Origin of the sequence: Mesorhizobium sp. B2-4-2 (assembly GCF_006442845.1) — a bacterium.
Lineage (GTDB): Bacteria > Pseudomonadota > Alphaproteobacteria > Rhizobiales > Rhizobiaceae > Mesorhizobium.
The window spans coordinates 1-109,826 of the sequence record NZ_VFVM01000004.1 but is presented as its reverse complement, the minus strand read 5'-3'; the positions used below and the strand labels follow the sequence as shown (position 1 = coordinate 109,826).

At 64.4% G+C, this 109,826-nt stretch carries 117 protein-coding genes, 1 tRNA gene and 1 pseudogene (1 of these 119 running past the window's edge); 46 read left to right on the top strand and 73 right to left on the bottom strand.

Features of this window, described 5'->3' with window-relative positions; all coding sequences use genetic code 11:
• On the bottom strand, nt 1-386 hold the 5' end (the start) of the coding sequence (locus FJ942_RS10745) for a thioredoxin family protein (protein WP_140492249.1). Its footprint begins 430 nt before the window's first position; only the first 386 of its 816 coding nucleotides appear in the window; it begins with the start codon at nt 384-386; its stop codon lies beyond the left edge, outside the window.
• 180 nt (nt 387-566) lie between these two features.
• Between FJ942_RS10745 and FJ942_RS10740 the strand changes: the two genes are divergently transcribed.
• Nucleotides 567-1,244 (top strand): ceramidase domain-containing protein, encoded by a 678-nt coding sequence (locus tag FJ942_RS10740; RefSeq protein WP_140670662.1) that lies wholly within the window; start codon nt 567-569, stop codon nt 1,242-1,244.
• A gap of 38 nt (nt 1,245-1,282) precedes the next feature.
• On the opposite strand, the gene acnA is transcribed toward FJ942_RS10740, so the two are convergent.
• Entirely contained in the window at nt 1,283-3,973 is a 2,691-nt protein-coding gene (gene acnA / locus FJ942_RS10735; RefSeq protein ID WP_140897688.1) for an aconitate hydratase AcnA, read from the bottom strand.
• Nucleotides 3,974-4,257: 284 nt separating this feature from the next.
• Here acnA and ccmA point away from each other — a divergent pair, with 284 nt between their 5' ends.
• The 5 genes from ccmA to FJ942_RS10715 all read left to right on the top strand — a co-directional run bounded on the left by ccmA (nt 4,258) and on the right by FJ942_RS10715 (nt 6,612).
• Nucleotides 4,258-4,866, top strand: coding sequence for a heme ABC exporter ATP-binding protein CcmA (ccmA, locus tag FJ942_RS10730; protein WP_140897686.1), 609 nt, complete (start codon nt 4,258-4,260; stop codon nt 4,864-4,866).
• A 196-nt stretch (nt 4,867-5,062) separates the two neighbouring features.
• The gene (ccmB, locus tag FJ942_RS10725; RefSeq protein ID WP_140514012.1) at nt 5,063-5,728 is read left to right on the top strand and encodes a heme exporter protein CcmB; all 666 of its coding nucleotides are present in this window, start codon (nt 5,063-5,065) and stop codon (nt 5,726-5,728) included.
• Nucleotides 5,715-5,864 carry a hypothetical protein gene (locus tag FJ942_RS28485; RefSeq protein ID WP_181169879.1) on the top strand — a complete coding sequence of 50 codons (150 nt, stop codon included), beginning with the start codon at nt 5,715-5,717 and terminating at the stop codon, nt 5,862-5,864. Before ccmB ends, FJ942_RS28485 begins: the two co-directional genes overlap by 14 nt.
• Nucleotides 5,861-6,034, top strand: coding sequence for a heme exporter protein CcmD (gene ccmD, locus FJ942_RS10720; RefSeq protein WP_140514011.1), 174 nt, complete (start codon nt 5,861-5,863; stop codon nt 6,032-6,034). Before FJ942_RS28485 ends, ccmD begins: the two co-directional genes overlap by 4 nt.
• A complete protein-coding gene (locus tag FJ942_RS10715; protein WP_140662690.1) occupies nt 6,031-6,612 on the top strand; it encodes a DsbE family thiol:disulfide interchange protein in 582 nt (193 codons plus the stop codon). Before ccmD ends, FJ942_RS10715 begins: the two co-directional genes overlap by 4 nt.
• 14 nt (nt 6,613-6,626) lie before the next feature.
• On the opposite strand, the gene ppa is transcribed toward FJ942_RS10715, so the two are convergent.
• From ppa to FJ942_RS10690, 5 genes are all read right to left on the bottom strand, one after another.
• Nucleotides 6,627-7,160, bottom strand: coding sequence for an inorganic diphosphatase (gene ppa / locus FJ942_RS10710; RefSeq protein ID WP_140492463.1), 534 nt, complete (start codon nt 7,158-7,160; stop codon nt 6,627-6,629).
• A 190-nt stretch (nt 7,161-7,350) separates the two neighbouring features.
• On the bottom strand, nt 7,351-7,857 hold the full coding sequence (locus FJ942_RS10705) for a GNAT family N-acetyltransferase (RefSeq protein ID WP_140492466.1): 507 nt from the start codon (nt 7,855-7,857) through the stop codon (nt 7,351-7,353).
• 116 nt (nt 7,858-7,973) lie between these two features.
• Nucleotides 7,974-8,612, bottom strand: a complete 639-nt coding sequence (locus FJ942_RS10700; protein WP_140524615.1) for a TPM domain-containing protein — start codon at nt 8,610-8,612, stop codon at nt 7,974-7,976.
• Between the two features lie 8 nt (nt 8,613-8,620).
• Nucleotides 8,621-9,430, bottom strand: coding sequence for a YgcG family protein (locus tag FJ942_RS10695; RefSeq protein WP_181165206.1), 810 nt, complete (start codon nt 9,428-9,430; stop codon nt 8,621-8,623).
• A 51-nt stretch (nt 9,431-9,481) separates the two neighbouring features.
• On the bottom strand, nt 9,482-10,117 hold the full coding sequence (locus FJ942_RS10690; protein WP_140514006.1) for a LemA family protein: 636 nt from the start codon (nt 10,115-10,117) through the stop codon (nt 9,482-9,484).
• Between the two features lie 162 nt (nt 10,118-10,279).
• Here FJ942_RS10690 and FJ942_RS10685 point away from each other — a divergent pair, with 162 nt between their 5' ends.
• The 6 genes from FJ942_RS10685 (at nt 10,280) to FJ942_RS10660 (ending at nt 15,544) form a co-directional block, all read left to right on the top strand.
• Nucleotides 10,280-10,531 carry a hypothetical protein gene (locus tag FJ942_RS10685; RefSeq protein ID WP_140492477.1) on the top strand — a complete coding sequence of 84 codons (252 nt, stop codon included), beginning with the start codon at nt 10,280-10,282 and terminating at the stop codon, nt 10,529-10,531.
• Nucleotides 10,532-10,538: 7 nt separating this feature from the next.
• Nucleotides 10,539-11,423: a pyridoxal kinase PdxY gene (pdxY, locus tag FJ942_RS10680; RefSeq protein ID WP_140897684.1), complete on the top strand. Its 885-nt coding sequence runs from the start codon at nt 10,539-10,541 to the stop codon at nt 11,421-11,423.
• On the top strand, nt 11,420-12,190 hold the full coding sequence (locus FJ942_RS10675) for a DUF429 domain-containing protein (protein WP_140524621.1): 771 nt from the start codon (nt 11,420-11,422) through the stop codon (nt 12,188-12,190). The genes pdxY and FJ942_RS10675 overlap by 4 nt, the downstream gene beginning before the upstream one ends.
• Nucleotides 12,191-12,328: 138 nt before the next feature.
• Nucleotides 12,329-12,973, top strand: a complete 645-nt coding sequence (locus FJ942_RS10670; protein ID WP_140492485.1) for a carbonic anhydrase — start codon at nt 12,329-12,331, stop codon at nt 12,971-12,973.
• 20 nt (nt 12,974-12,993) lie between these two features.
• A complete protein-coding gene (locus FJ942_RS10665; RefSeq protein ID WP_181168552.1) occupies nt 12,994-13,404 on the top strand; it encodes a nuclear transport factor 2 family protein in 411 nt (136 codons plus the stop codon).
• 85 nt (nt 13,405-13,489) lie between these two features.
• On the top strand, nt 13,490-15,544 hold the full coding sequence (locus FJ942_RS10660) for a M3 family metallopeptidase (protein ID WP_140897682.1): 2,055 nt from the start codon (nt 13,490-13,492) through the stop codon (nt 15,542-15,544).
• Here the strand turns inward: FJ942_RS10660 and FJ942_RS10655 are convergent, their stop codons facing one another.
• The 4 genes from FJ942_RS10655 to FJ942_RS10635 all read right to left on the bottom strand — a co-directional run bounded on the left by FJ942_RS10655 (nt 15,545) and on the right by FJ942_RS10635 (nt 20,510).
• On the bottom strand, nt 15,545-17,050 hold the full coding sequence (locus FJ942_RS10655; protein ID WP_140897680.1) for a M81 family metallopeptidase: 1,506 nt from the start codon (nt 17,048-17,050) through the stop codon (nt 15,545-15,547).
• Between the two features lie 78 nt (nt 17,051-17,128).
• The gene (locus tag FJ942_RS10650) at nt 17,129-17,953 is read right to left on the bottom strand and encodes a carbohydrate ABC transporter permease (RefSeq protein WP_140514000.1); all 825 of its coding nucleotides are present in this window, start codon (nt 17,951-17,953) and stop codon (nt 17,129-17,131) included.
• Nucleotides 17,950-18,819 (bottom strand): sugar ABC transporter permease, encoded by an 870-nt coding sequence (locus FJ942_RS10645; RefSeq protein WP_140897678.1) that lies wholly within the window; start codon nt 18,817-18,819, stop codon nt 17,950-17,952. The genes FJ942_RS10650 and FJ942_RS10645 overlap by 4 nt, the downstream gene beginning before the upstream one ends.
• Before the next feature lie 458 nt (nt 18,820-19,277).
• Nucleotides 19,278-20,510 (bottom strand): sugar ABC transporter substrate-binding protein, encoded by a 1,233-nt coding sequence (locus FJ942_RS10635; protein ID WP_140554802.1) that lies wholly within the window; start codon nt 20,508-20,510, stop codon nt 19,278-19,280.
• Nucleotides 20,511-20,790: 280 nt separating this feature from the next.
• Between FJ942_RS10635 and FJ942_RS10630 the strand changes: the two genes are divergently transcribed.
• From FJ942_RS10630 to FJ942_RS10620, 3 genes are read left to right on the top strand one after another with little or no spacing between them, the layout of a single operon-like run.
• Nucleotides 20,791-21,561 carry an SDR family oxidoreductase gene (locus FJ942_RS10630; RefSeq protein ID WP_140897676.1) on the top strand — a complete coding sequence of 257 codons (771 nt, stop codon included), beginning with the start codon at nt 20,791-20,793 and terminating at the stop codon, nt 21,559-21,561.
• Nucleotides 21,562-21,563: 2 nt separating this feature from the next.
• A complete protein-coding gene (gene ugpC, locus FJ942_RS10625) occupies nt 21,564-22,631 on the top strand; it encodes a sn-glycerol-3-phosphate ABC transporter ATP-binding protein UgpC (RefSeq protein WP_140524624.1) in 1,068 nt (355 codons plus the stop codon).
• Between the two features lie 24 nt (nt 22,632-22,655).
• Nucleotides 22,656-23,537: a MurR/RpiR family transcriptional regulator gene (locus FJ942_RS10620; protein WP_140492512.1), complete on the top strand. Its 882-nt coding sequence runs from the start codon at nt 22,656-22,658 to the stop codon at nt 23,535-23,537.
• 3 nt (nt 23,538-23,540) lie between these two features.
• Here FJ942_RS10620 and FJ942_RS10615 read toward each other — a convergent pair whose 3' ends face one another.
• Together FJ942_RS10615 and FJ942_RS10610 are read right to left on the bottom strand one after the other, a co-directional pair.
• Nucleotides 23,541-23,858: a DUF167 family protein gene (locus FJ942_RS10615; RefSeq protein ID WP_140897674.1), complete on the bottom strand. Its 318-nt coding sequence runs from the start codon at nt 23,856-23,858 to the stop codon at nt 23,541-23,543.
• A gap of 13 nt (nt 23,859-23,871) precedes the next feature.
• Nucleotides 23,872-24,162 carry a YggT family protein gene (locus FJ942_RS10610; RefSeq protein ID WP_140897672.1) on the bottom strand — a complete coding sequence of 97 codons (291 nt, stop codon included), beginning with the start codon at nt 24,160-24,162 and terminating at the stop codon, nt 23,872-23,874.
• 136 nt (nt 24,163-24,298) lie between these two features.
• Here FJ942_RS10610 and FJ942_RS10605 point away from each other — a divergent pair.
• The 5 genes from FJ942_RS10605 (at nt 24,299) to FJ942_RS10580 (ending at nt 27,839) form a co-directional block, all read left to right on the top strand.
• A tRNA-Ala gene (locus FJ942_RS10605) sits at nt 24,299-24,374 on the top strand.
• Between the two features lie 325 nt (nt 24,375-24,699).
• Nucleotides 24,700-25,446 (top strand): helix-turn-helix transcriptional regulator, encoded by a 747-nt coding sequence (locus FJ942_RS10600; RefSeq protein WP_140897670.1) that lies wholly within the window; start codon nt 24,700-24,702, stop codon nt 25,444-25,446.
• A 401-nt stretch (nt 25,447-25,847) separates the two neighbouring features.
• A complete protein-coding gene (locus tag FJ942_RS10590) occupies nt 25,848-26,942 on the top strand; it encodes a SagB/ThcOx family dehydrogenase (RefSeq protein ID WP_246679765.1) in 1,095 nt (364 codons plus the stop codon).
• A gap of 69 nt (nt 26,943-27,011) precedes the next feature.
• On the top strand, nt 27,012-27,263 hold the full coding sequence (locus FJ942_RS10585) for a hypothetical protein (RefSeq protein ID WP_140492525.1): 252 nt from the start codon (nt 27,012-27,014) through the stop codon (nt 27,261-27,263).
• 252 nt (nt 27,264-27,515) lie between these two features.
• Nucleotides 27,516-27,839 (top strand): hypothetical protein, encoded by a 324-nt coding sequence (locus FJ942_RS10580; protein ID WP_140685393.1) that lies wholly within the window; start codon nt 27,516-27,518, stop codon nt 27,837-27,839.
• A gap of 74 nt (nt 27,840-27,913) precedes the next feature.
• On the opposite strand, the gene FJ942_RS10575 is transcribed toward FJ942_RS10580, so the two are convergent.
• From FJ942_RS10575 to FJ942_RS10560, 4 genes are read right to left on the bottom strand one after another with little or no spacing between them, the layout of a single operon-like run.
• Nucleotides 27,914-28,861: an energy transducer TonB gene (locus tag FJ942_RS10575; RefSeq protein WP_140685394.1), complete on the bottom strand. Its 948-nt coding sequence runs from the start codon at nt 28,859-28,861 to the stop codon at nt 27,914-27,916.
• Nucleotides 28,858-29,325 (bottom strand): TonB system transport protein ExbD, encoded by a 468-nt coding sequence (gene exbD, locus FJ942_RS10570; RefSeq protein ID WP_140662700.1) that lies wholly within the window; start codon nt 29,323-29,325, stop codon nt 28,858-28,860. Before exbD ends, FJ942_RS10575 begins: the two co-directional genes overlap by 4 nt.
• Before the next feature lie 12 nt (nt 29,326-29,337).
• Entirely contained in the window at nt 29,338-30,258 is a 921-nt protein-coding gene (gene exbB, locus FJ942_RS10565; protein ID WP_140897668.1) for a tonB-system energizer ExbB, read from the bottom strand.
• 55 nt (nt 30,259-30,313) lie between these two features.
• A complete protein-coding gene (locus FJ942_RS10560) occupies nt 30,314-31,105 on the bottom strand; it encodes an ATP-binding cassette domain-containing protein (RefSeq protein WP_246679763.1) in 792 nt (263 codons plus the stop codon).
• A gap of 218 nt (nt 31,106-31,323) precedes the next feature.
• Between FJ942_RS10560 and FJ942_RS10555 the strand changes: the two genes are divergently transcribed.
• A complete protein-coding gene (locus FJ942_RS10555; RefSeq protein WP_140513982.1) occupies nt 31,324-31,998 on the top strand; it encodes an isochorismatase family cysteine hydrolase in 675 nt (224 codons plus the stop codon).
• A gap of 99 nt (nt 31,999-32,097) precedes the next feature.
• Here FJ942_RS10555 and FJ942_RS10550 read toward each other — a convergent pair whose 3' ends face one another.
• Both FJ942_RS10550 and FJ942_RS10545 read right to left on the bottom strand, forming a co-directional pair.
• Entirely contained in the window at nt 32,098-33,045 is a 948-nt protein-coding gene (locus tag FJ942_RS10550) for an LLM class flavin-dependent oxidoreductase (RefSeq protein WP_140513981.1), read from the bottom strand.
• Nucleotides 33,046-33,182: 137 nt separating this feature from the next.
• Nucleotides 33,183-33,338 (bottom strand): hypothetical protein, encoded by a 156-nt coding sequence (locus FJ942_RS10545; RefSeq protein WP_140492547.1) that lies wholly within the window; start codon nt 33,336-33,338, stop codon nt 33,183-33,185.
• A gap of 292 nt (nt 33,339-33,630) precedes the next feature.
• On the opposite strand from FJ942_RS10545, the gene FJ942_RS10540 reads away from it, so the two are divergent.
• Nucleotides 33,631-34,398 carry an SDR family oxidoreductase gene (locus FJ942_RS10540; RefSeq protein WP_140492551.1) on the top strand — a complete coding sequence of 256 codons (768 nt, stop codon included), beginning with the start codon at nt 33,631-33,633 and terminating at the stop codon, nt 34,396-34,398.
• Nucleotides 34,399-34,441: 43 nt separating this feature from the next.
• Here FJ942_RS10540 and FJ942_RS10535 read toward each other — a convergent pair whose 3' ends face one another.
• The 8 genes and pseudogenes from FJ942_RS10535 to FJ942_RS10500 form a co-directional block, all read right to left on the bottom strand.
• On the bottom strand, nt 34,442-35,386 hold the full coding sequence (locus FJ942_RS10535; protein ID WP_140524643.1) for an ABC transporter permease: 945 nt from the start codon (nt 35,384-35,386) through the stop codon (nt 34,442-34,444).
• Nucleotides 35,383-36,438 (bottom strand): ABC transporter permease, encoded by a 1,056-nt coding sequence (locus FJ942_RS10530; RefSeq protein WP_140492557.1) that lies wholly within the window; start codon nt 36,436-36,438, stop codon nt 35,383-35,385. Before FJ942_RS10530 ends, FJ942_RS10535 begins: the two co-directional genes overlap by 4 nt.
• Nucleotides 36,438-37,949: an ABC transporter ATP-binding protein gene (locus tag FJ942_RS10525; RefSeq protein ID WP_140897664.1), complete on the bottom strand. Its 1,512-nt coding sequence runs from the start codon at nt 37,947-37,949 to the stop codon at nt 36,438-36,440. The genes FJ942_RS10530 and FJ942_RS10525 overlap by 1 nt, the downstream gene beginning before the upstream one ends.
• Before the next feature lie 164 nt (nt 37,950-38,113).
• Entirely contained in the window at nt 38,114-39,145 is a 1,032-nt protein-coding gene (locus FJ942_RS10520; RefSeq protein ID WP_140625395.1) for a BMP family protein, read from the bottom strand.
• Between the two features lie 150 nt (nt 39,146-39,295).
• A complete protein-coding gene (gene pcaF / locus FJ942_RS10515; protein WP_140554814.1) occupies nt 39,296-40,501 on the bottom strand; it encodes a 3-oxoadipyl-CoA thiolase in 1,206 nt (401 codons plus the stop codon).
• A 198-nt stretch (nt 40,502-40,699) separates the two neighbouring features.
• The gene (locus FJ942_RS10510; RefSeq protein WP_181169877.1) at nt 40,700-41,998 is read right to left on the bottom strand and encodes an FAD-binding oxidoreductase; all 1,299 of its coding nucleotides are present in this window, start codon (nt 41,996-41,998) and stop codon (nt 40,700-40,702) included.
• Between the two features lie 2 nt (nt 41,999-42,000).
• A complete protein-coding gene (locus FJ942_RS10505) occupies nt 42,001-43,374 on the bottom strand; it encodes a glutamine synthetase family protein (RefSeq protein WP_140524685.1) in 1,374 nt (457 codons plus the stop codon).
• A gap of 54 nt (nt 43,375-43,428) precedes the next feature.
• Nucleotides 43,429-43,806, bottom strand: a pseudogene (locus FJ942_RS10500) (nucleotide disphospho-sugar-binding domain-containing protein); the annotation flags it as partial.
• A 222-nt stretch (nt 43,807-44,028) separates the two neighbouring features.
• On the opposite strand from FJ942_RS10500, the gene FJ942_RS28480 reads away from it, so the two are divergent.
• On the top strand, nt 44,029-44,223 hold the full coding sequence (locus tag FJ942_RS28480; RefSeq protein ID WP_181167598.1) for a hypothetical protein: 195 nt from the start codon (nt 44,029-44,031) through the stop codon (nt 44,221-44,223).
• Nucleotides 44,224-44,252: 29 nt separating this feature from the next.
• Here the strand turns inward: FJ942_RS28480 and FJ942_RS10490 are convergent, their stop codons facing one another.
• The 6 genes from FJ942_RS10490 to FJ942_RS10465 all read right to left on the bottom strand — a co-directional run bounded on the left by FJ942_RS10490 (nt 44,253) and on the right by FJ942_RS10465 (nt 50,082).
• Nucleotides 44,253-44,957 carry a hypothetical protein gene (locus tag FJ942_RS10490; protein ID WP_140897662.1) on the bottom strand — a complete coding sequence of 235 codons (705 nt, stop codon included), beginning with the start codon at nt 44,955-44,957 and terminating at the stop codon, nt 44,253-44,255.
• Between the two features lie 323 nt (nt 44,958-45,280).
• Nucleotides 45,281-46,042 (bottom strand): glucose 1-dehydrogenase, encoded by a 762-nt coding sequence (locus FJ942_RS10485; RefSeq protein WP_140492572.1) that lies wholly within the window; start codon nt 46,040-46,042, stop codon nt 45,281-45,283.
• Nucleotides 46,043-46,052: 10 nt separating this feature from the next.
• Nucleotides 46,053-46,865, bottom strand: coding sequence for an ABC transporter permease (locus FJ942_RS10480; protein WP_140673908.1), 813 nt, complete (start codon nt 46,863-46,865; stop codon nt 46,053-46,055).
• Nucleotides 46,865-47,722: an ABC transporter permease gene (locus FJ942_RS10475; RefSeq protein ID WP_140897660.1), complete on the bottom strand. Its 858-nt coding sequence runs from the start codon at nt 47,720-47,722 to the stop codon at nt 46,865-46,867. Before FJ942_RS10475 ends, FJ942_RS10480 begins: the two co-directional genes overlap by 1 nt.
• A 79-nt stretch (nt 47,723-47,801) precedes the next feature.
• Nucleotides 47,802-48,965: a spermidine/putrescine ABC transporter substrate-binding protein gene (locus tag FJ942_RS10470; RefSeq protein WP_140492580.1), complete on the bottom strand. Its 1,164-nt coding sequence runs from the start codon at nt 48,963-48,965 to the stop codon at nt 47,802-47,804.
• Nucleotides 48,946-50,082, bottom strand: coding sequence for an ABC transporter ATP-binding protein (locus FJ942_RS10465; RefSeq protein ID WP_140513973.1), 1,137 nt, complete (start codon nt 50,080-50,082; stop codon nt 48,946-48,948). Before FJ942_RS10465 ends, FJ942_RS10470 begins: the two co-directional genes overlap by 20 nt.
• 119 nt (nt 50,083-50,201) lie before the next feature.
• Between FJ942_RS10465 and FJ942_RS10460 the strand changes: the two genes are divergently transcribed.
• Nucleotides 50,202-51,008 (top strand): LuxR C-terminal-related transcriptional regulator, encoded by an 807-nt coding sequence (locus FJ942_RS10460; RefSeq protein ID WP_140492585.1) that lies wholly within the window; start codon nt 50,202-50,204, stop codon nt 51,006-51,008.
• 27 nt (nt 51,009-51,035) lie between these two features.
• On the opposite strand, the gene FJ942_RS10455 is transcribed toward FJ942_RS10460, so the two are convergent.
• From FJ942_RS10455 to FJ942_RS10435, 5 genes are all read right to left on the bottom strand, one after another.
• Nucleotides 51,036-53,108: a 3-hydroxyacyl-CoA dehydrogenase NAD-binding domain-containing protein gene (locus FJ942_RS10455; RefSeq protein ID WP_140897658.1), complete on the bottom strand. Its 2,073-nt coding sequence runs from the start codon at nt 53,106-53,108 to the stop codon at nt 51,036-51,038.
• Nucleotides 53,109-53,253: 145 nt separating this feature from the next.
• Nucleotides 53,254-54,201, bottom strand: a complete 948-nt coding sequence (locus tag FJ942_RS10450) for an ABC transporter permease (protein ID WP_140897656.1) — start codon at nt 54,199-54,201, stop codon at nt 53,254-53,256.
• 3 nt (nt 54,202-54,204) lie between these two features.
• A complete protein-coding gene (locus FJ942_RS10445; protein WP_140625399.1) occupies nt 54,205-55,179 on the bottom strand; it encodes an ABC transporter permease in 975 nt (324 codons plus the stop codon).
• A gap of 1 nt (nt 55,180) precedes the next feature.
• Nucleotides 55,181-56,644 (bottom strand): sugar ABC transporter ATP-binding protein, encoded by a 1,464-nt coding sequence (locus tag FJ942_RS10440; RefSeq protein WP_140897654.1) that lies wholly within the window; start codon nt 56,642-56,644, stop codon nt 55,181-55,183.
• A 49-nt stretch (nt 56,645-56,693) separates the two neighbouring features.
• Nucleotides 56,694-57,707: an ABC transporter substrate-binding protein gene (locus FJ942_RS10435; RefSeq protein WP_140492600.1), complete on the bottom strand. Its 1,014-nt coding sequence runs from the start codon at nt 57,705-57,707 to the stop codon at nt 56,694-56,696.
• Nucleotides 57,708-57,915: 208 nt separating this feature from the next.
• Here FJ942_RS10435 and FJ942_RS10430 point away from each other — a divergent pair, with 208 nt between their 5' ends.
• The 5 genes from FJ942_RS10430 (at nt 57,916) to FJ942_RS10410 (ending at nt 64,190) form a co-directional block, all read left to right on the top strand.
• Entirely contained in the window at nt 57,916-60,333 is a 2,418-nt protein-coding gene (locus tag FJ942_RS10430) for a glucan 1,4-alpha-glucosidase (RefSeq protein WP_140897652.1), read from the top strand.
• Between the two features lie 42 nt (nt 60,334-60,375).
• On the top strand, nt 60,376-61,392 hold the full coding sequence (gene gnd, locus FJ942_RS10425) for a phosphogluconate dehydrogenase (NAD(+)-dependent, decarboxylating) (RefSeq protein WP_140492606.1): 1,017 nt from the start codon (nt 60,376-60,378) through the stop codon (nt 61,390-61,392).
• A gap of 22 nt (nt 61,393-61,414) precedes the next feature.
• Complete coding sequence (gene zwf / locus FJ942_RS10420) at nt 61,415-62,791, top strand: glucose-6-phosphate dehydrogenase (RefSeq protein ID WP_140492609.1); 1,377 nt, start codon at nt 61,415-61,417, stop codon at nt 62,789-62,791.
• A 16-nt stretch (nt 62,792-62,807) separates the two neighbouring features.
• Nucleotides 62,808-63,512 carry an ROK family protein gene (locus tag FJ942_RS10415; RefSeq protein WP_140492612.1) on the top strand — a complete coding sequence of 235 codons (705 nt, stop codon included), beginning with the start codon at nt 62,808-62,810 and terminating at the stop codon, nt 63,510-63,512.
• Between the two features lie 216 nt (nt 63,513-63,728).
• Nucleotides 63,729-64,190: a MucR family transcriptional regulator gene (locus FJ942_RS10410; RefSeq protein WP_140492615.1), complete on the top strand. Its 462-nt coding sequence runs from the start codon at nt 63,729-63,731 to the stop codon at nt 64,188-64,190.
• A gap of 178 nt (nt 64,191-64,368) precedes the next feature.
• On the opposite strand, the gene FJ942_RS10405 is transcribed toward FJ942_RS10410, so the two are convergent.
• Entirely contained in the window at nt 64,369-64,776 is a 408-nt protein-coding gene (locus tag FJ942_RS10405; RefSeq protein WP_140492618.1) for a lysozyme inhibitor LprI family protein, read from the bottom strand.
• 34 nt (nt 64,777-64,810) lie between these two features.
• On the bottom strand, nt 64,811-65,236 hold the full coding sequence (locus FJ942_RS10400; protein ID WP_140728666.1) for a hypothetical protein: 426 nt from the start codon (nt 65,234-65,236) through the stop codon (nt 64,811-64,813).
• Nucleotides 65,237-66,129: 893 nt separating this feature from the next.
• Here FJ942_RS10400 and FJ942_RS10395 point away from each other — a divergent pair.
• Together FJ942_RS10395 and FJ942_RS10390 are read left to right on the top strand one after the other, a co-directional pair.
• Entirely contained in the window at nt 66,130-67,368 is a 1,239-nt protein-coding gene (locus tag FJ942_RS10395) for an MFS transporter (protein WP_140580174.1), read from the top strand.
• A gap of 85 nt (nt 67,369-67,453) precedes the next feature.
• Complete coding sequence (locus FJ942_RS10390) at nt 67,454-67,684, top strand: hypothetical protein (protein ID WP_140897650.1); 231 nt, start codon at nt 67,454-67,456, stop codon at nt 67,682-67,684.
• A gap of 21 nt (nt 67,685-67,705) precedes the next feature.
• Here FJ942_RS10390 and FJ942_RS10385 read toward each other — a convergent pair whose 3' ends face one another.
• The 6 genes from FJ942_RS10385 to hemC form a co-directional block, all read right to left on the bottom strand.
• Complete coding sequence (locus FJ942_RS10385) at nt 67,706-68,434, bottom strand: glutamine amidotransferase (RefSeq protein ID WP_140897648.1); 729 nt, start codon at nt 68,432-68,434, stop codon at nt 67,706-67,708.
• 21 nt (nt 68,435-68,455) lie between these two features.
• Nucleotides 68,456-68,935 (bottom strand): TerB family tellurite resistance protein, encoded by a 480-nt coding sequence (locus FJ942_RS10380; protein ID WP_140492633.1) that lies wholly within the window; start codon nt 68,933-68,935, stop codon nt 68,456-68,458.
• Between the two features lie 36 nt (nt 68,936-68,971).
• Nucleotides 68,972-70,573, bottom strand: coding sequence for a heme biosynthesis protein HemY (locus tag FJ942_RS10375; protein WP_140513961.1), 1,602 nt, complete (start codon nt 70,571-70,573; stop codon nt 68,972-68,974).
• Nucleotides 70,574-70,583: 10 nt separating this feature from the next.
• Nucleotides 70,584-72,065, bottom strand: coding sequence for a mitofilin family membrane protein (locus FJ942_RS10370; protein WP_140897646.1), 1,482 nt, complete (start codon nt 72,063-72,065; stop codon nt 70,584-70,586).
• 89 nt (nt 72,066-72,154) lie between these two features.
• A complete protein-coding gene (locus FJ942_RS10365; RefSeq protein ID WP_140492642.1) occupies nt 72,155-72,871 on the bottom strand; it encodes a uroporphyrinogen-III synthase in 717 nt (238 codons plus the stop codon).
• 2 nt (nt 72,872-72,873) lie between these two features.
• On the bottom strand, nt 72,874-73,800 hold the full coding sequence (gene hemC, locus FJ942_RS10360) for a hydroxymethylbilane synthase (protein WP_140897644.1): 927 nt from the start codon (nt 73,798-73,800) through the stop codon (nt 72,874-72,876).
• A gap of 104 nt (nt 73,801-73,904) precedes the next feature.
• Here hemC and tsaD point away from each other — a divergent pair, with 104 nt between their 5' ends.
• Genes tsaD through FJ942_RS10330 form a run of 6 tightly spaced genes read left to right on the top strand, consistent with a single transcriptional unit; the run spans nt 73,905 to nt 77,934 of the window.
• A complete protein-coding gene (tsaD, locus tag FJ942_RS10355; RefSeq protein ID WP_181167281.1) occupies nt 73,905-74,990 on the top strand; it encodes a tRNA (adenosine(37)-N6)-threonylcarbamoyltransferase complex transferase subunit TsaD in 1,086 nt (361 codons plus the stop codon).
• Nucleotides 74,987-76,024, top strand: a complete 1,038-nt coding sequence (locus tag FJ942_RS10350) for an NAD(P)H-dependent glycerol-3-phosphate dehydrogenase (protein WP_246679755.1) — start codon at nt 74,987-74,989, stop codon at nt 76,022-76,024. The genes tsaD and FJ942_RS10350 overlap by 4 nt, the downstream gene beginning before the upstream one ends.
• Before the next feature lie 23 nt (nt 76,025-76,047).
• Nucleotides 76,048-76,344: a YciI-like protein gene (locus tag FJ942_RS10345; RefSeq protein WP_140897642.1), complete on the top strand. Its 297-nt coding sequence runs from the start codon at nt 76,048-76,050 to the stop codon at nt 76,342-76,344.
• Between the two features lie 28 nt (nt 76,345-76,372).
• Nucleotides 76,373-76,798 carry an EVE domain-containing protein gene (locus tag FJ942_RS10340; protein ID WP_140492656.1) on the top strand — a complete coding sequence of 142 codons (426 nt, stop codon included), beginning with the start codon at nt 76,373-76,375 and terminating at the stop codon, nt 76,796-76,798.
• The gene (locus FJ942_RS10335; protein WP_140897640.1) at nt 76,795-77,466 is read left to right on the top strand and encodes a methyltransferase; all 672 of its coding nucleotides are present in this window, start codon (nt 76,795-76,797) and stop codon (nt 77,464-77,466) included. Before FJ942_RS10340 ends, FJ942_RS10335 begins: the two co-directional genes overlap by 4 nt.
• Before the next feature lie 51 nt (nt 77,467-77,517).
• Nucleotides 77,518-77,934 carry a DUF1761 domain-containing protein gene (locus FJ942_RS10330; protein WP_140513953.1) on the top strand — a complete coding sequence of 139 codons (417 nt, stop codon included), beginning with the start codon at nt 77,518-77,520 and terminating at the stop codon, nt 77,932-77,934.
• A 9-nt stretch (nt 77,935-77,943) separates the two neighbouring features.
• Here FJ942_RS10330 and gcvA read toward each other — a convergent pair whose 3' ends face one another.
• Entirely contained in the window at nt 77,944-78,876 is a 933-nt protein-coding gene (gene gcvA / locus FJ942_RS10325) for a transcriptional regulator GcvA (protein ID WP_140492662.1), read from the bottom strand.
• 165 nt (nt 78,877-79,041) lie between these two features.
• On the opposite strand from gcvA, the gene FJ942_RS10320 reads away from it, so the two are divergent.
• Nucleotides 79,042-79,287: a hypothetical protein gene (locus FJ942_RS10320; RefSeq protein ID WP_140554835.1), complete on the top strand. Its 246-nt coding sequence runs from the start codon at nt 79,042-79,044 to the stop codon at nt 79,285-79,287.
• Between the two features lie 56 nt (nt 79,288-79,343).
• Here FJ942_RS10320 and FJ942_RS10315 read toward each other — a convergent pair whose 3' ends face one another.
• Nucleotides 79,344-79,880 carry a L,D-transpeptidase gene (locus tag FJ942_RS10315; protein ID WP_181165209.1) on the bottom strand — a complete coding sequence of 179 codons (537 nt, stop codon included), beginning with the start codon at nt 79,878-79,880 and terminating at the stop codon, nt 79,344-79,346.
• Nucleotides 79,881-80,024: 144 nt separating this feature from the next.
• Here FJ942_RS10315 and FJ942_RS10310 point away from each other — a divergent pair, with 144 nt between their 5' ends.
• A complete protein-coding gene (locus FJ942_RS10310; RefSeq protein ID WP_091576052.1) occupies nt 80,025-80,708 on the top strand; it encodes a response regulator transcription factor in 684 nt (227 codons plus the stop codon).
• A 121-nt stretch (nt 80,709-80,829) separates the two neighbouring features.
• On the top strand, nt 80,830-81,285 hold the full coding sequence (locus tag FJ942_RS10305) for a cyclic nucleotide-binding domain-containing protein (protein ID WP_140524662.1): 456 nt from the start codon (nt 80,830-80,832) through the stop codon (nt 81,283-81,285).
• Nucleotides 81,286-81,407: 122 nt separating this feature from the next.
• Here FJ942_RS10305 and FJ942_RS10295 read toward each other — a convergent pair whose 3' ends face one another.
• The 7 genes from FJ942_RS10295 to tesB form a co-directional block, all read right to left on the bottom strand.
• A complete protein-coding gene (locus tag FJ942_RS10295; RefSeq protein ID WP_140492674.1) occupies nt 81,408-82,214 on the bottom strand; it encodes an exodeoxyribonuclease III in 807 nt (268 codons plus the stop codon).
• Between the two features lie 130 nt (nt 82,215-82,344).
• The gene (locus FJ942_RS10290) at nt 82,345-83,025 is read right to left on the bottom strand and encodes an outer membrane lipoprotein carrier protein LolA (RefSeq protein ID WP_140513951.1); all 681 of its coding nucleotides are present in this window, start codon (nt 83,023-83,025) and stop codon (nt 82,345-82,347) included.
• A 135-nt stretch (nt 83,026-83,160) separates the two neighbouring features.
• Nucleotides 83,161-85,827 carry a DNA translocase FtsK gene (locus FJ942_RS10285; protein WP_140580170.1) on the bottom strand — a complete coding sequence of 889 codons (2,667 nt, stop codon included), beginning with the start codon at nt 85,825-85,827 and terminating at the stop codon, nt 83,161-83,163.
• A 213-nt stretch (nt 85,828-86,040) separates the two neighbouring features.
• Nucleotides 86,041-86,316 carry a hypothetical protein gene (locus FJ942_RS10280; protein WP_140492681.1) on the bottom strand — a complete coding sequence of 92 codons (276 nt, stop codon included), beginning with the start codon at nt 86,314-86,316 and terminating at the stop codon, nt 86,041-86,043.
• A 304-nt stretch (nt 86,317-86,620) separates the two neighbouring features.
• Nucleotides 86,621-87,973, bottom strand: coding sequence for an ammonium transporter (locus FJ942_RS10275; RefSeq protein ID WP_140492683.1), 1,353 nt, complete (start codon nt 87,971-87,973; stop codon nt 86,621-86,623).
• 32 nt (nt 87,974-88,005) lie between these two features.
• A complete protein-coding gene (locus tag FJ942_RS10270) occupies nt 88,006-88,344 on the bottom strand; it encodes a P-II family nitrogen regulator (RefSeq protein WP_013528889.1) in 339 nt (112 codons plus the stop codon).
• Between the two features lie 249 nt (nt 88,345-88,593).
• Nucleotides 88,594-89,454 carry an acyl-CoA thioesterase II gene (tesB, locus tag FJ942_RS10265; RefSeq protein WP_140524665.1) on the bottom strand — a complete coding sequence of 287 codons (861 nt, stop codon included), beginning with the start codon at nt 89,452-89,454 and terminating at the stop codon, nt 88,594-88,596.
• A 99-nt stretch (nt 89,455-89,553) separates the two neighbouring features.
• On the opposite strand from tesB, the gene FJ942_RS10260 reads away from it, so the two are divergent.
• Nucleotides 89,554-90,813, top strand: coding sequence for a ubiquinone biosynthesis hydroxylase (locus tag FJ942_RS10260; protein ID WP_140897638.1), 1,260 nt, complete (start codon nt 89,554-89,556; stop codon nt 90,811-90,813).
• A gap of 13 nt (nt 90,814-90,826) precedes the next feature.
• On the opposite strand, the gene FJ942_RS10255 is transcribed toward FJ942_RS10260, so the two are convergent.
• Complete coding sequence (locus FJ942_RS10255; RefSeq protein WP_140550698.1) at nt 90,827-91,183, bottom strand: YciI family protein; 357 nt, start codon at nt 91,181-91,183, stop codon at nt 90,827-90,829.
• The gene (locus FJ942_RS10250; RefSeq protein WP_140492694.1) at nt 91,180-91,407 is read right to left on the bottom strand and encodes a hypothetical protein; all 228 of its coding nucleotides are present in this window, start codon (nt 91,405-91,407) and stop codon (nt 91,180-91,182) included. The genes FJ942_RS10255 and FJ942_RS10250 overlap by 4 nt, the downstream gene beginning before the upstream one ends.
• Nucleotides 91,408-91,620: 213 nt before the next feature.
• Here FJ942_RS10250 and FJ942_RS10245 point away from each other — a divergent pair, with 213 nt between their 5' ends.
• Nucleotides 91,621-92,046 (top strand): OsmC family protein, encoded by a 426-nt coding sequence (locus FJ942_RS10245; protein WP_140492697.1) that lies wholly within the window; start codon nt 91,621-91,623, stop codon nt 92,044-92,046.
• Between the two features lie 48 nt (nt 92,047-92,094).
• Here FJ942_RS10245 and FJ942_RS10240 read toward each other — a convergent pair whose 3' ends face one another.
• The 5 genes from FJ942_RS10240 to sdhC all read right to left on the bottom strand — a co-directional run bounded on the left by FJ942_RS10240 (nt 92,095) and on the right by sdhC (nt 96,303).
• The gene (locus FJ942_RS10240; RefSeq protein ID WP_140897636.1) at nt 92,095-92,721 is read right to left on the bottom strand and encodes a DUF480 domain-containing protein; all 627 of its coding nucleotides are present in this window, start codon (nt 92,719-92,721) and stop codon (nt 92,095-92,097) included.
• A 105-nt stretch (nt 92,722-92,826) separates the two neighbouring features.
• A complete protein-coding gene (locus tag FJ942_RS10235; RefSeq protein WP_140518103.1) occupies nt 92,827-93,606 on the bottom strand; it encodes a succinate dehydrogenase iron-sulfur subunit in 780 nt (259 codons plus the stop codon).
• 39 nt (nt 93,607-93,645) lie between these two features.
• Nucleotides 93,646-95,481, bottom strand: coding sequence for a succinate dehydrogenase flavoprotein subunit (gene sdhA / locus FJ942_RS10230; protein ID WP_140897634.1), 1,836 nt, complete (start codon nt 95,479-95,481; stop codon nt 93,646-93,648).
• A 4-nt stretch (nt 95,482-95,485) separates the two neighbouring features.
• Nucleotides 95,486-95,881, bottom strand: coding sequence for a succinate dehydrogenase, hydrophobic membrane anchor protein (sdhD, locus tag FJ942_RS10225; protein ID WP_140492709.1), 396 nt, complete (start codon nt 95,879-95,881; stop codon nt 95,486-95,488).
• A gap of 2 nt (nt 95,882-95,883) precedes the next feature.
• On the bottom strand, nt 95,884-96,303 hold the full coding sequence (gene sdhC, locus FJ942_RS10220) for a succinate dehydrogenase, cytochrome b556 subunit (RefSeq protein ID WP_140518100.1): 420 nt from the start codon (nt 96,301-96,303) through the stop codon (nt 95,884-95,886).
• Nucleotides 96,304-96,742: 439 nt separating this feature from the next.
• Between sdhC and FJ942_RS10215 the strand changes: the two genes are divergently transcribed.
• A complete protein-coding gene (locus FJ942_RS10215) occupies nt 96,743-97,105 on the top strand; it encodes a hypothetical protein (RefSeq protein WP_140654923.1) in 363 nt (120 codons plus the stop codon).
• On the opposite strand, the gene FJ942_RS10210 is transcribed toward FJ942_RS10215, so the two are convergent.
• Together FJ942_RS10210 and FJ942_RS10205 are read right to left on the bottom strand one after the other, a co-directional pair.
• Nucleotides 97,089-98,291: a GGDEF domain-containing protein gene (locus FJ942_RS10210; RefSeq protein WP_140897632.1), complete on the bottom strand. Its 1,203-nt coding sequence runs from the start codon at nt 98,289-98,291 to the stop codon at nt 97,089-97,091. The two genes, FJ942_RS10215 and FJ942_RS10210, sit on opposite strands and share 17 nt — an antisense overlap.
• A gap of 190 nt (nt 98,292-98,481) precedes the next feature.
• A complete protein-coding gene (locus tag FJ942_RS10205; protein ID WP_140563954.1) occupies nt 98,482-99,678 on the bottom strand; it encodes a GGDEF domain-containing protein in 1,197 nt (398 codons plus the stop codon).
• 160 nt (nt 99,679-99,838) lie between these two features.
• Between FJ942_RS10205 and FJ942_RS10200 the strand changes: the two genes are divergently transcribed.
• Nucleotides 99,839-100,153, top strand: a complete 315-nt coding sequence (locus tag FJ942_RS10200; RefSeq protein WP_140492726.1) for a hypothetical protein — start codon at nt 99,839-99,841, stop codon at nt 100,151-100,153.
• Nucleotides 100,154-100,240: 87 nt separating this feature from the next.
• Here FJ942_RS10200 and leuC read toward each other — a convergent pair whose 3' ends face one another.
• The 7 genes from leuC to rplS form a co-directional block, all read right to left on the bottom strand.
• Nucleotides 100,241-101,650, bottom strand: a complete 1,410-nt coding sequence (gene leuC, locus FJ942_RS10195; RefSeq protein ID WP_140518096.1) for a 3-isopropylmalate dehydratase large subunit — start codon at nt 101,648-101,650, stop codon at nt 100,241-100,243.
• A gap of 314 nt (nt 101,651-101,964) precedes the next feature.
• On the bottom strand, nt 101,965-102,600 hold the full coding sequence (locus FJ942_RS10185; RefSeq protein ID WP_140554845.1) for a class I SAM-dependent methyltransferase: 636 nt from the start codon (nt 102,598-102,600) through the stop codon (nt 101,965-101,967).
• 56 nt (nt 102,601-102,656) lie between these two features.
• A complete protein-coding gene (locus tag FJ942_RS10180) occupies nt 102,657-103,469 on the bottom strand; it encodes an amino acid ABC transporter permease (RefSeq protein WP_140492737.1) in 813 nt (270 codons plus the stop codon).
• A 260-nt stretch (nt 103,470-103,729) separates the two neighbouring features.
• Entirely contained in the window at nt 103,730-104,527 is a 798-nt protein-coding gene (locus FJ942_RS10170; RefSeq protein WP_140524675.1) for a transporter substrate-binding domain-containing protein, read from the bottom strand.
• A gap of 178 nt (nt 104,528-104,705) precedes the next feature.
• The gene (locus tag FJ942_RS10165; protein WP_140518092.1) at nt 104,706-105,215 is read right to left on the bottom strand and encodes a MarR family transcriptional regulator; all 510 of its coding nucleotides are present in this window, start codon (nt 105,213-105,215) and stop codon (nt 104,706-104,708) included.
• Nucleotides 105,212-105,631 carry an organic hydroperoxide resistance protein gene (locus FJ942_RS10160; RefSeq protein ID WP_140492746.1) on the bottom strand — a complete coding sequence of 140 codons (420 nt, stop codon included), beginning with the start codon at nt 105,629-105,631 and terminating at the stop codon, nt 105,212-105,214. The genes FJ942_RS10165 and FJ942_RS10160 overlap by 4 nt, the downstream gene beginning before the upstream one ends.
• 155 nt (nt 105,632-105,786) lie before the next feature.
• Nucleotides 105,787-106,326 carry a 50S ribosomal protein L19 gene (rplS, locus tag FJ942_RS10155; protein WP_140492749.1) on the bottom strand — a complete coding sequence of 180 codons (540 nt, stop codon included), beginning with the start codon at nt 106,324-106,326 and terminating at the stop codon, nt 105,787-105,789.
• Between the two features lie 305 nt (nt 106,327-106,631).
• Between rplS and FJ942_RS10150 the strand changes: the two genes are divergently transcribed.
• Nucleotides 106,632-107,384, top strand: a complete 753-nt coding sequence (locus FJ942_RS10150) for a sulfite exporter TauE/SafE family protein (protein WP_140518089.1) — start codon at nt 106,632-106,634, stop codon at nt 107,382-107,384.
• On the opposite strand, the gene trmD is transcribed toward FJ942_RS10150, so the two are convergent.
• Together trmD and rimM are read right to left on the bottom strand one after the other, a co-directional pair.
• Nucleotides 107,366-108,067, bottom strand: coding sequence for a tRNA (guanosine(37)-N1)-methyltransferase TrmD (trmD, locus tag FJ942_RS10145; RefSeq protein WP_140492755.1), 702 nt, complete (start codon nt 108,065-108,067; stop codon nt 107,366-107,368). The genes FJ942_RS10150 and trmD overlap by 19 nt on opposite strands.
• Nucleotides 108,064-108,663 (bottom strand): ribosome maturation factor RimM, encoded by a 600-nt coding sequence (rimM, locus tag FJ942_RS10140; protein WP_140492758.1) that lies wholly within the window; start codon nt 108,661-108,663, stop codon nt 108,064-108,066. Before rimM ends, trmD begins: the two co-directional genes overlap by 4 nt.
• Before the next feature lie 282 nt (nt 108,664-108,945).
• Between rimM and FJ942_RS10135 the strand changes: the two genes are divergently transcribed.
• The coding region (locus FJ942_RS10135) for a tyrosine recombinase XerC (RefSeq protein WP_140563957.1) at nt 108,946-109,826 on the top strand (881 nt) is incomplete at its 3' end.

The following is a 109,826-nucleotide window of genomic DNA, read 5'->3' as shown; positions in this document are numbered from 1 at the left end:
CCGTTGACATGGACCCGGCCGTTGATGACCGCCTGCGGCGTATAGACTGAGCGGTTGCCGAAGGCCCGCATATACTCATATTGCCGCTCGGTGTTTTCCTTGCTGCTCAGCGTGTCCCGCCAGCCGAGATAATCCCAGTAGCCGACGTGATAGGAGAGCGCGACAAGATCCTGCCTGGCGGCAAGTTCGGAGAAGAAGGCGTCGGCAGGCGGGCAGGAACTGCAGCCTTGGCTGGTGAACAGCTCGACCACGCCCACGGGCCTGTCGCCCTGGGGCTTGTCGGCCGGGAGCCCGCCGGACTCGCCGGCGTGCCCGGCACCGGCAAACGCCGAGAAGGCCAGCGCGAACGCTGCCAGCCACAATGATCTACGCGAGGCCATGACCATTCCAATTCCCGCCGGTGATGCCGGCTTTGTTTTGATTGGCTGAAATATGTGGCAGAACCGGAAGTCAACGGGAAGTCACGTTGCGGTGAAATTTTGCCATTGCAAGCCTGGGTAGGGCGGCAATAGGAGAAGCCCACTGCATTTCAACCGGCGGTTCGATTCGGGGGCGGGATCATCATCATGTGGCAAAGTTTCCTGGCTCCAGTCGATCTCTATTGCGAGCGAACGGGTCCTGAACTTTGGGCCGAGCCGGTGAATGCTTTGACCAACCTGGCTTTCATTGCCGCGGGACTATGGGGCGTCCGCGAAGTGCGGCGATGCAGGACCGGCATTTTCGCCGAGGTCCTGGCCTGGTGGGTGGTGGCGATCGGCGTCGGCTCGACGATCTTTCACATCTTCGCCACCAAGGGAACGGTCTGGGCCGACGTGGTGCCGATCGCCGGCTTCACGCTGGCCTACACGCTGTTCAACCTGCGCCGCTTCCTGCGCCTGGAATGGGGCAAGGCGATCGCGATCTTCGTCGTTTTCTATGCCGTTGTCGGAGCGATAACTCTGGCCGTGCCGGATTGGCTGCGCCAGGCGTCGAACGGCACCACAGGCTACCTGCCGCCGTTCCTGGCGCTCGCCTTCTTCGGTGTCTGGGTGACGGCCAGCGGCAATCGCGCCGGCTGGTATAATCTGGCCGGATCGGCGATCTTCGTGCTGTCGGTCATCTGCCGCATGATCGATCCGCTGGTCTGCACCAGCTTCCCGCTCGGCACGCACTTCCTCTGGCACCTGCACAACGGGCTGATGCTGGCTGTGCTGCTGGCCGCCGCGGCGCGCTACGGCGCGCCACAGCGAGGCAGTAGGCAGTAGGTCCTATTTCCTACTGCCTAAGCCCTACTCCCTTGCCGCTACGCGGCAAGATCGCGCAACACGTACTGCAAAATGCCGCCGTTCTTGAAGTAGTCGAGTTCGTCAAGCGTATCGATGCGGCAAATGATCGGCACCTTCTTCACCGTGCCGTCGCCATAGGTGATCCTGGCTTCCATCTTCTGGCGCGGCTTGAGGGCGTCCAGGCCGTCGATCTCGACCAGCTCATCCCCTTTCAGGTTGAGCGAAGCCCATGAGGTGCCTTCCTCGAAGACGAAGGGGATGACGCCCATGCCGACCAGGTTGGAGCGGTGGATGCGCTCGAAGGACTGGGCGATGACCGCGCGGACACCAAGGAGATTCGTTCCCTTGGCCGCCCAGTCGCGCGACGAGCCGTTGCCGTATTCGACGCCGGCGAAGATGACCAGCGGCACGCCGTCCTTCTTGTATTGCATCGCCGCGTCGTAGATCGATTCCTCTTCCTTCGACGGGTAATGGATGGTGTAGCCGCCTTCCCTGCCGTTCTCGCCCAGCATGTGGTTGCGGATGCGGATGTTGGCGAAGGTGCCGCGCATCATCACCTCATGGTTGCCGCGGCGCGTGCCATACTGGTTGAAGTCGGCAACGCCGACGCCATGCTCGGTGAGGTATTTGCCGGCCGGCGAGGCGGCCTTGATCGAGCCCGCTGGCGAAATGTGGTCGGTGGTGATCTTGTCGCCGAACAAGCCCAGCACGCGGGCGCCCTTGATGTCGCCGATCTTGCCGAAGCCCGTGGTCATGCCGGCGAAATAGGGCGGGTTCTGCACATAGGTGGAATTGTCGTCCCAGGCATAGGTCTGGCCTTCCGGCGCCTTGACGTTCTGCCAGTTCTCATCGCCCTTGAAGACGTCGGCATATTTGCGGGCGAACAGCTCGCGCGTCACGTTCTTCTCGATGAATTCCTGGATTTCCGCCGAGCTCGGCCAGATATCCTTGAGGTAGACCGGCTTGCCGTTCCTGTCCTCGCCGAGCGGTTCGGTGGTCAAGTCTTTCGTCACCGTGCCGGCCAGCGCGTGCGCCACGACCAGCGGCGGCGAGGCGAGATAGTTGGCCTGCACGTCGGGCGAGACACGGCCCTCGAAGTTGCGGTTGCCGGAAAGCACCGCGGCGGCAATCAAACCCTTATCGTTGATGGTCTTGGAGATCGGCGCCGGCAGCGGGCCGGAATTGCCGATGCAGGTGGTGCAGCCGAAGCCGACCAGGTTGAAGCCGATCTGGTCGAGCTCCTTCTGCAGGCCGGATTTCTCGAGATATTCGGCGACCACCTGGCTGCCTGGCGCCAACGAGGTCTTCACCCAGGGCTTCTGCTTGAGGCCGAGGCGATTGGCGTTGCGGGCGAGCAGGCCGGCGCCGATCAGCACGCTCGGGTTCGAGGTGTTGGTGCAGGAGGTGATGGCGGCGATGACGACGTCGCCATGGCCGAGATCATGGCCGGTGCCTTCGACGGCGTAGCGCTTCGAGATTTCAGCCGCCTTCTTGTATTCGGTGTCCATAGCCTTGACGAAGCCGGCCGGGATGCCTTCCAGCGCGACGCGGCCCTCTGGGCGCTTCGGGCCGGCCATCGACGGCACGACGTCGCCGAGATCGAGCTCCAGCAAGTCGGTGAAGACCGGGTCGGCGGAGCCTGCGTCACGCCACATGCCTTGCGCCTTGGAGTAGGCTTCGACCAGCGCGATGCGGCTTTCCTCGCGGCCCGACATTGTGAGATAGCGGATGGTCTCGCTATCGACCGGGAAGAAGCCGCAGGTGGCGCCATATTCAGGCGCCATATTGCCGATGGTGGCGCGGTCGGCCAGCGTCATATTGGAGAGACCGGGACCGAAGAATTCGACGAACTTGCCGACGACGCCCTTCTTGCGCAGCATCTGGGTGACGGTGAGCACGAGGTCGGTGGCGGTGACGCCCTCCTTCAGCTTGCCGGTGAGGCGGAAGCCGATGACCTCGGGCAAAAGCATGGAGACGGGCTGGCCGAGCATGGCCGCCTCGGCTTCGATGCCGCCGACGCCCCAGCCGAGCACGCCGAGGCCGTTGATCATTGTGGTGTGCGAATCGGTACCGACGCAGGTGTCGGGATAAGCGGTCGTTTCGCCGTCCTCGGTGTTGGTCCACACCACCTGGCCGAGATATTCGAGGTTGACCTGATGGCAGATGCCGGTACCGGGTGGCACGACGCGGAAATTGCGGAACGCCTGCTGGCCCCATTTCAGGAACTTGTAGCGTTCCTCGTTGCGCTCATATTCGAGCTCGACATTGCGCGCGAAGGCCATCGGCGAGCCGAACTCGTCGACAATGACGGAATGGTCGATGACGAGGTCGACCGGCACCAGCGGGTTGATCTTTTGCGGGTCGCCGCCGAGCGAGGCCATGGCGTCGCGCATCGCCGCCAGGTCGACCACCGCCGGAACGCCGGTGAAATCCTGCATCAGGACGCGGGCAGGGCGATAGGCAATCTCGACGCCGGCCGTCCCCTTGTCGGTCAGCCAGCCGGCGACGGCCTTGATCGAGTCCTTGGTGACGGAGCGGCCGTCCTCGTTGCGCAGAAGGTTCTCCAGCAGAACCTTCATCGAATAAGGCAATTGGGCGATGCCGGTGAGCCCGTTCTTCTCGGCCTCGACGAGGTCGAAATAGGTATATTCGGCGTCGCCCGCTTTCAGCGTGCGGCGGCAATTGAAACTGTCGAGGGATTTTGACACGTGCGATCCGTCCTTGTCTGTTCAGCCTGAAAGGGAACGGACGCCGATGGCATGCAATCACGCGCAAAGGTGCGGGTACGGCCATTTCCGCTGTCCGCTCCCAAGCAACCCGAGCCGTTCAAGGCGGCGCGTGCGCTGGTTCGGCGCTAGTTCTGTTCCCGCGCCGACCGCTGGCACGGATGCACCGCATATAGAGAATTTTCTGGAATAGTTCTAGACAGTTAAAAAGCAAATTTGTGCGATGCGGCAGGGGCCGAGGCGGATTGTTTCAGGGCGGGCGAGGGATGCGGCTTATCGCCGAAAATCTGGGCGGCGAACGCGGCGGCGAGACGGTGTTTTCGGGCATTGGCTTTGAGCTCGATCAAGGCCAGGCGCTTGTCGTCACCGGGCCGAACGGATCAGGCAAATCGACCTTGCTCAGGATCGTCGCCGGACTGCTGCCGAAGGCTGAAGGCAATTTGCTGATCGAGGGCGGCGGCGATGAATTTCCGTCGATCGCTTCGGCCTGCCACTATCTCGGCCATCAGAACGCAATGAAAACGGCGCTCAGCGTGACGGAAAACCTGCGCTTCTGGCGCGACTTCAACGGCGGTGGATCCTTCGGCGTCGAGGAGGCGCTGGAGACGGTCGGACTGGGCGGCATCGGCCATCTGCCGTTCGGCTATCTCTCGACCGGGCAAAGACGACGCGCGGCGATTGCGAAACTGCTGGTCAGCCACCGACCGATCTGGCTGCTCGACGAGCCGACGGCGGGTCTGGACAGGGATTCGGAGGCGCGATTCGCGGGATTGATGAGGGGGCATTGTGCGGATGGTGGGATGATCGTCGCGGCAACGCATCTGCCGCTCGGGATCGAGGGGGCGCAGGCGTTGAGGATGGGGCAGGCCTTTTGATGACGGCACTCTACGGCGCCCCCCTCTGTCCTGCCGGACATCTCCCCCTCGAGGGGGGAGATCGGCTGCCAGCTTGGCTTTCGCCAATTACAACGGTTGAAAGATTGGCGCGCCACCGAAGCTGCCAATCTCCCCCCTGGAGGGGGAGATGTCCGGCAGGACAGAGGGGGGCGCTCAAGCGCGAGCATCTCATATCATGCTAGCCCTCCTCCTCCGCGATATCCGCCTTTCGATTCGGGCCGGCGGCGGGGCGCTGACGGGCGTGATCTTCTTCCTCGCCGTGATCGCCACCATTCCCTTCGGCGTCGGGCCGGACCTGAGACTGCTAGCCCGCATCGGCCCGGCGATCCTGTGGATCGGAGCACTGCTCTCTTGCTTGCTCGGCCTCGACCGGTTGTTCCAGGCCGACCGCGAGGACGGCTCGCTCGATCTCCTGGTGCTTGGCAACGACCGCCACATGCTGGCGCTGACGGTGCTCACCAAATGCCTGGCGCATTGGGCGGGCAGCGTGCTGCCGCTGGTGGTCGCCGCGCCGCTGCTCGGCCTGTTCATGAACATGGAGCCGATCGCCATCGGCGCCACGGCGCTTACGCTGCTGGTCGGCACGCCGGCGATCACCTTCATCGGCGCCGTCGGCGCGGCGGTGGCGGTGGCGCTGCCGCGCGGCGGGCTCCTGATTTCGGTGCTGGTGCTGCCGCTGACCATCCCGGTGCTGATCTTCGGGGTTTCGGCGAGTTATGGCGCGACGGCCAATCCCGATCCGTTCCTGCAGCCTTTCCTCATTCTTGCCGCGCTGACGTTGTTTCTTGCCGTGCTCGGACCGCTGGCGGCGGCGCTGGCGCTGCGCCATGGCACGGATTGAGGCGGCCACGACCGGCAAGGGCTGCGGCGCGGCGGCCAATTGCGCGGTCACCGGCGTGGGGCTAAGGGAAGGCATGATCGAGCGCGGCGGAAGGATCGAATTGGCGGGCGGCATGCCGACGAGGCAGCCGGCATGAGCCCGCATGCGCTCTACGTCACCGCCGCCTATGCCGTCACGGCGATTGCGCTGGCCGGGCTGATCGGCTGGATCCTGCTCGATCAACGGGCCCGCAAGCGCGAACTGGCCGAACTCGAGGCGGCGGGCGTGCGCCGACGCTCCGACAAGGGCGGGGAGCGCGCGTCATGAGCACGGATATGCCAACGCCGGCGCCGGCCCGGCGCCGCCTGTTCGTGCTGTTGCCGCTGCTGGTCTTCCTCGGGCTGGCGGGGCTGTTCCTGGCGCAGCTCCTGTCGGGGCGCGACACTTCGGAGGTGCCGTCGGCGCTGATCGGCCTGCCGGCGCCGCCGACCAACCTGCCGCCGCTGGACGGCACGAACCTGCCGGGGCTGGATTCGAAATCGTTCGCCGGCAAGGTGACGCTGGTCAACGTCTTCGCCTCATGGTGCGCGCCTTGCCGCGAAGAGCACCCGGTGCTTTTGGGGCTGGCGCAGGACAGGCGCTTCACCATGGCGGCTCTGAACTACAAGGACCGGCCGGAAAACGCCCGCCGGTTCCTCGGCGATCTCGGCAATCCGTTCCAGGCGATCGGCGTCGACGAGGCCGGCCGCACGGCGATCGACTGGGGCGTCTATGGCGTGCCGGAAACCTTCGTCATCGGCAAGGACGGCAAAATAGCCTACAAGCATGTCGGGCCGCTGACGGCCGAGACGGCTCAGACGCTGCTGTTGCCGCAGATCGGGAAGGCGCTGGCCGCGCCGAACTGAGGTGACCGGCCGGCCTACTTGCTTGCCTTGGCCCGCTCGATCGCGTCGACGATCATTTTCTTGGCATATTTGGAATCGTGCCAGCCCTCGATCTTGACCCATTTGCCGGGTTCGAGATCCTTGTAGTGCTCGAAGAAGTGCTGCACCTGATCGCGGGTGATCTCGGGCAGCTGCGTGTATTCGGTGACGTTCTCGTAACGCAGCGTCAGCTTCGGCGACGGCACGGCGATGACCTTCTCGTCCTGGCCGGCATTGTCTTCCATGATCAGCACGCCGATCGGCCGCACATTGATGACGCAGCCGGGCACCAGCGCGCGCGTGTTGCAGACCAGCACGTCGATCGGATCGCCGTCGCCAGACAGCGTGTGCGGAACGAAGCCGTAATTGCCGGGATAGCGCATCGAGGTGTGCAGGAAACGGTCGACGAACAGCGTGCCGGCCTCCTTGTCCATCTCGTATTTGATCGGCTCGCCGCCGATCGGCACCTCGATGATGACGTTGACGTCCTCGGGCGGATTCTTTCCGGTGGCGATGGCTTCAATACGCATGACTTATCCCTCTCTCGATTGGCAGACCGATAGCGGGCGGCGCAAAATGGTGCAATGTGGCGAATGGTGCTCAAGAACGCCCAGCAAGACGCAATGGCATTCAATGCGTTCAATCATTAGCAGAAGATGTTTCAGTGTCGTGATTGCGTAGGTTGCGCTTCGCGCCGCTTACGCGATCGTTCCTCGCCGGTCATTCCCAGACGAAAGCAACCTTCTTCAGCGCCTTCTGCTCGAATATCTCGACGCCTTCGGCGATATCGCGGCCGCCGGCGCCGGAATAGAAGGCGAGCGCGTTCTGATTGTCTTCCAGCGCCCACACCACCGTGCCCTTCAATCCGTGGTCGGCAAGCCGCGCCCGTGCCGCCTTGAAAAGCCGGCTGCCGAGCCCGATGCCCTGATATTCCGGCCGAAGGTACAATTCATAGATCTCGCCCTGCTGCTTGAGTTCGCGGGCCCGGTTCTTGCCGATCGTGGCGTAGCCGGCAACCGTGCCGCCAATCTCGATCACCAGGACGGTGGCGGCGCGACGGATGGCATTGGCCCACCAGTCGGCGCCGCGACGGTTGATCATCGATGTCAGGGTGCGGTGCGGGATGATGCCGCTATAGGCGCCGCGCCAAGCCTGCAAATGCACGTCGGCGATCGCCGCGGCGTCGCGCGATTCGGCTTTGCGGATATCGATGCTCAGCGTATTCATGATTTGTTAACCATAAACCCGCATCGCTCGAATGCAAGAGTCCGGGCAGTCCGGAGGACGCTTTCTCACAGGCCGTCATCGCCTGCGCAATGCGCGTTCGAGGCTGTCGGTGGAGCTCAAATCTCGACCAGATGATCGTCGAGCTCGTTGGTGTCGCCCGACGTCACCGGGAAGTGCTCGGCGAGCACCGCTCCAACCGATTGGATCGCCTTGACGAAGCCGTCGGCAAGCCGGTCGTCGCCGGCATGTGCGGTAAGCTCGCGCACCACATCATCCCAGACATGCTGGCCGACCTTGGCGTCAATGCCTGAATCGGCGACCACCTCGGCGTAGCGCTCGGTGACCGAGACGAACACCAGCACGCCGGTGCGCGCGGTCGTGCGGTGGACGTTGCGGGCCAGGAACTGCTTCAGTGCGTTGTCATGCGCGGTCTGATAGCGCAGCCGTCTCGGCACCATATGGATGCGCAGCCCCGGAAAGGCCCATAACAGCAAAAGAAAGCAGGCCAGCGCCAGAAGCTGGGCAATGACGAAGTGCGGCAGACGGATGGTGAGCCACCAGGCCTCGAGCCCATAGGCGACGGCGAGGCTGACCAGCAGCGTGGCGAGAGCCGCCACGAAGGCAGCCGGAAAGAAGTAGTTGCCGCTGGCATGCGCCACCACGCAGTAGATTTCGCCGTCGGTCCTTGATTCGGCGGCGCGGATCGCCCCGGCGATGCGCTCATGGTCCTGCGGGCTGATCGGTCGTATCGCCATGATCCCTCTCACCAGCTTCCAGAAGAGCCGCCGCCGCCGGAAGAGCCCCCACCGCCGGAGAAACCACCGCCGCTACCGCCCGAGGACCAGCCGCCGCCGCCCGACCAGCCGCCGCCACCTGACGACCAGCCGCCACCCGACGATCGCCGGCTCGGCTCGAACGTCATGCCGAGCCAGCGGTAACGGCCGGGACCGATCTTCTGGCCGAAGATCGGCGGCAACACCGAGGCCGCTATGCTGCCGAAGAAGATGAGCGCCCAGATGCCGATGAAGATGGCGAAGAACAAATCGTCGGAATTGAACGGCGCCTGCTGGTTGCGCTTGCCGCGTGCTTCCAGCTCCTCGGGATTGCCGTTGAGCACCATGATCATGTCGTCGACGGCCTTGGTGATGCCGCCGGAGAAATCGCCGGCACGGAAGGCCGGCACCATGTCGTTTTCGATGATCAGCTTGGTGTGCAGGTCGGTCAGCGTGCCTTCCAGCCCGTAGCCGACCTCGATGCGCATCTTGCGGTCGTTCGGCGCGACCAGAAGCAGCACGCCGTTGTTCTCCTTCGCCTGGCCGAGTTTCCAGAACCGGTACAGCCGGTTGGCATAGGGCTCGATCTCCTCGCCGCCGAGACTGGGGATGGTGGCGACGACGATTTGATCGGAGCCTTTCGTCTCGAAATCGGCAAGCTTCTGCGTCAGTGCCGCCCTGGTCGCCGCATCGATGATGCCTGCATTGTCGACGACACGGCCGGTCAGCGCCGGGAGCTCGGCGGCGAGGGCCGCAAATGGCACCACGAGAACGAGGAGCAGGACAGCGACGCGATACATGGCGCGTCGTCCCTCATTGGCGAGCAGGATCACCACGTCGGAATCCGGCAATCATCCGCCCTGTTTCGTGCCGAAATCGACCTTCGGCGTCTGCAATTTGTCCTCCTCGACCGTGAAATTGGCGAAGGGCTCGTTGCCGCGGAACCAGAACGTCGCCCACAGCACCGAGGGGAAGGTCCGTAGCGTCAGATTGTAGTCCCTGACCGCCTGGATGTAGTCACGCCGCGCCACCGCGATGCGGTTCTCGGTACCTTCGAGCTGCGCCTGCAGCGCCAGGAAGTTCTGGTTGGCCTTCAGGTCCGGGTATGCCTCCGACACAGCGAGCAGCCGCGACAGCGCGCTGGTCAGCCCTGCCTGGGCATCCTGGAACCTCTTGAGGGCTTCGGGATCCTTCAACGTCTCTGGCGTTACCGTGACCTGCGTCGCCTTGGCGCGCGCCTCGACCACGGCGTCGAGCGTGTCCTTTTCGTGCGAGGCGTAGCCCTTGACCGTCTCGACCAGGTTGGGGATGAGGTCGGCGCGGCGTTGATACTGGTTCAGCACCTCGCTCCATGCCGCCTTGGCGTTCTCCTCCGCCGTCGGGATGGTGTTGTAGCCGCAGCCGGCAAGCAGCGGCAGCATGACGGCCATCACCAGCAAGGCGGGCAGCGTGCGGAATGTCGGGAAAGCAAGGCGCTGGGCAAACATGATCGGTCCCCTCGGTAGAAGTTGCATGCGAAGCATTACCACAATCGGCGCGCAAGAAAACGACCTCGGCGCAGACGGTTACCGATGGGGTTACGGTCGGTCGCAAGGCGCTGTAATTGACGGAGCGAACGCGGTAAGGTCGCCACGAAACAGGACAGCATCATGGTGCAGCGCCAGGACAGCGACACCGAATCGCGCCGCATCCTCGAGCGCGTCGCGCGCGAAACCGATCCGGCCGCCACTTCGCTCGCGGCGCGGACCGCGAAGGCCGTTCGCGACCACGTCGCGGCGGCCGATGCCGACCGCGCGGATCCGATCGAAGTCTGGGGCACGCGCATTGGCCGGATAATTGGGCTGCTGCTGGCGCTGGGCCTGATGGTCTGGCTCGTGCTTTTCCTCACCCGGGGCAGTTAGGATTCCAATGAGCACCGAGCAAGCCGACGCGCCGCGCGCGGTCATCGTCATTTCCAGCCATGTCGCACGCGGCTCGGTCGGCAATCGCGCCGCCGTCTTTGCGCTGGAATCGCTGGGTTTCCCGGTGTGGGCGGTGCCGACAATCATCCTGCCCTGGCATCCCGGCCATGGGCGCGCGACCCGCATCGTGCCGCCGCTCGATCAGTTCAAGGCATTGATGGCCGATCTGGAGCGCGCGCCGTGGCTGGGCGAGGTCGGGGCGGTGCTGTCGGGCTATCTCGGCGAGGCCGGCCAGGCCGAAGCCGTCGCCTCGCTGGTCGCTGCGGTCAAGGCGAGGACGCCCGACGCCGTCTATATCTGCGATCCGGTAATGGGCGATTCGGGCGGGCTCTATGTGCCGGAGCCGACGGCGATCGCCATGCGCGACCGGCTGATGCCGATCGCCGACATTGCTACCCCTAACCGCTATGAGCTGGAATGGATGGCCGGCGTGCCGTTGCCCGACCTGAAGTCGGTGATGGCCGCGGCGCTCCATGCGGGGCCTTCAACCATGCTGGTCACCTCGGCGCCGTCGATGATTTCAGGCGGCACCGGGAATCTTCTGCTCGACGGCAGCCAGGCGCTGCTCGCCGAGCACCGCGTCATCGACAAGCCGCCGAACGGTTTGGGCGACCTGACAACGGCGGTCTACCTGGCGCGCATCCTCTCCGGCCAGCCGGCGATCAAGGCGCTGCAATCGACGACGGCGGCGGTCTACGAGATCCTGGCGCGCACGGCCAAACGCGGCGGCGACGAATTGCAGCTCGAAACCGATGCGCAGAGCCTGTCGCACCCGATGGCGATGGTGCAGCTTCGCCATCTCACGCATCCGGGGCGGGACCGCCGCGCGTGACATCGGCCGAAGTCGTTGTTGCCGGCGTCGACGGCTGCAAGGCCGGCTGGATCGTCGTTCGACGTGCACCCGGCTCATTGCCCTCCGTCGAAATTTTCGCCAGCTTCGCCATGCTGCTCGCTGCGGTTCCCGACGACGCGATCGTCGCCGTCGACATGCCGATCGGCCTGCCTGAATTTTCGAGCAAGGGCGGGCGCGGACCGGAGGCGCAGGTCAGGTCGCTGCTCGGGCCACGCCAATCCAGCGTCTTCTCGATCCCCTCTCGTGCGGCACTCTACGCCGATACCGCCGAGTTCACTTCGATCGAAGCCTGGTACGCCGCGCACCGCCGGGCGAGCGACGTGGCCAGGACGACATCCGATCCGCCGCGCGGCGTTTCGATCCAGGCATTCGGCATCTTTGGCAAAATACGCGAGATCGATACGTTGCTGATCTCGCGGCCCGAACTGCGTGGCCGCGTCTTCGAATCGCATCCGGAAGTGGCTTTCTGTCGGCTCAACGGCGGGCAGGCCATGCTGCTGCCGAAGAAGGTCAAGGGCAGCATCAATCCGGCCGGCATGGCGGAACGCAAGGCGCTGCTTAGCCGGCACGGCTATGCCATAGACTTCCTCGATCAGGCGCCGCCGCGCGGTGCGGCCGCCGACGATTTCCTCGATGCGGCGGCGATGATGCTGATCGCCGGCCGCATCGCCGCCTGCACGGCACGGCCGTTTCCCGACCCGCCACTTACCGACGGCTTTGGCATACCGGTCGCCATCTGGGCGTGACAACATTGCCCAGCTTTGCGCCTGACGCAGGGCATTTCTCACCAACCCCACAATTCTGCATTGCTCGCGACGGGCTTTTACCGCTAGAGCGTTTTCTCGACCGCAACGAGCTGCCGCCTCCAACCCGGAAAGCCGCCCATGCCTCACCTTCCCGACCACCTTCTTGCCGGCTACCGCAATTTCATGAACGGTCGCTATCTCACCGAGAGCGGCCGCTATCGCGAGCTCGCCCGGGAGGGGCAAGCGCCGGAAACCATGATCGTCGCGTGCTGCGATTCCCGCTCGGCTCCCGAGGCGATCTTCGACGCAGGGCCCGGCGAACTCTTCGTGCTGCGCAATGTCGGCAATCTGGTGCCGCCTTACGAGCCGGACGGCGAGTTCCACTCGACCTCGGCCGCGCTCGAATTCGCGGTGCAGAGCCTCAAGGTCAAGAACATCGTTGTCATGGGCCATGGCCGCTGCGGCGGTATCCGTGCCGCGCTCGACGCCAATTCCGCGCCACTGTCGCCGGGCGATTTCATCGGCAAATGGATGAGCCTGATCGCGCCGGCCGCCGAGACCGTGTCGGCCAGCACCTTCATGACTGCGACGGAGCGCCAGACGGCGCTGGAGCGCATCTCGATCCGCTATTCCCTCGCCAATCTCAGGACCTTTCCCTGCGTCTCGATCCTTGAGGGCAAGGGGCGGCTGTCGCTGCACGGTGCCTGGTTCGACATTTCGACCGGCGAGCTCTGGGTGATGAACAAGGAAACCGGCGATTTCGAGCGCCCGGTGCTGGAGTGACCGAAACGGCACGCCAGGCAATGAACATCCGGCCGGTCATGTTCACCGCCGCCGCACTGCTGATGGCGATCATGGCCGCCCGCGCCGATGACGGCGCCATCATCAGCCGCTGGTATTCGGCCCTGCTGGTCGCCGACCGCACCGAACTTTCCGACCTGCTCGCCGACAATGTGCGCATCGAACTCGACGACCTCGGCATCGTGCAGGGAAAGCAGGAGTTCATCGCCTCGCTCGACGAATGGAAAGGTGCGGTTGCGGGTGCCGCGATCCGACACCGGATCGAGAAGAACGAAGGCGGCGTCACCACGGTGATCGCCTGCTACGACTTCCCCGACAACGACATGCTGATGCATGAGACCTTCGCCATAGCGGGCGACCGCATCACGGCCAGCACGCAGAAAGCGCTTGCGGAAAGCTGCGAAGCCTACTGACCGGCAGCACTGTTGCGCGCGCCGGACGAGCGCCCTACATCGGTGATTTCAGCCCTTCCCGACCTGCCAGCCCGAAAGACAATCCATGCCCGCCACGAAAGCCGTCGACCTCGCCGCCCATCCGCTGACCACGTGGCAAGGGCCACTCGGCCTGCCCGATTTCGCCCGATTTGGCGACGATGAGTTCGCACCCGTCTTCGACGCGGCGCTGAAGGCGCATGAGGCCGAGATCGAGGCCATCGCCGCGAACGAGGATACGCCGACCATCGAGAACACGCTTCAAGCCCTGGAGCTCGCCGGCGAAGCGCTCGACCATGTCTCGTCGATCTTCTGGTGCCGTGCCGGGGCCCACACCAACGAGGACATCCAGGCGCTGGAGCGCGACATCTCGCCAAGGATGTCGAGGCATTTCTCGGCGATCTCGATGAATGAAAGGCTCTTTGCCCGCATCGACGACCTTTACCAGCGCCGCGAGACGCTCAAGCTCGATGCCGAGACGCTGCATGTGCTGGAAAAGACCTGGAAGGGTTTTGTCCGCTCGGGCGCGAAACTCGACGCCGAGGGCAAGAAGCGGCTGGCAGGGATCAACGAGGAGCTCTCGTCGCTCGGCACCAGCTTCGGCCAGAACGTGCTTGCCGACGAACGCGACTGGGCGCTGTTCCTCGACGAGGCCGATCTGGCCGGCCTGCCGGATTTCGTGAAGAGCTCGATGGCCGAAGCCGCCGACATGCGCGGCCAGAAAGGCCGCTACGCCGTCACCTTGTCGCGCTCGATCTACGAGCCGTTCTCGACCTTCTCGGAGCGTCGCGACTTGCGAGAGATCGCCTTCTGCGCCTTCACCATGCGCGGCCAGAATGGCGGCGCGACCGACAATACGGCCGTGGTGCGCGACATGCTGAAGCTGCGCGCCGAGAAGGCGAAGCTCCTCGGCTACGGCTCCTTCGCGGCGCTGAAGCTCGACGACACCATGGCCAAGACGCCCAAGGCGGTGCACGACCTGCTCGATCCCGTCTGGGAAAAGGCGCTGGAAAAGGCCGCCGCCGACCAGAAGGAGCTGGAACGGCTGGCGGCGGAAGCCGGCAGCAACGAAAAATTCGCCGCCTGGGATTGGCGTTTCTACCAGGAGAAGCTGCGCGCGGAGAAATTCGCCTTCGACGAGGCGGAATTGAAGCCCTATCTCCAGCTCGACCGGATCATCGATGCCTGTTTCGACGTCGCGACAAGACTGTTCGGCATCACCTTCGAAGAGAGGAAAGGCATTGCCGCCTGGCATCCGGACGCGCGTGTGTTCGTGGTGAAGAATGCCGATGGCAGCGAGCGCGGCCTGTTCCTGGCCGACTATTTCGCGCGGCCGTCGAAACGCTCCGGGGCCTGGATGAGCGCACTGAAATCAGGCTACCGCCTGGGCCCCGGCGCGAGCCCGATCATCTACAACATCATGAATTTCGCCAAGCCGCCCGTGGGCGAGCCGGCGCTGCTGTCGGTGGACGAGGCGAAGACCTTGTTCCATGAATTCGGCCATGCCCTGCACGGCATGCTGACCGATGTCACCTGGCCTTCGGTGTCGGGCACTTCCGTCAGCCGCGATTTCGTCGAACTGCCCTCGCAGCTCTACGAACACTGGCTGACCGTGCCGGCGGTGCTGGAAAAGCACGCTTTGCATGTCAAGACCGGCAAGCCGATGCCGAAGGCTCTGCTCGACAAAATGCTGGCGGCGCGCACTTTCGGGGCTGGCTTTGCCACGGTGGAATTCACCGCCTCGGCGCTGATCGACATGGCCTTCCATGCAAGGCCCGACGCGCCTGAGGAGCCACTTCGTTTCGAGGCCGAAACGCTCGAAAAACTCGACATGCCCGACACCATCGCGATGCGCCACCGCACGCCGCATTTCGGCCATGTCTTTGCCGGCGAGGGCTATTCGGCCGGCTACTATTCCTACATGTGGTCGGAAGTACTCGACGCCGACGCCTTCGCCGCTTTCGAGGAGACGGGCGACCCCTTCAATCCCGCGCTGGCCGAGCGGCTGAGAAAGAACATCTATGCCGCCGGCGGCTCGAAGGATCCGGAAGAACTCTACACCGCGTTTCGCGGCAAGATGCCGTCGCCGGAAGCCATGATGGTGAAGCGGGGGCTGGTGTGATCAGCCAATTTCCCCCCTTGTGGGGGAGATCGGCTGCTTCCAGGGATCCGCCACCCTTGGCCAGATCGCCCGCTTCAGTTTCCTGTAATCCGTCACCGCCGGATTGCTGGGATACGCGCTCCGCGCCGAGAGATAGATGATCTCGGCGGCGATCGGTTCGAAGCCGGCGTAGAAATGGTTGGTCGATTTGATCAGCAGCATGTCCTTGGCCAGCGGATCGACGCCGATGTTGGAAAAAATGTCCGGCTCGAAGGTCTGCGTGCGGTTGGTGTTGAGGATGATGTCGACCTCGGTGCCCTCGATGCGGATCAACGCGGCGGGCCCGAGCGTCACCCGGCTCGGCCCGAAGCTCTGCCAACCTTCGGCGAGAACTTTCAGCACTGTGACGCGGGCGTCGATCGGCTCGCCGGCCTGAGGACCGGCCTTGCCGCCGAAACGCAGGTCGATGACGGCGCCCTCGCCCGCGGCCCGGCAGAAGGTCACGGCGACCGGATCCCAGATCGTCGCCACGCCGACATTGTCGATGCCGCGGGCCAAAAGCTCCCGCAGCACGATGGTGCCGTCACCCGGCACGCCGCCGCCCGGATTGTCCCAGATGTCGGCGATGACCACCGGCCTGCCGCGCTTTTCAGCGTGCACCGCCAGCGCCCGATCGATGCCATCGCCGGCGCTCAGCATCGTCATCGCCGTCTTTTCGCGCATCGCGTAGAGCTCGCGGCCCAGCGTTTCGGCCAGCGCGTCGCCCTTGGCCTTGTCATTGTCGGTGACGACGAGGATGCGCGTGCCCATTTCGGGCACATCCGCCGCCATGAAGCCATGGATGACCGAGACCGACAGCACGCCGTCCCTGCCGTGCAGCGCCTTGATGCGGTCGACGAAGGAGCGCATCGGTTCGCGGCTGGTCGGCAGCACCTGGATCATGCGGCAGTCGAAGGTCGAGATGACGGGCTTGATCTCCCCGCGCGCCGCGGCGAGGCCAAGCTCGACGACATGTTCGCCGCGTTCGTAGAAATCGGTGTGCGGGAATTCTAGGAAATAAGCCATGACGTCGCACGCTGCCACGCGCTTCGGCGTCAGGTGGCTGTGCGGGTCGAACTCGCAGGCGATCACCACGCCAGGCCCGACGATCTCGCGCACCCGTTCGAGCAGGTCGCCCTCGCAGTCGTCATAGCCCTGCGCCACCATGGCGCCATGCAGGCCGAGAATGACGGCCTCGACCGGCAGCGCTGCTCGGAGCTGGCCCAGAATCTCGTCGCGCAGCGCCTCGTAGGTCTGCCGCTGCACCAGCCCGCCGGGCTCGGCCCAGGTGGCGGTGCCCTCGATGACGGTCAATCCCTCTGCGGCCGCGCGCCGGCGCAGCGCGACGATCGGCGAGGAGCACAGCGTCGGCGTCTCCGGATGCTTGCCCGGCCCGGCATAGAAGGCCATCTCGAACGATGCCCTGTCGGTCGGCACCGGCGAGAAGGTGTTGGTTTCCGTCGCCAGCGAGGCGGTGAAGATGCGCATGAAAGCTCCGTGGACAAGTTACTCTTCGCTCTCGCAATTCCGGACTGAAAAACCGCCATATACTTTCTCATGGAATTGCTATTTGACGGCTCCGAGCGCCAGCCCCCGCACGAGGTAGCGCTGCAGCCAGATGAACAGGATCGCCACCGGCAGCGTCGCCAGCAGCGTGGCGGCCATGACGTGGTGCCATTCGATGGTGTAGCGCCCGGCGACCAGCGAGAACACCTGGATCGGCAGCGTGTAGCTCTCCTGGCTGCGCAGCATGGTGAGCGCCACGACGAATTCGTTCCAGGCGTTGATGAAGGTGAAGATGGCGGTGACGGCAATGGCCGGCAGGCAGAGCGGCAGGAACACTTTGCGCAACGTCAGCCAGCGGCCGGCGCCTTCCATCCAGGCCGCCTCCTCGAGATCGCGCGGGATGGTGTCGAAATAACTCTGCAGCATCCACACGGTGAAGGCGACGTTGAAGGCCATGTAGATGAAGCCGAGCGCGGTCGTCGATTCGACCAGCCCCCAGGCGGCCATCAACCGGAACAGGCCCAGCACCAGCACGATCGGCGAGATCATCTGCGAGATCAGCAGGAACTGGCGGAAGGCGCCATAGCCGGCAAAACGAAAGCGCGACATGGCATAGGCCGCCGGCACGGAGATCAGGATGGCGCCGACGGTGGCGATCACCGAGACATAGAGCGAATTGGCGAGCGCCCGGCCGAAGCCGGTCGCCACCCACATGTCGGCAAAATTCGACCAGCGGAATTCGCTCGGCCACCATGTCGGCGACAGCACCTCCTGCCGCGGCTTGACCGCGGTCAGGAACATCACCGCGAACGGAAAGATCGTCACCACGATCAAAGGCGCCAGCAGCAGCCAGGCAATGACGGTTCGTTTCAACTTGTTCCTCATGCGCGCTGCTCCCGCATGGCGAGGCGCACATAGATCATGGTGAAGACCAGCAATATGGCGAACATCACCAGCGACACGGCGGAAGCCTCCCCCAGTTTGCCGATGCGGAAGGCGAGCTTGTAGAGGTGGGTGACCAGGATGTCGGTCGAATTGGCCGGCCCGCCCTGCGTCATTACCCAGATGATCGGGAAGGAATTGAAGACGTAGATGGTGTTGAGCACGATGGCGATGTTGATGAACGGCTTCAGGAGCGGAAAGGTGATTTCGCGGAACTGCTGTGCCGGCGTCGCTCCTTCAAGCGCGGCGGCCTCGTAGAGATCGTCCGGAATCGAAGACAGGCCGCCGAGGAAGATCGTCGTGGTGAACGGCACCGTCACCAATATGCCGATCAGCACCTGCATCGGGAACGCCGTCTCGGCCTGCGCCAGCCACTGGATGTTGTGATCGATAAGGCCGAGCCCGAGCAGCGCCGAATTCAGCATGCCGCTTTCGCCGCTCAGCGCCCAGCGCCAGACCACCGCCGTCATGGTCAGCGACACCGCCCAGGGCAGCATGATGATGACGCGGGCAAGGCCGCGGCCGTAAAAATCGGTGTTGAGGATGATCGCGACCGGGATCGACAGAAGCAGCGCGCCGCCAACCACCAGCACGGTCCATATCCCCGTGCGCCACAGTGCGGCGACGAAATCGGGATCGGCGGTGAGGGCGGCGAAATTGGCAAGACCGCTGAATTCGCGCAGCTGGCCGAAACGGTTGACGTCATGAGTTGCGATCTGGATCAGGTCCCAGACCGGCCAGAAGATCACGATTGCCGCCAGGAACAGGCTGGGCAAACTCAGCAGATAGGGCAAGAAGCGATTTTGCATCGGTTGGTTTTGTACCGTGTTGCGGGTGGAGATTGGATTGCGCTGGCCTAACAGATTGACTTAATCCCGCCTCATTCTTCTCAGGGGCACAGCTTCAGGACTCCTTGCAAGCGTCGCTGCGCCCCCTGCCTGCCCGTCCTCCGCAGCAGTTGCGGAAGGGGCCCCTTCCTCTCCCCCGTCGACCGGGGGAGAGGTGTCGAGCGAAGCTCGACGGAGTGGGGGTCGACTCTTGGGCGCAAGGCGAGGCGATGCTTGCGCCTAGTACTCTTCCTATGTCCGTCGCGGCGTTGTCAGGTGGTTCCCCCACTCCGTCTCGGCTTCGCCGAGCCACCTCTCCCCCCTCCGGAGGGAGAGGAAAGGAGCCTGGCTGCGCGGCGCCGACGTCGACGATTTGCCCTTTGCAAGATGTGGCGCGCCCCGCCTGAGTGGGGCGCGCCACGGGCGCAGGGAGATACGCCCTATTTCTTCAGTACGGCGTTGGCCTTCGCCGCAGCATCCTTCAAACCTGCCTCCGGGTCGCCGCCGAGGTATATCTTCTGGATCGCGTCCGAGGTGATCTGGGCGATCTCTTCCCAGCCCGGGATGACCGGCGCGAAGCGGGCGTCGGGCAACAGCGCGGTGAAGGCGGCGAGGTCGGCATTGTTGACGTAATAGTCCATCTTGGCCTCTTCCTTGTTCACCGGCAGGAAGCCTTCGCCTTGCGTGAACTTGGCGCGCTGTTCCGTGGTGAACAGGAAGTCGAGCAGTTTCCAGGCCTCGTCCTTGTTCTTGGAGTTCTTGAACATGATGATGGAATCGGTGACGCCGTAGGTGCCGCGCGCGCCCGTCGGACCGGCGGGTATAGCCGCCACGCCGTATTTCAGGCTCGGCGCCTCGTCCTTGATCTGGTTGGACAGGAAGGGTGCGGTGATCATCATGCCGACCTTGCCCTGCTTGAACAGGTTCTGGACGTCCTCACGGTTGTTGGAGGTGACGCCAGGCTCCGTCAGGCCCTCGTCGATCATTGACTTGTAGAGCTTGGCGGCTTCGAGCGCGCCAGGCGTGCTCAAGCCCGATGTGCCGTCCTTGTTGAGGATCTCGGTGCCGTATGACCACATCGCATAATAATAATAAACGTCGGTCTCGATCTCCTTGCCCTGCAGGCCGAAGCCGAATGTGCCGGACCCCAGCGCCTTGATCTTGCGGGCGTCCTCCTGCAGCTCGGTCCAATTGGCCGGCGGCTTGGCGATGCCTGCCTTCTCGAACAGCTCCTTGTTGTAATACATGGCGCGCGCCGAAGCTGCGATCGGCAGGCCGTAGGTCTTGCCGTCCATGATCGAAGGCGACAGGAACGTGTCGATGAAACGGCCCTTGAAGTCTGGCGTGATGTAGCTGTCGAGCGGCTCGGCGACGTCCTGCTGCACGAAGTCGATCAGCCAGCGCGTGCCGATGATCGAGAGATCCGCATTGGTGCCGGCGGTGATGTCGGTGGTCAGCTTCTGCAAGAGCACATCCCACGGCACCACTTCGAACTTGACCGTGATGCCGGGGTTCTTTGCCTCGAACTCCTTCTTGACCTCCTCGAAGTAGGGGCCGGTCTTGGCGCTGTATTCGGCGACGGTGACGCGCACCTCGCCGGCTTGCGCCTGTGCCGCGAAGGCCAGCATGCTCATTCCGGCCATCAAGCCGACAGTCCATTTCGCAATGCTCATCCGATCTCTCCCATTTTGTTCCGCGCTTTTGCGCTCCTCACGCCGATGTTGGCGCAGGATTATGTGACTTTCCTACATTATCGAGGATCAGGCCGCACGCAAGCAGATTATCGTGTTGCTTAATTACATTCCATTCACTAGCCTGCCGACATCTGCCTAGAGCAGTTCACCGTTTCACGGAAACGGAGAACCACTCTAACTCTTTGTTTTGACGCAATTCCGGACCGAAAACCGTATACACTTTCCTGGAATTGCTCGAACTGCCGGAGGAGCAAGCGCCGTGGTTTCGAAAGCCGAGTTCGAAGGCCGCACTGTCGTTGTCACGGGCGCCGGCGGTGGCCTCGGCTCGGCGATCGTCGCGTTGCTGGCCGGAAGAGGCGCGCGGGTGATCGGCTGCGATCAATCGGAGGAGGCGCTGGCAAGCCCGCACCTCGCCTCGCGTCATGTCTTCAACCTTCTCGACCGGGTTTCAGTCGAGGCAGCCATCGCGGCCGTGCTCGACAAGGACGGCGTGCCCGACATCCTGATCAACAATGCCGGCTGGACGCGCGCGGAGACGCTCGGCGCATTGACGACCGACAGGATAGGGCAGGAAGTCGACCTCAACCTGACCGGCGTGATGACTTTTGCCGACCCGCTGGTCAAGGCGATGGCGGCGCGCGGTTCGGGCAGCGTCGTCTTCATTTCTTCCGTCAACGCCATCGCCCATTTCGGCAACCCCGCCTATGCCGCCGCCAAAGCCGGTATCAACGCCTATGCCAAGGCGATCGCCGTCGAGCTCGGCCGCAGCGGCGTTCGCGCCAATGTCGTCTGTCCGGGATCGATCCGTACCGCCGCCTGGGACCATCGCCTGGCCAAGAACCCCGACATTCTCGGCAAGCTCCAGCGGCTATATCCGCTCGGCCGCATCGTCAATGCCTCGGAGGTGGCGGAAGCCGTGGCGTTTCTTGCCTCCGACCGGGCGTCCGGCGTAACGGGCGTGGTGATGCCGGTGGATGCCGGCCTGACCGCCGGCTGCCTGCCGTTCATCGACGACATAGTGGGAGCGTGACCATGACCGACGTCCAGTTCCGCGACCTTTCGAAATCCTTCGGCCAGCACAGCATCCTCGAGAACATCGACCTCGACATCGAGAGCGGCGAATTCGTCGTGCTGGTCGGCCCGTCCGGCTGCGGCAAGTCGACCTTGCTGCGCATGCTGGCTGGACTGGAAACGATAAGCTCGGGCGATCTCGTCATTGGCGGCGTGCGCGCCAACGACCTGCCGCCGCAGCAGCGCAACATCGCCATGGTCTTCCAGTCGTATGCGCTGTTTCCGCATCTCAAGGCCTCCGACAATATCGGCTTCGGACCGAAAATCCGCGGCGAGAGCCGCGCCGCGGTCGAGGACAAGGTCAAGAAGGCATCCGGCGTCCTCAACCTGTTCTCCTATCTCGACCGTTACCCCCGGCAATTGTCGGGCGGTCAGCGCCAGCGCGTCGCCATGGGCCGCGCCATCGTGCGCGAACCCTCGGTCTTCCTGTTCGACGAACCGCTATCCAACCTCGACGCGCAATTGCGGGTGCAGATGCGCACCGAGATCAAGGCGCTGCACCAGAGACTGAGATCGACGGTCGTCTATGTCACCCACGATCAGATCGAGGCCATGACCATGGCCGACCGCATCGTGGTGATGGATCGCGGCCGGATCCAGCAGGTCGGACCGCCACTGGAGCTCTATGACCGGCCGGCCAACAAGTTCGTCGCCGGCTTTCTCGGCTCGCCGTCGATGAGTTTCGTTTCCGGGTCCCTCAAGACGACGGCCACGAACAGCTGGTTCGAATCGACCGGCGGCGGAAGGCTTGCGCTTGGCGGCAAAGAGGTGCCGACAGGCGGCGCGGTGGAGGCCGGCATCCGGCCCGAACATTTTGTCATCGGCGAAGCTGCCGACGCGATGACCATCAAGGTGGACGTCGTCGAGCCGACGGGCTCCGAAACCCATGTCTACGGCGCCATCGGCAGCGATACGGTGCGCGTCGTCTTCCGCGACCGGATGCAGGTGAAGCCGGGCGACCGCCTGCCGGTCTCGGTCGAGCCGCGCAACATCCATCTTTTCGAGAAGGCGACGGGCCTGCCTCTATGAAAGCACAAGCGTGAAGACAACGGCATGAAGACACCGGCCGACATCATCACCCGGTTGCAACTGATGTCGCAGGACGGCACCAAGTCGGATCGTCGGCTGGCGGGCCTGGTCCTGTCCGATCTCGATTTCGCCTCCAAGGCGGCGATCTCGGAGATCGCCGCGCGCGTCGGCGTCAGCGAGCCGACGGTGACCCGCTTCTGCCGCAATCTCGGCTGCGAAGGCCTGCGCGACTTCAAGTTCTACCTGGCGCAGGCGATCGCCATTGGCGGACAGTATCTGTCGCCTGAGCCGCTGAGCCGCGACGCCCGCGAGCAGCGCATCGCATCGGCCATCACCGAGGCGGCGATATCGGCCATCCAGCGCGCCAGCGAAAACCTAGACATGACGACTCTGGTCGATGTCGCCGCGCGCATCGCCACGTCAGGCAACGTGCTGTGCGTCGGCTCCGGCGGCATTTCCTCGATGATGGCGACCGAAATGCAGAACCGGCTGTTCAGGCTGGGCCTGCCGGTGCTGGCGCAGATCGACGGGCAATTGCAGCGCATGTACGCCGCCGTGGCAACTCCCGACACCACGCTGGTCGCCTTCTCGGTTTCCGGCTATGCACGGTCGGTCATCGAAGCGGTGCAGGTCGCGCAGCAATATGGCGCCACAACGGTCGCCGTCACCGCGCCGGACTCGGCATTGGCCAGGGCCGCCGACACCGTCATCCATTTGCAGCCGCTCGAGGACGGCAACATCTACAAGCCGACATCGTCGCGCTATGCGCTGCTGGCGATCGTCGACATGATCGTCACGTCGGTAGCCGAGACGCGCGGACCGAAGGTGCTGGAGAATTTGCGCCGCATCAAGCAGAGCGTGAACACGCTGAAGGTCGACGATCCGCGTTTGCCGCTGGGCGATTGAACTTCAGGCCGAAGCACTGAGCGCCTCGATACGCTGCATCAGCACCTGGGGTTCACCCGTCACGCGCAGCGTCTTGAGCCGTGCCGTGCCGCCGACGACAACCGAAACGGCCGACGCCGGCACTCCAAGCGTCTTGGCGGCCAGCTTCTCCAGCGCTTGATTGGCGGCGCCGTTTTCGGGTACGGCGCGGACCCGTGCGTTCAAATGGCTTCGCCCATCAGCCGATCTCTCTATGCCTTCGAACCTGTCCATGGAAGACTTCGGTGTCAGCCGGACGAACAATTCGATGCCGTTCTCGCGGATGCGGAACGGGGCACTCATGCGAGCATCGGGTTCACAGCACCAGCGGTGCCACGGTGGTGAGCAGGAACTGCCTGAGGAAGAACAGGATCAGCAGCAGGATGATCGGCGAGATGTCGATACCGCCAAGGTCCGGCATGAAACGTCGGATCGGCCTGAGCGCCGGTTCGGTCAGCCGGTAGAGCATATTGCCGATGCTGCCGACAAACTGGTTGCGCGAGTTGACGACGTTGAAGGCATAGAGCCAGGAAAAGATCGCCGAGATGATGATGATCCACCAATAGAGGTCGAGCGCCATGACGATTGTTTGAATGAGGGCGAGCATGCCGGTCTCCAATTGTTGCCGACATGTAGCCATTGCGCGCGAAACCGGCAAGGGCAGGCTTCGGCCGCCAGGATTTCGGCAAAACGTCGCCTTGACAGAAAACTGCCGTGCCCGATAAATGCGCCATCCGCTGGACGGGGCTGTAGCTCAGCTGGGAGAGCGCGTCGTTCGCAATGACGAGGTCAGGGGTTCGATCCCCCTCAGCTCCACCAGCGGGATAGTCGATTTCTTCTCTTCGCCGCATTGCAACAGGCGAAGCCCATCGGGTGGCTACGGTGCGAAATGTCACGACACCGGCGCCCTTTTCGGTCCATCATGAAAGATTGCGAGAGCCTTCCGGGGCAAACGCCTGTCAATTGGACTTATGGCGGTGATCGCTATGGAATCGCGCTATTTTTTTTGGAATCCACCCCATTAGAGTGACATTACCAAATCAGTTTTTTCTGTGTGTTGTAGCAAGGCGTTTCGGTGGGGGCGGCTGACGGCGCTATACGGATTTGGAAGTCGATATGAAGAACCCGCCCGCGGAAGCAAAACGTGTCAATTCGCGAGTATCTCGCTGCAAATCTCAGACGGCTCTGTAAGGAGCATGCCTCGGTAAGCGCGGTATGCCGGGAACTGGGCATCAATCGCACGCAGTTCGAACGCTACCTTCAGGGACAGACTGTCCCGAACAAAGCGACAGCCAAGCTGATCTGCGACTATTTCCGCATCGACGAAGCCGAATTGTACCGGGAACCGGGCGCGCCGAAGCCTGCGGTTCGCGGCCTGCCACCGATTTCCGAAAGCCTGTTCAACCAAATGATCCGGCCGCCCGCCCCGTCGATCGCGGGCGGCACCTACTTCACCTATTTTTCGATCCCGGCCCGCCCCGACCTGTTGATGCGGTCGGTGACCTTCGTGCGGCGCGACGCCGAGCTGGTGACGTTCCGAAGGGTTACCGGATGGTCGGAGCGCCGGGGAACGACATGGGCGCGGGCGCGCGGCAATCATTATGGCGTGGCGATCTCGCGCCTGAACTGGATCTACTTCAGCGGCGTCAATCGCCGCCAGACCGGTGAACCATCGCTGATCTCGGTGCAGTGGGCTCCCATCTCGGAACCGGTACTGATTGGCAAGGCCATGCTTCTAACGGAAGCCGGGCCGGCCTTCGTGTCGGTCATCATGCGGCAGGACGTATCCATCGGCCCGCGGCAGGCGATCCGCATGGCGCACGTCGTCAAGCTCGACGACCCGAGCCTCGACCACCTCGTGGTCAGCCTCGCTCGGGAGGGGCTGGGCTGATCGCGTCAGAATCTTCCCTTTTTACGCTAAATAAGAATAACTCTATCCGGAAATAGCGTATGCCGGCAGCCATCTACTCCGTATGTGAGTAAAATCGATTTTTTGTACTTTAGGGCTAAGAAAGATAATTTAGATTAATGCAGTTTTACTACCATTTTAACAAACCATTAACTCTTTCGATCTTACCTTCCGCCCGTGGATCCCGTTTTGGGGATCTTTTCAACAGATCCCATTTGGGGGTCAGGAAGGGATGAAAATGGCGAAGAAAGTGAACGCTGCTCCGAAGCTGACGATTGCCGCAGGCACCCAGACCGTCTTCTTTTCGCAGGGCATGCACTACAACAAGCGCTGAGCTGCCCGAGGCGCCGGCGACGGTTGTTCGTCGGCGCCTCGCCTTCGCAATGACATTTCTGCATTCGGCTTTCGGCATCATGAAAATGCGCTCCGCAAAAACGCTTGTCTTCTACCCCGGCGCCAACAAGGTCACGGCGTGCAATTTCCTGACCAGAAGCGTCTTCGAATGCAGTTCCGAGGTGATCGGTCTTCTCGCATCCTGGGACAAATGGGCATCCGCCGCGGAGATCGCGCGGGACCACGGATGGTCGCGATCAGAGCTGGATGCCGTCATCCCCCAATTGCTCGATTTTTCCGCACTGGTGACCGCCGGGTCGCAACTGGCCGAACAGGAGAGCCAATTCTCGGGACAATGGAACTGGGGCATTCCGACCGCGCTGATGCATTTCTGCGTCCAGGACAGCGAGTTCATGACCATCGAACAGGCGGAGGCACGGCAGATCGAACGCGCCGGTCACACCGTGCAGCCCGACCTCGTGCTCAGGAATTCCGCGGCGGCCATCCGGCTGCCGGACGCGCTGGACGACAATGAACTCATTGCCCTGATGGCGCAGCGTCGCACGAACCGAACGGCGGCGGCGCCCACCATCACCGCGAAACAGCTTTCCGACTGTCTGTTCGCGGGCATGGGCATCACCGGCGAGACCAGCAACTGCGTTGGCGCCCTGCCGCTGGGCATGACCCCTTCCGGCGGCGCGAGAAACCCCTACGAAGCCTATGTGGTCGCGCCGGCGGTGGAAGGGCTGGAGCCCGGCGTCTATCACTACTCGGCTGTCGGACACGATCTTGAAAGGATTTCGGCGAACCACCTGCCGAAAGTCTCCGAGCTGGTCGGCGGACAGGAATGGGCCGACCCCATGCCCTGCCTGGTCCTGCTCTGCGCAAGGCTCGACCGCACCATGTGGAAGTATGAGGACGCCAACGCCTATCGTGTCGTGCTGATCGAAGCTGGCCATATCGGCCAGAACATGATGCTTGCAGCGACCAGGCACGGCCTGTCGGCCTGCCCGACCGCGGCGCTCAGCCACTCGGCGATCAAGCGCTTGCTCGGCCTCGACCGGCTCACCGACGCGCCCATCTACGCCTTGACCCTGTCTATCCCGGAAACCAATCCGCGCCTGGCAGCGCGGTCAATCAATTAGCCGATTGATTATGTTCAGAGTGCCCGGTGAGGGGGTCCCCTGAATTCCACCACATCACAGGAGCAGCACGTGGCCAACCAATCCCTACGCCAGTCCGAGATCGATAGTCTCCAATATATCGCGTCGATGGCCAATGAGCTGGTGCAGATGGCCGAAGCAAGCCGTTTCCCCATGATCTCCTATCTGCTGGGCATGGCTTATGCCGAGGCCTTCGACGTCCTTCGCGGCGCCCGGCCGGCGAGGCATCCGCAGCTCAGCGGCAATTCGATGCACCCCAGGACGCAGGCGAAAGACAATCGCGTCCAGCCGAGGAGAGCATAGCCAGATGCAGCCATCATCTCGGTGCGCAATGGCGTGCCCCGGGACGTGCGCGGCAAGGCCTGCTGCCGTCCTTGAGGAAGGCCGCCGTCGGCTTGACCGCATCGAGATGGCCTATTGGTTTGGTTGGAACACGCGGGCGCAGAGGCAACATCATCCAAGGCCGGCCGGCCGATGTCGCCGCGATCGCTGCAATGATCGCCCGCAGCCCGCCGAACCGGCCTTTATGCACGACGACCTGAGGGGAACCCACAAATGAACATGATCGCAGCCATCAAAAGCGCCGATGCCGGTGAAAGTGTCTTCAGCCGCCTCCATGCCCTGATCGCCAGCCGGCCGGCATCGCCGGATGCGGCGCGCCTTCAAGCGCGCCAACTGGTTTCCACGGCGATAGCCGACACCTGGCACGCCGACAGTCTCTGGGGGGCGGTGGATGCCTTCCATGCCCATTTCGACTTCATGATGCAGACCATCGAGATCAACGGCGCCGACGATCCGAACCTCAGGATCCTGCGCATGAGATGCCGCTTCTACCTCGAGCAGGTCGAGGCCCTGTGTCTGTCGATGAGCTATCGGTAGGCCGACCGTTCGACCTTGCTTTGATCCGTGTATGTCGTTTCTCCTGAACCGGGTTCAGTCTTGGGCGACATGCATCAGTTCCGAAGGCTGAATACGAATGGCGCCGTGCGGCTGACGCGCGAACCCAGCTCCGGCGGCGGCGGCGGCACGGTGGCGCCCTGCAGCACGGCGAGCGCGGCGCGGTCGAGGTCGGGATCGCCCGAGGAGCGGACGACGCGCGCCGACGTCACCCGGCCTGAGGCGTCCACCGTGAAGGTGACGTTCGCATTGCCTTGCGAGCGTCGCGATTTCGCGGCGCTCGGATAGCGCGTATGCCGCTTGATCCATGACAGCAGCCGCGATTCCCACTTGGCCGGGCTGACGCCGGACGCCCCGGACGCCGATTTCGGCGCCGCTGTCCTGGCGGCGGGCTTTGCTTCCGCGCTCGCGGCGGTTACCGTCTTCGGCGGCGGCGCCTTATCCTTCTTCGGCTTGGGCTTCTCGACGGGCTTTTTCACCTTGGCCTGGACGGATTTCTTTTCCCTGGGCGTCTCGACCGGCTTCGGCTGCGGCAGCGGCACGACGACGTCAGGCGCGACCGTCTCGACCATGTCAGGGACGATCTCTTCAAGCGGGGGCTGGTCGGCCGGCTCAGCCCGCGTCGTTTCAGTCGGTTCGGTCGTGTCAGGCGGCGTTGCATCCGGCTCGGCAACGGGCTCCGCTTGCTCGGCCATTTTCTCGGGCTCGGCTTCGGCGGCCTTTTCGGTGTCCTCGACCGGCTCGGCCTGGTCGGGCACAGCGGCGTCCAACATCGCGGCTTGTTCGGGCACGGCCGGCGTCGCGACCATCGGCGCCATCTCGATGGCCAGCGCCGGCGGCGGCCCGCCATCCGCCGGGTCGACCGGAGTGAAGCTCTGTACCGCATAGGCGACCGCAACATGCGCCCCAAGCACCAGCGCGGCCGCAACCGCCCACAGGCCGAGGTCGCGCCAGCCGAGGCGCGACAGCTCCACCGTGGGCGAGGCGGCCGCTTGCCCGGTCATGGACCAGCGGCTCCGCCTGGATCCGCTGCGGGAGCACCGCCGGCGGGCGCAGCCTCCAGGCCGACCAGGGCGATCTTCAGATAGCCGGCGCCGCGCAGCAGGTTCATCGCCTCCATCAGGTCGCCATAGGCAACCGCCTTGTCGGCGCGAAGGAAGATGCGCGCCTGCTTGTCGCCTTTGGTCCTGCCGTCCAGCGTGGCGGCGAAAACCTGGCGCGGCACGGTGTCATTGCCGATCGCCAGCGAGAGATCATCCTTCAACGTCAGAAACAGCGGCGTCTCCGGCCGCGGCGCCGGCGTCGCGGTCGAGCCCGGCAGGTCGACATTGACATCCACCGTCGCCAAGGGCGCTGCGACCATGAAGATGATCAGCAGCACCAGGATGACGTCGATGAAGGGCGTGACATTGATCTCGTGGCTTTCCTCGAGATCGTCGTCCATGGCCTGACGGATGCGGCTGCCCATGGTCTTGCCCCGCTACTGCGCCGCCAGCGCCGTTGCCGGCGCCACCGTGCGGAAATCGAGGTCACGGCTGACCAGCCGCTCGACGCCAGCCGAGGCGTCGGCGAGGATCTGCCGGTAGCCGGCTATCGAGCGCGCAAAGACGTTGTAGATGACGACGGCCGGTATCGCGGCGACGAGCCCCATTGCGGTGGCGAGAAGGGCTTCGGCAATACCCGGCGCCACCACCGCCAGATTGGTGGTCTGCGCCTGCGAAATGCCGATGAAGGCGTTCATGATGCCCCATACCGTGCCGAACAGACCGACGAAAGGCGCGGTCGAGCCGATCGTCGCCAGCAGGCCGGTGCCGCGCGACATGCGTCGCGCCGCCGCCGCCTCGATGCGTGTCAGGCGCGAGGCGACCCGTTCCTTCAGCCCGTCGCCGCCGGCATGGTCGAGCGCGCCGGCCGAAAGTGCCGCTTCTTCCTCCGCCGCCCGCACCAGCAGGGCGCCGGTGCCGCCGTTGCGGCCGAGCGCGCGGCTCGCCTGCTTCAGCGTCGCGGCATTGCCGATGGCCCGCGCGGCGCGACGAGCGCCAAGCTTGCCGGCAAGCACTTCCAGCGACTTGGCCAGCCATATCGTCCAGGTGACGAGCGAGGCGAAGGCCAGCCCGATCATCACCGCCTTGACGATGATGTCGGCAGCCATGAACATGCCCCATGGCGACAGATCATGCGGCAAGCTCAGCGCCGGCGAGGGCTCGGCCGCCGTACCGGCCCCGGCTTGCGGCTGTGCAGGCGCTAGGGCTCCCACGGGAGCGGCGGGCGCGGCCGGCGATGGTGCTGGCGCCGTAATGGTAGCGGGCGTGCCGCTTGCCGGCTGCTCCTGCGCCGGCGCGCTGGCGGCCGCCAGCATGGCGGATGCAAACAGCGCTGCGAGAAAACCGGTTCTCGACATCGTCTTCTTCCTCGTTCTCACAGCCGCCGGTCTCCCCCGCCGTGGCGCTGAAGCGTCACTGGACGTAGCCGATGGGCTGGCCTGTGACGGGGTGCGCGAACACACCCATCTCGACCCCGAAAATGCCGTTGAGCACATCGCCTTGCATGATTTCGCCGGGCGTGCCGCGCGTCAGCAGCCTGCCGTCCTTCAGGGCAATCAGCTCGTCGCAATAGCGCGCCGCCATGTTGGGATCGTGCAGCACCACGACGACGCAAAGGTCGCGCTTGCGGCTGAGATCCCTGACCAACCCAAGCACCTCGACCTGATGGGCGATATCGAGCGCCGAGATAGGCTCATCGAGCAGCATGACGCCGGCATCCTGCGCCACCAGCACGGCGAGCCAGGCGCGCTGGCGCTCGCCGCCCGACAGCTCGTCGACCAGCCGGTCGGCAAAGCCGGCCATGTCGGTCAGGGCCAGCGCCTCCTCGACATGCCGTCTGTCGTCCTGGCCGAAGCGGCCGAGCGCGCCATGCCAGGGATAACGTCCGAGCGCCGCCAGCTCGCGCACGGTCAAGCCGGTCGCCGCCGGCGTCGTCTGCGGCAGATAGGCAAGCGCCCGCGCCAGTTCGCGCGCACCCCACTGGGCCAAAGGCCGCCTGGCGAAGGTGATGGCGCCAGAGCTTGCCGGCTGCTGGCGCGCCAAAAGCTTGACCAGCGTCGACTTGCCGGACCCGTTGTGGCCGATCAGCCCGTAGACGCGCGCGCACTGCAATTCGAGCGAAACCGGACCGAGCAGCGTCCGCTCGCCCACGGCAAAGCGCACCGCGTCGATGTGGAAAGCAGTCTGGGTGTCAGTTCCGGTCAAGGTCCGTCTCCAGTACGGCTGCGGGCATGTCATCAATCCGGTTTTCGGCAACCGTGCCCGGTTGACTATGAAACATGACTTTACTAGTCAACAATGAAGTTGGGTTTTTGCATCAACAAACATCGTGACGCCTGATGCCGCTTCGAATTTCAGGCAAGGAAGCGTTTCCGTGAAGCGATGAACCGCTCTAAGGTCTTCGCTGAAACAGGAAACCGCGCATGATCAAGGCGACACCCTTCGACTTTCCCTATGACGGCAGGCTGGTGGCCGAGAACACCGCGCTGGTCGTGATCGACCTGCAGCAGGATTTCCTGTCGACGACGGGTTACTTCGCCAGGAAGGGATATGATCCCTCGCCGTTGAGAGCGATCCTGCCCGCGGTGAGCCGGCTGATCGCCGCTGCCCGCGAGGCGGGCGTCAGCATCGTCCATACAAGGCAGGGCTACCGGGCCGACATGGCCGACATGACGCCTTACGAGAAATGGCGCCGCAGGCGGGCCGGCCTCGACGGCACCGAGATCCTGCTTCGTTCGGGTCCGGGTTTTCAGATCGCTCCGGAGATCGACGTCGCGCCGCAGGACATCATCGTCGACAAGACCTGCAACGGCGCCTTCACCTATACGGATTTCGAGCTCGTGCTGCGCGCGCGAGGCATCACGCATCTTCTGTTTTGCGGATGCACGACGGATGTCTGCGTGCACACGACGCTGCGCGAAGCCTGCGATCGCAACTTCCAGTGCTTGACGATCTCCGACGCCTGCGCCAGCGGCGACAGACGGGCGCATGAGGCGGCCCTTCACATGGTGACGGTCGAAGACGGCGTCTTCGGCGTGCTGGCGGATTCTGGTGCAGTCATTGAAGGCCTGTCACGGCTGGGTAACAAGGCGCGTTAAAGGATTAGGTACCGCAGAGCAGCCTCGCACGTTATAGACACGCCAGGGATAGCACCCTCCGGCAGGCCAGAGCGGTTGGAAAGGAAATTTCTCCGCAGTTCAGCCCGTTGCCCGTGTTTCCAGTCCCGTGCGCTGCGCGAAAGCCCCATGCTGGAACTCGCCGCTTTCACGCCGCGCCAGCGAATTGCGCAGCAGCGCGATCGTCTCGCGGCCGACTGTCGCGATCTCGCGCGGCGTGTCGACACCGACGATCATGAATTCATCGATGCCGAGAGCCGCGTAAGCAAGCAGCGACAGGGCGGCCTGGGCCGGCGGGCCTGAGACATCGACCGCCTTGTGCCCTGCCGAGGAAACTCCCCGGTGGATGCGGACCGGAAGGGCGAAGCGCAGTCTGGCGGCCCGGCCATGTTCGGCGGCGGCGCTGCGCACACGCTCCATCAACTGCCTGACATCGTCGATCGAACCGGGCGCCAGTTCGAAGACGTCGGCATGCCGGCCGGCCACTTTCAGTGCCGTGCCGGACTGCCCGCCCATGCGGATGACGAGGTCGGCACCATGAGGCCCCTTGCGCGGAACATAGCCGCCCTTGATGCTGTAGAACGCGCCTTCATGGTCGAAAGGCTGCTCGTTCGACCATAGCCGCTTCAACAGAACCAGATATTCGTCGATGCGCTGCCAGAGGACACCGTGTCCGACCGGACGCGCTTCGGCATCGTCGTCGTTTAACGGCTCGCTGATCATCCTGAGCGCGAGGCGGCCGCCGCTGCGGGCGTCGATCGAGGCAAGCTGCCGCGCCGCCACGGTCGGTTCGACCACGCCGGCCCAATGGGTGAGGACCACTTCCAGCGACGAGCTGCGGTCCAGCACCTGGGCGGCAAGATCCATATTGGTCAGCAGGCCGGCCGGATCGTCGACGATGATGTTGCGGAAACCGCCATCCTCGATCAGCGCCAGCCTGGTCGCCGTCTCGGCAAAGTCGTAGAAAAAGGAAACTGCGCTATCGGCAGGATAGGTCTTGCCGGGCACATGCGTGAATTCGATCGGCATTGCCATCTCCTCCATCTCTGGAATCACGGATGCGGTCAAATACGAATCAATGGCGCACGCGAAGGCGCACCGCGATCCGGTTCATTCAACTCCGATTGCCTGAAGGCGGTGGGTCGTCAGCCTGGCCGGACCACGGCTCAGGGAATGAGGCCCAGAACAACAGCCCCGGTGAACACGAACGCAAGGGCAAAGACGACATAGGCGAAAGCACCGGCATAGGCCGGGCGGAAGCTCTGGGCATTGGCCAGCCTCTGGCCGCTGCTGCGGGTCTCGGTGTTCTGCATATAGGACATGTCGACCTCCGTCTCGCCGGTTAATCTATAAAAGTTGTAGACTTTGTCGATTGCTATTTTTCGGCCATGCGCAGAATTTTTTTCTAACAGCGCCGTGAGAACTGGCGCTGAGTTGCTGCAGAGCGGCATCGACGTGATCGACGGACATGGCAGCATCGGTTTCACTTCCGGCGCTCGACGGCACTTCACTTGCCGATCCATTCGTGCATTGGCCGCCCCGCGCGGGCAGGATAGCATCGCGGCAGAGCGACAATGCGAGATCGTCCAAAGGACATTTGGGAGGAGCAAGGAAATGGGAGCAAGACTGGCCGGCAAGGTCGCCATCGTTTCGGGCGGCGCGACGGGAATGGGCGGGGCGGCCTCGGAACTGTTCGCGGCGGAAGGCGCAAAGGTGGCGATCATCGACCGCAATGGCGAAGCGGCGGCAGCCACCGCCGCGGCGATCCGGGCGCGCGGCCAAATCGCGGAGCATTTTGTCGCCGACGTTTCCGACGAGGCGCAGGTCGAGGCGGCCGTGAAGGGCGCGGCCGAGAAGTTCGGCGCGGTTACCGTCCTGTTCAATCATGCCGGCACCATCGTGATAAAGCCGTTCCTGGAGACCAGCGTGCAGGAATGGGACTGGCTGCATGCCGTCAACGTGCGCTCGATGTTCCTGATGACCCGCGCCGTGCTGCCCGGCATGATCGCGGCCGGCGGCGGCTCGATCGTCTGCACCTCGTCGATCTCGGCGGTGGCGGCGACGCCGAACGAAGTGCTCTATGACACCACCAAGGGCGCCTGTCACATGTTCGCGCGCGCCATCGCCGTGGAATTCCGCGACCGCAACATCCGCTGCAACGCCGTCTGCCCCGGCTTCATCCGCACACCGCATGGGCTGCGCGAGGTCGCCGATCTGGGCAAGCTCGGCGTCGATGTCTCCGACGCGGCGCTGGCTGCGCAGCAGGGGCGGATCGGCGAACCGGAAGAGGTGGCAAAGGCGGCGCTGTACCTCGCCAGCGACGAATCGAGCTTCGTCAACGGGGCCCATCTGTTCGTCGACAATGGTTTTACCGCGATGTGAGGTGTCCCAAAGGTCCAGGGTCTTCGTCCCAAGCCCTACTCGTCTATCGTTCTTCCCGTCGAAACGGCTTCAGCAGCGCCGACGGCGCCACCGCGTTGCGCGACATCACCGCCATGGCGACGATGGTGAAGATGAAAGGCAGCATCAGGAACGCCTCGTAGGGAATATGCCCGAGACCACTCGCCTGCATGCGCAACTGCAAGGCATCGACAAAGGCGAATAGCAGCGCGGCGCCCGCCGAGCGCCACGGGTCCCAGCGGCCGAACACGACCAGGGCGATCGCCACCCAGCCGCGCCCCGAGACGACGCCGAAGGTGAAGGCGTTGAACTGCGCCATCGACAGAAAGGCGCCGGCCAGCCCCATCAGCGCCCCGCCGAGAATGACCGCCTGGAAGCGGGTGACAATGACGCTGACGCCGGCGGAGTCGGCGGCGCGCGGGTTTTCGCCGACCATGCGCACCGACAGCCCCCATGGCGTGCGGTAGAGCACGAAGGCGGCGATCGGGATGGCCAGGATCGCCATGTAGACCAGCGCGAACTGGTTGAACACCGCCGGCCCAAGCACGGGAATCTCGGAGAGGACCGGGATCGGCAGCGTCTGAAAACCCTTGATGCTCGGCGGCACCGATTGCTGGCCGAAGATCAGCCGGTAGAGGAAATAGGCCAGACCCGACGCAAGCAGCGTCACGCCGATGCCGCAGACATGCTGGCTTAAGCCCAGCGCCACCGTGAACAGCGCATGCAGCGCCCCCATCAGCATGCCGGTCAGCACCGCCGCCAGGACGCCCAGCCACAGGTTGCCGCTGAGGCTGGCGGCGGTGAAGCCGGCCATCGCCGACAACAGCATGATGCCTTCGATCCCGAGATTGAGCACGCCGGCGCGCTCGGAGAACATTTCGCCGAGGGTGGCGAAAGCCAAGGGCGTGGCGATGCGGATGATGGCGGCCAAGAAGCCGACCTGGAAGATCTGTTCGAACACCGCGCTCATCGGGAGGCTCCGACGCGGCGGATGCGATAGGTGGTGAACAGCAGCGCCACCAGCATGGCAAGCAGTGCCGTGCCCTGGATGACATCGCTGAGGAAGGCCGGCACGCCGGTCGCGCGCGACATCGCCTCGGCGCCGGTCATCACGGCAGCCAGGAAGATCGCCGCCGGCACCACGCCGAGCGGGTTGAGCCGCGCCAGCATTGCAACGACGATGCCGGAATAGCCGTAGCCCGGCGAGATGTCGCTCATCACCTGAAAATGCACGCCGCCGACCTCGCCGACGCCGGCGAGCCCGGCTAGCGCGCCGGAGAGCAGCGCCGTCGAGAGCAGCACCCGCTGGACATTGATGCCGCCATATCTGGCCGCTTCCGGATTCTCGCCGGTCACCCGGATCCGGAAGCCGAGCGTGGTGCGCACGATCAGGAACCATATCAGCGGTGCCGCGATAAGCGCCGCGATGACGCCGAGATGCAGCCGCGTGCCCTCGATCAGCACCGGAAAATTGGCCGAATCCTCAATCGGCGGCGAGATCGGATAGCCGCTGAAACTATCCTTCCATGGCCCTTCGATCAGCGCCATCAGCGCGTAATAGATGACCGAATTGAGCAGCAGCGAACTGACGACGTCGTCGACCTTGAATTTCACCCGCAGTGTTGCCGGCACGAGCGCGACGGCTGCACCGGCCGCAGCGCCTGCCAGAGCCATCAAAAGCATGGCGAGCGGTCCCGGCATCGGGATCGCGCCGACGAAGCAGCTCGCCACCGCGCCGGCAAGCAGTTGCCCTTCGGCGCCGATGTTCCAGAATTTGGCGCGGAAGGCGACAGCCACCGCCAGCCCGGTGAAGATCATGGGCGCGGCGCGCACCAGCGTTTCGGTGATCGCATAGCTGTCGCCGAGCGAAGCCGTGAACATAACGCCGTAGGATTCGAGCACGCCGGCGCCGGCCAGCGCGATCAGGCCGCTGCACAGCACCAGCGCGGCACCGATCGCCAGCAGCGGCAATGCGAGGTTGAACCAGGCTGGCGTCGAGCTGCGGACTTCGAGGCGGAACATCAGCTATGGCCCTCCGCCCCGGTCATCAGCAGCCCCAGCCGTGCGATCGTCGCCTCGGCGCTGGGAAGCGTGCCGGCGATGCGGCCCTCATACATCACCGCGATGCGGTCGCAGAGCACGAGCAACTCTTCCAGATCCTCGCCGATGACGATGATGCCGCAGCCCTTGGCGCGCATGTCGAGGAATTTTTCATGAATGAAGCGGGCGGCTCCGATGTCGAGGCCGCGCGTCGGCTGCGAAACGACAAGCACCTTCGGATCGAAGGCGAGCTCGCGCGCCAAAAGCGCTTTTTGCAGATTGCCGCCGGACAGCGCGCCGGCGCGCGTCATCGGCCCGGGGCATCTGATATCATAGGCCTTGATCTGCGCCTCGGCGAAGGCGCGGATCGCATCCGGCTTGAGCAGGCCCTTGCTGCTGAAAGCGGCGGTGCCGATGCGCGGCAGCACCATGGAATCGGCGAGCGGCAAATTGGTAACCAGTCCCGTCGTCATGCGGTCTTCCGGGATGCGGCCAAGGCCCAGCGCCTGCACCTCGCGCGGCGAGAAGCGAGACACTTTCTGTCCCGCAATCGTCATCAGGCCGGCATCCGGGGCTCGCACGCCCGAGATCACCTCCGCCAGTGCCCGCTGGCCATTGCCGGAGACACCGGCAATGCCGAGGATCTCGCCGGCGCGCACGGAAAGCGACACATCGCGCAGCGGCGTGCCCGAATGGCTCGAGGTGGAAATGCCGTCGAGAGTGAGCACCGCTGCCCCCGGCGTCGACGGCCCCTTGGCCGGCGGCACGATCTCGTGGCCGCACATCAGTCGCGCCATTTCCGCCGACGTGGTGTTGGCCGGATCGTCGACGCGGCCGGCGACGCGGCCATGCCGCAGCACCGTGCAGCGATGGGTGAGCGCGCGCACCTCGTTGAGCTTGTGCGAGATGAAGATGATGCCCAGGCCCTGCGCCGCCATCGACCGCAAGGCCGAAAACAGCCCGTCGACTTCGCTCGGCGCCAGCACCGCGGTCGGCTCGTCAAGGATCAGCAGTTTTGCGCCGCGAAACAGCGCCTTGACGATCTCGAGACGTTGCTGCTCGCCGACAGACAGCGCCGAGACCGGCAGGCTGGGATCGAGCGTCAGCCCGTGCTGGCGGCTGATTTCAGCCAACCGCGCCAGTCCGCCGGCGCGGTCGATCCGCCCGGATTTGCCTGGTATGCCGATAAGCAGGTTTTCCAGCACCGTAAGCCGTGGCGCCAGGTGAAAATGCTGGTGCACCATGCCGATGCCCGCGGCCAGCGCATCGGCCGAACTGGTGATCCGCACCTTCCGGCCCTGGATGAGGATCTCGCCGGCGTCGGGCGCATAGGCGCCGAACAGCACGTTCATCAGCGTCGTCTTGCCGGCGCCGTTCTCGCCCAGCAAGCCGAGGATCTCGCCGGGCGCCACGCTGAGGTCGACGGCTTCGTTCGCCTTGACGGCGCCGAAACTCTTGGTGATGCCGTGCATTTCGATGAGTGGGGCGGGCAAGGGCGCTCCTGCGGAGATGGCTCTGCTTCACCCTCCCCCTTGTGGGGAGGGTTGGTTTGCGATCGCAGCGAAGCGAAGATCGTAAGACGGGGGTGCGGCGCCGAAGACCCCACCCCGCTCCGCTTCGCGGATCGACCCTCCCTACAAGCGGGAGGGTGAGAAACTCAATCCGAAACCGGTGTGTTCTCGTCCACGTCGACGCGGAAATTGCCTTCAAGGATTTCGGCCTTCTTCTTCTCGACCATGTCCTTGACCTCGGCCGGCAGCGTCTTGTCGAACTTATGGTAGGGCGCCAGGTGAGAACCGCCCTTGGCCATGCGCGAGAAATCGCCATAGTCCTGCGCCGTGAAGACGCCGGCCTTGACCAGTTTTATGGCTTGTTCGACGGTGGGATACATATCCCAGACCGGGCCGGTAATGACGGTGTCGGGGCCAAGGCTCGACTGGTCGGACATATTGGAGATGGCGTAGATCTTTTTCTCCACCGCCGCTTCGATGACACCGAAGCGCTCGGCATAGATGACGTCGACGCCGGCGTCGATCTGAGCGACGGCCGCCTCCTTGGCCTTGGGAGGATCAAAGAAGGAACCGATGAAGGCGACCTTCTTCTTGATGTTCGGATTGACCTCCTTGGCGCCGGCGAAGAAGGCGTTGACCAGCCGGTTCACTTCCGGAATGCCCATCGCCGCGACGGCGCCGACCGTGCCCGACTTCGACATCTTGCCGGCGATCATGCCGGAGAGATAGGCGGGCTCGTGGATCCAATTGTCGAAGACGCCGAAATTGGGCTCCGCCGGCCCGGCGCCGGAGCCGAACAGAAAAGCAGTCTTCGGGAACTGCTTGGCGGTACGGCGCGATTCACGCTCGGCGGCGAAGGCATCGCCCAGCACCAGTTCATAGCCGCCCTGTGCATATTCGCGCATGACGCGGCTGAAGTCGGCGGTCTGCACCTTCTCCGACCATTTATACTCGATGCCGAGTTCCTTCTCGGCCTTCTGCAAAGCGACATGGATCTGATTGTCCCACGGCTCCTCGATGGGCGTGGCGAAGATCGCCGCTACTTTCAGCTTCTTGTCCTTGGCGAAGGCGCCGCCCGGCAGCATCGCGGCGGCCAGGCCAAGCGCGCCCAGCTCCAGCACGTTGCGCCGCGAAAGGCCTTCGCGCGTTGAATGAGATTTGTTCTTCCGGTTTTCCATTGCAGTCCCCTCTGTTCGACAGCCGTGTCGAGCCGGCCGTTCTAAAAATCAGACGAGGAACTATGGAACGGGTCCGGACTTTTGTCCACATGGTCAAATTTGGCAGATCGATCATATCCACTCTCCTGGACTAGCCGGGAGAGCGGTTGTTCAGACCCGTTCGAGCACGATGGCGATGCCTTGGCCGACGCCGATGCACATGGTCGCCAGCGCATAGCGGCCGCCGCGTTCGCGCAGCTCCAGCGCCGCCGTGCCGGAGATGCGCGCGCCCGACATGCCCAAGGGGTGGCCGAGCGCTATGGCGCCGCCATTCGGGTTGACGTGCGGCGCATCCACCGCGATGCCGAGCTGGCGCAGCACTGCGATGCCTTGCGAGGCGAAGGCTTCGTTGAGCTCGATGACATCGAACTGTTTTGGCGTCAGGCCAAGCCGTGCGCACAGTTTTTGCGTCGCCGGCGCCGGGCCGATGCCCATGATGCGCGGCGCGACGCCGACGGCGGCCCCGCCGAGGATGCGGGCGATCGGCGTCAGGCCGTATTTCCTGGCCGCCGCTTCCGAAGCGACGATCAGCGCCGCCGCCCCGTCATTGACGCCCGAGGCATTGCCGGCGGTCACCGTGCCGCCTTGCCGGAACGGCGTCGGCAGCTTGGCCAAGGCCTCTATCGTGGTGCCAGCGCGGGGGTGCTCGTCCTTCGAGACGACAACCGGATCGCCCTTGCGCTGCGGAATGGTCACCGCGGTTATTTCCTTGGCCAGCCGGCCATTGGACTGCGCGGCGACGGCCTTGTCCTGGCTGCGCACCGCGAAAGCGTCCTGGTCCGCGCGGGAAACCGAAAAATCCTCGGCGACATTTTCGCCCGTCTCCGGCATGGAATCGACGCCATACTGACTCTTCATCAGCGGGTTGACGAAGCGCCAGCCGATCGTGGTGTCGTAGATCTCGGCATTGCGTGAAAACGCCGTCTCGGCCTTGGGCATGACGAAGGGCGCCCGGCTCATCGATTCGACGCCGCCCGCGATCATCAGCTCGGCCTCGCCGGCCTTGATTGCACGGGCGGCGATGGTCAGCGCATCCATGCCCGAGCCGCACAGGCGGTTGACGGTCGAGCCGGGGATTTCCTTCGGCAGGCCGGCCAGCAGCAGCGCCATGCGCGCCACGTTGCGGTTGTCCTCGCCGGCCTGGTTGGCGCAACCGTAGACAACGTCGTCGACCGCCTGCCAGTCGACGCCGGCATTGCGCTCGATCAGTGCCTTCAGCGGAATGGCGCCGAGGTCGTCGGCGCGTACCGAGGACAGCGAGCCGCCAAAGCGGCCGATCGGCGTGCGGATATAGTCGCAGATATAGGCTTCGGCCATGTCAGTCAGCTCTCCCGTTTCCCTCATGCGCCGCCTTGGTGCGACGCGTGCAGGTCGCGCAATGTCGTAGCTCGGTTCGCTTGGCGCCGGCATTTCGTCAAGCGCCTGCGCGAACTTAACCACCCAGCCACAGCTCTCCTGCCCTGCTGGCGAATCACGCTTGGATGCAGCGCCACGATCAGCCGGTTGGCCGCGAGCTCAATGCTTCATCCGATCCCTCATCGCATACCACAGCATTCCCAGCACATAGAGCGGCCCGCGCAGCGCCGTGCCTCCGGGGAAGGGCATCGGGGTCAGCGTCGAGAACAGGTCCAGCCGCGAGGCGTCGCCGGTGATGGCTTCGGCGAGCAGCTTGCCCGACAGCGTCGACAGGATGGCGCCCTTGCCGGAATAGCCGTGCGCGTAATAGACCTCGCCATAGTGCCCGACATGCGGCAGTCGCGACGTCGTCACCGACACCAGCCCACCCCAGGCATGGTCGATCCGGCAGCCCTTGAGCTGCGGAAAGGTGCCTTCCATGTGCGGCCGCACGAAACCGGCAATATCGGCCGGCGGCGACGGCGTGTAGCGCTCGCCGCCGCCGAACAGCAGGCGACCGTCGGCCGACATGCGGTAATAGTTGACGACGAAGCGCGTGTCGGACACCGCGACATTGGCAGGAATGACGTTGCGGGAGCCCTCCAGCGGCTCGGTGGCGACGATGTAGTTGCCGACCGGCATGATGCGGCTGTTGACGCGCGGCTCCAGCCCATTGAGCAGCGCGTCGCCAGCCAGCACGACATGCTTTGCGCGCACCGATCCTTTTGACGTCGAGACCCGGATCGAAGGCTCGCGCTCAAGCCGCACGGCCACCGAATTCTCGTGGATGACGACGCCGGCCGCGCTTGCAGCGCGGGCAAGCCCGAGCGTGTAATTCAAGGGATGCATGTGGCCGCCGAGCGGCTCGTACATCGCGCCGTGATAGGGCGTGTCGACCTTGGCCCGGGCCTGCGCCGCCGACAGGATCTCGAGGTCGCGGAATTTCATCACGCTCTCGAGGCATTTCGCCTCTTCCTCCAAATCCCTGAGATCGGAGCCGTTGACCGCGCCGACCAGATGGCCGGTCAGCCTGAGATCGCAGTCGATCGTATGGCGCTCGATAATGTCGAGCACCAGGCTGCGCGCCTCGAAGGCGAGATCGAACAGCGCCTTTGCCCGTTCAGGCCCATAAAGCTTGACCAGGCCCTTGGCGCCCTTGCGCAGGCCGGGGATCATCTGGCCGCCATTGCGGCCCGAAGCGCCCCAGCCGATCTTGCCGCCTTCCAGCAGCACCACCTTCAAGCCGCGTTCGGCGGCGTGAAGAGCGGCCGACAGACCGGTGCAGCCGCCGCCGACGACCACCAGGTCGGCCTCGACATCGCCGATAAGTGCCGGATGGTCCGGCGCCGGATTGGCCGTGGCGACATAGTAGGACTTGCCGATGTCGAGACCGGAATTGAAACCCGTTGAAGATGCCATGATCACACCTTCAAGAGCAGGTGGTCGCGTTCCCAGCTCGTCACCACGCTCTGGAACAGGTCGAGCTCGACGCTTTTCACGCGCAGATAGGTCTGGAAGAAGTCCTCGCCGAGCAGTTTGCGCACCGGTTCACAGGCCTCGAAACGATCCAGCGCCTCCTCCATCGTTTTCGGCAGCGTGCTCTTGATCTTGTAGGCATTTCCGGATGCTTCCGCCGAGCGCGCCAGCTTCTGTTCGACGCCCAGATAGCCGGCCAGAAGCGAGCCGGCGATCGCCAGATACGGATTGCAATCGGCACCCGGCAGCCGGTTCTCCACCCGCCGCGCGGCGCGCCCGCCGGCCGGCACGCGCAGGCCGCAGGAACGGTTGTCATGCGACCATTCGATGTTGGCCGGCGCGCTGTGGTTTGGTCTAACGCGTCGGAACGAATTCACGTTGGGCGCGAACAGCGGCATGATTTCGGGAATGTATTTTTGCAGGCCGCCGATGAAATAACCGAACATCGCGGTATCGGCATCATCGCTGCCGGCAAACAACGTGTTGCCGGCCTCGTCGATGACTGACATGTGCAGATGCATCGAGCTGCCGGCCTGTGCGGCGATCGGCTTGGCCATGAAGGTCGCATACATGCCGTCTTGCTGGGCGGCCTGGCGCGTCAGCCGTTTGAACAGCAGCACCTTGTCGGCCAGCGGCAGCGCGTCGCCATGCAGGAAGTTGATCTCCAACTGCCCCGGTCCCGATTCATGAATCAGCGTGTCGAGCGGCAGTCCGGCCGCCTCCGCATAGTCATAGACGCGCCGGACCACCGGTTCATATTCCTCGAGCGCCGCCATGTCATAGGGATGCTGCACGGCCTCGGCGCGGCCATTGCCGCCGGTCGGCGCGGTCAGCGGCTTGTCGGGATCGGGATTGGGCGCGGTCAGGTAGAATTCGAGCTCCGGCGCCACTACCGCCCGCCAGCCGCGCTGCCGGTAGAGATCGAGCACGGCGCGCAGAACATGGCGCGGCGAGGCCATCCATGGCCGGCCGTCCATGTGGAAGGCGTCGGCGAAGACGTAGGCCTTGCCAGCGCCGGCGCCCGGCGCCAGGCAAAGCGTCGAGACATCGGGCACCATGCGCATGTCGGGGTCCGAATACGCAAAACCCTCGTCGATGGAACCGGAATAGCGCCCGTCTATGCTGACCAGGAAGGCGCTGCTCGGCAGATAAAGCGCGCGGTCTTCCAGCGCCGTGAGGAATTTTGCCGTCGGCAGCGCCTTGCCGCGCAGCACGCCGTTCATGTCGGGCACCAGGCATTCGACCTCGTTGATGCCGTGCTGCGCCAACCATGCCTTGGGATCGCTGAAGGGCGCGGTATTCGTGTTCTTCTCAAGCATTTCGTTCAAGTCCGTATTAGAGAGAGTATGGCTTGCGCGGCCACGTTCTGGGTGTCAGCGCCATCTGGCTGCATTTCCCTTGAGGCGGGCGCGCATGGCGTCGTCGGCCAGCAGGCCGGGAATGGCTCTCTCCAATCCTCCTTCGGTCCAGCCGTCACGGCCGATATGGTCGCCGGTGCCGGTCTCTTCGGCGCGAGGTGCATTGTCGTGGCCGTCCCGGCAATAGGGCATGATCAGCGACGCCACACAGAAGCGCAGCGCCTCGCAAAAGCCGGTGTTGCCGCCGTGGTGGATGAACAAATCCAACTTCGCCACCGCCGAGGACTGCGGAAACCAGGCGCCGAGATAGACATTGTCGGGCACCGCTCGGTAAGCGTCGCGCAGGCCGCCGACATTGACGATGAAGCGCGCCGGCAGCTTGTCGGCAAAGACGCCGGAAAGGCCGGCATGGAAGATGAAGGCGGGGCCCCGCACGGCCCGCGCGATGCCGACGCAATTCAGCGCCGCGCCGAAGCCTGCTTCGGGGAACAGCGCGATGGTCGGGCTGGCTTTACGCGTCAATTATTTCCTCTTCATTCCGGCCGGCTGATCATGCCGAACGGCGCGGGAGCGCCGCGGCCGGCCGCTTGCGGTCGCAGTTTGCGAGAGCCGCAGATGGACGCGAAGCAGATCGGCAGTAACCTAATACTGCCGGCTTTCGAGCTGGTCGAGTGCTTTCAGATGTTCGCGCAGCGATTGCCGCAGCCGAAAGACATTGGCGACCACCGGCATAGATGCCGGCAGCCGCCGCAGCTTAAGGTGATCGGACAAGGCATCGGCCACGAAGCGATTGGCCGCAAACGCGTGTGAGGCCGGCTGCCCCGTTGTCGCTGGCGATGCTACGGCGTCGGTTGCATGGCAGCGGCCGTCTCGTCGATCTTGCCGGCAAGGACGCCTTGGGCCCAAGCGGTGACCTCGGCGTCGACGGGCTTGTTGGCCATATCGGTCAACGCCGCATCGAGCGTGGCCGGGTCGGTACCGACCGCCGCCGCGTCGACCACTTCCTGCTGGGCGGCGATCTGGTCCTGCAGAGCCGATATCTGTCCAGGCAGGGCCGCCTGCTCCTCGGGGGTCATGGCGGCGATCTGGTCCGGCGTCAGCGATGTCAGTGCGTCCAGCTGTGAATTCAGGGCATCCAGCTGAGTTAGTGCGACCTTGGCTTTTGCCGACTGCGTCACGAAGGCCTGAAGCGCAGCGAATTTCCTGCTCTTGGAATTCATATAGGCGTTGACGTTGCGCTGGAGCGAGTTCAGCCGGCCGAGCTTGGCGTGGAGGTTCTTTTCCTTGGGCAGGGACGAGACCTTTGTCTTCTTATCGACCGTGGTCATTGTGTCCGTTGTCGCCTTGGCTACCTGCCCCCGGGCCGACGAGGACTTGCCGTGCGCAGCGCCGCTGTTGCCGTGGGCGCCACCATTGCCATTGCCGTTGCCGCCGCTGTGACCACCACCATTGCTATGCCCGTTGCCGCCGGCTTCGGCGAGCGCCGGAGAAGCCAGAAGCGCCAGTGCGGCTAACGCCGCGAAAACAGTTTTCCGGTTTGTCATGATGTCTCCTCGGGAAACGCCGCCCTGCGCCCGCTGCTATGGTAAGTTCGTATGAGAAGCCGCTAATTATGCGCAGTAAACTTTGGACAAAGACTGTCTCAATAAGAGAGCTGGGCAACCTGTCGGCACAGTAACTTGTTGATGTTCAAAGGAAACCTATGTCTTTGAACGGCTGCGGTACTGAAGTCCCATGCCGGTCGGACCATGGTCCGAACTGTCGGTCAGAGTTGATTTCGGCGCTGCCGGCCGGCGACGCGGCTCTGGCCCAGAACGCGCAGGCCACGGCGCTTTTCACCAATCGGCCGAAGGCCCAGACGGCTGATTCAGCCGATGCTTTCGCCACCGTCGATCACCAACGCCTGGCCGGTCATGAAGGATGACCGATCGGACACGAGGAAGAGGATCGCCTCGGCGATCTCCTCGGCGCTGGCCCAGCGCCCCATCGGGATCTTGGTGCGGACATAGGCTTCGATTGCCTCGCGTCCGCCCATCTGGGCGATGAACGGTCCATTGAACGGCGTGTCGACCCAGCCGGGGCAGAGCGCGTTGACGCGCACATTGTGGCGGGCATAGTCGAGCGACATCTGCCTGGTCATCGCCACCACGGCATGTTTCGAGGTCGCATAGGCGATCATCTCGCGGTCGTAGAACACGCCTGAATTCGAAGCCGTATTAAGGATGACGCCGCCGCCCTGTGCGACCATCGATGGCATGACGATCCTTGCCGCCAGGAACTGCGCCCGCACATTGACCCGCCAGGAAGCGTCCATGCCGCCGGTCTCGACCTCGGTCAGCGTGCCGCCGACCTGGATGCCGGCGTGATTGTGCAGGATGTCGATGCGCCCATGCCGGTCGAGCGTACCGGCAAGGAGCTGCTCGACCGCGTTGTCGTCCGAGACGTCGGTGGCGACCGCCTCCGCCCGGCCGCCCGCGGCGCGTATATCTGAAGCCGTCGCCTCGCCGCTGGTCCGATCCCTGTCCGCGATGACGACCACCGCGCCTTCCCTGGCCATGATCATGGCGCCGGCGCGCCCGATGCCGGAACCGGCGCCTGTCACCACGGCGATGCGGTCTTCGAGGATCATGATGCGACCTTCAGTTTGACAGCTTGCGCTGGCGCAGCTGCCATTGGGCAAGCACCACGAGCAGGACGGACGCGACGAGCACGATCGTCGCGATGGCATTGATCTCCGGCGTCACCCCGCGCCGGATCGACGCAAAGACATAGATTGGCAGCGTCGTCTGCGCGCCGGCGACGAAGAAGGCGACGATGAAATCGTCGAAGGAGAAGGTGAATGCGAGCAGGAAGCCGGCGACGACGGCCGGCATGATCTGCGGCAGGACGATCGAGCGGAACGTCGTCAGCGGGGTGGCATAGAGATCGCTCGAGGCCTCGACCAGATTGCGGTCGAGGCTGCCGAGGCGCGTGCCGACGATCATCGTCACCAGCGCCATCGAAAACAGGCCGTGCGCGGCGATGATCGAACCATAGCCGAGCGACAGGCGCGGCGGCTGATCGTCCGGCCAGATCGAGGCGAGGAACGGGTTGATGACGGCGAACAGCTGGACGAGCGCGACCAGTGTCGAAATGCCGATGACGACGCCGGGAACGACGATTGCGGCTCCAAGCAAGGCGTCGAAGACGGCGCGGGTCCGCACCCCGACGCGTGCAAGGCCGAGCGCGGCCGCGGTGCCGAACACCGCCGCAAGCAAGGCGCTGGTGGTGGCGATGAACAGGCTGTTCTTCAGCGCCTCGACCAAGAACGGGTTCGCCAGCGCCTTGCCGTACCATTGCACCGAAAAACCGGTGAACTCGCTGGCGTGGTGACCGGCGTTGAAGGAGAACAGCACGACCAGTGCGATCGGCAGATAGAGGAAGGCGAAGACGGCAATGACGAAGGCGCGCATCAGATCAGATCCACCCGGCGGGCGCCCGAGACGCGGGTCGAGATGCGGTTGGCGGCAATCAGCACCACGACCGAGACCAGCACCAGCGTGATCGCGATGGCCGATCCGAACGGCCAGTTGCGCGACTGCAGGAACAGGTCGACCAGCGCATTGCCGATGAAGAACACCTTGCCGCCGCCAAGCAGCGTCGGGATCAGGTATTCGCCGAGCAGCAGGATCATCACCAGCGAGAAGCCGGTCATCACGCCGGGCAGCGACAGTTTCAAGGTCACGCCCAAGAAAGTGGAGAGCGGCGTCGCGCCGAGATCGGCGGAGGCCTCCAGCAGGAGGCGATCGAGCCGCTCGAGGCTGACATAGATCGGCAGGATCATCAGCGGCAGATAGCCGTAGACGATGCCGAGCAGGACGGCGCCCGGCGTGTTGATCAGCCTGACATCCTCGATGCCGGCAAGCGCGAGCAGCGCCGGGATGCCGCGTCCGCCCAAAATGTACATCCAGGCATAGGTACGCATCAAAAGGCTGGTCCAGAACGGTATGACGACCAGCGCGAGCAGGATCAACCGCCAGCGCTGCGGCGCCCGCAGGGCGAGGTAATAGGCGACGGGATAGGCGACGAGCAGACAGGCGAGCGCGCCCACCGGAGCCAGCACCATCGTGTTCCAGAACGCGGTCGCCCGCGCCGGAAGATTGGCATATTGCGCCAGCGTGAAGGCCGCCTGATAGCCGCCCTCCGGCGCCCGCTCGCCGACGCTGAAGACGGCGATGGCCATGAACGGCAGCACCAGGAACACGACAAGCCACGCGGCCGCCGGCCCGAGCAGCATGGCCGTCAGCAGATTTTTGCGAATGCCGCGCATCGAAGGATTGCCCCGGTGCCGGCGGGTCTGGGCCCGCCGGTCAAGTTTGTCTCGAATGGGATTTGTTGCCCCGCCTGGCTCAAGCAGACTTGAAGCGCGCCATCAGCTCGGCGCGACCCGGATCGGTCAGCGTTGCAGCAGCGCCGAATTCCAGCGGCGTCAACAGGTCGGCCGCCGGATAGAGGATCGGATTGTCCAGCACCTCCTTCGGCAGCAGCTTGTTGACGCGGGCGTCGGTGGAAGGCGCGCCGTTGGCGAGGTGCTCCTTGACCGCGACCTGCGGGTTCATCAGATAGTTGAGCAGGGCGTAGCCGGCCGGCTTGTTCGGCGCGTCCTTCGGGATGGCGTAGAAGTCGGTCCAGATCTCGCCGCCTTCCTTGCCCAGCACATAGGCGATCTCCGGAATGTCGCGATGGAGCTGCGCACCGTCATTGGTCCAGCACATCGTCATCCAGGCATCGCCCGCGCGCATGCCCGGCTGGTAGTCGGAAGACACCGCGAACAGATGCGGCTTGACCTTGAGCAGCAATTCCTCGGCCTTGGCGAGTTCGTCCTGCTTCAGCGAGTTGAAGGAGTAGCCGTAATATTTCAGCGCATTGCCGATGGTGGTCAGCTGATAGTCGTGCACCATAGTGCGGCCGTCGCCCTCGGTCATGGCGGTGTCCCAGAATTCCTTCCAGCTCGTCATCGGCTTGGTCAGCTTCTTGGTGTTGACGGCAAATCCTGTCGTGCCCCAATTCTTCGGCACGGCGTAGATCGTGCCGTCGATCGTGCCTTCCGAGGTGAAGCGCGGGTCTTCCTGCGTGCCGTCGAAATTCGGCAGCTTGGCCATGTCCAACGGCTCGATGATGCCGAGCTTCTTGTAGGTCGAGATGGTGTAATTGGTCGGCACGAACAGGCTCCAGCCCGACGCCCCGGCCTGCAATTTGGCCAGCATCTCCTCATTCGAGCCGAACACGTTGACCTCGACGGCCACGCCTGTGTCCTTCTTGAAATTCTCGAAGGTCTGCGGGTCGTGATAGTTGGGCCAGGTGGCGATCGACATGCGGTCGCCGAGGTTCTCGGCGGCAAAGGCCGGCGTCGGCATGATGCCGATCTCGCGCGCCATCACCGCCGTCGCGATGCCGAGGCCGGTGAGGCCAAGGAAGTCGCGGCGGCCGATCGAGCCGCGCTTGAGGCGCATTAGCTGGTCGACGAAATTCTCGGGGCTTATCGGCAGTCCGTCACGATATGATTTCGACATGTTTTTCTACCCTCTGGTTGGTCCCGTTGTTCTTTGGATCCGCGAACGCCAACGGCGTTCCGGCGGCAAAGCCGATGGCGACGGGTTCACCCGGCTTGAAGAGATTGCCCTGGCCGATCATGTGGTCGGCCTTGGCCAGCAGCGTTCCGATGCCCTGGACCTCGACCGCGTATTCCGCCGTGGAGCCCAGAAAGATCCGGTTGCGGACGATGCCCTTGAGCGGGCCGCTAGTCGGGCCACCGAGACTGAGCGATTCAGGACGCAGGCTGACCGAAACGGTTTCGCCCTGCCGCAAATCCACCCGCTTGCGCGCCGCGATGACGGTGCCATCGGCCAGCTTCACATCCACCAGATCGCCCGAATGCCCTGCGACGGCGCCGCTCAAGAGATTGGTCTTGCCGACGAAATCGGCGACGAACAGGTCGGCCGGTTCGTCATAAATCTCGCTCGGCTGCCCAAGCTGAACGATGCGGCCGCCATTCATGACGCAGACGAAATCGCTCATCGACAGCGCTTCCTCCTGGTCGTGGGTGACCAGCACGAAGGTGATGCCGATCTCGCGTTGCAGGTTCTGCAATTCGATCTGCATGTCGGTGCGCAGCTTCTTGTCGAGCGCCGCCAGCGGCTCGTCGAGCAGCAGCACCGCCGGTTTGTTGACCAGCGCGCGGGCGAGAGCGACACGCTGCTGCTGGCCGCCGGACAGTTCGTGGACCTTGCGGCCGCCATAACCGGCCAGCCGCACCATTTCCAGCGCTTTGCCTGCCCGCAGGCCGATCTCGCGCGACGACAGCCGCGGTCGTGCCTGGCGCAACCCGTAGGCGACATTGTCGTTCACGTCCAGATGCGGGAACAGTGCATATTGCTGGAACACCATGTTGACAGGCCGCCTGTAGGGCGGCGTGTCGGCCATGTCCTGGCCGCGGATGAGCACCTTGCCCTCGCTCGGCTGTTCGAAGCCGCCGATCATGCGCAGGCAGGTCGTCTTGCCGCAGCCGGATGGTCCGAGCAGGGCGACGAAAGCGGAGGGCGGCACGGCCAGATCGATGCCGCTGACCGCGGTCACCGCGCCATAGCGCTTGGTGACGCCGCGAAACTCGATGTCGGGCACTGCGGTCAAGGCTGCGGGCTCCAGCGACAGGACGATGCGATTTCAGGACGCTACCAGAGCCAATGGCAGCTAGTATATACCTCGCAGGTGGTATATCTGACCTATTTTCTTGTTTAAGGGGGTATTGGATGTCCCGCAGCGACGACTACAGCCAGCTCGCCGCGCTGGTCGCGGCGACGCGGGAGACGAGCGGCGACGTCTTCGGCAGGGCGATGGTCGCTTGGCTGCGGCAGCACGTCGACTTCGATCATTGCGTGATCTTCGGCTACCGCGGCGCTGCCCGTCCGCCGTTGCTGTTCGAGACCTTCTCGTCGGCCGAGAGCCATGTCTTCGTCGCGCTCTATCAGGAAGGCCCATACCTGCTCGACCCGTTCCATCACGCGGCGGTCGAACGCAAGGAAGGGTTCTGGCGCATGCGCGAGCTGGCGCCCGACCGCTTCTACGCCAGCGAATATTTTCGCTCCTACTACAGCCAGACCAGGCTGGCCGAGGAGGTCGGCTTCTTCGTTCCGCTGCCGGGCAAGGATGCGCTGGTGCTGTCGCTGATGCGGCTGCGCGCTTCAGGTCCGTTCGGGACCGCCGACGCCAGACTGCTGCGCGACATGGCGCCGGCGGTGGTCGCCTTCGCCCGATTGCGCTGGCCCGCCCTTCCCGCCGACGAGCCGGCCGAGGCCAGGCAAGACGATGCATTGGCGGCGGTCAACGAGTTCGATCGCGCCCATATCTGGAAGAGCCTGTCCCTGACGCCGCGCGAAAAGCATGTCGTCGATCTAGTGCTGCAAGGGCATTCCACTGAATCAATCGCCCGGGCCATGCGCATCGTGCCGGGGACGGTGAAGGTCCATCGCCGCAACATCTATCGCAAGCTCAAGATCAAATCGCAGGCCGGCCTTTTTGCCCGCTTTGTCGAAATCATCGACGCGCGGATAAGATAATTCCGACGGCCTTCAACCGCCTTTCGATCAAGGTCTTGCGCCAGCCTCCCAGGAGCCGGTCTCGGCCATCCGTTTCAGCAGCCGCGCCGGCTTGAAAACATCCTTGCCCGTCCGCTGGTGCCAATATTCGAGCCGCTCGACGATCCTGGGCGCGCCTTCGAGGCCGGCCCAGAACATCGGACCGCCCTTGCCGATGGGAAAGCCATAGCCGTTGACCCAGATGACATCGATGTCGGAGGCGCGGGCGGCTATCCCTTCTTCCAGAATCTTGGCCCCCTCGTTGACCATGGGATAGAGCGTGCGCTCGATGATTTCTTCCGCGCTGATTTCGCGCGACGCGATGCCCTTCTCGGCTGCCTTACCGCGGATCAGCGCATCGATCTGCGGGTCCGGGACCGGCATACGTGACCCGTTCTCGTAAAGATAATAACCTCGACCGGTTTTCTGGCCGAAACGCCCCTGTTCGCACAACGTGTCGGCGATCACGGCCGTCTGGCCTCGCGCCTTGCGGTTGCGCCAGCTAATGTCGAGGCCGGCGAGATCGCCCATCTGGAACGGCCCCATCGGCCAGCCGAAATCGGTGAAGGCCTTGTCGATCTGGCTGGGCGTCGCGCCTTCCAGCAGCAAGGCTTCCGATTCGGAGCCGCGCGCGGCCAGCATGCGGTTGCCGACGAAGCCGTGGCAGACGCCGACGACGACGGCCACCTTGCCGATCCGCCGCGCCAAGTCGACTACGGTTGCCAGCGCGTCGGGCGCGGTCTTGTCGGCGCGCACGATTTCCAACAGCTTCATGACGTTGGCCGGCGAGAAGAAGTGCAGGCCGAGCACGTCTTGCGGGCGCGAGATCGAGGCCGCGATTTCGTCGATATCGAGATAGGAGGTGTTGGTGGCGAGTATCGCTCCCGGCTTGGCCACGGCATCGAGCTTGCCGAACACCTCTTTCTTGACCGCCATGTCCTCGAACACGGCCTCGATGATCAGGTCGCAATCGGCGAGATCGGAATAGTCGGTGGAGCCCTTGAATTGAACGAGGCGTTGGCGCTTGGCGTCTTCGGTCAAGGAGCCACGCGAGACCGAGACGGCATAGTTCTTGTCGATCATGCCGAGCCCGCGCTGCAAGGCTTCCTCGCTGGTCTCCAATAAGGTGACTGGAAAACCGCCATTGGCGAAGGCCATGGCGATGCCGCCGCCCATCGTGCCGGCGCCGATGACGCCGACGCGGGCGATCCTGCGCCGGACAAGGTCCTTGCCCGGGATCTTTGCGGCTTCACGCTCGGCGAAGAACAGATGCCGCTGCGCCCGCGACTGATCGCCGGCAACCAGCTTCATGAACAGCGCGCGTTCGGCAGCCAGAGCTTCCTCGAACGACATCGTGACGGTGTTGCGCACCGCTTGCGCGCAAGCGATCGGTGCGTCGAGGCCGCGCGCCTTCCTGGCGAGATCCGCCGCCTCGGCATCGAAAGCGGCCAGCTCGGTTTTCTTGATCTCGTCATCGCGATCGCGCACCGGCGTGAACGGCCCGCCCTTGCGAGCGATCTCCCTGGCGAAGTTCACGGCATGCGTGGTCACGTTACTCTCGAAGACAGCATCGACCAGTCCGGCTTCATGCGCCTCATCAGCACCGACCAGCGCACCGGAAACGATCATCCTGAGCGCTTTGATCGCGCCGACGAGGCGCGGTAGCCGCACCGTGCCGCCGCCGCCTGGCAGCAGTCCAAGCTTCACCTCGGGCAGGCCGAGCCTGGCGTCGGCATCGGCAACGCGGAAGTGACAGCCGAGCGCCAGCTCCAGCCCGCCGCCCAGCGCGGTGCCGTGGATGGCGGCGACCGTAGGTTTGGCGATGGTTTCCAGCGTCCCAATGATGGCACGCAGCTCGGGCTGCTGCACGGGCTTGCCGAATTCGGTGATGTCGGCGCCGGCGACGAAGGTCCGGCCCGCGCATGCGACGACGATGACCGCGACGGATGCGTCGTCACGCAAGGCAACCAGCGCCTGCATCAGTGGTTCGCGGACATGAAGGCTCAGCGCGTTGACCGGCGGGTTGTCGATGGTGATGATGGCGACGTCGTTGTCCCTGGCGACGCTGACAAAATTGGACAAGCTGAACCTCCCGAGACCGGCTGCGATCGGGAGGGTTTACTAGGCCGCGCCGCGAATGGGAACCGCGTGTCGCACTGGCACAAGACTTGTCAGGACAGGCTGTAGGGCGGCACGCTGGCGAGTTGCGGTTGAAGTGAGGCGAATATCACCGCACCGCCTTCTCCCCGCCGGCCGCCGTGATCACGCCGACGATGATCAGCCCGGTCAAGAGCAGGCGCACGCCGGCGCTGACGCCGAATGTGTTGAGCATGGTCAAAAGCAGCACCAGGAACAGTGCTGCGCCCCAAACGCCGGGGACATTGGCCTTGCCGCCGGCCACCGAGGTGCCGCCGATGACCACCACGGCGATCGAAGCCAGCAAATACTCGTTGCCGATATCGACATTGGCGCCGCGGAAATAACCGGCGAGCAGCGCGCCGTCGATGCCGCCGAGTGCGCCCGACAGCGTGTAGGTGAGGAAACGGACGCGGCCGACATTGATGCCGGCGAGCCAGGCGGCGCGGATGTTCTGGCCTATCGCCAGCACCGAGCGACCATAGATCATGCGCTGCAAGGCGATGGCCGCACCGATGGTAAACAGCACGGTGAGAACCGCCAGCACCGGAATGCCGAGAACCTGCCGGTTGGCGAAATCGGCAAAGCCCGGCGGCGGCTTGATCTGCAATCCGCGCCCATAGCTAATGTCGACCGACTGGATGATGAAGCTCGCCGACAAAGTGGCGATGATCGGCGGTATTCGCAGCGCCCAGATCAGCAGATAGTTGACGGCACCGATCGCGGCACCACAGGCAAGCGCGGCCAGCAGCCCGACCACGATCATGGCATCGCTGCCGCCCATCACCTTCATGGCCACCGCGCTGGCGAGCCCGATATTGGCCGGTAGCGACAGGTCGACATTGCCCGGCCCAAGCGTGATGACGAACATCTGGCCGACGCCGACGATGACGGTGAACACCGCGAGCGAAAGGGCAGCGGTTACCATGCCGCCGGCGCCATAGCCGCCGGTGAAGGCGATCGTCGCCAGCCACACCACAAGCGCGCCGACGAACGACCAGATCCAGGGTTTGGCAGCCAGCGATCTAACCAGCGTCATCGCTCACCTCTCCTTGCGGCTGATCAGCACCCGCGCCGCCAGCACGATGATCAGGATGGCGCCATTGGCCGCCACCTGCCAGTCGGGCGGGATGTGCATGAAGGTGAGCAGCGGCGATGCCGCCAGCGCCAAGGTCAACGCGCCGATTACCGCGCCGATCGGCGACACGCGTCCGCCGACGAATTCGCCGCCGCCGAGGATGACGCCGGCGATCGAAAGCAGCGTGTAGCCATTGCCGATATTGGCATCGGCCGAAGTGGTGATGCCGATCAGCGCCATGCCGGACAGCACGCCGAACAGACCCGTCAGCGCGAACAACACGACCTTGGTCTTGAGCAGCGACCAGCCGGCACGTTTGAGCGCAGCCGGGTTGCCGCCCGAGCCGCGCAGGATCACGCCATAGGAGGTGCGCATCAGGCCGAAATGGACGATGAGGCCAATCAGCAGCGCCGCGATGATGGGGAAGGGCACAAAGGGCGGCTTGAACGCCATGATCGCCAGCAGCCAGTCCGGCGCCTTGCCGCCCGGCTTGGGCAGCACCAGGATGGCCAGCCCCTGCCAGACGAAACTCATGCCCAGCGTCACCACGATCGATGGCAAATTGCGCAGGTGGATCAGCGCGCCGAGCAGCGCATAGACGCCGATCGATCCGAGCAGGATGAGGACGCCGATGAGCGGTGCGTCCTTCAACCACGTCGCGGTGACGCAACCGACGAAACCGACAAAGGTGCCGATCGACAGGTCGAGCTCGTTGCCCGATATGACGAACATCTGCGCTATCGTCGCCAGCGCGATCGGGATCGCCAGGTTCAGCATCAGGCCGAAGCCGAAATAGCTGATGGCGCGCGGATTGAGCCAGGCGATAGCGAGCAGCACCAGCACCAGCGACAGCGCCGGCAGCAGCCCACGCAGTAGGCGGGCGCGTGCCGCTCCGCTCCCAAAGGTCTTCGAACCGTTTTGAACAGAGACGGCCGTCATCTCAGGCCGCGTCGCCGAAGGAGGACTGGATGATCTTTTCTTCCGTCAGCTCGTCGCGCGTCAGATTGGCGACGATGCGACCGTTCTTGAAGACATAGACATGGTCGCAATTGTCGAGTTCTTCCGTTTCCGTGGTGTACCAGAGGAAGGTGCGGCCTTTGCCGGCCTCCTCGCGCACGAGATCGTAAACCTCGAGCTTGGTGCCGATGTCGACGCCGCGCATCGGGTCGTCCATCAGCACGATCCCGGCATCGGAGCCGAGTGCCCGGGCGAACAAGGCCTTCTGCTGGTTGCCGCCCGACAGCGAAAAGATGTTGTTGTTCATATCCGGCGTGCGGATGCCGATCTTCTTTTGCCAGAACCCGGCCAGTTCGGCCTCGCGCCGAGGCGAGATCAACAGCCCGTTGCGCAGCCGAGCCAGCGAGCGGATGCCGATATTTTCAGCGATCGACCACTGCGGGAAGATGCCGTCCGCCTGGCGGTCGCCGGCCACAAGCGCCACCGGTGCGGTGACCTCGACGCCGGCCTTGGCGCGCGATGCCGCGGCGAAGATCGCCAGCAGCAGGTCGGTCTGGCCATGGCCGGCCAGGCCGGCAAGTCCGATGATCTCGCCGGCGCGGGCCACCAGCTCCTTGCCGTCCTGCTGCCGCGCCGGCCGTGCGCGCACGCGCAACGGGCCGGCCTCGGCTTTCCGGATTTCGGTGGCGGTCCTCCGATGTCCTTCGGCGCCGCCCATGGTGGCGACCAGCCTATCGCGGTCGAAGGCGTTCGCCGCGTCGGCGGCGACAACCTTGCCGTCGCGCATCACGACGATGCGATCGGCGTTCTGCAGCACTTCGCCCAGCACGTGGGAGATGAGAATGCAGCTGCCGCCCGACGCGACGAAGCGGCGCACGAAGGCAAGCAACTGCCCCGCCGTGTGCGCGTCGAGCGAGGACGTCGGCTCGTCGAGGATGACCAGGTGGAGCGGCTCGCGGGTCAGCGTGAACGCGCGCGCCACCTCCACCATCTGTCGCCGTCCGATTGAAAGGTCACCGGCGATGTCGGCCGCCGAAATGCCATGTTCGGGAAAGATTTCGTCCAGCTTGGCCGTGATCAGCTCGGCCGCCTTGCGCCGCCAGCCGAAGCCGGTGAGCGAGGCGTGGTTGATGCGCGTGTTCTCGGCGACGCTGAGATTGGGGCACAGCGACAATTCCTGGAACACGCAGCGTATGCCGAGCTGCTGTGCCCGCGACACCGAGTAGTTCTCCTCGGCCTCACCATGCACGCCGATCGTTCCGCTGTCGGGTGTCAGCGTGCCCGCCACCATGTGCATGAGCGTCGATTTGCCGGCGCCGTTGTGGCCGACGAGGCCGACGCACTCGCCGGGCCCGACAGTGAAGTCGACGCCGCCAAGCGCGCGAACGGCGCCGAAGTGTTTTTCGGCGCCGCTCAGTCTGATGATGTCCGCGTTCCCTTCAGGCATGCTCAACGATATCCGGTCGGCGATGCGCACGGCAACGCGTGTGCGATGTTCACTTGATGTTGGCTTTGATGGCCGCGATGGCGTCTTCCTGCGTATACTCGTGCGTGGCGACCCCGCCCTCCTTGATCTTCGGCAGAGCGGCCTCGAAATCGTCCTGAGTGAAGGCGAGATACGGCACCAGCAGGTCGTGGGGAATGTCCTTGCGGCCGTCGAGCACTTGCTGCGCCACCCAGAAGGCGAGCGTCGAGACACCGGGCGCGATCGAGGCCGACCAGGTCTGGTAGCCGTCCTTTTCCTTCTGTTCCTTCCACCATTTCAGCTCGTCCTGGCGGTTGCCCATGATGATGGTCGGGCGCGGCTTGCCGGCGGCGGCGAAGGCTTGCGCGGCGCCATAGCCGTCACCGCCCTGGTCGACGATGCCGACGATTTCGGGCAGCGAGGGCAGGATGGTCGCCACCGCCTTCTGCGCCGTCGTCTGGTCCCAGTCGCCGGTCACCGAGCCGACGATCTTGAACTCGGGATGGGCGGCCACGCCTTCGAGGATGCCGGCATGGATGGCGTCGTCGATCGAGGTGCCGGCGAGGCCACGGATCTCGAGCAGGTTGCCGCCCTTGGGCTGGAACTTGGCCATATGCTCGACTTCCTGCTTGCCCATGTCCTTATAGTCGACGACGACGCGGTAGGCGCAGGGTTCGGTGACGATGCCGTCGAAGGAAACGACCACGATGCCGGCGTCGCAGGCCTGCTTGATGGCACCGTTCAGCGCGTCGGGCGAGGCGGCGTTGATGACGATGGCGTCATAGCCCTGTAGAATCAGGTTTTGCACCTGGGCTGCCTGGGTCGGCACTTCCTTGTCGGCCGTCGTGAAGACATCGGCGGCCCCGACCACCTTGTCGGCCACCGCCTTCTTGGTGACGGCGTTGTAGCTGTCGAGCATCGCCTGCCGCCACGAATTGCCGGCGTAATTGTTGGAGAAAGCGATCTTCTTGCCGCTGGTGTCGGCAAACGCCGTACCGGCTGCGAGCACCGCTGCAAGGGTGCCCAGGACGAACAGTTTCTTCATGTCATACTCCTCCCGAGTTGCTGGTCTTGATGGCTGCTGGTGACTATCGCGCTTGCGTACCTGTTTTTTATCTATTGTCAGACAAAAGTGCAGAAGGCCGGCGAGCTGTCAACTGCAATCCATAAGATGCCGCTGATCACATTGCGGTGCGACGATTGAAAAGGCTTCGGTGGATGGGCTAGGCATGCCGGCAGGAGGCCGCAGACGCATGGCAGTGACGCCGATCGTTCCCCCGGGGGCTCCGGGAATTCCGGCGCGCTGGACGTCAAGCGCCAAGAGCGGCGTCGGCGCGGCGCTTTCGCCGTCGAGCCGCGTCTGGTTCACGGTCAGCCATGGCATCCTGAACGAGATCTACTATCCCGGTGTCGACAGTGCCTGCACCCGCGACCTCGGCCTGATTGTCACCGGCCCGAACGGATATTTCTCGGAAGAAAAACGTGATGCCGCGCATGGCATCGAACCGTTCGAAGAAGGCGTGCCAGCCTACAGGCTGGTCAACACCGCTGATGACGGCGCCTACCGGATCGAGAAGCGTATCCTGGCCGACCCTGCACGACCCACCTTGCTGCAGGAGATCACCTTCACGCCGCTCAAGGGCGCGCCGGGCGACTACCGCGTCCACGCCTTGCTGGCGCCGCATCTGGTCAATGCCGGCATGGGCAACACCGCCTGGGTCGGCGACCATGAGGGAGAGCCTGTGCTGTTCGCCTCGGGCCGCGGCACTTGCCTTGCGCTGGCCTCATCGCTGCCCTGGCGGAACGGCTCGGCCGGATATGTCGGCGTCTCCGACGGCTGGCAGCAACTGCGCAACACCGGTCGGCTCGATCCAGCCTTTCAGCAAGCCGAGGACGGCAATGTAGCGCTGACCGGCGAAATCGGGTTTTCCGCCAACAGCACCAAAACGGTACTGGCGCTGGGCTTCGGGGCGACGTCCGAAGAGGCCGCTCGAAATGCCTTCGCCAGCCTCAGGCAGGGTTTCGCGGCGGCGGCGACTTCCTACGCCGAACAATGGCGCGAATGGCAGGCTGGCCTGCTGCGGCTGGACCGCCGTGGCGCGTCCGGAGTGAACAGCTACAGGATCTCCACCGCCGTCCTGGCGACGCACCGGTCATCGCTCATGCCGGGCGCGGCGGTCGCCAGCCTGTCTATCCCATGGGGCTTCGACAAGGGCGACGACGATCTCGGCGGCTACCATCTGGTCTGGCCGCGCGATCTGGTCGAGACGGCGGGCGGCTTTCTCGCCGCCGGCGATGCCGCTTCGGCCCTGCAAACCCTCGACTATCTCTGCTCCATCCAGCAGCCGGATGGCCACTGGCCGCAGAACGCCTGGCTCGATGGGACAGCTTATTGGCCGGGCATCCAGATGGACGAATGCGCCTTTCCGCTGCTGCTGGCGGATGCGCTGCGGCGCCAGGGCCATTTGCCGCGCGCCAGGCTTTTGGCCTTCCTGCCAATGATCGAGCGCGCCGCAGCCTATGTCGTGCGCAATGGACCCGTCACCGGCGAGGACCGTTGGGAGGAGGATTCCGGTTACAGCCCGTTCACGCTCGCCGTTGAGATCGCGGCGCTGCTTGCCGCCGCGGATATGCTGGAGGCCTGCGGCAAGCAGGACGCAGCAAGCTATCTGCGCGAGACCGCCGACGGCTGGAACGACCAGGTCGAGCGCTGGACCTATGTCACCGGCACGGCAAGCTGCGAGGCGACCGGCGTCGCGGGTTACTATGTCCGCATCGCACCGCCCGACAGCGCCGAGGCCGGTTCGCCGAAGGACGGCTATGTGCCGATCAAAAACCGCCCGCCTGGCGATGCCGACCGGCCGGCGCAGGAAATCGTCAGCCCGGACGCATTTGCCCTGGTGCGCTTTGGCCTCAGGGCAGCCGACGATCCGCGCATCGTCGACACGGTCAAGGTCATCGACGCGCAGCTGCGCCGGCAACTGCCGCAGGGGCCGCTCTGGTATCGCTACACCGGCGACGGCTATGGCGAGCACGAGGACGGCGCGCCATTCGACGGCACCGGCCAGGGCCGCCCCTGGCCGTTGCTCGCCGGCGAACGGGCCCATTACGAGCTGGCGGCCGGACGCAAGGACAAGGCGACCTCGCTGCTGGCGGCAATGGAGGGCTCGTCCGGACCGGGCGGCCTGTTGCCGGAGCAGATCTGGGACGGCGCCGACCTCCCCGAGCGCGAACTGCTGCATGGCAAGCCCTCGGGCAGCGCCATGCCGCTGGTCTGGGCGCATTCCGAACATATCAAGCTGCTGCGCTCGCTGCGCGACGGCGCGGTGTTCGACATGCCGCCGCAAGGCGTCGAACGCTATATCGACAATAGGACCGTCTCGCCGTTCCGGACATGGCGCTTCAACAACAAGATCCGTTCCATGCCGGCCGGCAAGACAATGCGCGTCGAGCTTTTGGCGAAGGCAACCGTTCATTGGAGCGTCGACAATTGGGCGACCGTGCATGACAGCGCGACCAGCGAGAATGCCTTCGGCGTCCATGTTGCTGATCTGCCGGTAGCCGGCCTGCCCGAGGGGAGCACGCTGATCTTCACTTTTTTCTGGCCCGGCAGCGGCGATTGGGAGAATGTCGACTTCTCCGTCATCATTGGTGAACAGGACAGACTGTAGATCCTTCCCGGCAGATCCTCTTCAAGACACAAGGATGAGACCATGCAGATCGGAATGATGGGACTGGGCCGAATGGGCGCCAACATGGTCCGGCGCCTGATGCGTGACGGCCACGAATGCGTCGTCTACGACATCAACCCGGCAAGCGTCGCGGCCCTGGTCGGCGACGGCGCCTCGGGGGCTGCATCGATGGCGGAATTCGTCGGCAAGCTCGCCAAGCCGCGCTGCGTGTGGCTGATGCTGCCTGCGGCCATCACCGGCAAGATCGTCGATCAGGTGGCGGCGCTGATGGAACCCGGCGACATCATCATCGACGGCGGCAATTCCTACTATCACGACGACGTCGACCGGGCCGCCAAGCTCGCCGCCAAGGGCCTCAACTATGTCGATGTCGGCACCAGCGGCGGCGTCTGGGGCCTGGATCGCGGCTACTGCCTGATGATCGGCGGGCCCGATGACGCGGTCCGGCATCTCGATTCGGTCTTCGCCACGCTGGCGCCCGGCGCGGATGCCGGTGCGCCCGCTCCCGACAAGACGGCCGGCACGGCGCCCTTCGGCTATCTGCATTGTGGCCCGAGCGGCGCCGGCCACTTCGTCAAGATGGTCCATAACGGCATCGAGTACGGCGTCATGGCCGCCTATGCCGAAGGCATGAATATTCTCAAGGCCGGCAATGCCGGCAAGGTCAAGCGCGAGGCCGATGCCGAGACCAGCCCGTTGCAGAACCCCGAATACTACCAGTTTGACATCGACCTTGCCGAAGTGGCCGAGGTCTGGCGGCATGGCAGCGTCATCGGCTCGTGGCTGCTTGATCTCACCGCCGGCGCGTTGAAGAGCGATCCCGGCCTGACCCAGTTTGGCGGCCGGGTGTCCGATTCCGGCGAAGGCCGCTGGACCCTGAAAGCGGCCATCGACACCGGCGTGCCGGCGCCGGTGCTGTCCTCGGCCCTCTTCGACCGCTTCTCCTCGCAAGGCGAATCCGAATTCGCCGACAAGCTCTTGTCGGCCATGCGCTATGCATTCGGCGGCCATGTCGAAAAACCGAAGGCCGGCAAGTGACGGCGGCAGGGGAGACGCGCTCATGAGCCCGGAACGGTCCGATACGCTGGTGCTCTTCGGGGCGACCGGCGACCTCGCCCACAAGAAGATATTTCCTTCCCTCTATGCCATGGTCGCCAAGGGAACGCTTACCGAACCGGTGATCGGCGTCGCCTTCGACGCCTGGGATTTGAGGAAATTGCAGGACCGCGCGCGCGACGGCATCGTCAATACGCTCGGCAAGATCGACGAGAAGGTGTTCGCCAAGCTCGCTTCGCTGCTGCGCTATGTCAGCGGCGACTATCGCGACCCGGCCACGTTCGAGAAACTGAAGAGCGCGCTGGGCACCGCCCAGCGGCCGCTGCACTACATGGCGGTGCCGCCGACCATGTTCGAGACGGTGGTCCAGGGCCTGGAGCAATCGGGCACGGCGCGCGGCGCGCGGCTGATGGTGGAAAAGCCCTTCGGCCATGACCTGCAATCGGCGCGCTGGCTGAACCGAGTGCTGCATCTGGTGTTCGACGAACAGTCGATCTTCCGCATCGATCACTATCTCGGCAAGGAGGCGATCCAGAACCTGCTCTATTTCCGCTTCGCCAATTCCTTCCTGGAACCGATCTGGAACCGCAATTTCGTCGAGAGCGTGCAGATCACCATGGCCGAGGATTTCGGCATCGATGGGCGCGGCCGGTTCTATGACGAGGTCGGCTGCGTCAGGGACGTGATCGAGAACCATCTGCTCAACATCCTCCTGCTGCTGGCGATGGAACCGCCGGTCGGCCGTTCCGCCGACGACCTGATCGACGAGAAGGTGCAGGTGCTGCGCGCGATCCGCACCTTGACCAAGGACGATATCGTGCGTGGCCAATTCGACGGCTATCTCGCCGAGCCCGGCGTGGCGCCCAACTCGCCGGTCGAAACCTTCGCGGCGGTGCGCTTCCTCGTCGACACCTGGCGCTGGCGGGACGTGCCGTTCTTCATCCGCGCCGGCAAGAACATGCCGGTGCATGCCACGGAGGTGATCGTGCGGCTGAAGCGGCCGCCGCTCGATGTCTTCGACCCGATCAAGCCGAACGACGCCAACTATGTGCGCTTCCGCATCGACCCGCAGGTGGCGATCTCGATCGGCGCCCAGCGCAAGGCAGCGGGCGACGACATGGTCGGCGAACAGGTCGAACTGACGGCGCTCGACGACAGCAAGGGCGATATGCCGCCCTATGAACGGCTGATCGGCGATGCCATGAACGGCAATGGCCAGCTTTTTACCCGCCAGGACGCCAGCGAACTTGCCTGGCGCATCGTCGGGCCGGTCCTCGGCGACACCACGCCGCCGCATCTTTATGAACCGAAGACCTGGGGGCCGGCAGCCGCCATGAACGGCTTCGGGCCGCCGAACGGCTGGATCAATCCATCGAAATAGGCTGGGAGAGGGCAGCATGGCCAGGACGGCAAGGCCGAAAGCGGCGAGCGGCGATCCGATCGTGCTGTCGATCGACATAGGCGGCTCGCACGTCAAGATCCTCACCAGCTCAGGCGGTGCTGAGCGCCGCGCCGATTCCGGGCCGGACCTGAGGCCCCAGCAGATGATCGATGCGGTGAAGGCGCTGGCCGACGGACTGTCCTACGACGTCATCTCGATGGGCTATCCCGGCCCGGTGCATCACAACAGGCCCTTGTTCGATCCCGCCAATCTCGGCAAGGGCTGGGCCGGCTTCGACTTCGCCGCGCAGTTCGGCAAACCGGTCAAGGTGGTCAACGACGCGCTGATGCAGGCCATCGGCAGCTATGAAGGCGGTCGCATGCTGTTCCTGGGGTTGGGAACCGGCCTGGGTGCGGCGATGATCGTCGACAACGTCGCCCAACCGATGGAACTCGCCCATCTTCCCTATAAGAAGGGCAAGAGCTTCGAGGACTATGTCGGTGAGCGCGGCCTGATAAAACGCGGCAAGAAGAAATGGCGAAAATCCGTTTTCGACGTCGTCGACCGGCTGCGCGCCGCCATGCAGCCCGATTATGTCGTCATCGGCGGCGGCAATGTCGACAAGCTCGGCGATTTGCCCGCCGACAGCAGGCGCGGCGACAACACACGCGCCTTCGAAGGCGGATTTCGTCTGTGGCGAGACAAGGCCCTGATCGTCTGATAGTATTACAGTTCAGTATAGTTATTCAAAATAATGTGTGACGCGGGGCCAAGTCGTTGCATTGCGCAGATTTGCCGACTAGGAATTCCGGCGCACTACATCGCGACGAACCGCGAGGGACGTGCAAAGACGCCGCCGCACTTTAACTTTGCGCATCATCCCATCCGAAACTGTGCCGATTTCGGGCCCCATACGCCATAGACGGAGGAAAATAGATTGACCGACGACAGCAACGACGCTCGCAAGGATATCGACCTTCTCGAGCTGACCGCCCATATCGTGTCGGCTTACGTCGAGAAGAACCGCCTGCCCGCCTCCGGCCTGGCCGACCTCATCGCCAGCGTCAGCGCTTCGATCAGCGGGCTCGGCCAGCCGGCCGTACCCGTGGCGGCGCCGCTCGTGCCGGCGGTCAATCCCAAGAAGTCGGTGACGCCGGATTTCATCATCTGCCTGGAGGACGGCAAGAAGTTCAAATCGCTGAAGCGTCATCTGGGCGTGCATTTCGGCCTGACGCCGGACGCCTACCGCGCCAAATGGGGCTTGCCGTCGGACTATCCGATGGTCGCTCCCAATTACGCGGCCTCGCGTTCGGAACTGGCTAAGTCGATCGGTCTCGGCCGCAAGGCCGTCGCCCCGAAAGCGCCGGCCAGGGGCAGGAAAGCCAAGGTCTCGGCCTGAGCGCGCATTCCGGCGCTGAGCCAATGGTTTGATTGAGGCCTGCCGGCGGTCCGTCTTGGCAGGCTGCCCGATCTTACGCTCTTCCATGGCGAGCGCGCAATTGCAGGGCGGGCTCGATGCCATCTCCGGCGCGCTGAGGGAATGATTTTCCACCCCGTCTGCAGACTGGCAGGAAACCTCAGTTCGCTGCCGGAACGGAACAGCTCAGATCGCCTTCCTTGCAATTCAGGTAACCCTCGAAATCCTTGACCCGGGATTGCGTCAGGCCATCCATGCACATCGAGAGGAGCATGGGGACCACGCTGCCTCCGGCCGCTCCCGCGATCTGGAAATTGCACTCGGCGTCGCGGAACTTGATCCAATTCTGCTGCGCTTGGACAAGAAGCTTCTTGGTATCCGCGTCGTCCTTCAGGCGGGTTTCGATCTGCTTGTAAAGTTCGTTGAGCTTCTTGTCGGATTTCCTGAACGAAGCATCGGCGCATTGGTTCATGGTGGCCTGATCCTTGGCGTCGGCGCACTTGTCCTTGGCAAAAGCGAAAGCCGGCATGGCCAGAACTACGGCGGTGGTCAGAATTGCGGTTTTCATTGGTTCTCGTCCTCTTTGCAGGTGAGCGGCATCGTCATTCCGTAACGGTTTCGGCGAAGCACCTGGCCAGCTTTTCCGGCGCTCCGAGCTTCTTCGCCCAGGATACCAGTTCAGGCTTTTCCGATGGATCGGCATAGCCGCCCCAGACGTCACGAAACTGCTTCTTTCCGTCGACGGTCTGGAAGAACATCACGCCGTCATCGCTCACAGGCGTGGAGACATAAGCGGCGCTCCAGTTGCCGCTTTCCAAGATGGTGATGAACTTGGCGCGGGCGGGCTTGAACTTATTGTCCATCGCCGAAGCGACGAGCGGTGCATATTCCTGTTTGCGCGCCTTCGTCACTTCGACCTTGACGCCGTCGCAGGCATCGTTCGCGAAAGCAGATGTCGGTATCAACCCCGCCAGCCCGATCATGACGATTTTGGCGTGCCGTCGAACCAAGTCGCCGAATTCAGACATAGGTGGTTTTCCTCTTCCTTTGCGGAGTGTGGCTGTCAGTCGGAATCGTCGTCACCCGATGAATTGTCATCGTCAGGCGCATCGACCTGGCAGCCGATGCCATTGCACCCCTGATAGTTGCCCTGCGTATCGAAGCTTGGATTGCCGGGCTGTGGCCCATGCATTCGACGACTTTGCGGCCGGCCGTCGCAATTCCTCAAATCGAGGGGAGCGCTCCCAGCGGGAGCCGCCTTGGCGAATGTCCATTTCCCTCTCCATGCCTAGCGCCCATCCGCCCAAGCATGCCAACGATCCGCCGGCGCGGTTGATGTATCCATAGGTTGTAACCGATGTCCCCGGCTAGCAAGGAAAAATTGCCCGATCTTGAGTTCTGTTTTGAAAATGCTTAATAATCCAGTAAGCACCCTGCTTGATTTAGCAAGTACTTAAATGCAATGACAGAAAGGCGCCAGCAAAAAGATTGCTGATTACGCGTACGCTTTTCGCATTATTCCAACATGGAATGGTCTATTGTTCCAATTCACAAGGAACGACGATATATAAGGGTGAAGTTACGCTCGACATTATCGCCAAAACCCAATGTATCGGTAGGTTTCGGCCATGCCAGTGGGCAGGCCGAAAGAATGCTGCTCATCGATCGGCTTTCAAGGCTATCGCGTGCACGATGGGGAGACATGCGGTCTTCGAGACACCCGATAAGCTCTCCTGTCCCGCTGGGTCTTGGCGGGTGAGTTTCGTGTGCGTTCGATGGAACACGTCAGAAAATCCTTGATCCAGAACCTGTTTTTTGCGCGCGTCATACATCGAACTGGGCTAAAGGGTTCCCCGGCCGGACCAGCGTCCATCGTGGAAGTGCCCCGCCGGCCTCCATCCTTCTAACGGGGCCTCGTTCCATGACCTCCGAACAGATATCACCGGACCAGCGCTATGCCGCGTTCCGCCATCGCTCCTTCCTGAGCTATTGGGCGGCGCGCTTCCTCACCACATTCGCCACCATGATCGTGTCCGTCGCGGTCGGCTGGCAGATGTACGATCTGACCCGCGACCCGCTCGATCTCGGGCTTGTCGGCATCGTCCAGTTCCTGCCTGCGCTGCTCCTGGTGCTGGTCACAGGGGTCGTTGCCGACCGTTTCGGCCGCCGGCTGATCATGGCGCTGGCGGTGCTGCTCGAGGCGATCTGCGCGCTCGCGCTGCTCATCCTGACCCTGCGCGGCATCAGCGGCCCGCTGCCAATCTTCATCGTGCTCGCCATGTTCGGCATTGCCCGCGCCTTCTTCGGACCGGCCTCGTCGTCGCTGTTCGCCAATCTGGTGCCGCCCCGGGATTTCGCCAACGCCATCGCCTGGAACTCGTCGGCCTGGCAGACGGCGACCATCGTCGGGCCGGTCGCCGGCGGCCTGCTCTACGGCGTATCGGCCGAGGTGGCCTATGGCACGGCCACGGCGCTGATGCTCGTCGCCGGGCTGCTGATCTTCACCATACCGAGGCCGGCGCAGCGCAGCGAGACCGACAAGCCGACCATGCAGACCCTGTTCGCCGGCTTCGGTTACATCTGGGGCGAGAAGATCGTGCTTGGCGCCATCTCGCTCGATCTCTTCGCCGTGCTCCTGTCCGGCGCCTCGGCGCTGCTGCCGATCTATGCCCGCGACATATTGCAACTCGGTCCCTGGGGACTTGGTTTGCTGCGCTCGGCGCCAGGGGTGGGTGCCATCTGTGTCGCCATCTGGCTCGCTGGTCATCCTATCCGCAACCACGCGGGCCTGATCATGCTCGGCTTCGTGGCCGCGTTCGGCGCCTTTACGGTGCTGTTCGGCCTGTCGACCATCGCCTGGCTGTCGATCCTGGCATTGGCCTTCCTCGGCGCCACCGACATGTTCAGCGTCTACATCAGGGAAACCTTGATCCAGCTCTGGACCCCCGATCATGTCCGCGGCCGCGTCAACGCCGTCAATCAGGTCTTCGTCGGCGCCTCCAACGAGCTCGGCGAATTCCGCGCCGGCACCATGGCGGCGCTGATCGGCACGGTGCCGGCCGTCGTCATCGGCGGCGTCGGCGCCATCGCCGTTGCCGGCCTGTGGGCCTACCTGTTCCCGGCGCTCCGAAGGGTGCGGCACCTCAATGGACGAAATTGACGGGGCATCGAATTCAGGTCCACCGGTATCGGCGGGCTGCGAATCTGTGCTAAGCCGCCGCCCGACCAACCAAAGGACGATACCTGTGAGCGAACCGACCGTGGCCGAGGCAACCGAGAGTATCTATGTGTCGCTGCGGGCGGACAATGCCGATCTCGACGCCCATATCGCGACGCTTAAGGCAGCGCTGGCGCGAGAGGGGATAAAGCAGGCGGTGTTCGATCCCACCAAACTGGCGCAGAACAACCGCTCGGGCCGCAAATTGATGCAGGCTTATTTTCGCCAGCGGGGTGTGAGCGTGACGTTTTCGGACTAGCAGGCGTTAAACGACCCCCCATCAGGGGATGGTTGCGCCGCGACCGCGCCGTCGGCCGCCGAAAATCAGCACCAGGAACTCGTCCAGCCAGCGCTTGAGGTGCATGTCCCAGATCAGCCTGCCGCCGAGATGGTCGCGGCCGGGCTGGGCGCCCGGCAATTCGAAGCGGTGCGCGCCTCGCACCACCCAGCGCTGCATCATCACTCGGGTCAGTTCGCCATGGAACTGGATGCCCCAGGCATTTTCGCCGTAGCGAAAGGCCTGGTTGGGATAGGTCTCGTTCGTAGCCAGCAGTGTCGCGTCGCTGGGCAGCGAAAAACCTTCGCGGTGGAACTGATAGACCATTTCGGGCCAGTGCATCAGCTTTCTGCCGGCTTCGGTCGCCTTCAACGGATACCAGCCGATCTCGACCAGACCTTCGCCATGGCCCTCGACCTTGCCGCCGAGATGGTTGGCCAGCATCTGCGCACCAAGACAGATACCCAGCAGCGGTCGGTTCTCACGCAGCGGAACCTCAAGCCAGTCGGTCTCGCGGCGGACGAACTCGTCCTCGTCATTGGCGCTCATCGGCCCGCCGAACACCACGGCCCCGGCATGGCCGTCGAGCGTCTCTGGCAAGGCATCGCCAAGCGGCGGGCGGCGGATGTCGAGATCGAAGCCCTCTTCGAGAAGCATGTGGCCGACGCGCCCGGGGCTCGAATTCTCCTGATGCAGCACGATCAGAATTCTCGGCTTCGAACGCGGGGGCATCGGCGGCATCGGCGGATGGACCTATTCGTCGCTCGACGTTCCACGGGCCCCCGGCGCCGCGGCCGCCGCCTTGCGGCGCGCCTCGATGCGATCCTGGCGTTCGACGCCGATCAGCTCGGCAACGCGCCAGACCGTGTTGTCTTCCAACTCGTGCAGCTCGCCATCGGCATAGACGATCTCCCACATCAGGCCGATGAAAGCCTTGCGGCCTTCGGCATCGAGGTGGCGCTTCAGCACGCTGGTGAAGGCATAGAGGTCGATCGCCTCGTTGTCGGCGCGCTCGCCGGCGGCGGCCAGCGCGTCGAGCTCGTTGCCGCTGACCGAATAGGCCTGCGCCAGCACTGCCTTGAACCGTTCCCACTCGACGTCCTGGCGCACGCCGTCGGCGCTCATCACGTGGTAGAGCAGCGCCGAGGCTGCCACGCGCGGATCATCGGCGCTGGCGCGGGCGCCGGTGCCGGTCGGCAAATCCCTCAGAAACGACAAAACGCGTTCGAACATCGATCCATTCCCAAACGGCCGGGCCACCCAGCCAACTCAAAACAACCGGAACCGGCGCGGCGACTTTTCCGCCGCATCGTCCGGATCGACGCCGGGATCGTCCGGCAGGCGTGCCAGTTCCTGCGCCGGTTCGACGGCCTCGGCATCGGCGGGCACCGCGGCGAAAGCCTGCGCCGTCACCGGCCTGACGTGGTCCTGATCGTTCTCGGCCTGCTTGCCGGCCGTCTCGCCGCCCGGGCCAGCGTGATCGATCACCTCGACCGACTCTTCCTGCGCCGGCCTGCCCGGCGCCTCGATCGCCACCGCCGGGGCGTCCGGCGCATCGTCACGGCTGTCGATCAGCTGGCCGAGACGCTCCATCGGGGCGCGCCACTCGAAGGCGTCAAGCCGGCCGGTGACCGGCGATACCGGCGCCCAGCGCTCCGAGACGACGCCGTCGGCGACCCAGGCCGGGTCGCGCGGCGCCCGCACCGCCTTGGACAAGAGCTGTCGCACCTTGCCTTGGTCGCCCGTCTCGGCTTCTTCGATGTCGGCCAAAAGCAGATAGGCGCCCTCGCGGCGGTCCATCCGGATCGCCGCCTCGGCTTCGCGGCGGGCAGTCGCAAAATCCTGTGCATCGAGCGCGGCGCGCGCCACCGTCATCGAGGATTCGGCGTGGTTCTTCTTCATCTCCTGCAATTTCCTCGCCCGGTTGAGGCGATCGAGCACGGCGTCACCCGGCCTGGCATGGGTATAGAGCTCCGCTATCTCCGGATGCGGTTCGGCCCTCCAGGCTGTCTCGAGGATCTTCGAGCCCTTGCGCACGTCGTTCTGGCGAAACAGCAGCGTCGCAGCCGCGACTGCGGCCGGCGCGAACTCCGGCTGCAGCCGATTGGCCTCTATCGCCGCCGTGCGGGCAGCTGCGGGATCGCTGTCGGCGAGTGACTGCGCCTTGGCGGTCAACAGCACGGCGCGTCGGCGGTTGGCGGCGTCACGTTCGATCTGGCGGGTCGCCTTCTGCGCCTCGACCAGCTTCAGCGCGCCGTCCCAGTCGCCGCGCCCGGTCAGCTCTTCAAGCGTCGATTCGGCCGCCCAGGCCAGTTGCGGCGCCATGCCGGCGGCGCGCCCAGCATAGTGCCTGGCGGCATTGCGGTCCCCCAGGCGCTCGGCTTCGAGATAAAGCCCGCGCAGGCCGAGCAGCCGCATTTCGGGATCGTCGAGCATGCTCTCGAATTTCTGGCGCGCGCCTTCGTGGTCGCCTTCGAGCAGCGAAGCCTGGGCCTCGAGCAGATGGATCAATGGCTCCTGGTCGGAGCGGATCAGCTTGGCCGCTTCCTTGGTCTTCTTGCGGGCCAGCGCGCCGTCGCCGGCGCCGGCGGCGATCATGCCGGTCGACAGCGCCTGATAGCCGCGGTCGCGGCGCCGCACCCGGAAATAGCGCGAAATGGTGTAGGGGCTGTTCCAGACCGACTTGATCAGCCACCACAGGATCATCACCGCCGCGACGACGGCGACCACCGCCACCGCCGCCACCATCAGGCTGACCTGATACTGGTAGCCGTTGAAGGTGATGACCATGTCGCCCGGCCGGTCCGCCAGCCAGGCAAAGCCTAGGCCCAGCGCGAAGACGACGGCGAGGAAGAGCAGGATTCGGATCATCGCCAGTTCCTCACGCCTTCATCGCGCCTGATATCAGCGCATCGATCAGCGTCTCGACCTCGATGCGTGCCTTCAGCTTGCCGGCAAAATCGGCGCCGGCCGCCTTTGCAGGCGCGGGCAGCGTCTCATATTCTGTGAGCGCCTTGGCATAGTCGCCCTGATTGACCGCCACCTCCATGCGCGCAATGGTTTCCGGCGCGCCGGCGCCCTGGACAGCGCCGATCGGCCGGACCTTGACCAGCGATTCGGCGCTCGACAGAAGGTTCTGCAGCAGCCCGGCATTTTCGTCGACCGGCGTGGCCGCCGCGACCATGGCGTTGGCGGCGGCATCCATCTGCGATGCGATCTCGGTGCGGGTCTGGACGCCCTTTTGCGCGTAGGCGCGCAGAGCCGCAAGCTGCGGCGCGTCCGGCGCGATCGCGGCCAAGGTCTCGAGTTCGGCACCGAACGGCGCGCCACGGTCGAGCGCCGCCTTCAGTGCCGAAGCGGCGATGGCGAGCGCGACCTTCGGCTGTCCGGCCTGCGCCTCGACCTTGCCGGAAAGCTGCGCCACCGACTGCTCCAGCGCGGTGAGCCGGCCGTCCTGCTTCGCCGCCGCCTCGCCGGCCGATTTGACCAGCGCATCGAGGCCAGCCAGCCTTTCATTGAGCGGGCCGAGATCGACTGGAGCCGGGTTGCCGGCCTTGCCTAGCGCCGCAACCGCCGTCTCGATCTGCCTGACCTTGTCGCCAAGCGCGGCCAGCCCGGCATTGTCGCCCGCTCCGCCTTGCTCGACCGCCGATTTGAGCGCTGCGACATCCGTCCTGACCTGATCCAACGCCGCGGACAACCCGTCGACCTTGGCCGACGCACCGCCGTCGCCAGCTTGCCTCAGATCCGCGATCTCGGTTCTGAGCGCGCCGATTTCGCCGTTGACGCCTTCGAGCGAGACGCTGGGAGCGGACCCCGGCGCGCCGAGCAGGCCGGCGAACTGCAATCCGCCGGCGCCGACCAGTGCGATGACACCGCCGATGATGCCGGCCGCGATGCCGTTGACCCGCTTCGGCGGTGGCGGTGCGGATGCGGTTTTCCCGTTCCCCGCCGAGGCGCCGGTCACCCGCCCGGCCGGTTCAGGTTCGGCGCGCTTCGCCGAAGCGTCCTCGAAACTGTAGTCGAAGGCGCCGGCCTTGCCAGCGGCGTCCTCCGGGGAACCGGGGTAGGCTGCCGCCGGTTCGTCCGCCTTGGCGGCGCTTTCCGCGGATCGTTCCGATCGGGGCGCTGTCGCCTCGGCGTGCTCCCAGGGTTCTAGATCGGTCTGGTCGGCGTGCACAGGCTCTTCGGGCGCCTCCGGCTGCGAGGCGTTCGCGGCTTCCTCCGCCTTGGCCTCATCGGTTTGCGCCCCGGCCCTGGCGGCATTCTCGTCGGCGATGCGGGAAACGGCGCCGGGCTCAAGTTCGATGGTCACCGGCTCGCGGCGGCTTTTCGAATGTCGCATCTTCGGCGTCTTCACCATGCTTGGGCTCCGCAAATTCGCTTGGGGATGGTTCAAAGAGGGTCTAGCACATCACCAAGCGGTGAAAAGGGGCGGTGTGATGACGCGGCTCAGGACCCGGGCCGCAAAAGCGAAAGCAGCGCACCCTCGTCGGGCCGCGCGGCTATGTGGATGCGGTCGCCAGCGACGTCGCCAAGGACGGCGGCGATGCGATGCGACAGGGCAAAAACCCGCGTCTTGTCAAAGGCTTCATGCAGCGCAGGCCGCCTGACCAGGGCCTGCAGCGCGGTAGCCGCCCTGGCGGAATAGAGCAGCACCGCATCCGCGGTTTGCCCCGACAGACGGGCAAGCACGGCCTCGTCCGAATAGGTCACGGCGAGCGTGTCGTATGTCTCGACGGGGCGGACCCCGACGTCGGCAGCTTGCAGCCGCTGCTCGAATGCCGGGAAGCGCACGCGTCCGCAGAGATAGACAATGGTCTTGCCCTGGAATTCGCCGGCAAGACTGCCAGCAAGACCTTCGGCATTGCCGGGACCTTCGCTGACGGACAAAAATCCTGCTTCACGCGCGGCTTGCGCGGTCCTCTTGCCGACGGCATGGCAAGGCAAGTCCGAAAGCCGGGCGACGACCTCCTTAGGCGCAAAGCGCACGCCATTGGCGCTGGTCACCGCAACGGCCACGGCATTGCCGATGACGAGGTCCGTATCGATCGGCAAGGCCACCGTCTCGGTCAGCGGCAAAAGCAGCGGTAGAAACCCCATGTCCTTGAGCATTCGCGCGGTGCGGGAGGCGCCCGGTTGAGGCCGCGTCACCAGAACGCGCTGCACCGTCAGGCCCAGCCGTCGAAGAATGTCTCGCCGGCCCTGGCCCGCACCGTCCTTGCCGCCTCTTCACCGATGCGGGCGGCATCCAGCGCCAGGCCTTTCATCTCGACCATGTGCGACTGCGTGCCATCAGGCGAGATGATCAATCCCGCGAAAGAAAGGTCCGCGCCGTCTATCACGGCATGACCGGCAATCGGCGTGCGGCAGGAGCCGTCGAGGGCCGCCAGGAAAGCGCGCTCGCAAGCCAGCGCCTGTCCGGTCGGCAGGTCGTGGATGGCCGCCAGCATCTGTTCGACGTCGCCATCGCCTATGCGGGTTTCGATGCCGATCGCGCCTTGGCCCGGCGCCGGCGGAAAGATGTCGAGCGGGATCAGATCGGTGACCACGTGGCCGAGCCCGAGCCGCTTCAGCCCGGCATGGGCGAGGATGGTGCCGGCGGCAACGCCTTCATCGAGCTTGCGCAGCCGCGTCTGCACATTGCCACGAAACATCACCACGTCGAGATCCGGCCGCATGCGGCGGATCAGCGCCTGCCGCCTGAGCGACGACGAGCCGACTTTGGCGCCACGCGGCAGGTCTGCAATCGTCTTAGCCGCCTTGCCGACGAAAGCATCGCGCGCGTCCTCGCGCGGCAGGAAAGCAGACAGCTCCAGCCCATCGGGCAAGTGCGTCGGCATGTCCTTCGAGGAATGCACGGCAATGTCGATCGCGCGGGCGAGCAGCGCCTCCTCGATCTCCTTGGTGAACAGGCCCTTGCCGCCAGCTTCCGACAGCGGCCGGTCCTGGATGCGGTCGCCGGTGGTCGAGATGACGACGATTTCGAACGCTTCTTGCGGCAAACCATGCGCCGCCATAAGCCGCGCCTGGGTTTCCTGCGCCTGCGCCAGCGCCAGCGGGCTGCCGCGTGTTCCGATCTTCAAGATTGTTTGCATGGCGCGCGGTCCGTGATAACCCCCGGCAGACGAAGTCGCCTTTTCCGGGCGTCTCCTACCGGGGAATGCCCCGATACACAATCCTTGGGGACAGCGACCAATTGATCCGCGTTCTGGGCATTGAAACGAGTTGTGACGAGACCGCCGCCAGCGTCGTGGCGTTGGAGGGCGATGCCGCGCCCAAAATCCTGTCCAATATCGTGCTGTCGCAGATCGAGGAGCATGCCGCCTTCGGCGGGGTTGTGCCGGAGATCGCCGCGCGCGCCCATGTCGAGGCCCTGGACGGCATTGTCGAGGCAGCCCTTGCCGATTCGGGCGTGGCGCTGGCCGACATCGACGCCATCGCCGCGACCGCAGGTCCGGGCCTCGTCGGGGGCCTCATCGTCGGGCTGATGACGGCCAAGGCGATCGCGGCCGCAACCGGCAAGCCGCTGATCGCCGTCAACCATCTCGAAGGCCATGCCTTGACGGCGCGGCTGACCGATGGGCTCGACTTTCCCTATCTCCTGCTGCTGGTCTCCGGCGGCCACACACAGATCCTGGCCGTGCGTGGCGTCGGCGACTACCAGCGCTGGGCGACGACCATCGACGACGCGCTCGGCGAAGCATTCGACAAGACGGCCAAGATGCTTGGCCTGCCCTATCCCGGCGGTCCCAATGTCGAGAAGGCGGCGGCATCGGGCGATGCGGGTCGTTTTGCCTTCCCGCGTCCGATGAAGGGATCGGCGCAGCCCGATTTTTCGTTCTCCGGCCTGAAGACCGCCGTGCGCCAGGCGGCGAGCGCTATCGAGCCCTTGAGCGACCGGGACGTCGCCGACATCTGCGCGTCCTTCCAAGCGGCGGTGGCCGACGCGCTGGGCGACCGTGTCTCGCGCGCGCTCGCCCGGTTCCGCCGGGAATTCCCCGACACGGCCGCGCCGGCGCTGGTCGTCGCCGGCGGCGTCGCCGCCAACCATACGATCAAGGCGACGCTGGAACGGCTGTGCGCCGAGGCGCGCTTCGCCTTCGTCGCGCCACCGCTGAAACTTTGCACCGACAATGCGGCAATGATCGCCTGGGCCGGCATCGAGCGGATGCGCGAAGGCCTGGCGCAAGAAAACGGCTTCGATTTCGTGCCGCGCTCGCGCTGGCCGCTGGACAGCATCTCCGCGCCGATGATCGGCTCGGGCCGGCGCGGGGCCAAGGCATGAACAAGGAGGGCATGAGCAAGGAGGGCATGAGCGGCATCGAGATCGCGCCAACCGGCTGGCGCGTTGCCGTGCTCGGTGGCGGGGCCTGGGGTACCGCTCTGGCGCTGGCCATGCTGCGCGCCGGCCATTTCGTCCGCCTTTATGCGCGCGACCCGGAGACCGTCGCCGCGATCGATCACGGCGAAAATCGACGCTATCTACCTGGCATCGCGCTCCAGGCCGGCATCGTGGCGACGAGCAACATCCAAGCCGCGCTCGACGGTGCCGATTGCGTGCTGGCGGTGACGCCGGCGCAATCGTTGCGGGCGATGCTTGCTCACGCCAACGGCCATATGCCGGCCGGCGTCCCGCTGGTGCTATGCGCCAAGGGCATCGAGCGCGATACCGGCGCCTTGCTGTCGGCGATCGTCGGGGAAATCCTGCCTGGGAATCCGGTCGCCGCTCTGTCCGGTCCGAGCTTCGCCACGGACGTTGCCCGGGGCTTGCCGACGGCGGTGGTGGTTGCCGCCCGGGACGAGGCGCTGGCGGCCAAGCTTGCCGCGCGCTTCTCGGCGGAAAATCTGCGCTGCTATTCGAATGATGATTTGATCGGCGTCGAGATCGGCGGCGCCTTGAAGAACGTCTTCGCCATCGCCGCGGGTGCCGTCACTGGCGCCGGGCTTGGCGCCAGTGCCCAGGCCGCCATGGTGACGCGCGGCTTCGTCGAACTGCGCCGCATCGGTGCCGCCTTCGGCGCCAGGCCCGAGACGTTGATGGGGCTTTCCGGCCTTGGCGACCTGCTGCTCACCTGCTCGTCCATGCAATCGCGCAACTTTGCCTACGGATTGGCGCTCGGCCAGGGCAAGCCGCTTGATGGGCTGCCGCTGGCGGAAGGCGTGCCGACGGCGGCGATCGCCGCCCGCATCGCCACCGAGCGCGGCATCGACGCGCCTATCATCGCCGCCGTCGCCGCCATACTGGACGGCACCATCACCATCCGGCAGGCTGTGGCGGCCTTGATGACCCGGCCGCTGAAGACCGAAACCGACGATTGATTCCAGCATCAGGAGACAGAGACATGTTGTTCGCGTTGATTTGCAAGGACAAGCCCGGAAGCACGCAAGTGCGCATCGATACGCGGCCGGAGCACCTCGCTTTTCTCGAAGGGCTGAACAGCGACAAGAAGCTGGCCTTCGCCGGTCCGTTCCTCGACGCCGACGGCAAGTCCAACGGCAGCCTCGTCGTCGTCGAAGCGCCTGACATGGCAGGCGCGCAGGCGCTGTCGGCCGCCGATCCCTATGCCAAGGCGGGACTGTTCGAAAGCGTCGAGGTCCGCCAGTGGAACTGGACCTTCAACAAGCCGGCGGTTAATTAATCGGCACAAGGCTGGAGGAGCAATACGAATGAACTACTGGTTGTTCAAATCCGAACCCTCGGTGTTCTCCTTCGAGGCGTTGAAGGCCAAGGGGAAGGCAGGCACGCAATGGGACGGCGTGCGCAACTATGCGGCGCGCAACAACATGAAGGCCATGCAGATCGGTGATCTCGGCTTCTTCTACCACTCCAACGAGGGGCTGAACGTGGTCGGCATCGCCGAAGTGTGCGCACTGGCTCATCCCGACACCACATCGGACGATCCGCGCTGGGAATGCGTCGACATCCGCGCCTTCAAGGATGTGCCGAACCCGCCGACGCTGGAGCAGGTCAAGGCCAATCCCAAGCTCGCCGACATGGCGCTGGTGCGGCTCGGACGGCTTTCCGTGCAGCCGGTGACGCCGGCCGAATGGAAGGAAGTCTGCCGCATGGGTGGCCTGACGCCGGCTCCGTGACGGTTCTCACGAGCCATAGCGCGGAACGCTTCATCCTCGACAATACGGCGCTGATGGCGCCGCCGCATGTGCCGGAGATTGCGCTGTATCTTGCCGACGAGGCGCATGATCTGTGGCAGCGGACGGAGGACGAGCTGGTCGAGATCGGGCTGCCGCCGCCTTTCTGGGCCTTTGCCTGGGCCGGCGGCCAGGGGCTTGCCCGCCATATCATCGACAACCCGGCCATGGTGCGGGGCAAGCGCGTGCTCGACTTCGCCTCCGGCTCCGGTCTCGTCGCCATCGCCGCAGCAAAAGCCGGCGCGGCAGGGGTGACCGCCGCCGACATCGACCCGTTCTGCGCCACGGCGGTCCGCCTCAATGCGCAAGCCAATGGCGTCGCCGTCGAATTCGTCCAGGATGACTGCGTCGGAACGGATGCGGACTGGGACGTGGTTCTTGCCGGCGATGTCTTCTACGACAAGCCGTTCGCAGACCGGCTGACGCCCTGGTTCGCGGCTCTGAAGCGGCGCGGCGCCGATATCCTGATCGGCGATCCCGGCCGCTCCTATCTGCCGCGGTCGGGGCTGGAACCGCTTGGCGTCTACCAGGTGCCGGTGACGCGGGCGCTCGAGGATGCCGAAATAAAACGCACCACCGTCTGGCGGTGGAGCATCGCGCGCCCGGCTTGACGCCGCCACTGAACAGGCGTTTCCATGAGCTCCGTGTCAGAGGGGGATATCATGGATTTTTCAGCGGTTAACTGGCTGGCGGTGATCGTCGCCGCAATCCTGGCGTGGCTGTTCGGCGCCGGCTGGTACACCGGTTTGAGTAAGCCATGGCTGAAGGCTGCAAAACTCGATCCGGCGACCATGAAGAAATCGTTGCTGCCGTTTCTCATCTCTTTCATCGCCGAGTTGGTCATGGCGCTTGTGATGGCCCTGGTCGTCGGCGCGGTGACTGGCGGCGAGCCGACATTGCTGGCGGGACTGGTCTTCGGTTTCGTGCTTTGGCTCGGCTTCGTCGCAACCACGCTGTCGGTCAATCATCGCTACGAGAATTTCGGCTGGGACCTGACCATCATCGACGGCGGCCACTGGCTTGGCGTGCTGTTGATCGTCGGCGCCGTGGTCGGCTGGTTCGGCGCCGCAGCGAGTTGAAGGCCTCCGCTACACCCGGTCCGCGGTTTGGGATTTTGCCATTTCCTCCAGAATCCACGTGCGAAAGGCAACGATGCGCGGATCGTTCACCAGTTCCTTGGGATAGACCAGGAAATAGGCGAATTCCGGCGCGACCTTGATGCCGAGTTCGAAAGGCCGCACCAACCTGCCTTCGGAAAGGTCGTTGGCCACCATGGCGAAATCGGCGAGCGCCACGGCGCTGCCCTCCATCGCCGCCTGGACCGCGTCGGCCGAGGTGCCGAAAACGATGGTGCGGCTGTCGTCGAAATCGTCGACGCCGGCTGCCGCCATCCACATGCGCCAGTTCGGCCAGGTCACGCCCTGACGCGCCCATTCGATATGGGCAAGCGTGTGATGGAAGAGATCGCGCGGTTCGCGCAGCGGCGGACCTGACGCCAGCAGGCTCGGGCTGCATACCGGGATGATGACGTTGTCGAACAGCCGATGCGCGCAAAGTCCCGGATATCTGCCGGCGCCGAAGCGGATGCCGACATCGACATCGTCGAGGTCGAAATCCCGCAATCCGTAGGCGATGTCGAACCTGAGTTCGATGCCTTCATGTTTTTTTCGAAAATCCTCGACCCGCCGCATCAGCCATTTCGTCGCGAATTGGGCGTCGAGCGTCACTTTCAGCAGCGTCGTGCCGCGCGTCATCTTCTGTGCCCGCGAGACGGCCTTGCCAAGCAGGTCGAGGGCATCGGCAGAGGCCTCGAACAGCACCGTTCCGGCCTCCGTCAGCCGGATGCTGCGGCTGGAGCGCGTGAACAGGACGATGCCGAGCTGGTCTTCGATCTCCTTGATCTGGTGGCTGACGGCGGCTGGTGTCAGGCCGAGTTCGTCGGCGGCCCGGGTGAAATTGAGATGCCGGGCCGCTGCCTCCAGCGTCCTCAGCGCCCGGGTTCCCGGCACCAGGCGGGCCATCAGCGCGGCCCCAGAACAGACGCGGTCATGGCGTCCTGATCCTCAAAGAAAACTTGATAATCCGGAAAGAACTACTCGTTTCTCTCCAATCTTTCAATCGGGCATGATGCGACCATCGAACCAATATCAAACCGGATTTTATGTCCGGATGGAAGGAACCGTATCATGTCTCACATAGCTTTGAGAGCTCCCGCGAGCCGGCTGAACTGGCTGACCGCCGCGTTCGACTGGCTCCGCCAGGCCAAGGTCGCGGCAAGCCTGCCGCAGGACGACATCGAGGACCTGTCGGATCGCCAGTTGCGCGATGTTGGCGCCACGCGCAAAGACGTCTCCCGCGCCATGGACCGCGAACTCGGCCGGCTGGGCCTGCTCGACATCGGCTGGCAGGTAAGGAAAGGGAATAGGAATTAGGAGTAGGCAATAGAAAGAGAACCCTACTGCCTACTGCCTATTCCCTACACCATTCCCTACCTTACCACCCTCACCACCGTCCGGTCCGACAGCAGCGGCAAAAGGCGCGCCATCGTGCGTGCGGTCACCGCGACGCAGCCTTGCGTGGGCGTGAAGCCCGGGCGCGCCAGGTGGAAGAAGATGGCGCTGCCGCGTCCGCGGCGGCGCGGCGTTATATTCCAGTCGAGCACAAGGCAGGCATCATAGAGCCTGTCGTCGCGCCGCATGCGTTCGTGGCTGGCGCCGTAGGGGATCTTGACCGGCCTGTTATAGTTTCGGTCGTCGGGCACTTCGCACCAGCCGAGATCAGGCCCGATCGGCGTCATCGCCAGCCGGGTGATGCGGCCGCTGGAGAAGTGGTCTCCACGGAAATAACCCGACAGGATCCGCATTTGGCCAAGCGGCGTGGCGCCGTCGCCTTCGCGCTTGCCCGCCGAGATGCCGCCACGCCCCAGCGCGCAGGCAAACACCGTTCTGCCCGCCTGCAGCAGCCCCTGGCTGGGACGGCCGGGCCTTGCCCGCACGGTCAGCACCCGCAGTCCTTTTCGCAAAATTGCGCCGGCTGCATTGCGATCGTGTTTTTTCTTGTATGATCGTGCCACGGAACAAATCACTGTGATCGGCTGTTGTGCCGGTCAGCTTCCGCATAAACAGGCAGCGGTCAACTGAATTTTCTTTTCAAAACAACGGATTGATCCATGACTTCACGAACCATCCTGATCGTCGACGACGATGACGACCTGCGCGGCACGTTGGTCGAGCAATTGTCTCTTTATGAGGAATTCGACGTGCTGCAGGAGTCCACTGCGGCAAAAGGCGTCGCCGCGGCGCGTGGCGGCCTCATCGACCTGCTGATCATGGATGTCGGCCTGCCCGACATGGACGGCCGCGAAGCGGTGAAGATCCTGCGCAAGGGTGGCTACAAGGCGCCCATCATCATGCTGACCGGCCACGACACCGATTCGGACACGATCCTTGGCCTCGAAGCCGGCGCCAACGACTACGTGACGAAGCCGTTCCGCTTCGCGGTGCTTTTGGCGCGCATCCGCGCGCAGCTGCGCCAGCACGAGCAAAGCGAGGACGCCACCTTCTCGGTCGGCCCCTACACCTTCAAGCCAAGCCAGAAGCTGCTGATCGACCCGCGCGGCGCAAAAGTGCGGCTGACGGAGAAGGAGGCCTCGATCATCAAATATCTCTACCGCGCCGACCAGAAGGTGGTGACGCGGGACGTGCTGCTCGAGGAGGTGTGGGGCTACAATTCCGGCGTTACCACGCACACGCTGGAAACCCATGTGTATCGCCTGCGCCAGAAGATCGAGCGCGATCCTTCCAATGCGGAAATTCTTGTGACAGAAAGCGGTGGCTACAAGCTGGTTCCTTAAACATTTTATTATCCAATAAGCGGTCTGGGCGGGGCTGCTTTTGGGTGCGATCCTGTTGGAGCGGGATTCTGGATCGCACCGCAGAGGAGGGATTGGACTGACCGTTCGGGGACACAGCTAGATGGCGCTGGATGATGACATCCGCATCCTGTCAGCCGTGAGGCTTTTCGAGGGCTTCACGCAGGAACAATTGCGCCTGCTCGCGTTCGGCGCCGAGACCATGCTGCTGCAGGCAGACCACAAGCTCTATCGCGAGGACGATATGGCTGATTCGGCCTATATCGTGGTCAGCGGAGAGATCGTGCTCTACCGCGAACAGGCAGGCGGACGCATCCCTATCGGCACGGCCAGCCCCGGCACCATGCTGAGCGAACTGGCGCTGATCGCCGACACCAACCGGCTGACCAGCGCATCGGCCGCGGTCGATTCGGAGGTGATCCGGCTCAGCCGAAAGATGTTCCGCCGCATCCTGGAGGAATATCCGGATTTGGCGGCACAGCTCCACCAGCGCATCCTGGAAGACTTTCAGGCAATGATCCACCGCATCGAGAAGCTGGCGCCGCGCTTTTCCGAGTGAACGGGAGAGACAGGTGGAGTTCCGGCTGGTTCGCGCCACCGAAAATGACCTGCCCTTCATCATGGCGACCGAGCGGCTTGACGCAATTGTCGCCGGAGTGGGAAAAGCGCCGGCCCGGCTGATCAGTCCAGGTTGAACCGCGCGATGACCGGAACATGGTCCGAGGGACGTTCCCAGCCACGCGCCGCCCGCAGGATTTCGTAGCCGGTGAAATCAGGCACCAGGTTCGGTGACGACCAGACATGGTCAAGCCGCCGGCCGCGGTTGGATGCCTCCCAGTCCTGCGCGCGGTAGCTCCACCAGGTGTAGAGCTTCTGTTCTGATGGCACGTTGAGCCGCATCAGGTCGACCCAGTCGCCGGCCAGCCGCATGGCCTCGAAACTCTCCGTCTCGACCGGCGTATGGCTGACCACGTTGAGCAGTTGCTTATGCGACCAGACATCGTGTTCGAGCGGCGCGATGTTGAGGTCGCCGACCAGGACCGAGGCGGACACTTCGCTGTGTTCGGCGCGGATTGCGTTCATCTCGGCGACGAAATCGAGCTTGTGCCTGAATTTGCGGTTGACTTCCGGGTCCGGTTCGTCACCGCCCGCCGGAACGTAGAAATTGTGCAGCAGGATCGTCTTGCCGCCGGCCCGCACGGTCACCGACAAATGCCGGCTGTCGTCGATGTCGCAGAAGCGGCGCTTCTCGACCACCGCGATCGGCCGGCGCGCGACCGTCGCCACGCCGTGATAGCCCTTCTGACCGTGAAAGGCGATGTGCCCGTAGCCGAGCCTGCGGAAGGCCTTTTCGGGGAACAGCTCGTCGGGAACTTTTGTTTCCTGCAGGCAAAGCACATCGGGCGCGTATTCATCGAGCAGGCGCTCGATGATCGGCATGCGCAGGCGAACGGAATTTATGTTCCAGGTGGCGATGGAAAAGGGCATTTGGCGGGTCCGGCGAAAGATCGCCGAACTACTGCCAGCCCCGCGCCATAAAGACAAGCATTGCAGCAGTTGCGGAGGTCGGCGCCGCGCCGCCGAAACTGCACGAAAGGCTTCGCCAGCGCGAGGAAAGCTATCTGGTTTTCGTATTCAGCTCGCGATTGGCCGTATAGTCGATGGCAAACGTGTCGGGAGCGAAGCTGACGCCTTCCTTGGTGTTGAAGATCATCACCGTGGTGTCCTTGCCCTGCGCATCGGTGATCGTCCACTGGCGCAGATCATAGGTCTTCGGATCGAACATCATGGTGATCCGCGCATTGCCGAACACCGACTTGTCCGAGAGCTGGATGGTGGTGAGATCGTCCTCTTCCTTGACGCTCTTGACGCGGTTTCCGGAGAGATCGATCCGGTCGTCGAGCAGCAGTTTCAGCGGCGTCTTCGACAAGGGATAGAGATCGGACGTGTTCAGTTTCTTGTTGAGGATGACCACCGACTTGCCGTCCGAAATCACCCGGAAATTCGAGGATCCGTCATAGTTGAAGCGGATCTTGCCCGGTCTTTCCAGGAAGAACTTGCCGCCGGTCTGTTCGCCCTTGGGGCCGAACTGCACGAATTCGCCGCTCATCGACTTAACCGAGGAAAAATGATCGGCGATCTTCTGCGCGGCCGCCGGCACGGCCGCCTGCGCGGATGCCAGCAGCTCGAATCCGGGCACCACGTTGAGGGCGGCAGCGCCCGCGAGCACCAGGCCGAGGCCAAGCAGCTGACGGCGCGTCGGGGCAAGATCGCCGAGCGCGGAAAGATCGTTTTTCATGTCGGTCACTCTCATCTTGAGTCCTGATTTGTTGTTGTCCTGAACCCCCAGTTGGGCTGAAGTTTGACGGCGCGAACGCTGCTTACCGCTTGAACGCGCCAGAAGGTTCAAAGTTGCCGCCGGTATCTTTCGCGATCAGAATTTGTCCTCTTCGGTCGGCACCAGGATCTCGCGTTTTCCGGCATGATTGGCGGGGCCGACAATGCCTTCTTTTTCCATCTTCTCGATGATCGAAGCGGCGCGGTTGTAGCCGATGCCCAGACGCCGCTGGATATAGCTGGTCGAGGCCTTGCCGTCGCGCAACACCACGGACACCGCCTGGTCGTAAGGGTCGTCGGAATCCTCGAAATTGCCGCCGCCGCCGCCCGAGCTGCCCTTGCCGGAGGGCTCGTCCTCGTCCTCATCATCGTCCTCGGTGATGGCGTCGAGATATTCCGGCACGCCCTGCAGCTTCAGATGCGCGACGATCTTCTCCACCTCGTCGTCGGAGACGAACGGGCCGTGCACGCGCTGGATGCGGCCGCCGCCGGCCATGTAGAGCATGTCGCCCATGCCGAGCAGCTGCTCGGCGCCTTGCTCGCCCAAGATGGTGCGGCTGTCGATCTTCGACGTTACCTGGAAGGAGATGCGGGTGGGGAAGTTGGCCTTGATGGTACCGGTGATCACGTCGACGGACGGACGTTGCGTCGCCATGATCACGTGGATGCCGGCGGCGCGAGCCATCTGCGCCAGGCGCTGGACGGCACCCTCGATGTCCTTGCCGGCAACCATCATCAGATCGGCCATTTCGTCGATGATGACGACGATGTAGGGCATCGGCTCGAGGTCGAGATTCTCGGTCTCGTAGATCGCCTCGCCGGTCTGGCGGTCGAAGCCGGTCTGCACCGTGCGCGAGATCTTTTCGCCCTTCTTCTCCGCCTGTTGGACGCGTGCGTTGAAACCGTCGATATTGCGCACGCCGACCTTCGACATCTTGCGGTAGCGGTCTTCCATCTCCCGCACGGTCCATTTCAGCGCAACCACCGCCTTCTTCGGGTCGGTGACGACAGGCGTCAAAAGGTGCGGGATGCCGTCATAGACCGAGAGCTCCAGCATCTTGGGATCGATCATGATCAGCCGGCATTCCTGCGGCGTCAGCCGGTAGAGCAGCGACAGGATCATGGTGTTGATGGCGACCGACTTGCCCGAGCCGGTGGTGCCGGCGACCAAGACGTGCGGCATCTTGGCGATATCGACGATGACCGCCTCGCCGTTGATGGTCTTGCCCAGCGCCAGCGCCAGCTTGGCCTTGGTGGTCTCGAAATCGCGGCTGGCCATGATTTCCCTGAGATACACCGTCTCGCGCTTGGCGTTCGGCAATTCGATGCCGATGGCGTTGCGGCCCGGCACCACGGCGACGCGGCAGGCGATGGCGCTCATCGAGCGGGCGATGTCGTCGGAGAGGCCGATGACGCGCGATGATTTGATGCCCGGCGCCGGCTCCAGCTCATAGAGCGTGACGACGGGGCCGGGGCGGACATGGATGATCTCGCCCTTGACGCCGAAATCCTCCAGCACGCCTTCGAGCAGGCGGGCGTTCTGTTCCAGCGCGTCCTTCGAGAGGCTCGGGTCGCGCGCGACGTTCTTCGGTTCGGACAGGAAATGCAGCGACGGCATCTCGAATTTTTCCGAGCCGATCAGCGAGGTCTGCGCCTCGCGCTGGACGCGCGCACCCGGGGCCGGGCGCGGCGCCGGCGCTTCAACGCGCGTGGCGGCATCCGAGCGGAACGGCTGGACCTTGGCGGTGGGAGCCGCGCGACGCTGGACGAGGGGTTCATCGTCGAAATCGACATCGTCATCGCCGGTGTCGAAGCGACCGTCGAAGACGTCATCGTCCGGATCGACGGAAACGCTGCGGTCGTTGACCATGGCGGCGAAGAATTCCGGTTCGACGCGGGCACGGCCATCCGGGCTCATCCGCTGCTCGGCGAACTCGGCCGATTCGACCCGTTCGGCGGCACGCCGCCAGGCGCTGGCGCGCGGCTCCATTCCCGGCTCGAATTCGTCCCGCCGCTGCCTGCGGCGCACGGCGCGGCGGTGCATCCAGGCGCGGAACGAAAGCCACCAATGGGTCATTGCGCCGAGCGCCAGTATGCCTTCGTCGCCTTCATCCTCGTCATTGTCGAACAGCAGCTCATCCTCACGCGGATCGGCGGCGGCCGGTTCCTCCATGACGGCGAAACCGTTCTTGCGTGCGATCAGCGCCGAACCGTAGGCGAACAGCCATAGCGCCGGCCCGGCCATCAGAATGGCGAGCACGCTGGCCACCAGCCCGGTCGGATAGCCACCGATGACGACGCCCGGAATCTTCAGTACCATGTCGCCGAACACGCCGCCGAGCCCGGTCGGCAGCGGCCAGGTCTTGGGCGGCACCACGCAGCCGGCGATCGCGGCGGCCAGCAGGGCAAAGCCGAACCAGAACAGACCGCGCCTGGGCAGCCTGTCGACGCCACGCGCCGAAAACAGGAGATATCCCCAGATCACGGCCGGAACCAGCGCCGCCACGGCGGCAAGGCCGAAGAACTGCATGGCGATGTCGGAGAAGACAGCACCCGCATAGCCCATGGCATTGGTGACGGTGTTGGCTGTGGCGTGCGAGAAGCTCGGGTCGGCGACATTCCAGGTGGCCAGGCTGGCGACGCCGAAAGCGGTGAACGCGAACATGCCGGCGCCGACAAGCCGGCCGACCTGGCGTCGCGCGAATGCCTGGATGCCGTGCCCCGTATCGGTCAGCGCGAGCGGTGCTGAAGCCCCTGAACGCATGCTCTTCCCCGTCAGTGATTGCCTGGCCCGAGCGCGTGACGCACTTCGGCAGATTTGGCTGCCAGACTATGCGTGGGAAGGTTAAGGCCGCATTAACCATGGCAAGGGCCCCACCCGCCTGCCGCAAATAACAATGGCGAGCCTCACGGCCCGCCATTTCTGCATCGGCAACGGCAGGGTGATCAGGCTCGGTGGGCCTGATCCGCTGCGGTCTCAGTTGGCTCCGCCGAGCGCCTGGACGTTGGCGCAGAACTCGGCGTGCGGCTTGCTCATCGCCGCGTCCTGGCATTCCTTCTTCATCGTATCCTGTTTTTCCATTGGCATGGCCATGAAAGCGGTCTTGAATTCCGCCATTGGCTTCATGGTTTTCATGCTGGAATCGGTGAAGAACGGGGCCATATTGTCGGGTTCGTCGAGAGCCCCGGCAAATGCCATGCCGCTGACCATGGAAAGAGCGAGCGCGCCGAGACAGATATTCTTGACGTTCATTGGATAGTTTCCTTCCCTATTGTTTGCAACGACCGCCGAACAGTGGTCGTGCCCGGGAGTTCGATGCCAAGACGTCCGATGTTTCCTCGAAAATCTCAATCACGCGAACGTGATTGCGCTCGTTCAATCAAACGGGCTCCAAAAAAGAGGCCCGGAGCGATCCGGGCCTCAAGGCGTGAGCACCTTGCGGAGCGTCACGACGGGATTTCAAGTTCCAGAAGACGTGCAGCGGTTTTCCGTACGCGATTACAGAAAGAGATGGGACCGGCGGGAGGAGGTCCGCCGGTCCCATGGCAAAGAGGCCTTACGGCACCACTTCGCCGTGCTGGCTGATGTCGAGACCCTCGACCTCTTCCTGGGTCGATGGACGCAGGCCGACGAGCGCCTTGACGATGTAGAGGATGACGAAGGTGGCGATTGCCGTCCACAGGATGGTGAAGACGATGCCGTAGAGCTGCTTGCCGATCGACGCGCCCGAGGACAGGCTGTTGATTGCCGGGTCGGCGAGCACGCCGGTCAGCAATGCGCCGACCACGCCGCCGACGCCATGGACACCGAAGGCATCGAGCGAGTCGTCATAGCCGAACATGTGCTTTACCTTGACCGCCGAGATGTAGCAGACGACGCCGGCGACGATGCCGACGATGAAGGCGCCCGTCGGGTTGACGAAGCCGGAAGCCGGCGTCACCGCGACAAGGCCGGCGACGGCGCCGGAGATGATGCCGAGCACCGAGGGCTTCTTGGCGACGATCCATTCGGCGAACATCCAGGCCAGCGCCGCTGCCGCGGTGGCAACCTGGGTGTTGAGCATCGCGGCACCGGCGAGGCCGTCGGCGGCGAGTTCCGAACCGGCGTTGAAGCCGAACCAGCCGACCCACAGCAGCGAAGCGCCGATCACGGAATAGACCAGGTTATGCGGCGCCATGTTGGTGGTGCCGTAGCCTTCGCGCTTGCCCAGGACCAGGGCGCAGACGAGACCCGCGACACCGGCATTGATATGGACGACCGTGCCGCCGGCGAAGTCGAGCACGCCGGCAGCGCCGAGGAAGCCGCCGCCCCAGACCCAATGCGCGATCGGCGCATAGACGACCAGCAGCCACAGCGCCATGAAGATCAGCAGGGCCGAGAACTTCATGCGCTCGGCAAAGGCGCCGGCGATCAGGGCCGGGGTGATGATGGCGAAGGTCATCTGGAACATCGAAAAGACGAATTCAGGAATGTTAGCCACGCCCGGCGCCCACAGCGTCGAGGTGGTGATGCCGTGATGGAAGAACTTCGAGAAGCCCCCGAGATAGGCATTCATGCCGCCGCCGTCGGAAAAGGCCAGCGAATAGCCGAACATGAACCACAGCACCGTCACCAGGCAGGTGATGGCGAAGCTCTGCATGACGGTGGCAAGCACGTTCTTCTTGCGCACCATGCCGCCGTAGAACAGTGCCAGGCCGGGGATGGTCATCATCAGCACCAGCGCCGTCGAAGTCAGCATCCAGGCGGTGTTGCCGGTGTCGAGCACCGGGGTGGGAGCGGCCGGGGCGGCGGCAGCCGCGGCCGGAGCCGCTTCCTGCGCGAGGGCGGCGACGCTGCCCAACGCTGCGAGAGCGAGCGAGCCAAAAAGGGCGGCGCGTCCCGTCTTCTTCAAGGTGGAAGGAATATTCATTGAACTCTCCATTGGAATACGTGTTCGCCGCTTCAGAGCGCGTCGGTGTCTGTTTCGCCGGTGCGGATGCGCACCGCCTGGTCGATGCCGAAAACGAAGATCTTGCCGTCGCCGATCTGACCGGTCTTGGCGGCTGCGGTGATGGCCTCCACGGCCTTGTCGACCATGTCGGCGCTGACCGCGACCTCGATCTTGATCTTCGGCAGGAAACTGACCGCGTATTCCGCCCCGCGATAGATTTCCGTGTGCCCCTTCTGACGCCCGTAGCCTTTGACTTCGGTGACGGTCAGGCCCTGGATGCCGACGGCGGTAAGCGCTTCGCGTACCTCGTCGAGCTTGAACGGCTTGATGATTGCCATCACGATTTTCATAAGGTTTCACCCTTTTGCTGTTGCGGTCCCCCGCGTTTGCACACCTTCACCGATCCCGAGGAGCCGGAGAGTGCCGACGAGGATTCAAGCTCCGTGCCAATTGCCGAAGCAGCGTGTTAACTGGTTGTAAACAAAGGAATTGACGCACCGGCGATCGCACCGTACCGATGAGCGCGGCACAGCTTCTGCTCAATAATTAAGCAGTTTTCAGAAAACGCCTATTTGGCGGGCTTTGGTCGAAAGGACTGCTCAACGCTTGAGCCGGATCAAGCCTTCCTGGGCCATCGAGGCGATCAGCGTGCCGTCGCGGGCATAAAGCGTGCCGCGGCTGAATCCGCGCGATCCCGAGCTCGAGGGGCTGTCCTGCGCGTAGAGCAGCCAGCCGTCGAGCGAATGCGGGCGGTGGAACCACATCGAATGGTCGAGGCTGGCCGCCTGGATGTCGGGATCGAACAGCCCGCGCCCATGCGCGAAGGTCGAGGTGTCGAGCAGCGTCATGTCGGAGAGATAGGCGAGCAACACCGATTGCAGCGCGCGGTCGTCTGGGACGGGACCGGCGAGGCGGATCCAGACATTCTGCCGGGGCGGCAGCTTGTCACGGCTTTCATAGTGCTGGAGATTGACCGGCCTGAGCTCCAGCGGTCGCTCGCGCGCCCAGAAGCGTCGCACCGCTTCCGGCACCCGGTCGGCCTTTTCGAGCAGTTGGCGCTGCGTCTTCAGCCCTTCCGGCGGCGGCACGTCGTCGGGCAAAGCGAACTGGTGCTCCAGCCCCTTCTCATCGACCTGGAACGAGGCTTCCAGCGAGAAGATCGCGTTCCCGTGCTGGATCGCCAGCACCCGGCGGGTGGTGAAGGAGCCGCCGTCGCGGATGCGGTCGACCTCGTAGATGATCGGCACCTTGATGTCGCCCGGCCGCATAAAATAGCCGTGCAGCGAATGCACGTAGCGGTCGGGCTCGACGGTCCGCTGCGCCGCCACCAGCGCCTGGGCGATGGTCTGGCCGCCGAACACGCGCTGCCACTCCACCTGGGGGCTGCGACCACGATACAGATTGTGTTCCAGCCTCTCGAGGTCGAGAATGCGCAGAAGCTCGTCCATGGCCGCCGTCATGTGTCGTGACCTCGCCTCAAGATTTCCTCGGCGGGTTTCCGACAGGAAGGACGGGCCGTCAAGGGCGGATGGCAGGCTGGCTTGCAAGGAGCGAAGACCATGGAAGGCAAGGCAGAGGCGAAAACCAGGTCCGGGCTCGATGTTCTGGTCGCCGGCGCCGGCTATGTCGGCTTGGCTGCCGCCGTGTCGCTGAAACAGGCGCAACCGGAGCTTGCCGTGGCCCTGGTCGATGCCGCACTCCCCGGCTCCTGGCAAAGGGACGGGCGCGCCTCGGCCGTTGCGGCGGCCGCCTGCCGCATGCTCGAGCGGCTCGGCGTCTGGGCCGAGATCGCGCCGGAAGCGCAGGCAATCACCGAGATGATCATCACCGATTCGCGTGCCGCCGATCCTGTGCGCCCGGTCTTCCTCACTTTCGACGGCGAGGTGGCGCCGGGCGAGCCCTTCGCACATATGGTGGCCAACCGGGTGCTGAACGGCGCCTTGCGCCGCAGCGCCGAAAAGCTCGGCGTCGACATCATCGAAGGCGTTGCCGTGCAAGGGTTCGAAACCAATGGTGCAGGCATCACCGTGCATTTGGCCGACGGCGCGACGCTGAAGGCGCGGCTGCTGGTCGCCGCCGACGGCGTCAATTCGAAGCTGCGTGACATGGCCGGCATCAAGACGGCGAAGTGGGAATACGGCCAGTCCGGCATCGTCTGCACCGTGGCACATGAACGGCCCCACAACGGCCGTGCCGAAGAGCATTTCCTGCCCGCCGGCCCCTTCGCCACGCTGCCGCTGAAGCCGGGCGAGGACGGCTCCAACCGCTCGTCGATCGTCTGGGTCGAGCGGTCGGAAGATGCTCAGACGCTGGTCGCCGGCGACGACCTCCTCTTCGAGCATGAGCTGGAACAGCGTTTCGGCCTCAAGCTTGGCGAGATCCGCGTCGCCGACAAGCCGCGCGCCTGGCCGCTGGGTCTTACCATCGCGCGCGCCTTCGTCGCGCCGCGCGTGGCGCTTGCCGGCGATGCCGCCCACGGCATCCACCCGATCGCCGGCCAGGGCCTCAATCTCGGCTTCAAGGATGTCGCCGCCCTGGCCGAGGTGATCGTCGAAGCCGACCGGCTGGGCCAGGATATCGGCGCGCTCGACGTGCTCGAGCGCTACCAGCAATGGCGTCGTTTCGACACGGTGCAGATGGGCGTCACGACAGATGTGCTGAACCGGCTGTTTTCCAACGATATCGGCCCGCTGCGCGCGGTGCGCGACATCGGCCTCGGCCTGGTCGAGCGCATGCCACGGCTGAAGGAATTCTTCATCCGCCAGGCGTCGGGGCTTTCAGCCGGCACGCCGCGCCTTTTGAAGGGCGAGGCGATCTGACCCGCCGCGCCGCTTATGACCCGGGCACGTCATAGATCGCCCGGACCTCGATCGTGCCGAGTTCGGCCAGCGGAATGCCGCCGGCGATGTCCAGTGCCTCCTGGAGGTCCTTCGCCTCGATCATGACGAAGCCGAGCAACTGCTCCTTGGTTTCGGCGAACGGGCCGTCGGTGACCAGCCGCTTGCCCTTGCGACGGCGCACGGTTTTCGAGGTCTTCACCGATTGCAGCGCCTGCGCGACGATGAGCTTGCCTTGTTGGTCCAAGGACCGGTCATAGGCCAGCGAATCGGCGTCGAGCTTGGCCGATCCTTCCGGAGTGAGCGCGTGGAGGTCTTTCTCCTCACCATAGACCAGGCAGACATATTTCATTTCGCGCTCCCTTGCTGCGATGAATCATAGGATGCGGCGACGAGCGTGTCAGCCTTGCCTTCGACCGCTGCCGCATGGTCGAGAAGGCATGCCGCGACCGCGACGATGGCGACAGCCGCCAGCAGCCTGCGGACACCGGACGGCGGCGGCTCCAGCCAGAAGTCCTGCCGTCGTTGAGCCTTGCGGCCCGGGGTCTTCCATATTGCGAAAAACAGATTGTCCATGTGAACCTCCATCCGGCCACAATCCCGTGGTCGCCCGCAGGACGGTCGGGCCGAATGGAAGCCGACATTTTTGCACGCGGATTTTTTTCGAAAGGAATGAACCGTCATCACGCCGTGGTCCAAACAGCGCAGTGGTCTTCGCGCATGCCCGCGCTATAGTTGGCCGGACGCTGGGCTCACCTGGACAAGTTCACGACAACCAAGGAGGAATTCATGGACCGCACCGCAACCGCCGTCTGGAAGGGCAATCTGAAGGACGGCAAAGGCACGCTCGACAGCCAGAGCGGGACCCTGAACGGCACGCCCTATTCGTTCAAGGCACGCTTCGAGGACGAGAGCGGCAAATCCGGCACCAATCCGGAAGAGCTGATCGCGGCCGCGCACGCCGGCTGCTACGCCATGCAGCTGTCGCATTTCCTGGCCGAGAACGGCACCCCGGCAGCCGAACTCGACGCCAAGGCCGTGGTGACGCTGGTTCCCGGCACCGGCATCACGGGCAGCGCGATCACCCTTGTCGGCAAGGTGCCCGGCATCGACGCGGCGAAGTTCAAGGAATTGGCCGAGAAGGCCAAGGCCGAATGCCCTGTTTCCAAAGCGCTGGGCGCCATCAACGTATCGCTCGACGCCAGGCTCGGCTGAGACCCCGGCATCCCGGCGCGCATGGTCGCGCCGGACACGCCCGACCGCTCAGGCGCCCAGCGCGTCGAGCCGGGCGCGAAGGGCTGCGACTTCCTGCTCCAGCGCCTCCACTCTCGCTTCGAGGTCGGAAGCGGGCACGGCCGATGCAGTGCGCTGCGCCGACAGGGCGGCAACGTCAACCGGCCCGGCGAGGAGATGCACATAGCGGTCCTCGCGTTGGCCTGGACCGCGCGGGATTTCCTGAACGAGCGGCGGTCGACGGCCGATCAGCATATCGAGTTCACCGCGCAAATCCTCGATCGATGAAAACCTTGCCATGCGCTCGCTGCGTGCCAACAATTCATGCGCCGTCTGCGGCCCGCGCAGCAAAAGCAGACCGACCAAGGCGGTCTGAGGCGTGGTCAGCGAGAAGCGCTGCGCCATCTGGTGCACGTAGCGCTCGACGCGGGAGCCGAACATCTGCCGCACCAGCCCCTTCTGCTCGAGCAGCTTTAGCGCCCGGTGCACCTCTGTCTGCTCCAGCGCCATGACGGGCTCGCGCGCCGTCTTCTGGTTGGCGGCGGCAAGCGCTGCGTTGAGGGTCAACGGATAGACGTCCGGCGTCAGCTCCTTCTTCTCGATGAGGCAGCCGAGCACACGCGCTTCGGGAGGAGACAGGATGGGGAGGTCCGTCATTGGATTGCAATCCTTTTTGAAGCTGGCAAGACAGCGCCCCTTTTGTCCTGCCGGAGAAAGGGGGCGCGAAGGATCGCTGCGTTCAAGATTGCCGCGAGCGAGCGCCTAAACCCTTCTCTCCACCATCATCTTCTTGATTTCCGCGATCGCCTTGGCCGGATTCAAGCCCTTGGGGCAGGTCTGCGCGCAGTTCATGATGGTGTGGCAGCGATAGAGCCGGAAGGGGTCCTCGAGATTGTCCAGCCGCTCGCCCGTGGCCTCGTCGCGGCTGTCGATCAGCCAGCGATACGCCTGCAGCAGGGTTGCCGGGCCGAGATAACGGTCGCCGTTCCACCAATAGCTCGGACAAGAGGTCGAGCAGCAGGCGCACAATATGCATTCGTAGAGCCCGTCGAGCTTCTCACGCTCCTCATGGCTCTGCAGCCATTCCTTGGCGGGCTGCGGCGAGACCGTCTTCAGCCACGGTTCGATCGAGGCGTGCTGGGCGTAGAAATTGGTGAGGTCGGGCACCAGGTCCTTGATGACGGGCATATGCGGCAGCGGGTAGATCTTGACGGCGCCCGATATGTCGTCGCAGCCCTTGGTGCAGGCGAGCGTGTTGGAGCCGTCGATATTCATGGCGCAGGAGCCGCAGATGCCTTCCCGGCAGGAGCGGCGCAAGGTCAGCGTCGGGTCGATCTTGTTCTTGATCCAGAGCAGCGCATCCAGCACCATCGGCCCGCAATCGTCCATGTCGACGAAATACGTGTCCATGCGCGGGTTCTCGTCATCATCCGGCGACCAGCGGTAGATGCGGTATTCCCTGAGATTGGTCGCGCCTTCCGGCTTCGGCCAGGTCTTGCCCTGCTGGATCTTCGAGTTCTTGGGGAGCGTGAGTTCGACCATTACCTCAGGTCCTTTCGGATGACGCGGCTGGACGTCATTTCAATACACCCTGGCCTTGGGCGCGATCTTGGCGAGACTGATGCCGCCGTCCTTTTCGGCCAGCAGCGGTTCGGTGTGCACCGGACGGTAGGAGAGCGTCACCTCACCGGTCTCGCTCAGATGGGCGAGCGTGTGCTTGCGCCAGTTGGCGTCGTCGCGGGCCGAGAAATCCTCCCGCGCGTGCGCGCCACGGCTCTCCTTGCGCGCCTCGGCGCCGTAGACCGTGGTGATGGCGTTGGCCATCAGGTTTTCCAGCTCCAGCGTCTCCACCAGGTCGGAGTTCCAGATCATCGAGCGGTCGAAAACCTTTATGTCCTTGAGCTCGCCCCAGATCTGCGAAATGCGCTTGCAACCGTTCTCCAGCGATTCCTGCGTGCGGAACACCGCCGCGTCTTCCTGCATGGCGCGCTGCATCTTTTCGCGCAGAACCGCCGTCGGCGTCGAGCCGTTGGCGTGGCGCAGCCGGTCGAAGCGGTCCATGATCTTGTCGACCGAGGCCTGGTTGGGCGACGGGATTGCCGATTTGCGGTCGATGACCTGGCCGGCACGGATCGCCGCCGCGCGGCCGAACACGACCAGGTCGATCAGCGAGTTCGATCCCAGCCGGTTGGCGCCGTGCACCGAGGCGCAGCCGGCCTCGCCTACCGCCATCAAGCCGGGCGAGACCCGATCGGGATTAAGGATCGTCGGGTTGAGCACCTCGCCCCAGTAATTGGTCGGCACGCCGCCCATATTGTAGTGCACCGTCGGCAGCACCGGAATCGGCTCCTTGGTGAGGTCGACGCCGGCGAAGATCTTCGCCGATTCCGAGATGCCGGGCAGCCGCTCGTGCAGCACCGCCGGATCGAGATGGTCGAGATGCAGGAAGATATGGTCCTTGTTCTTGCCGACGCCGCGGCCTTCCCGGATTTCCAGCGTCATGCAGCGCGAGACGACATCGCGCGAGGCAAGGTCCTTGGCCGACGGCGCGTAGCGCTCCATGAACCGCTCGCCCTCGGAGTTGACGAGATAGCCGCCCTCGCCGCGCGCGCCTTCCGTGATCAGGCAACCGGCGCCGTAGATGCCGGTCGGGTGGAACTGCACGAACTCCATGTCCTGTAAGGGGAACCCCGCCCGCGCGGCCATGCCGCCGCCGTCGCCGGTGCAGGTGTGGGCCGATGTGGCCGAGAAATAAGCGCGGCCATAGCCGCCTGTCGCCAGCACAACCATCTTGGCCGAGAAGCGGTGGATGGTGCCGTCGTCGAGGTTCCAGGCGACGACGCCTGTGCATGTGCCGTCCGGCTCCATGATCAGGTCGAGCGCGAAATACTCGATGAAGAACTGCGCGTTGTTCTTCAGCGACTGGCCGTAGAGCGTGTGCAGGATGGCGTGGCCGGTGCGGTCGGCGGCCGCGCAGGTGCGCTGCACCGGCGGGCCATCGCCGTAATTCATCATGTGGCCGCCGAACGGCCGCTGGTAGATCTTGCCCTCTTCCGTGCGCGAGAACGGCACGCCGTAATGCTCGAGTTCGTAGACGGCGGCCGGCGCTTCACGCACCAGATATTCCATGGCGTCGACATCGCCCAGCCAGTCCGAACCCTTGACGGTGTCGTACATGTGCCACTGCCAGGAGTCCGGGCCCATGTTGGAAAGCGAAGCGGCAATGCCGCCCTGCGCCGCCACCGTGTGCGAGCGGGTCGGGAAAACCTTGGTGATGCAGGCGGTGCGCAGGCCCTGTTCGGCCATGCCCAGCGTAGCGCGCAGTCCCGCACCTCCGGCACCGACGACCACGACGTCGAATTTGTGGTCGACATAGGTATAGCCTGCCGTATTGGCTTCTTTCGCGTTCTTGGCCAAAACGTCAGCCTCCGAATGCCAGTTTGAGCAGGGCGAAGAGCGAAGCCACGCCGACCGCTACGGTGAAGAAAGTGTTGAGGGCGATCAGCGCCAGCTTCATGCCTTCGCCATGCACGTAATCCTCGATGATCACCTGCATGCCGATCCGCATGTGATAAAGCGGCGAGATGAGCACAAGGGCCATCATCAGCGCCACGAACGGGTTGGCGAGCGCTGCCCGCACCTCCGCATAACCGGCGCCGTTGAGCGCGACCAGGAACCCGGTGAAGAACAGGATCAGCGGGATGTTGGCGATTGCCGTGAGGCGCTGGCGCCAGAAATGCCCGGTGCCTTCGCGGGCGGACCCCAGGCCGCGGACTTTCGCCAGCGGCGTGCGCATGTCGGTCTTTCCAGTGCTCATGGTCAGGCTCCTCGCGCCATATAGCCGGCGATCCAGATCAGCAGCGTGAGCAGGACCGAGCCGGCCAGGGTCGCCCAGGCGATCTTGGAGGCGGTATGCTTTTCGAGACCGGCGCCGGTATCCCAGATCAGGTGGCGCACGCCGCCCAGCATGTGGTGCATGAGCGCCCAGGTGTAGCCGAACAGGATCAGCCGTCCGAGCCAGGTTCCGAAGGCCCAGCTCACCCAATCGAAAGTGGCTTGCGAGCTCGCCGCCGCCATCAGCCATATCGCGACCAGGAGCGTGCCGAAATAGAGCGCGCCGCCGGTGATGCGATGGATGATCGACATCGTCATGGTGATCGGCGGCCGATACACGCTGAGGTGCGGCGAAAGCGGCCGTTCACGTCTGGCGAATTCGCGGGTGGCTGGTGATTTGCTCATGGCTCCCCCAGTTCGGCGTTCCTGGAGCCTCAGGTGGAAATGCGGCATTGCCGCTTCCGGTTGCGACTTCGGACAGCCGGTTTCTAATGCTCTTTTTGCACCGCGTCAAAGCCGGAAAACCGTTTCGAAAACGTAATTTAGTCTGATTAAAAGGCAGGTCCGGGCTTCAATCGATTAGGCGTGACGATGCCAAGCCGGCCCGTTCTCGCTGCGGTGCAGCATATATGTGGCGGCGCGGGCTTCGGCTCAGCGGCAGGTCAGCGGCGCCGAGCCCGCCTTCATCACCAGCGCCTCGCGGCCGTCGATCACGATCGCGTCATGTGCCTCGTTAACCATGTTTATCAAGACATGGGTGAGAACCGCGCCAGCCTCTTAACAAAGGTTAAGAAAAGGTTAATTTCCGATTCGAGGAGGCTTTGTCTCCAACATGGAGGACGCCATGCGTTCGAATTCGGGCAGATCGCGCCTTGCGGCGCTCACAGTGGCGGTATTGGCCGTCGGCTTCGCCGCGCCGGCGCTGGCGGACGGACGCCACCAGGATCGGGTCTACGCCGATTCCTTCGGCAATCTCGTCATCGACAGTGCCGCCGGCTACAAGCGCATCCTCGTCGGCGAAGGCAAGCTCGCCAAGCAGCTGTCCGACTATACCAGCGCCGGCCAGCCCAAGGTGATCTACGAGAACGGGGCTGAGGAGATGTCGGGCTATGGCGACTGCTATCGGCCGCCGGTGTTCGTGAAGGGGCGCAGTTATATGTATGGCCTCTCCGACGGCGAAATGCCCGAGCTCAGCCCCTGCCGCTGAACAGCGCCACGGCCTCTGGCCTGGCTGGCCCGGCGGAAGCGCGCACGCAGTCGCGCCCGGCATCCTTGGCCTGATAGAGCGCTTCATCGGCACGCCGCATCAGATCGGAAAAATGCTCGCCGGCATGAAGCTCGGCGACGCCGAAGCTTGCCGTGCAGCGATTGTCGGCGGGGAGCCCGTCGATGGGCAGCGTCCCGAAGGCGCTGCGCGCGCCTTCGGCGAACAGCCGCGCGGCGGCAAGGTTGGTGCCTGGCAGGATGATGGCGAACTCCTCGCCGCCTATACGACCGGCGACATGGTGGTCGGCCGCGGCCTCGCGCAGGAAGCGGGCAAAGGCCTCGATGACCCGGTCGCCCGAGGCATGGCCGTAATTGTCGTTGATGGACTTGAAGCGGTCGAGATCGGCGATGACCAGCGCGACTGGGACGCCCCGGCGCGCCGCTTCCCCCAGCGCCCTCTCGGCGTGATGCTCGAAGCCGCCGCGGTTGAGGAGCCGCGACAGCGTGTCCGTTTCCGATTTCGACGTCGCCTCGGCGAGCACGTCGCGCATCAGTATGGCCAGCGCCAGCAAGGCCAGCGCCACGCCGAACACGGTGCCGAGCGATTGCGATACCAGGGCATAGCTGGTCTGCAGATAGGATTGTGGGGCGGCGCCGCGGCCGCCAAGCGCATCGGCGATGAATGGCTTGCTGGCGAACTGCATGGCGCTGGCCGCCAGCACCGCCATCAGCATCCGATCGAGCCGGCCACGCCTTTGCCTGGACGACCAGACAATGCCGAACCCGGTAAGCTGCATGACGGCGTAGGGCAGTTGGTAGGCCATCTTGCTGACTAGGGACTGGCGCGGCAGATCCTGGGCGAAATAGACCGCGACAGACGCAACGGCCAGGATCAGGAGCATCGCCGACCAGGGCGGCGTCACGCCGTATCTATGCGCAAGCCCGCCGTTGAAGGCGATGGTGGCGCCAAGGAAAACGGCAAAGGCTGCGACGACCACCAGCCGCGCATTGTCGAAGGCGGGGATGCTGAATTCCACGACGAAATAGGCCATGCCCAGCACATAACCGAACGCCAGCCAGCGTGCCGAGACGCGTCCGATGTCATAGACGGCAATCGCCATGAAGGCCGCCGCCAGCAGCCCGGCAACGAACAGATTGATGACAAGGATGAAGTCCGCGCCGCCCATGATTTCCCAAGCCCCTGACGGCAGCAAACCATCGACGGGCGAAAAAGAAGTTAACGTCAGGTCATATCGGAAGGCTCGCGCACGCCTCGGAGATTGGCCGAAGGATGGTTGCCATCGCCCTTCAGGGCGAAGCAAGGAACGAAGCGGTGCGGCGCGGGTCCTGGATGATGAAGGCGTCGGCCGATCGCCTTCAGCCGGCTTTGAGCGGCTCCGGCACGAACAGCGTTTCCGGCCGCTCATAGGACAGGCGCACGCTATCGCGGCCGTTCTTCTTGGCCTTGTAGAGGGCCTCGTCGGCGCGGCGCATCAACGGCTCCAGAGCTTCGTCGCCGCTGCGCGCCGCCACGCCGAAACTGGCGGTGACCTTGGTGCCGGGCGGAAGTCCATCGACGCCGCCGGCCGAGTAGGCCACGCGCACGGCCTCTGCGAGCAGCCGCGCGGCGGCAAGATCGGTCAAAGGCAGGAGCACCGCGAATTCCTCGCCGCCGATACGTCCGGCCTCACCGCGCGTACCGGCGGCGGCGCGAAGCTTGGCGGCGAAGTCGGCGATCACCCGGTCGCCCGCGGCATGCCCATGCAGGTCGTTGAGCGCCTTGAAGTGGTCGAGATCGGCCAGCACAAGGGCCACCGGCAATTTCGCCGCCGCGCAGCGTTGCAAGAGCAGTGCCGCCCGTTGCTCGAAGCCGCGCCGGTTGAGGAGGCGAGACAGCGGATCTGTGTAGGTTTCGACCTTCAACGCCTTCATCACGTCGAGCGCGGCGGCGGAGAACAGGCAAAGCGCGATCAGCAGCGACAGCAGCGCGTGCGACAGCAACGCCGTCGTCCAATAGGAGGATGTATAGAGCTCGTCATAAGTCGCGAAAGGCCCGTGCGCGACGATGACGGCAAGCGTGCGCACGAAGAAATTCAGCCCCGCGAGCAACGCCAGGACGAACAGGATCTTTTCCGTCGGGCCATTGCCACGCACCTTGCGCAATTCGGCGGCTGCCACCAGGCTGATGCCGCCGAGCGCGAAATTGATGACGAGGACCCGCCATGTCAGGTCCGGCTGGACGAACAGGAACCAGCAAAAGGCGGCCATGCCGCCGCTCGCCAAGACGCAAAGCCCGGCATAGGGCACTCGCCGGCCATGCCGCGCCACGATCGCGCCGGCCAGGCAGGATCCGGCAACGCAGAAGCATAGATTGGAGAGCAGCTTCGACGGTGCCAAGCCAACGGGCAGCGTGAAATGCTGGAACAGGAACCCGGCCGCCGCAAGCGAATAGCTTACCGCCAGCACGGCCAGATAGGGACGGTGGCGCTGATAGAACCAAAGCACGAGGAACGCCGCGCCGAGGGCCAGCGCGATCGTCGGGTTTAACAACGCTATCAGCAGGCCGGTGTCCAAAGGACCGTGACTTCCCCTCGCTTGACGTCGGGGAAGACCTTAGGGCGCAAGCCCAAACAAGCGGTTAAGCGAAAGCGAATATGTGTCACGCGGGTGCGGAGCGTGACGTGGAACCGGCGCGCCGGACCTGCGTTTGTCCAGCGCAGAAGAGGAACCGATAATGGCCGATACAATCACCCTGACCGATCACGAGGCAATCCGTTCATGGGCCGCGTCACGCGCCGGCTTTCCGGCCATTGTCGACGTGTCGCCCGAAGCCGGCACGCAGGCGATGCTGCGGCTGGTATTCGGCCAGCACGCCTATGAGGACGAAGACCAGCCGGAGCGCCCGATCAATGCCGGAGGTTATGAGCTGGTCGAGTGGGACGAATGGTTCAAACTCTTCGATGAACGCGGGCTGGCCCTGGTGGTCGCCGCCGAAGAACCGGGGCGCCGCGAGCAGTTCCACGAGATCATCCGCCGCGACGACCGGTGAAGCTCCAACATGCTCTGGACGCTCAAGCAGAAGGCCCGGATCGCATCGCGGTCCGGGCCCTTGCGTTTCGATCGAACCAGCCGCGGTTTACTTCCAGTCGCGAATATCGACGAAATGGCCGGCGATCGCCGCCGCCGCAGCCATGGCCGGCGACACCAAATGGGTGCGCCCCTTGAAGCCTTGCCGGCCCTCGAAATTGCGGTTCGAGGTCGAGGCGCAGCGCTCATGTGGCTTCAGCCGGTCGTCGTTCATGGCAAGGCACATCGAGCAGCCCGGCTCGCGCCAGTCGAAGCCGGCGGCGAGGAAGATCTTGTCCAGCCCTTCGGCCTCGGCCTGTTCCTTGACCAGGCCGGAGCCCGGCACGATCATGGCGTTGACGCGCGGATTGACTTTTCTGCCCTCGACCACCTTGGCGGCGGCGCGCAGATCCTCGATGCGGCCGTTGGTGCAGGAGCCGATGAAGACACGGTCGAGGGCGATGTCGGTGATCTTCGTTCCCGGCGTCAGGCCCATATAGTCGAGCGCGCGCTGCTTTGAGGTGCGCTTGTTTTCGTCGGTGATGTCTTCCGGGTTCGGCACAATCCCTTGCACCGAGACAACATCCTCCGGGGAAGAGCCCCAGGAGACGATCGGCGGCAGTTTGGCCGCATCGAGCACGATCACCTTGTCGAAATGCGCGCCTTCGTCGGATTGCAGCGTCTTCCAGTAGGCGAGCGCGGCGTCCCAGGCGGCGCCCTTGGGCGCGCGCGGCTTGTCCTTGACATAGGCGAAGGTCGTCTCGTCGGGTGCGATCAGGCCGGCGCGCGCGCCGCCCTCGATCGACATGTTGCAGATCGTCATGCGGCCTTCCATCGACAGCGAGCGGATCGCCTCGCCGGCATATTCGATGACATAGCCGGTGCCGCCGGCGGTGCCGATCTCGCCGATGATGGCGAGGATGATGTCCTTGGCGGTGACGCCTTCCGGCAACTGGCCGTCGACGCGCACCAGCATGTTCTTGGCCTTGCGCTGGATCAGCGTCTGCGTCGCCAGCACGTGCTCGACCTCCGACGTGCCGATGCCGTGCGCCAGCGCGCCGAAGGCGCCGTGGGTGGAGGTGTGGCTGTCGCCGCAGACGATGGTCATGCCGGGCAAGGTGAAACCCTGTTCCGGCCCGATGATGTGGACGATGCCCTGGCGGATGTCATTCTCGGAATAATATTCGACGCCGAAATCCTTGGCGTTCTTGGCCAGAGCCTCGACCTGGATGCGGCTTTCCTCGTTCTTGATGCCGAACTTGCGCTCGGGCGAGGTCGAGACGTTGTGGTCGACCACGGCCAGCGTCTTTTCGGGATGACGGACTTTGCGGCCACTCATGCGCAGGCCCTCGAAGGCCTGCGGGCTGGTCACCTCATGGACGAGGTGGCGGTCGATATAGAGCAGGCAGGTGCCGTCGTCCTGGCGGTCGACGACGTGGTCGTCGAAAATCTTGTCATAGAGGGTGCGCGGTGCGCTCATGTGCGTAAATCCGTCGATATGAGAAAGGGAAGGGCAGACGCCGAGATGTCAGGCGAAACGAGTTGATCAGTCGGCCCGCGTAAGTCGGCTGGTCGGCGCGCCACAGACGCGCGCGGAGAAGCGCGACGGCAGGCGTTTTCTGTCCTGCAGCACGAACCCCTTGTAGGCCGGATCGCCAAAAAGCTCTTCCATGGCGGGGTAGATAGCAATGTTTTGGCTTTTCGGCAATTGGCGGTGGCTGCGCGGGACCTGGGTTCCTCGTCCTCGCGTCCACGCCTCCGGGGGATGCGCACCAAGCTTGGCGGACCCGCGGTTCAAAGCACCTCGAAGACAAACGTCTTCACCAGCGCATCCGGCTCGGCAATCGCATAGCAGCGGAACCACGGGCTTTGCTCCATCAGCCGCCATTTTCCCGTCCGTTCCAGCTCGTCGAAGACGGCCTGGAAACCACCGCTCTCGAACACCTGGTCGCGCACGGTGAAGATGGCGTGGCCGCCTTTCTTCGTGACGCGCACCAGTTCGTGCAGGCCGGAAGCCGGCGCATGGCTGATGGTGAACACGCCGGTCGAGAAGAAGGCGCGGAAATGGCCGTCGGGCCAGGGCAGCGGGCCGCCCAGCATTGCCTGCTTCAGCTCGCCATAGGCGTTGCGGCTGCCGGCGATCTTCAGCATGTCGTCCGACAGGTCGAGCCCGGCGATATCGCCGTAGCCCAGCGCCTTCAGCGACGGCCCGGACAGGCCGGTGCCGCAGCCGGCGTCGAGCAGCGGCCCTTCGCCCGCAGGCACGTGGCGCGCCACCCAGGCGGTGATGAGGAACGGCAGGAGATAGCCGAGCGAGGCGGTCTCGCTGTCATAAGTCGCGGCCCATGCGGCATAGGCCTGCGCCAGGGTTTCGGGCGTATCGGCCGTATAGACCGAATCCAGCGCAGCATTGGCCTTGTCGACGTTCATGGGCATGCTCCTCCTCCAGTGCGCAACTGGAGCGTAACGCCGTCCTTGCCGAAAGACTATTCCTGATGCTGGCGGCGCAACCGCCGTTCCAGCGCCCGGAGCGCCAAAGACAAGCCGACGGTCAGGATGAGATAGATGTAGGCTGTTATCGAATAGGTCTCGAAGAAGCGGAAGGAACCGGCGGCATAGACCTTGCCCATCTGCGTGATGTCGGCGACACCGAGCACCGAGACCAGCGAGGAATCCTTGACCAGGGCGACGAAGTCATTGCCGAGCGGCGGCAGGATGGTACGGATCGCCTGCGGAAAGACGATGAGCCGGAAACGTTGCGCCCGCGTGAGCCCGAGCGCCTTGGCCGCTTCGATCTGGCCCTTCTCGACCGCCTGGATGCCGGCCCGGAACACTTCGGAGATGAAGGCGGAATAGCCGATGGTCAGCGCCATGACGGCGCGCCACAAGAGCGAGACGTCGCGCACCTGCAACTCGCCGAGATAGCCGGTGCTCTGCAGCGGCGCGGTCAGCGCGTTCCAGGCTGCGACGAAAGCCGGTGCGCCGGCAAACGCGATCCAGAACAAAAGCACCAGGATCGGTACGCCACGGATGATCTCGACATAGAAACGCGCGATCTGCCGCAGCCACTGCGAACCCGACAATCCCATCAGCGCGATGCCGAGGCCGATGATCGAGGCCAGCGCGAAGGCGACAATGGTGACGAAGACGGTGACGCCGATGCCCTTGGCAACAGTGGCGAAGACCTGGGCATAAAGATCGCTGGCGGCGATGGCGAGCGCGGCGGCCAAGGCAAGGACAAGGGCGGCGGCCAGCCACCAGGGGAATTCAGGTTTGACGGAGGATGGTGGGGGGGCCATCAGGCGTGGCCGGCGAGGTGCATAGTGCGCAAGGCAGGCGCCAAGGCGCCCCCCTCTGTCCTGCCGGACATCTCCCCCTCAAGGGGGGAGATCAGATGTCTCATCGGCCTTCGCCAATCTTCATCGATGCTGCATGTGGGACGAAGGCCAAGCTGCCAATCTCCCCCCTTGAGGGGGAGATGCCCGGCAGGGCAGAGGGGGGCGTTCAAGCGCAAACTCAGCGCGAGTTCCCGCACGCGCACCGCCCGCATCAAGACGAACTACTGCCCCATCTTGTAATCCAGAAACCATTTCTTGTTCAGCGCATCGAACGTGCCGTCGGTCTTGAGCGCGGCGATCGCGGCGTTGACAGGCTTCACCAGGTCGGAGCCCTTGGGAAAGATGAAGCCGAAATCCTCGGTGCCCAGCGGGCCGCCGATCAGCTTCAGCTTGCCCTCGGAAGCGTCGACATAGCCCTTGCCCGCAGTGCCGTCCGTGAGCACCACATCGACGTCGCCAGTCTTCAGCGCCTGCACGGTGGCACCGAACGTCTCGAACAGCTTTATGCGCGGGTTCTGCTCATTGCCGTCCAGCACGCTGTAGACAGCGGTGTAGAAGGGCGTCGTGCCGGCCTGCGCGCCGATCAGCCCGTCCTTGAAGGCGCCGAAGGTCTTGGCGTCGGTGAAGCGGCTCTCGTCGCCGCGCACCAACATGAACTGTTCCGAGCGCATATAAGGGTCAGAGAAATCCACCTTCTGCTTGCGGTCGTCCTTGATGGTGATGCCGGTCATGCCGATGTTGTACTGGTTGTCGGAAACCGCCTGGATCATCGCGTCCCAGGAGGTGTTCTGATACTCGACGGTGAAATTCAGCCGCTTGGCGATCTCGTTCATCGCGTCATATTCCCAGCCGATCTGTTTTCCGGTCTTGGCATCGATGAACTGCAGCGGCGGATAGGCGTTTTCCGTCACCACCACCACTTTCTTGCCGCCGAGATCGGGCAGCGCCTGGGCGAAGGCGGCAACGGGCGCAAGCATGACGGCAAGCAGGCCGGCCAGCAGCAGTTTCGATTTTGTCATGACACACTCCCCGGAAGTGAAAGCGCCCGGACATGGGCCGGGCTTGCAAAGGAAATCCGGCGCCGACTTTAGCTCTCCGCAAGCGCCATGCAAGACGCTCCGCTGCGCCACGGCTGGCGAAAAACGCAAATAGATACTTTCGGCCGGGATTTTGGGAAACGATCCTTGCCGTGGCCGATCAGCCGCGCTGCGGCGCTCCGGCATCGGCCTCGCGCAGCCCGGCGACGAAGCGGGTCAGCGTGCCATGCAGCGACTTCAACTCGGCTGGGTCGAGCGGCATGCTGCAGAGCATGGCGGCGGGGATGTCCCTGGCGCGCTCGCGCAAGGCTTGGCCCTTGGCTGTCGGCTCGACCAGCACGCGGCGCTCGTCGGCAGGATCGCGCCGGCGCGTAACCAGGCCGCCGGCCTCGAGCCGCTTGAGCAGCGGCGTCAGCGTCGCCGAATCGAGGCCCAGCGCCTCGCCGAGCTCGCCCACCGTGCTCGGCGCGCGCTCCCACAGCGCCAGCATGGCCAGATATTGCGGATAGGTCAGGCCAAGCGGATCGAGCAACGGCCGGTAGAGCTTCGTCATCAATCCGCTCGCCGAATAGAGCGCGAAGCAGAGCTGGTCGCTGAGCCTTGGGACCGCGCTTGTCCCGGCGTCACCCGCCGGGACCTGGTTGGCCGTGTCTTTGGTTTTCGCCGTCATGTCGCCTTTGCCGAAATCGCCACCTCGATATTGCCCCTGGTTGCGTTGGAGTAGGGGCAGATCTGGTGCGCTGCCGATACAAGCGCTTCGGCGGCCGCCTGATCAAGACCTTTCGTCTCGGCCGCCAGGGAAACGCCGAGCAGGAAACCGCCCTGGCCGTTGGGATGGAGGCTGACAGTGGCCGTCACCGAGGCATCGCGCAGCGGCAGTTTCTGCTTGCCGGCGAGAAACCGCATGGCGCTTTCGAAGCAAGCGGCATAGCCGGCGGCGAAAAGCTGTTCGGGATTGGTGGCGCCACCCTTGCCGCCAAGCTCCTTCGGCATTGCGAGATCAAGGCTGAGCAGGCCGTCATCGGTCTGGACGTGGCCGGCGCGGCCGCCGACGGCACGCGCCTGGGTCGAATAGAGTGCGGTCATATCAAGTCTCCAAAATTAATTTGTACACGATTAATTAGTGTACCGTATCATAGAAGTCAATCCCGCTTTGGAAGCCCGCATGTGGCAAAGGGCGGGCTCCGAAACGAAAAAAAGGCGGCCGAAGCCGCCTTTTTCAGAAGTCTCTGTCGAAAGCCTTATTCGGCGGCAGCGGCTTCCGCAGCCTTGGCGGCCTCGTCGGCGGCCTTCTTCTCGGCGGCTTCCTTGGCGGCCGTCTCGGCGGCCAGCGCCTGCGCGGCGGCAACCTTCTCGGCCTCGATGCGCGCCTTCTCGGCGTTCAGCGCGTCGCGCTCCTCATCGTTGAGCTTGCGGGCGCGCACGCCGGTGTTCTCCGAAATACGGGCCGACTTGCCGCGACGGTCGCGCAGATAATAGAGCTTGGCACGACGCACCTTGCCGCGACGCACGATCTCGACGCCTTCGACCATTGGCGAAAACACCGGGAAGACGCGCTCGACGCCTTCGCCGTAGGAGATCTTGCGGACGGTGAAATTTTCCTGGAAGCCCGAACCGGCGCGGGCGATGACGACGCCTTCATAGGCCTGGACGCGGGTGCGGGTGCCCTCGGTTACGCGGACCTGGACGCGCACGGTGTCGCCGGGCTGAAATTCGGGAAGCTTGCGCTTGGCTTCGATCTTGGCGGCCTGTTCGGCCTCGAGCTGACGGATGAGATCCATCTCAATAATCCACTTCTTGTTCTTCCGACAGTCAGAGCGCCCGGCGCTCGCCTTGCAGTTCCAATGACCGCTCGGCTATGCCCTTTGTTCGAAAACATCGGGCAGGGGCGACTACACCGCCATTGTTGACGGGTCCGGCAGATTTCTCCCGGTTCGGCGGGCACATACAGCTATTTCGACGCTTTGTCACGTCTTGGCCGCGTCTTTTTTGCTCGCGTGCACCATCGTATCTGTCCACTACCGGGTTGCAAGGGCCCTTCAAGCTGCCTAAGGCGGGGCAACCATAGTTCTCCGGCGGCATCCTCATGTCCTTTTTCGACGCGGTCCTGCTATTCATGGCGGGTTTTCTTTCCGGCGCCGCCAATGCGGTCGCGGGCGGCGGCACCTTCATCACCTTCGGTGCCATGACCTTGGTCGGCCTGCCGCCGATCGTCGCCAACGCGACCTCCTCGGTGACGCAATTTCCCGGCTACATCACCTCGACGCTGGCCTACCGGGACGACATCCGCCATTTCTGGCGTGGCGCCCTGCTGCTCTGCCTGATATCGGCGCTCGGCGCACTGGCCGGCGCGCTTATCCTGCTGGCGCTGGACAATCCGTCATTTCGCGTCCTGGTGCCATGGCTGCTGCTGGCCGCGACGGCGCTGTTCGCCGCCGGGCCGTGGCTGAAGCCCGCACCCAAGCCGGGGCATGAGGCTTCCGTGGGCTCATTGGCCGGCTCGCTGGCGCAGTTCGTCACGGCCATCTATGGCGGCTTCTTCGGGGCCGGCATGGGCGTGATGATGCTGGCGACGCTCGGCCTGACCCAGGCCGGCGACTACCACCGCCTGAACGCGCTGAAAAACATGCTGGCCATGGTCATCGCAGCGGTCGCCATCGTCGTCTTCGTCTCGGGTGGCGTCGTCGCCTGGCCGCAAGCGATCATCATGATCCCCGGCGGCGCGTTGGGCGGCTATGCCGGCGTGTGGATCGCCAAGCGCGTGCCGCAGAACGTGGTGCGTGGCTTCGTCGTCGCGGTCGGGCTGTTCCTGGCTTTCTACTATTTCGCCAAGGGCTGAGGAGAGCCGAGCAAGTCCGGCCGCCGTTCCCGCGTCAGCTTCTCCGACTGTGCCCGCCGCCACGCCGCGATCTTGCCGTGGTTGCCCGAGGTCAGCACCTCGGGAATGGGCCGGCCCTCGAAATCCTGCGGCCGCGTGTAGTGCGGGTGTTCGAGCAGGCCGTTTTCAAAGCTCTCTTCTTCACCCGACACGGCATTGCCCATGACGCCGGGCAGCAGCCGCACGACCGCGTCGAGCAGCACAAGCGCCGCCGGCTCGCCACCGGACAGAATGAAGTCTCCGACCGAGACTTCCTCCAATCCTCGCGCGTCGATCACCCGCTGGTCGATGCCTTCGAAGCGGCCGCACAGGATGACGGCGCCCGGCCCGGCGGCCAGTTCGCGCACGCGCGCCTGCGTCAGCGGCTTTCCACGCGGGCTCATCAGCAGCCGTGGCCGCAAATCGCCTTCGGGCGAGGCATGGTCGATCGCCCTGGCCAAGACATCGGCGCGCATGACCATGCCGGCGCCGCCGCCGGCCGGCGTGTCGTCGACAGTGCGGTGGCGGTCGGTTGCGAAGTCGCGGATCTGGATCGCCTGCAGCGACCATGTACCCGCCTCCAGCGCCCGCCCGGCCAGCGACAGGCCAAGCAGACCCGGAAACATTTCCGGGTAGAGCGTAAGCACGGAGGCGGAGAAGCTCACCGGTTGCCCCCGGCGTCCCTCGGGCCGCGCGGCCTGCCCTTCGGGTCGAAGCCTTCCTCGCGCGGCGCTTCGCCGTCCTCGTCCTCGACCAGTCCGGCCGCCGCCTGGTTGACGCGCACAAAACCCTCGGCGATCGACACTTCGGGCACAGCGGCCTGCGTGAACGGGATTAACACGCCCTTGCGTCCGGCCAGCGTCACATCGAGGATGTCGCCGCCGCCGAAATTGTGCACGGCGACTACCTTGCCAAGGACGGCTCCCGTATCGTCCCGAACCTCCAGACCGATCAGGTCGGCATGATAGAATTCGTCCTCCTCGCCGTCATCGGGCAGCATGGAGCGATCGACGAACAGCTCCGTGCCGGCCAGCGCCTCGGCCGCGTTGCGGTCACTGACACCCTTGAAGCGCACCACGACCACGGTGTTGGCGGGCCTTATGTCGATGATCTGGAAGGCGCGGCCGTCCCTTGCGTAAAGCGGCCCGTAATCGGCGAGCGCCAGCGGATCGCCGGTAAAGGTTTTGACGCGCAATTCGCCCTTGATGCCGTGGGCGGCGCCGATCACGGCCATCTGGACAGGGTTCTGGGGCTTGCTCATGGCGCGCTTTTACCTTCGTCATCCACGGGCGGAGCAGGCGCGAAGCGACTGCGCAGACCCGAGGACCCATTCGTTACGGTGATCAAACCCACGGCAGTTCAGAAAGGCTCACGGGTTTCGTTCCTGCAACTCTCTATTTGCGGATACCCCGTTTGGCCAATCACCACGGTTTTGACTTGCCGCCGGTCGACTCCTAGCCCCACCGGATTGTCATTTCAATGACGCCTCTTCACCGCTTCCTAACCCGGCTGCCGGAAAATGACGGCGAACCGGAACGACGCCATGCAGGAATTCCTTATCCCGGCAAAGCCCGACCTCCAGGCGGCGCGCGAAAGCTGGCTCAAGATGCTCGCGCGAGAACGTCGGCTGTCGCCCGAGACGGTGGAAGCCTACGAGCGCGACACCAGGCAGTTCCTGCATTTCCTGACGGGTCATAATGGCGGCCCGCCCGGCATAGCCGACATCGCCGATCTGCGCCCGGCCGACCTGCGCGGCTTTCTCGCCGCCCGCCGCAATGAAGGCGCAGGCGCCCGCACGCTCGGCCGGGGGCTGGCCGGCATTCGCTCACTCTTGCGCTTTCTGGAACGGCGTGGTCTCGCCAACGCAGCGGGCGCGGCGGCCCTGCGCGCGCCTCGCCAACCAAAGTCACTGCCGAAACCGCTGACGGCCAGTGACGCAAAACATGTCGTTTCCGTCGAGGGTCAATTGGCGGAGGAACCCTGGATCGCCGCCCGCAACGCCGCCGTGCTGACGCTGCTCTACGGCTCGGGCCTGCGCATTTCCGAGGCGCTCGGCCTTGCCGGCGCCGAACTGGCGTCGGAGGCCGACACGGTGCTGCGCGTCACCGGCAAGGGCGGCAAGACGCGGCTGGTGCCGGTGCTGCCGGTGGCGCTCAGGGCGGTTGCCGAATACCGCCGGCTGTGCCCCTACCATCTCGACCCCAAGGGCCGGTTGTTTCGCGGCGCGCGCGGCGGCCCGCTCAACCCGGCCATCGTCCAGCGCGAGATGGCCAAGCTGCGCTCGGCGCTCAACCTGCCGGACACCGCAACGCCGCACGCCTTGCGCCATTCCTTTGCCACGCATCTGCTCGGCCGCGGCGGCGACCTGCGCACTATCCAGGAACTGCTCGGCCATGCCAGCCTGTCGACCACGCAGATCTACAC

Excerpts from the sequence above, each read along its gene's own strand:
- FJ942_RS10285 (WP_140580170.1), bottom strand. The coding sequence starts at position 85,827 with ATGCGTTCAGGGGCTTCAGCACCGCTCGCGCTGACCGATACGGGGCAC.
- sdhC (WP_140518100.1), bottom strand. The coding sequence starts at position 96,303 with ATGAGCAAATCACCAGCCACCCGCGAATTCGCCAGACGTGAACGGCCG.
- FJ942_RS10535 (WP_140524643.1), bottom strand. The coding sequence starts at position 35,386 with ATGAGCGCGGTGTTCGAACAGATCTTCCAGGTCGGCTTCTTGGCCGCC.
- FJ942_RS10545 (WP_140492547.1), bottom strand. The coding sequence starts at position 33,338 with ATGTCCTATATGCAGAACACCGAGACCCGCAGCAGCGGCCAGAGGCTG.
- FJ942_RS10620 (WP_140492512.1), top strand. The coding sequence starts at position 22,656 with ATGAAGACACCGGCCGACATCATCACCCGGTTGCAACTGATGTCGCAG.
- FJ942_RS10160 (WP_140492746.1), bottom strand. The coding sequence starts at position 105,631 with ATGACCGCACTCTATTCGACCCAGGCGCGTGCCGTCGGCGGCCGCGCC.
- exbB (WP_140897668.1), bottom strand. The coding sequence starts at position 30,258 with ATGTCGAGAACCGGTTTTCTCGCAGCGCTGTTTGCATCCGCCATGCTG.
- exbD (WP_140662700.1), bottom strand. The coding sequence starts at position 29,325 with ATGGGCAGCCGCATCCGTCAGGCCATGGACGACGATCTCGAGGAAAGC.
- FJ942_RS10395 (WP_140580174.1), top strand. The coding sequence starts at position 66,130 with ATGACCTCCGAACAGATATCACCGGACCAGCGCTATGCCGCGTTCCGC.
- FJ942_RS10250 (WP_140492694.1), bottom strand. The coding sequence starts at position 91,407 with ATGGACAATCTGTTTTTCGCAATATGGAAGACCCCGGGCCGCAAGGCT.
- ppa (WP_140492463.1), bottom strand. The coding sequence starts at position 7,160 with ATGCGTATTGAAGCCATCGCCACCGGAAAGAATCCGCCCGAGGACGTC.
- FJ942_RS10650 (WP_140514000.1), bottom strand. The coding sequence starts at position 17,953 with ATGAGGAACAAGTTGAAACGAACCGTCATTGCCTGGCTGCTGCTGGCG.
- FJ942_RS10440 (WP_140897654.1), bottom strand. The coding sequence starts at position 56,644 with ATGCCTGAAGGGAACGCGGACATCATCAGACTGAGCGGCGCCGAAAAA.
- rplS (WP_140492749.1), bottom strand. The coding sequence starts at position 106,326 with ATGGATCTCATCCGTCAGCTCGAGGCCGAACAGGCCGCCAAGATCGAA.
- FJ942_RS10150 (WP_140518089.1), top strand. The coding sequence starts at position 106,632 with ATGTCCTTTTTCGACGCGGTCCTGCTATTCATGGCGGGTTTTCTTTCC.
- FJ942_RS10700 (WP_140524615.1), bottom strand. The coding sequence starts at position 8,612 with ATGGCGATACGACCGATCAGCCCGCAGGACCATGAGCGCATCGCCGGG.
- FJ942_RS10400 (WP_140728666.1), bottom strand. The coding sequence starts at position 65,236 with ATGTCTGAATTCGGCGACTTGGTTCGACGGCACGCCAAAATCGTCATG.
- gcvA (WP_140492662.1), bottom strand. The coding sequence starts at position 78,876 with ATGGCCCGCCTGGTGCCGGGAACCCGGGCGCTGAGGACGCTGGAGGCA.
- FJ942_RS10385 (WP_140897648.1), bottom strand. The coding sequence starts at position 68,434 with ATGCCCCCGCGTTCGAAGCCGAGAATTCTGATCGTGCTGCATCAGGAG.
- FJ942_RS10380 (WP_140492633.1), bottom strand. The coding sequence starts at position 68,935 with ATGTTCGAACGCGTTTTGTCGTTTCTGAGGGATTTGCCGACCGGCACC.
- FJ942_RS10375 (WP_140513961.1), bottom strand. The coding sequence starts at position 70,573 with ATGATCCGAATCCTGCTCTTCCTCGCCGTCGTCTTCGCGCTGGGCCTA.
- FJ942_RS10235 (WP_140518103.1), bottom strand. The coding sequence starts at position 93,606 with ATGGTCGAACTCACGCTCCCCAAGAACTCGAAGATCCAGCAGGGCAAG.
- FJ942_RS10305 (WP_140524662.1), top strand. The coding sequence starts at position 80,830 with ATGGCGCTGGATGATGACATCCGCATCCTGTCAGCCGTGAGGCTTTTC.
- FJ942_RS10210 (WP_140897632.1), bottom strand. The coding sequence starts at position 98,291 with ATGGGCGGCGCGGACTTCATCCTTGTCATCAATCTGTTCGTTGCCGGG.
- FJ942_RS10240 (WP_140897636.1), bottom strand. The coding sequence starts at position 92,721 with ATGACGGACCTCCCCATCCTGTCTCCTCCCGAAGCGCGTGTGCTCGGC.
- FJ942_RS10405 (WP_140492618.1), bottom strand. The coding sequence starts at position 64,776 with ATGAAAACCGCAATTCTGACCACCGCCGTAGTTCTGGCCATGCCGGCT.
- FJ942_RS28485 (WP_181169879.1), top strand. The coding sequence starts at position 5,715 with ATGGCACGGATTGAGGCGGCCACGACCGGCAAGGGCTGCGGCGCGGCG.
- FJ942_RS10435 (WP_140492600.1), bottom strand. The coding sequence starts at position 57,707 with ATGAAGAAACTGTTCGTCCTGGGCACCCTTGCAGCGGTGCTCGCAGCC.
- FJ942_RS10470 (WP_140492580.1), bottom strand. The coding sequence starts at position 48,965 with ATGTCGAAATCATATCGTGACGGACTGCCGATAAGCCCCGAGAATTTC.
- FJ942_RS10450 (WP_140897656.1), bottom strand. The coding sequence starts at position 54,201 with ATGACGCTGGTTAGATCGCTGGCTGCCAAACCCTGGATCTGGTCGTTC.
- FJ942_RS10660 (WP_140897682.1), top strand. The coding sequence starts at position 13,490 with ATGCCCGCCACGAAAGCCGTCGACCTCGCCGCCCATCCGCTGACCACG.
- FJ942_RS10665 (WP_181168552.1), top strand. The coding sequence starts at position 12,994 with ATGAACATCCGGCCGGTCATGTTCACCGCCGCCGCACTGCTGATGGCG.
- FJ942_RS10330 (WP_140513953.1), top strand. The coding sequence starts at position 77,518 with ATGGATTTTTCAGCGGTTAACTGGCTGGCGGTGATCGTCGCCGCAATC.
- leuC (WP_140518096.1), bottom strand. The coding sequence starts at position 101,650 with ATGAGCGCACCGCGCACCCTCTATGACAAGATTTTCGACGACCACGTC.
- FJ942_RS10370 (WP_140897646.1), bottom strand. The coding sequence starts at position 72,065 with ATGGTGAAGACGCCGAAGATGCGACATTCGAAAAGCCGCCGCGAGCCG.
- rimM (WP_140492758.1), bottom strand. The coding sequence starts at position 108,663 with ATGAGCAAGCCCCAGAACCCTGTCCAGATGGCCGTGATCGGCGCCGCC.
- FJ942_RS10270 (WP_013528889.1), bottom strand. The coding sequence starts at position 88,344 with ATGAAAATCGTGATGGCAATCATCAAGCCGTTCAAGCTCGACGAGGTA.
- FJ942_RS10670 (WP_140492485.1), top strand. The coding sequence starts at position 12,329 with ATGCCTCACCTTCCCGACCACCTTCTTGCCGGCTACCGCAATTTCATG.
- FJ942_RS10490 (WP_140897662.1), bottom strand. The coding sequence starts at position 44,957 with ATGACAAACCGGAAAACTGTTTTCGCGGCGTTAGCCGCACTGGCGCTT.
- FJ942_RS10290 (WP_140513951.1), bottom strand. The coding sequence starts at position 83,025 with ATGAAAAACGATCTTTCCGCGCTCGGCGATCTTGCCCCGACGCGCCGT.
- gnd (WP_140492606.1), top strand. The coding sequence starts at position 60,376 with ATGCAGATCGGAATGATGGGACTGGGCCGAATGGGCGCCAACATGGTC.
- FJ942_RS10280 (WP_140492681.1), bottom strand. The coding sequence starts at position 86,316 with ATGAACGTCAAGAATATCTGTCTCGGCGCGCTCGCTCTTTCCATGGTC.
- FJ942_RS10200 (WP_140492726.1), top strand. The coding sequence starts at position 99,839 with ATGGCCGATACAATCACCCTGACCGATCACGAGGCAATCCGTTCATGG.
- FJ942_RS10575 (WP_140685394.1), bottom strand. The coding sequence starts at position 28,861 with ATGACCGGGCAAGCGGCCGCCTCGCCCACGGTGGAGCTGTCGCGCCTC.
- zwf (WP_140492609.1), top strand. The coding sequence starts at position 61,415 with ATGAGCCCGGAACGGTCCGATACGCTGGTGCTCTTCGGGGCGACCGGC.
- FJ942_RS10655 (WP_140897680.1), bottom strand. The coding sequence starts at position 17,050 with ATGCGCATCTTCACCGCCTCGCTGGCGACGGAAACCAACACCTTCTCG.
- FJ942_RS10610 (WP_140897672.1), bottom strand. The coding sequence starts at position 24,162 with ATGCTCGCCCTCATTCAAACAATCGTCATGGCGCTCGACCTCTATTGG.
- FJ942_RS10215 (WP_140654923.1), top strand. The coding sequence starts at position 96,743 with ATGCGTTCGAATTCGGGCAGATCGCGCCTTGCGGCGCTCACAGTGGCG.
- FJ942_RS10485 (WP_140492572.1), bottom strand. The coding sequence starts at position 46,042 with ATGATCCTCGAAGACCGCATCGCCGTGGTGACAGGCGCCGGTTCCGGC.
- FJ942_RS10275 (WP_140492683.1), bottom strand. The coding sequence starts at position 87,973 with ATGAATATTCCTTCCACCTTGAAGAAGACGGGACGCGCCGCCCTTTTT.
- FJ942_RS10310 (WP_091576052.1), top strand. The coding sequence starts at position 80,025 with ATGACTTCACGAACCATCCTGATCGTCGACGACGATGACGACCTGCGC.
- FJ942_RS10520 (WP_140625395.1), bottom strand. The coding sequence starts at position 39,145 with ATGGAAAACCGGAAGAACAAATCTCATTCAACGCGCGAAGGCCTTTCG.
- FJ942_RS10415 (WP_140492612.1), top strand. The coding sequence starts at position 62,808 with ATGGCCAGGACGGCAAGGCCGAAAGCGGCGAGCGGCGATCCGATCGTG.
- FJ942_RS10320 (WP_140554835.1), top strand. The coding sequence starts at position 79,042 with ATGTCTCACATAGCTTTGAGAGCTCCCGCGAGCCGGCTGAACTGGCTG.
- pcaF (WP_140554814.1), bottom strand. The coding sequence starts at position 40,501 with ATGGCCGAAGCCTATATCTGCGACTATATCCGCACGCCGATCGGCCGC.
- FJ942_RS10505 (WP_140524685.1), bottom strand. The coding sequence starts at position 43,374 with ATGCTTGAGAAGAACACGAATACCGCGCCCTTCAGCGATCCCAAGGCA.
- pdxY (WP_140897684.1), top strand. The coding sequence starts at position 10,539 with ATGAGCACCGAGCAAGCCGACGCGCCGCGCGCGGTCATCGTCATTTCC.
- ccmD (WP_140514011.1), top strand. The coding sequence starts at position 5,861 with ATGAGCCCGCATGCGCTCTACGTCACCGCCGCCTATGCCGTCACGGCG.
- FJ942_RS10445 (WP_140625399.1), bottom strand. The coding sequence starts at position 55,179 with ATGACGGCCGTCTCTGTTCAAAACGGTTCGAAGACCTTTGGGAGCGGA.
- FJ942_RS10170 (WP_140524675.1), bottom strand. The coding sequence starts at position 104,527 with ATGACAAAATCGAAACTGCTGCTGGCCGGCCTGCTTGCCGTCATGCTT.
- FJ942_RS10295 (WP_140492674.1), bottom strand. The coding sequence starts at position 82,214 with ATGCCCTTTTCCATCGCCACCTGGAACATAAATTCCGTTCGCCTGCGC.
- FJ942_RS10245 (WP_140492697.1), top strand. The coding sequence starts at position 91,621 with ATGGACCGCACCGCAACCGCCGTCTGGAAGGGCAATCTGAAGGACGGC.
- FJ942_RS10555 (WP_140513982.1), top strand. The coding sequence starts at position 31,324 with ATGATCAAGGCGACACCCTTCGACTTTCCCTATGACGGCAGGCTGGTG.
- sdhD (WP_140492709.1), bottom strand. The coding sequence starts at position 95,881 with ATGAGCACTGGAAAGACCGACATGCGCACGCCGCTGGCGAAAGTCCGC.
- FJ942_RS28480 (WP_181167598.1), top strand. The coding sequence starts at position 44,029 with ATGGACGCGAAGCAGATCGGCAGTAACCTAATACTGCCGGCTTTCGAG.
- FJ942_RS10180 (WP_140492737.1), bottom strand. The coding sequence starts at position 103,469 with ATGGCCCCCCCACCATCCTCCGTCAAACCTGAATTCCCCTGGTGGCTG.
- FJ942_RS10685 (WP_140492477.1), top strand. The coding sequence starts at position 10,280 with ATGGTGCAGCGCCAGGACAGCGACACCGAATCGCGCCGCATCCTCGAG.
- FJ942_RS10635 (WP_140554802.1), bottom strand. The coding sequence starts at position 20,510 with ATGAGCATTGCGAAATGGACTGTCGGCTTGATGGCCGGAATGAGCATG.
- FJ942_RS10475 (WP_140897660.1), bottom strand. The coding sequence starts at position 47,722 with ATGCGCGGCATTCGCAAAAATCTGCTGACGGCCATGCTGCTCGGGCCG.
- FJ942_RS10255 (WP_140550698.1), bottom strand. The coding sequence starts at position 91,183 with ATGAAATATGTCTGCCTGGTCTATGGTGAGGAGAAAGACCTCCACGCG.
- FJ942_RS10645 (WP_140897678.1), bottom strand. The coding sequence starts at position 18,819 with ATGCAAAATCGCTTCTTGCCCTATCTGCTGAGTTTGCCCAGCCTGTTC.
- tesB (WP_140524665.1), bottom strand. The coding sequence starts at position 89,454 with ATGACGGCGGCCATGGACGAGCTTCTGCGCATTCTCGACCTCGAGAGG.
- FJ942_RS10460 (WP_140492585.1), top strand. The coding sequence starts at position 50,202 with ATGTCCCGCAGCGACGACTACAGCCAGCTCGCCGCGCTGGTCGCGGCG.
- FJ942_RS10260 (WP_140897638.1), top strand. The coding sequence starts at position 89,554 with ATGGAAGGCAAGGCAGAGGCGAAAACCAGGTCCGGGCTCGATGTTCTG.
- FJ942_RS10615 (WP_140897674.1), bottom strand. The coding sequence starts at position 23,858 with ATGAGTGCCCCGTTCCGCATCCGCGAGAACGGCATCGAATTGTTCGTC.
- FJ942_RS10695 (WP_181165206.1), bottom strand. The coding sequence starts at position 9,430 with ATGTATCGCGTCGCTGTCCTGCTCCTCGTTCTCGTGGTGCCATTTGCG.
- ccmA (WP_140897686.1), top strand. The coding sequence starts at position 4,258 with ATGCGGCTTATCGCCGAAAATCTGGGCGGCGAACGCGGCGGCGAGACG.
- FJ942_RS10715 (WP_140662690.1), top strand. The coding sequence starts at position 6,031 with ATGAGCACGGATATGCCAACGCCGGCGCCGGCCCGGCGCCGCCTGTTC.
- ugpC (WP_140524624.1), top strand. The coding sequence starts at position 21,564 with ATGACCGACGTCCAGTTCCGCGACCTTTCGAAATCCTTCGGCCAGCAC.
- FJ942_RS10165 (WP_140518092.1), bottom strand. The coding sequence starts at position 105,215 with ATGACGGCGAAAACCAAAGACACGGCCAACCAGGTCCCGGCGGGTGAC.
- FJ942_RS10430 (WP_140897652.1), top strand. The coding sequence starts at position 57,916 with ATGGCAGTGACGCCGATCGTTCCCCCGGGGGCTCCGGGAATTCCGGCG.
- FJ942_RS10705 (WP_140492466.1), bottom strand. The coding sequence starts at position 7,857 with ATGAATACGCTGAGCATCGATATCCGCAAAGCCGAATCGCGCGACGCC.
- FJ942_RS10345 (WP_140897642.1), top strand. The coding sequence starts at position 76,048 with ATGTTGTTCGCGTTGATTTGCAAGGACAAGCCCGGAAGCACGCAAGTG.
- FJ942_RS10580 (WP_140685393.1), top strand. The coding sequence starts at position 27,516 with ATGAACATGATCGCAGCCATCAAAAGCGCCGATGCCGGTGAAAGTGTC.
- FJ942_RS10510 (WP_181169877.1), bottom strand. The coding sequence starts at position 41,998 with ATGGCATCTTCAACGGGTTTCAATTCCGGTCTCGACATCGGCAAGTCC.
- ccmB (WP_140514012.1), top strand. The coding sequence starts at position 5,063 with ATGCTAGCCCTCCTCCTCCGCGATATCCGCCTTTCGATTCGGGCCGGC.
- FJ942_RS10530 (WP_140492557.1), bottom strand. The coding sequence starts at position 36,438 with ATGTTCCGCCTCGAAGTCCGCAGCTCGACGCCAGCCTGGTTCAACCTC.
- FJ942_RS10590 (WP_246679765.1), top strand. The coding sequence starts at position 25,848 with ATGACATTTCTGCATTCGGCTTTCGGCATCATGAAAATGCGCTCCGCA.
- FJ942_RS10540 (WP_140492551.1), top strand. The coding sequence starts at position 33,631 with ATGGGAGCAAGACTGGCCGGCAAGGTCGCCATCGTTTCGGGCGGCGCG.
- hemC (WP_140897644.1), bottom strand. The coding sequence starts at position 73,800 with ATGCAAACAATCTTGAAGATCGGAACACGCGGCAGCCCGCTGGCGCTG.
- FJ942_RS10690 (WP_140514006.1), bottom strand. The coding sequence starts at position 10,117 with ATGTTTGCCCAGCGCCTTGCTTTCCCGACATTCCGCACGCTGCCCGCC.
- FJ942_RS10350 (WP_246679755.1), top strand. The coding sequence starts at position 74,987 with ATGAACAAGGAGGGCATGAGCAAGGAGGGCATGAGCGGCATCGAGATC.
- FJ942_RS10480 (WP_140673908.1), bottom strand. The coding sequence starts at position 46,865 with ATGCGCGCCTTCGTCATTGCCGTCTTCGCCTTCCTCTATCTGCCGATC.
- FJ942_RS10550 (WP_140513981.1), bottom strand. The coding sequence starts at position 33,045 with ATGCCGATCGAATTCACGCATGTGCCCGGCAAGACCTATCCTGCCGAT.
- FJ942_RS10340 (WP_140492656.1), top strand. The coding sequence starts at position 76,373 with ATGAACTACTGGTTGTTCAAATCCGAACCCTCGGTGTTCTCCTTCGAG.
- FJ942_RS10740 (WP_140670662.1), top strand. The coding sequence starts at position 567 with ATGTGGCAAAGTTTCCTGGCTCCAGTCGATCTCTATTGCGAGCGAACG.
- FJ942_RS10185 (WP_140554845.1), bottom strand. The coding sequence starts at position 102,600 with ATGAACGTCGACAAGGCCAATGCTGCGCTGGATTCGGTCTATACGGCC.